Source organism: Rhizobium sp. LjRoot258 (assembly GCF_964254185.1).
Lineage (GTDB): Bacteria > Pseudomonadota > Alphaproteobacteria > Rhizobiales > Rhizobiaceae > Rhizobium.
On sequence record NZ_CAXUST020000001.1, the window covers coordinates 3,019,148 to 3,131,438 of the forward strand.

Consider the following 112,291-nt stretch of genomic DNA (forward strand, 5'->3'; position numbering starts at 1 on the left):
GCTGGCGCATGTGTTCGACGACGTAGCGGTCACCGACCATCGTACGGACAAGACCAAGTCCCTTATCGCCGAGGAAGCGCTCCAGCCCGAGATTCGACATGACGGTCGCGACGATACCGCCGCCGCGAAGCTGCTGGTTCTCGGCATAGCTTTCGGCGATAACGGCCATCAGCTGGTCGCCGTCGACGACCGCGCCGTTCTCATCGACGATGATGACGCGGTCGGCGTCGCCATCGAGCGCAATGCCGATATCGGCGCGCACTTCGTCGACCTTCTTTTGCAGCGCGACCGGGCTCGTGGAGCCACAATTGAGATTGATGTTCGTGCCGTTCGGCTCGTTGCCGATGGTCACGACGTCAGCGCCGAGCTCCCAGAGAACGGCGGGCGCCACCTTGTAGGCCGCCCCGTTTGCGCAATCGATCGCGATCCTCAGGCCCTGCAATGTCACGTCGCGCGGCAGCGTGCGCTTGGCATGCTCGATATAGCGGTCGTGCACGCCATCAACGCGCTTGGCGCGGCCGATATCGTCGGCCTTGGCAAGCTGCGTCGACAGATCCTTTTCAAGCAGATCCTCGATCTGCGATTCCAGATCGTCGGACAGTTTGTAGCCATCAGGCCCGAAGAGCTTGATGCCATTGTCCTGATAGGGATTGTGGGAGGCAGAAATCATGACACCGATGTCGGCGCGCAGAGACCGCGTCAGCATGGCCACGGCCGGAGTCGGGATAGGACCGAGAACAAACGCATCCACGCCGGCAGCGGTGAAGCCGGCGACCATCGCGTTTTCCAGCATGTAGCCCGAAAGGCGCGTGTCCTTGCCTATGACGACGCGGTGACGGTGGTTGCCTCGGCGAAAGATCGTCCCAACTGCAATGCCGACCCGCATCGCGAGATCCGGTGTCATCGGGAACACGTTGGATTGACCGCGAATGCCGTCCGTACCGAAATAGCGTCTTTTCATATGCACCCCTGTGCCTTGGCGCGCCTTCAGGCTGCGCATTATTACTTGCAAAAATCACGCCGCCACAGGCGGAATGTCGCTACAAGGGCCTCGAATGAGACCTCCCTATGTCACCGGCATGACATAAATCGCCGTGACCATCACGTAAATTAGCAAGAAAACCCATTACATCGCGTTACCGACGCAAAAGGCCGGAGTCCAGAATGGACCCCGGCCTTTCAGTCATTTTCGAGAGAAATCAATGTGGCTGCGGCTCCAGGCCAGCTTCCGGCTCGTCGCCCTTTGTCGCCGGCCGCGTACCGGTCTTCGGCACAGCCGAACCCCGGCTGGGCGGCGCATCGTCGCCGAGATCGCGGGAAGGCTTCTCGCCACGAATCAGCGCCTTGATTTCTTCGCCAGTTAGCGTTTCGTATTCGAGGAGCCCTTCGGCGATCGCGACGAACTCGTCGTGATTTTCCGTCAGGATCTGGCGTGCCTCGGCGTACGCTTCCTCGATCAGTCGGCGCACTTCGCTGTCGATCTTCTGCGCCGTGGATTCGGAGACATTCTTCGACTGCGAAACGGAATGGCCGAGGAACACCTCCTGCTGGTTTTCGCCATAGGCGACCTGCCCGAGCACGTCGGAGAAGCCCCACTGGGTGACCATGGCGCGGGCAAGCTTGGTGGCCTGCTCGATATCCGAGGATGCACCCGAGGTGATGTTTTCCTTGCCGAAGGTCAGCTCTTCGGCAATGCGCCCGCCCATCATGATGACGAGGCGCGAGACCATCCACTTGTAGCTCATCGAGTAGCGGTCGCCCTCGGGGAGCTGCATGACCATGCCGAGCGCACGGCCGCGCGGGATGATCGTTGCCTTGTGCAGCGGATCGGCAACCGCAACCTTGAGCGCGGTGATGGCATGACCGGCTTCGTGGTAAGCTGTCAGCTTCTTTTCGGCTTCGGTCATGGCGGACGAGCGACGCTCGGCACCCATCATGATCTTGTCCTTGGCGTCTTCGAATTCCGCCATGGTGACGACACGCTTGTTGCGGCGCGCAGCCATCAGGGCAGCTTCGTTGACGAGGTTCATCAGGTCGGCACCGGAGAACCCAGGCGTACCGCGAGCCAGAACCTTGAGATCGACATTCGGCGCCAGCGGCACGTTGCGGGCATGCACCTTGAGGATGCGCTCGCGGCCGACGATGTCGGGGTTTGGAACGACGACCTGACGGTCGAAACGGCCCGGACGCAGCAGCGCCGGATCGAGGACGTCGGGACGGTTCGTCGCTGCAATCAGGATGATGCCTTCGTTTGCTTCGAAGCCGTCCATTTCGACCAGCAGCTGGTTGAGCGTCTGCTCGCGCTCGTCGTTACCGCCGCCGAGACCGGCGCCGCGATGACGACCGACGGCGTCGATTTCGTCAATGAAGATGATGCAAGGCGCATTCTTCTTGGCCTGTTCGAACATGTCGCGGACGCGGCTTGCGCCGACGCCGACAAACATTTCAACGAAATCGGAACCCGAGATCGTGAAGAACGGAACGTTTGCTTCGCCAGCGACAGAGCGAGCGAGCAGCGTCTTTCCGGTGCCCGGAGGGCCAACCAGTAGTACGCCGCGCGGAATCTTGCCGCCGAGGCGTTGGAACTTCTGCGGATCGCGCAGGAATTCAACGATTTCCTCGAGGTCCTGCTTGGCCTCATCGACGCCTGCAACGTCATCGAAGGTCACGCGGCCATGTGCTTCGGTCAATAGCTTGGCCTTGGACTTGCCAAAGCCCATCGCGCCGCGCGAACCGCCCTGCATCTGCCGCATGAAGAACAGCCAGACGCCAAGGATCAGAAGCATCGGCAACAGCGTGCCTATATAGCTCAGGAAGCCCGACGAACCATCGGTTTCCGGGCGCGCGGAGACGAGAACGTTCTTCTGCTGCAGGCGATCGAGCAGGTTGTCGTCGACGACAGGCGTATAGGTCTGGAAGGTGGTGCCATTTTCAACATAGCTACCGGAGACGCGGTTGCCCGTGACGACGACTTCCTTGACGCGGCCCGCATCCACTTCCCGCAGGAACTGCGAGTATGGGATTTCGCGGGAGCTGGTCTGCGCCGGCGACGTCTGGAACATGCTGAACAGAGCAATCAGCAGCAGCGCTATGATTGCCCACAAGGCGAAATTACGTAAGTTAGGGTTCATCGAACTCCCCAGCACTGGAACAGCCGCCTCATGGCAACCGTCTTATTTGGCCTCTAACATAGGATTGCATCGGGTGAATGCCAAGGCAAACTGGACTGTTAGATAGATTTTCCGTCAATAAGACCTAAAGGCGGTTTTGGATAGGGGCGTGTTCCAAAGGCAGCCGCAAGGCTATCGGCGAAGATGAAATCAAATCGTGTCAAAAAACGGTCGAAGGGCGAAAAATAGGGTTTGACACGGACTTTCTCGGCAACATTGCCGGGAGCCTCGTGTCCTGCCACGTCGACGATACGTGGCGCGGCCGCCAGGGCTCGTCTGATGACGCCCCTGGGTAGTTGACCGCTCTGCGCCACCGTTGCGCCAGCAACGATGCCGATTTCCGTTGGAGCCGCATTTTCAACCAGGAACCGGCCGTCCCAGACAGCGCGCGCGGCGGGTGCCAGCGTCAATGGCAGGATGCCGCGGTTTTCGCGGACAAGGAAGAGGCCGTCGCGCCGAAGGTCGAACACCACCCTGCCCGCGGTCATCCGGCCCAACTCACCTTTGGCGATAAGCGCCAGCACGTCGTCCGTCTGCTTGCGGCCAAGTGCGAACACTTGCCCGCCAAATACTGCGGCAAGGCGCGCAAAGGCATAACCAAGGATCTCGCGATCGGCGGCGAGCCCTGCCGGGGTCACTTGGCCGATCAAGGCAGAATGCACGATAAAATACTGGTCCAACCATTTCGACGCCAAAGTAGCGACGCTTAACCGCAGATCAGCCGCGCCGTGCGGAGCCGGAACAACATCCGCCGCTTCAGCAAGGCGCCATCGCGTCCGCACACGCTCGTACTTCGGGTCATCATTGCTTGGGTCGTCGATCCAGGCGACCTGCCGGGCGCGAAGGTAATCACGGATTGCCTCCCGCCGGCAGCCGAGCAGCGGTCGAGCAACCCAAAGGCACCGATCGAAAAGGACGAGATCTGCAATGCCGGTACTTGGCTGTTCTGAACGTTCAGATCGCATGGCGAGTGTCTCGCGCTGGTCATCGGCCGTATGCGCGGTCACGACAATGTCCGCATTCAGGCTTTCAGCGGCATCGGCAAGCAGAGCGTAACGGGCGTCGCGTGCTGCCGCCACTATACCGGTCTTTGGCTTTTCGCCACGCCATGTCTTGATGAGGTGCGCGATATCAAGCGACCGACAGAAGGCTGCAACCTGCTGCGCCTCCTCGGCCGATTCTGTCCGCAACGCATGGTCGATGGTTGCGGCACAAAGAGAGATTTTCAAATTGGGTGTGGCCTTAAGAGCTTCGGCAAGCGCCAGAAGCAGGCCGGTTGAATCGCTTCCGCCCGAAATCGCGACAAGGATACGCGAGGGCTTGATCAGCGAACCAAGGAAACGGCGTGCTGCCGTCTGTGGTAGAAGGGGGCGGTCCAGGCGCAAAACCGGAAGACCTTAGCAGGCGAGACGCTTTTGCTCGCTGGCAACCTTGGTTATCACGGCACGCGAAGCCTTGGGATAACGCTTCGAGACTTCCCGCAGCGTCGCGCATGCGGTTTCCGTGTTGTCGAGCGCGGCGAGCGACATGCCGAGCTTGAGAAGCATTTCCGGCGCCTTTTCAGAGCTGCCATACTTCTTGTGCGCATCGAGGAACGTCTTGGCAGCCTCGTTGTACTTGCCTTGCGAGTAGAGCGCCTCGCCAAGCCAGAAATTGGCATCGGCGGCGCGAGCGCTGGCGGGATACTGAGCGATATACTGGGTGAACTCCTGTTCGGCCGTCGCGTAGTCACCGGACAGTACGTGGCCGTAGGCAGCCTTGTACTGGTCGGCTTCGCTGCCGAGCGAGGCAGTCTGCGACGAACGGCCGGAATCGACGCCCGGAAGCGGGCGGGATCCAACTGTGGCACCCTCGTTGACCGAGCCGCCGATCGGATTGCCGCTCTGGTCGAACTCCATCGAACCGAGCTGTTTCGGCGGCTGGCCGAGGCCCTCGTTTGCTGGAACGTCGGTCGAGGGAGCCGTTTCGGCTCCCTGCGGTGCTTGGATAACGCGGGCGACATCGTCGCCACCGCTGCGACCTTGAGCCGGAGGAGGTACATCTGCCTCGCTCTTTTTCATCGTCTTGGAGTTACTGCCGGCACTACCGCCACCGCCGCCCTTCTCCAACTCCTGGAAACGGAATTCGTTGTCTTCCTGCGCCTTGCGGATCGTTTCCTGCATCTGCAGGAGCTGGAAGCTCATCTCCTCGATGCGGCCGTTCAGCTGACGCAGCTGCTCTTCCAACTGCTGGACGCGGACTTCAGCGCCGCCGGCCTGCACGTTTACAACCGGTGCCTGCGGCTGTCGATCCGCAGCCTTGCCGCCGATCTGCCAACCCAAAAGCGACGTCGCATTCGCCGATTGGCCCGCCCCGGCCACGGCCGCGAGACACAGCATGCCCGCAACGACAAGTTTTTTCATATGGTTCGTCCTGTCCCTGTGATTCTTCGCACCCATTGGCACGAACAGGAGATTTTTCCAATTGCTTTCAAAAAGCAACGGAAACTGGCCAAAGTGTGTTCAAAAAGAAAAGGCGGCCCGCGATGGAGCCGCCTTTCGAAATTGTAATATTTCCCGGCAATTACATGCCGGCGCCACCGAGAACGGTGACGGCACGGCGGTTCTGCGACCAGCAGGAAATGTCGTCGCAGACGGCAACCGGACGTTCCTTGCCGTAGGAGATCGTCTTCATGCGCTGCGCCGGAACGCCACGCGAAGCGAGGTAGTCCTTGGTGGCGGCAGCACGGCGAGCACCAAGAGCAAGGTTGTATTCGCGCGTACCACGCTCGTCGGCATGGCCTTCGACAGTGATGGCGTACTTCGGGTAGCGGGCGAGCCATTGAGCCTGACGGTCGAGCGTCTGGGCAGCGTCCGCGCGGATCGAGGTGGAGTCGGTGTCGAAGAAGATGCGGTCGCCGACGTTGACGGTGAAGTCCTGAGCGGAGCCAGGCGTTGCGGCGCCGGCGCCAAGGCCGAGGTCGCCGGCACTGTTGGCCACGTTCTTCTTGTTCGCGCAACCGGCCAGAGCAAGACCGGCGACAAGCGCGATCATGACGGGGTTACGGGCGAAATTCTGCATGCGGCTCATTGCCGGGGTGTGAATTCGGCTCATGGCCGGTCTCCTTGCGACTTGATTAAGGTTGCCGGACTGTAACCTCGTTGGGTTAATCGGCACTCAAGAATTATGGTTAACGGATGATTGATTTGTCCCTCAGTCGCCCCAATCAGGGATTTTTGCGGCGACAAAAAGGCACATCCACAGGCTTTACTACTCAAGAAGCGGCGACCAGGCTGGGTCCGAAGCGTAGGTCGGGGTCTTGATGAGCTGCTCGTTGTAGCCCGTCAGGTCGATCGAGTAGAGCTGCGGACCACCTGCTCCCGCCGCCTGGCGGAAGAACATGATGACGCGGCCATTCGGCGCCCAGGTCGGGCCTTCGTTGTGGAAGCCCGTCGTCAGGATGCGCTCGCCCGAACCGTCCGGCTTCATGACACCGATCGAGAACTTGCCGCCCGACTGCTTGGTGAAGGCGATCAGATCGCCGCGCGGAGACCAGACGGGTGTGGAATAGTTGCCATCGCCGAAGGAGATGCGCGTCTGGCCGGAGCCGTCGGCGTTCATGACGTAAATCTGCTGCTTGCCGCCACGGTCGCTCTCGAAGACGATCCGCCCGCCGTCCGGCGAATAGGACGGCGACGTATCGATCGCGGCCGTCGAGGTCAGGCGCGTCGTGGTGCGCGAACGCAGGTCCATCGTGTAGATGTTCGCATTGCCTTCCTGCTGAAGGCTCATGACGACCTTCTGACCGTCGGGCGAGAAGCGCGGCGAAAAGGTCATGCCCGGGAAGTTGCCGACGACTTCGCGCTGTCCTGTCTCAAGCTGCAGCAGGTAGACCCGCGGCTGCTGGTTGGCGAAGGACATGTACGTGACTTCCTGACGGTTCGGCGAAAAGCGCGGCGTCAGAACGAGGTCGCTGCCGTTGGTCAGCATGCGCACGTTGAAGCCGTCCTGATCCATGATGGCGAGCTGGCGCTTGCGCTCCTGCTTGGTGCCGGACTCCGAGACGAAAACGACGCGGGTGTCGAAATAGCCTTCCTCACCGGTGATCTGCTTGTAGATCGCATCGGCGATGATATGGGCCACGCGGCGCCAGTTCTCAGGCTGCGTGTAGAACTGCTGACCGGTCATCTGCGTGCCTGCGAACGTGTCCCACAGACGGAACTCGGCACGCAGGCGGCCGTCGCTTTCCTGCGTCACGCGACCGGTGACGAGGGCCTGCGCATTGATGACCTTCCAGTCCTCGAAGCGCGGAGCGGCATCCGGGTTGGAAATCTTCTCGATGAAGGCGTTCTTGTTGATCGGCGCAAAGAGGCCGGAGCGCTGAAGGTCCGCAGCGATCACCTGCGACACCTGTGCGCCCATGTCGCCCTGCAGGAAGTCAGTGATCGCGATCGGCAGCGGCTCGACGTTACCCTTGTTGATGTTGATTTCGACAAGCGCGTTCGCCGGCGTGGCAACAACCGCAGTGGTTATCATGCCGACGGCGACCATCAAGGCGCGGATGAGGGAACACTTGGTCATGGAGGACAAGCCTTTCAGCATTTTAAAGGGCTAGATCGCTAGGATCGAAGTTGACGATAACTTCGCCCCAGGCGTCATATTTGTCTTTCGGAAGGTTCGTGAAGGGCGACGACTTCATGACGGCTCGCTTGGCACCGCTCATCAACGCCATGCGCGTCGCCTCGTTGGTGCCGCCGACCGCTTCGACCTCGGGCGAGCCGATGATGTTGCCATCAGGGTCAAGCTTCATGTGGACCTTGATGCGAACTTCGCTCGCGCCTTCCATTCCAGGAATAACCGACCAGTTGCCGGCGATCGCACTGCGCAGAGCATCCATCTCGCTCATCGAGAGCTTGGAACCCGTGGACGGCTTGGTGGAGCCGGTCGACGCAACTTCGGTTGACCGCTTGGCACCGCCGTTCGACGGGTCCTGCTTGTTCAACAGGGCTGCGATGTCGTCGGCGTTGAAGTCGCTCTGCTTGGAGGAAGAGGCTTTCGCCTTCTCCTGCTTCTTGTCGGCCTTCTTCTTGTCGGTCGGCTTTTCGTCGGTCTGTGCCTTGTCTTCCGTCTTCTTTTCAGGCGGCTTTTCGGCCGGCTTCTGTTCGGGCGGCTTCACCTGCGGCTTGACGACTGGCGTCGGCACTTTGTCCGGCAATGCCTCGGCATCCGGCTTCGGTGGCTCGGGCGTTTCCTGTGGCTTCTCCTCGGCCTTCGGGGGCGTCGGAGTCGGCGGCGTGATCTCGGGCTTCGGCGGCGTGATTGACGCCACCTGCTTCGGCTCGACGTCCGTCTCCTCCTTCATGATCTCCTTCACCTCGTTCGGCACAGGATCATTCTGGGGAAGCGGTTTTTCGCTGGCCTTCGGCGCGGCCGCGCTCACATTGTTGTTCGGCTTAGCATTCGGGACCGGCGGCGTCTTAAGGTCGACCTTGTTATCGCCCATGTTCTCGGCGTTTGCGACTTCGGTCGGCTTGGAGGTCGGCTTCGGCGCCGGCTTTTCGCTCGGCTTGGCCGTCTTGTCGCCCTGTTGCATCTGCGTCATTTCTTCGACAGGCACGAGGTCGACGGGCATCGCCTCGAAATCCTCGACCTTGAACTGCTCCGGGGAGCCGATCGAAATCAGCGCCCAGGCAAGCAGTGCACAGTGCAGAGCCGCAGATGTGACGATACTGGCCTTCATAGCGTTCGCTATTGGTCCTTCTTCTGCTGCGTCACGAGACCGATGTTCTTGTAGCCGGCACCCTGGATGCGGGCCATGACGTCGGCGATCACGCCATAAGGCGCGGTCGCGTCGCCGCGAACGAAGATGCGCTCGTTGTAGCCGGTCGTTGCGATCGCCTCGAGCTTCGCGGCAATCTCCTCGGCCGGGATCGGCGTTTCCTGCAGGAACACCTGGCCGTCGTTCTTGACCGAGATCGTGATCGGCTGCGTTTCGGAATTCAGCGCCTTAGCCTGCGTTTCCGGCAGGTCGACCGGCACGCCGACGGTCATCATCGGTGCGGCAACCATGAAGATGATCAGCAGCACGAGCATGACGTCGACGAGCGGCGTCACGTTGATTTCGGAGATGACGGCGCCTCTGCGCCCGCCGCGGCGACGGCGTCCACCGCCCCCGCCGCCATTGCCTCCAACAGCCATACCCATTTGCGCTACTCCGTTTCCGTCCGTTACTGCGCGGCCTGGCGCGGCTGCAACTTCTCATCGATCTGGCGCGAAAGGATGGCGGAGAATTCATCCGCGAAACCTTCCATACGGCCCGAGAGCTTGCCGGCGTCGGCGGAGAACTTGTTGTAGGCGATAACCGCCGGGATAGCGGCGACAAGGCCGATGGCGGTGGCAAGCAGCGCTTCCGCGATACCGGGAGCAACGACCGCAAGGTTCGTCGACTTCGAGCCGGCGATCGCCTGGAACGAGGTCATGATACCAACGACGGTACCGAAAAGTCCGATGAACGGACCTGCCGAGCCGATCGTCGCGAGCGAGCCGAGACGGGCCGAGAGGAATTCGGACTCACGAGCGAGCGTGACGTCCATGGCGCGGTCGATACGCATCTGCAGACCGATCGGCGACCGTGCGCCGCGCTCGAACGACTTCTTCCATTCGCGCATGGCGGCGACGAAGATCGAGGCAAGGCCGGTGTTGTTGCGTTCCGACAGCGTTCGATAAAGTTCTTCCAGCGACTGGCCCGACCAGAACACCTGCTCGAACTTGTCGAACTGGCGCCGCGCGCGGCCGTAAGCCAGATACTTGTCGATGACGATCGCCCAGGTCCAGACCGAGGCCGCGATGAGCCCGAGCATGACCAGCTTGACGACGAGACCTGCCTGCATAAACAGCGACCAGAGGCTGACGTCGGCCGTTGCTGCTGCCAATCCTACTTGTTCCATTGATCCAAAATCCCCGAATCCAAACGCCCGGCACTTGACCGGGCGGCACAAAGTGATCTCGCAAGAAGTGTCTGGCGGCCGCCGCCCAAAGCCCTGGTCAAGCTTCCAAGCTCTTATCCGCCTTCCTTGCCGTCAAATTTGGTCAAAGGAAGGCGTGCACCGCACAAACTCTGACAATCCGAGTAAGACACTATTATGGTTAATAGTTCGTTAGCGCCGGATCATGACAGCGAAACTATCGGCGAAAGATTTATCCCTTGGAATACTTGGCCAGATCTAAGGCGATGACCACACAGCGCTCATCTACCAGCGCGCGAATTCCTTCACACAAAACTCATGTTTATGCAAGACCGGAATCCCGCGTCTTTTCGGCGCTTCGCTATCAACCGACGCGGTTTGCCGCAGCAGAACCGTGCGATCATTGCGCGTAGGCTCAACGGCGTCAGAGCGGCTTGCTGCCTTCCAGAAATTTCTCGGCAAGTGCCTCCGGCAATCGTCGCGGCCTCGCATTGGCGTTAATGACGGCTATGATCACCCTGGCGGCGATCAGCAACGTTTCGCCACGCCGGATTTGCTGATTGAGGACCATTTTGGCCCCGCCGGCTTTTTCGGTGTGTGTCAGCACAGTCAGGATGTCATCCATCCGCGCCGGCTGTTTGAAGTCGATCTCCATGCGGTGGACAACAAAGACGAGCCCCTCGTCGTCAGCATTGATGAGTTCTCGCTGCTCGACACCGAGGCAACGCAGATAATCGGTGCGGCCGCGCTCGAGGAAGTGCAGATAGCGAGCATGGTAGACGAGGCCGGAAAAGTCAGTGTCCTCGTAATAGACGCGCTGCAAGAGCCGGTGACCCGTTTGCGTGAGTTCGCCTGAGATCGAAAAACCGTTGTCCGCCATAATTTTCTCCAAAGTCACGCGCCCTCTTTGGCGGAAGACTTTCCGCCTTGCAAGCATTGAACAATTGTCACGCTTCCTAAGTAATTTTCGACAGAGACAATCAAGCAGGAGACGACGCGATGAAGATTGCAGTGATGGGCGGGGACGGATTCATCGGCTGGCCGACATCATTGCATCTCTCCGACGCCGGACATGACATCCATATCCTCGACAACCTCTCGCGGCGGTGGATCGACACCGAACTCGGGGTCCAGTCGCTGACGCCGATGGATTCGATCCAAGAGCGCACGCGCATCTGGCACGCCGAAACCGGTCGGCGCATACATTTCAACCTGATCGACCTCGCCAAGGACTACGAGCTCCTAAAGAAGTGGCTGGCCGAGAACCGTCCGGATGCCATCGTCCATTTCGCCGAGCAGCGTGCCGCCCCGTACTCCATGAAGAGCGACCGCCACAAGAACTACACGGTCAATAACAACGTCAACGCCACCCATAACCTCCTGAATGCGCTCGTCGAACTTCAGCTCGACGCGCATCTGATCCACCTTGGCACGATGGGTGTCTACGGCTATTCGACGGTCGGTGCCGCCATCCCCGAGGGCTACCTGCCGGTGGGGATCGAGACGCCCGGCGGCGAGACTGTCAGCCAGGAAATCCTCTACCCCTCCAATCCCGGCTCGATCTATCATGTGACCAAGTGCCTGGATCAGCTGCTTTTCCATTTCTATGCAAAGAATGACGGCCTGCGCATCACGGACCTGCACCAGGGGATTGTCTGGGGCACGCACACCGAGCAGACGCGCCGGCACCCGCAGCTCGTCAATCGCTTCGACTATGATGGCGACTATGGCACGGTGCTGAACCGATTCCTGATCCAGGCGGCAATTGGATATCCGCTGACCGTTCACGGCACCGGCGGACAGACCCGCGCCTTCATCCACATCCAGGACTCCGTGCGCTGCATCGAGCTGGCGTTGAACAACCCGCCCGCCCGCGGCGCCCGCGTCGAGATCTTCAACCAGATGACGGAAACGCATCGCGTGCGCGATCTGGCTGAAATGATTGCCAAGATGAGTGGCGCCGAAATCGCCTGGCTGCCGAATCCGCGCAAGGAAGCGGCGGAGAACGAGCTGATCGTCAAGAACGAGAAATTCCGCAATCTCGGCCTTGATCCGATCACCTTGCAGGCGGGGCTGCTGAGTGAAATCGTCGACGTCGCCAAGAAGTTTGCCTATCGTGTCGACCGGTCGCGCGTTCCTGCGGTTTCCGCCTGGACGAAGGACATTGCCGCTACGATCAACCACGATCCGGAAGGCAGGAGGCTGAAGTCGGTTTCATGAGTGAGCCCCGGTCCTTGCGGCACGCCTACGTCACCCTCGTCACCAACAACGACTACGCCATGGGTGCCAAGGCGCTCGCGGCGTCTTTGCGCCGAACCGACACCTCTGCCGATATCGTCGTCCTCCATACGGCAGATGCTGGCGAAGCCAGCCTCGCCCCGCTCTTGCAACTCGACTGCCGACTCGTGCTAGCCGATCATTTGCCGCTCTCGACCGAATTCAACGAGCGCCACGCGCGAGCCAACCTGCACTCCGCCGCCCCTTTTACGAAGGGACGTAAGCCAGACTTCCATTCGCCGCTCGACAATTTCTGCAAGCTGCGCCTCTGGCAGCTGAGCGAATACACCAGCTGCGTCTTCATCGACGCCGATGCGATCGTACTGCGGAACATCGACAAGCTCTTCCACTACCCGGAGTTTTCGGCCGCCCCGAATGTCTACGAATCTCTTGCCGACTTCCATCGGCTGAATTCCGGAGTTTTCGTCGCACGACCGTGCGAAGACACATTCCAACGCATGCTGGAGCGACTGGATCAGCCGGACGTGTTCTGGAAGCGGACGGACCAGACCTTCCTGCAGGATTTTTTCCCGGATTGGCACGGCCTGCCGGTCTATTTCAACATGCTCCAATATGTATGGTTCACCATGCCCAGGCTTTGGGACTGGCGGAGCATTTCCGTCCTGCACTACCAGTACGAGAAGCCATGGGAGGCTGATCATCCGAAGGTCGAGAAATTGCGGCCGCTGATCGACCTGTGGCACGCATTCTATGCCGGCGATGATCTGCCGGATATTTCGGCAATGGCCAACCCTGAAGAGGCGGCATGAAGGTACTGGTATCGGGCGGAACGGGTCTCGTCGGACGCTATATCGTCGAAGAACTGCTCGCCGCCGGCTATACCGTGATTATCGCCGGCCGCCACGCGCCGCTGCCGCGCTTCTTTTCTCGCCCGCTCGAATTCGCGCCGCTTTCGCTCGATCCGGCGCATGACCATATCGAAGCCTTCGACGACGCCTATTTCTTTGTGCACGCCGCCTTCCATCATCTGCCGGGACAATACCGCGGCGGTGAAGGCTGCGACCCCGAGACGTTCAAACGCTTCAATTTGGACGGCACCGTCCGGCTTCTCGAGGCCGCCAAACGCGCCGGCACACGGCGCTGTATCTTCGTTTCCAGCCGTGCTGCCTATGGCGAACATGCGCCGGGAACCACCCTGAAGGAGGGGATGCCCGACAAGCCGGAAACCCTCTACGGCCAAGTCAAGCTGGATGCGGAACGCAGCCTTGCGCATCTTGCGGCACCGGGCTTTGCAACGGCCAGTCTCCGATTGACCGGCGTCTACGGCGACCTTCGACCCAACAAATGGGACAAGCTGATCGAAGATTACCTCGCTGGCCGTCCTGTGCCTTCACGTGCCGGAACCGAGGTCCACGGACGAGACGTTGGCAAAGCCGTGCGGCTCATGCTGGAAGCGGACGCTGCGCGCATCTCCGGGGAGACCTTCAACGTCTCCGACGTCGCTTTGGATACATGGGACATCCTGGAGCCCATTCGCTGGGAGCGTGATTGCCTGAACAGGCTGCCGCTTCCCGCCGACAAATCGCTGCTCACACCGATGGACACGGCGAAAATCCGCGCGCTCGGTTGGTCGCCAGGCGGCATGCCCTTGTTCGACGAAACGATCCATGCGCTGGCCGCGGGCAGATAGGCGGCCGGTGACGGCGCACAGGCCCAGGCAAGCCTGAAGTTGCAGACTACCACGGATAGTGCAATCCGGAGGATAGTATGCAAGTCGGTTCCGCATCAGCGCTCAACATCCTGCGCAACACCTATTCAACCGACAATCTCAATTGGTTGACCGACAGCGCCAGCGCGCGACTGAAGATATTACAGAATTCGGCCAAGGCGCAGGAGAGCCTGCGCGAGAACATGACGACCTCCGCCGAAGCCGCCAAGAGCCGCGCGGCGCGCAAGCTTGAGGAAGCCAAGCAGCAGTTGGAGATGCTCAAAGGCGGCGGCTACCCGCCCGAAGTCGTTGCACGGCTGGCGGCCGAACTTGCTCACAAGATCAGCGCCGCAGCTGCGGAATTCGCCTCCGCCGTCGCGACGAGCGCGACGAGCGCGACGAGCGCGACGAGCATCGCATCTGCAGCCAATGCAGCCGTTGCAACCGCCGATGCGGGCACGGGTGCGGCTACGGTGGCCGCAACCGATACATCCGCGACAGCATCCACGAAAGATGCCGAGGGCAGCGCGACACAAGCGGACGAGCCCGACGGCACAACCGCGGCACGCAATGCCTACCAGAGCATCGTCGAAGATGGAAAGCAGGCATCTGCCGGTATCTCGACCGAGGATCGCAAGACGATGGAAGAGTTCAAGGCCATCCTGCAGGAAGTCCGGCAACTGATGGACAAGGCGATGCGCGAACTGCGCGCAAGAGCCGGCCAGCAGGGATCGGCCGCAGGCGCCTATCCGCTTGAGGCACAGCTTGGCGCCACTGCCATTCCAACGAGCATCACGATTTGACCTGATCGGCTCAGCCAGGCGCGCAAAGGTCGCATTGCCCCGTTGAAATGATCGGCAAGAGCTTTATCGTCTGCTGAAACCAGCGCGATGGACCGCATGACTCCGAAAGAACTGAAAGCCGAAATGCGTATCGGCCGCCTCGCGCTACGCGACGCGATCCCGGAAGACATTCGCATCGAGATGAGCCTCGCCATGGCCGAGCATGCCGGCGAGGCCGTGGCATTCGAGCCAGGCACCATCGTGTCCGGCTTCCTGCCGATCCGCTCCGAGGCCGACATCCGTCCGCTCATGGCACGGTTCCAGGCGCGTGGAGCACGGCTTTGCGTGCCGGCGATCCTCGACAAGCAGACGATCGCCTTTCGCGAACTGGTGCGCGGCGTCCCGTTGGTCAGCACAGGCTTCGGCACTTCCGGCCCGCCTGCGGACGCCGCCGTGCTCGATCCCGAGATCATGCTGGTGCCCCTCTCCGCTTTCGACGATCGCGGCCACCGCATCGGCTATGGCGCCGGCTATTATGACCGCGCCATCGAGCGTTTGCGGCAAAAAGGCCTGCATCCGAAACTGATCGGCATTGCATTCGACTGCCAGGAAGTGGCACATGTGCCCGACGAGCCGCACGACGTCAGCCTGGACGCCCTCCTGACAGAAAGCGGGCTGCGCTTTTTTGCCTCTTGGATTGGATAGCAATGCGACTGCTTTTTCTGGGTGACATGGTGGGAAAGACCGGACGCACTGCCGTCTGGAACCGCCTCCCCGGCCTCATTTCGGACCTGAAACTCGATTTCATCGTCGTCAACGGCGAGAACGCCGCCGGCGGCTTCGGCATTACCGAGGATATCTTCCTCGAGACGATTAATGCCGGCGCGGATGTCGTCACGACCGGCAACCACGTCTGGGATCAGAAGGAAGCCGTCGCCTTTGCCGGACGTCATGACCAGTTCCTGCGACCGGCCAACTACCCGCAGGGCACGCCGGGGCGCGGCTCGGGCCTGTTTTATGCCCGCAACGGCGCACGCGTGCTGGTCGCAAATGTCATGGGCCGCGTCTTCATGCATCCGGAGTTGGACGATCCCTTCAAATCCGCCGAGACGATCCTGGATGCCTGCCCGCTTAAAGAGCAGGCGGATGCGATCATCTTCGACTTCCACGCCGAAGCGACCAGCGAGAAGCAGTGCTTCGGCCATTTCGTCGACGGCCGCGCCAGCTTCGTCGTCGGTACGCACACGCATGTGCCGACAGCCGATCACCAGATCCTGAACGGCGGCACCGCCTACATATCGGATGCAGGCATGTGCGGCGACTACGATTCTTCCCTCGGCATGGACAAGGAAGAACCACTGAACCGCTTCATCTCCAAGATGCCGAAAGGCCGCATGGAGGCAGCGACCGGCCCAGCGACCATCTGCGGCGTCGGCGTCGAGATATCAGATGCGACCGGCCTCGCCGAAAAGATCGCGCCATTGCGCCTTGGGCCCCGGCTCGCCGAAACCATTCCGGAGTTTTGGCGTTAGTTCAGGCAGCCTCGCGCCATGACGCAAAAGTGAGCCGTGGCTCTGGATTTCAACTGGACCGCTGCGGCGCCTTGCCGCATCCTCCCGAGCTTACCGTCAGAGCGCTGGAGGAAGTGGCATGAAGCCGCGTTTTCTTGTCTTCGCAATCGCCTGCCTGGTGGTCTTGGTCGCCGCGGAGGCAGCCGCTGCCCAGGAGGGACGAAGAAACGTCAGCCAGTGCCAGGCCATCGCCCAATCGATCCCGCAAGCGACCTTCGCCAGTTTCACCGGCCCAGCACCGATCGTTGGCGCCGGCGCTGCCGACCAATCGGTCACGCTGACCTACATCGGACATTCCACCTTCCTTATCGAAACGCCGGGCGGCGTAACCATCGCGACCGACTACAGCGGCTGGTATTCGCCGCCACACGTGCCGATGGTCGTCACCATGAACCGCGCCCATTCCTCGCATTATAGTTTGGTGACCGACCCTGCCATTCAACACGTCCTGCACGGATGGAGCGACGTCCCGGGGGAAAAGGCGAAGGTGAACCTCGTGGTCGGCGACACCTACATCCGCAACGTCACAACGGATATCAGAGGCGGCTTCGGTGCGCCGCAGACGGACGCCAATTCAATCTTTATCTTCGAGATTGCCGGGCTCTGCATCGGCCACCTCGGCCACCTTCATTATGAGTTGACGCAAGCGCACTATGCCGAGATCGGCAGGCTTGATGTCGTCATGGTTCCCGTCGACGGCGGCCTGACGATGGGCTCGGACAGCATGAGTCGAGTCATCAAGCGCCTGCGCGCCTCTCTCATCCTGCCGATGCACCAGCCGAGGCCGCTGCAAAGCTTCCTGTCGATGTTCGGACCCGATTTCGATGTCAGCTACGCAGCGACGAACACGATCACCGTGTCGCTGCGTACATTGCCGAGGAAGCCATTGATCTACGTCGCCAAAGGTATGCAGTAAAAGACCCGGAAGGCGCCGGGTCTATTTCATTGTCAAGCGAACTGCAGGTGCTGCCGGATGCCGACATCGGGCATCTTGTCATCATCGAGATTGGCCTTGGCAATCTCCCAACCAAATTTGAGCTCACTGCCGGTAGAGACCCAGATCTCCGCATCGTCAACATGCATCACAAGCATCGTCAGCTTCGGATCCTTCTTGCCGTCCTCATACCAGGCGGCGACGACGGAATCCCAATACTCATTGATCTTCGACGGATCGGACCGCACCTCGATCTTGCCGGCAAGGCAAGCGTGATAGTCGTGATGCTTTCCGACGACGCAGAAATGTGCCCTGGTGCCCGGCTTGATCGCACGGGCGATTTCTGCGTCCGATTTCGAGTAGAACCAGATCGTATTGGTCTTCGGATCGGCATGTGGTGCCATTGGCTGCATATGCATGTCCACTCCGTCCACGCCGAGCATGCCGGCATGAATGTCGTTGACCTGATCCCAGAGCTGACGTGCCGGGTGTTTCCGCGCCTCGTTGAAACTAGCCATAGCACTTCCTTCCGTTTCAAGGGTCCCCTATTTCGAAACGCCAGCTTCGAGGCTTTGTTCCGTAGTTCCGGACGAGCCGGTACCCCGGAGAATGAAGCCGTTTTCCCTTGAATACGGCCCATTTCGCTCTTATAAGGCGGCCCATTCCGACAATGAGACGTGAACAGGGGTGCCATGGCTGGCCATTCACAGTTTAAAAACATCATGCATCGTAAGGGCCGTCAGGATTCCGTGCGATCGAAAATGTTCTCCAAGCTTGCGCGCGAAATCACCGTTGCCGCCAAGGCTGGCTTGCCTGATCCTTCTATGAACGCGCGCCTGCGCCTGGCGATCCAGAACGCCAAGGCCCAGTCAATGCCGAAGGACAACATCGACCGTGCCATCAAGAAGGCCGCCGGTGCCGACGGCGAGAACTACGATGAAGTCCGCTACGAGGGCTACGGCCCGGGCGGCACGGCGATCATCGTCGAGGCCCTCACCGACAACCGCAACCGCACCGCTTCCAACATCCGCTCGATCTTCACCAAGGCCGGCGGCGCACTCGGCGAAACCGGCTCGGTCTCCTTCTCCTTCGACCACGTCGGTGAGATCACCTACAAGCTGTCGGCAGGCGATGCCGACAAGATGATGGAAGCAGCCATCGAAGCCGGTGCCGACGACGTCGAGACCGATGAAGACGGCCACTACATCACCTGCGCCTTCGAATCCCTCGGTGAAGTCGCCAAGGCGCTGGAAGCGACGCTCGGCGAAGCGGAAACCGTCAAGTCGGTCTGGCGCGCCCAGAACAATGTGCCGGTCGACGAAGAGAGAGCCCAGTCGCTGCTGAAACTCATCGACAGCCTCGAAGACGATGACGACGTCCAGAACGTCTACTCCAATTTCGAAGTCTCCGAAGAGGTTCTTGCCAAGCTTTCGGCCTGATTTCTTCAGCAATCTGCAGATTCCCAAGAAGCCCGGCCGCCCTCTCGCGCCGGGTTTTTTCTTGTCCTCAGATGCCCGCCGCGCGGGTAAAACTGTCGCGGAAGGCGGTCAAATCGGTGGTGTTGACGTCTGACACGGCCGAGAACAGCAGCCCGCCGGCCGACCACTCCTCGATATTGTAGCCGTCGCGAAGTGCCGTCGTGCGAGCGGCGGGCGGGCCGGGCCAGACGAAGACGTTGATGACGTGTCCGTGCCGCCGGTAGATCAAGGCTGCGACGACGCGGCCGCCGATATAGTCGACGCGGCCGCCTGCCAGCGCAAAACCCTCTGCCGCCAGATCGACCACCGGCGGTGAGAAGTCGAGCTTGCCGTTGAACCAGGGCTTGACCGTATGCTGGTCGGAGGTTTCGACGTCGGTCAGGTGGTCGGCCAGCAGCGACCGCACGTGGCTTGCCAGCAGCTGGTCCTGGATCGAAAAATCCTGAGGCGGCATGTTCAAGAAGAGAAAGGCGCTTGCCGCCAGCGCGGCAAGCGAGGGCACCAGGCTCCAGCGCTGAATGAAGCCAAGGAGGTACCGCCGCGCCGGAGGCTGGGGCATGGCGGCCGCGCTCTCGCGCCCGACCATCGCCAGTATGCGCGCCCTGAGTGCGTCGGGAGCCTGCCAGCGGACGCCGTCGCGGCCGATCGCGTGGCGCACGGCGCGCAGGCGTTCGACCTCGCCAGCGCAATCGGAGCAGGTAGCGAGGTGTGCCTCGACTTGCGCCGCGTGCGCTGAATCGAGCTCTCCGTCGATGAAGCCATGCAGCATGGCGGGCCATTCGGGGCGATGGGTCTGGTTTGCCGCGGTCATGGCGTCGCCTCGTTGGGATCGATCAGGCGCCAGGCCTTGCCGAATTCGTCGCGTGCGCGGGCAAGACGCGACATGACGGTGCCGATCGGCGCATCGATGATGTCGGCGATCTGGCGGTAAGAGAGGTCCTCCAGCTCGCGCAGGACTAAGATTTCACGCATTGCGGCGGGAAGGCCGTGGATGACAGCGCGGACGCGCTCGGCATCGCTCTTGTGGATCATCGCCATTTCCGGCGTGTCTTCGTCGGACGCGATGTCGCGCGAAGCCGGCGGGTCGCCTTCACCGGCCGTATCCTCCGGCAGCGGCTGCTCGAAATGCGCCTTGCGGCGGTAGTCGTGCCACCAGGCGCGATAGCAATTCCTGACGATACTGAAGAGCCAGGCGCGGGGATCGCCGCCGCGATAGCCGTCGAAATGCCGATAGGCGCGCAGAAACGCCTCCTGCACGATGTCTTCCGCGGCTTCGCCGTCGCGGCTGAGAAAACATGCGAAATTATAGGCGGCGTCGAGATACGGGACGATCGTTTCATGGAAGCGACGGGCAGTCTCAGCCGACGCGCGGCTGCAGACGGCTGGCGGCTGCTCCGGCCGTGCCATGAGAAGGATGTTTCCCGACGTTCCGCCCGACTTGGCCGCCGTCCGGTCCCGGGCGGGGTTTCGCCCGGCACCCGTGGCAACGGCGCGAAAGAACCGTCCGCGCACGGCCAATATCCATGGCCGGACGTCGAAGAAAACGGGCGAAAGGCTGCGGATGCCTGTCATTCCTTCTCCTCGGTTCCCCCGCTCGGATCCTACGCCTCTGCCGGGAGCGTGCGCAATGTCGCGTTGTCTCCTTGATCGTCCTTGGCCGCTGTTTATTCCGCCGTGCATCGATTTGTTTTAGAGCGCCGCGTCGGGTCGGCGGGTGGCGGCATCGTTCTGACGGCACGTTTCCGAGCGGGCAGGAATTATCTCTTCTTTTTCAATCGGTTGCAGGAATCTTTCGCCCTACAGGGAATAAGTGCCGGGCGTCGCCGCTCTTGTTCGCCAGCGGCGGATTTTGCCTGCCGCACGATTAAAGGAGTGATCGCAATGTTGGTCATGTCACGCCGCACCGTTCTCGGAACGGCTGCCGCCGCTGCGGCTTTCGGCCTGTCGTCGAAACTGGAATTCATGGCTCCGGCGCTTGCCGAGACGTCGCTCGAGCCGGTCGTCGGCTTCTACCGCTACAAGGTCGGAAACGTGGAAGTTACCGCCATTTATGACGGCATCTGGCGCAAGCCCCACGACCCGGCCTTCATCAAGAACGCCTCGATCGAGGACACAAAGGAAGCGCTCTTGAAAGCGGGCCTCACCACGGAGTTCATGCCCATCCCGCTCACCGTCGTCGTGCTCAAGACGGGCGACCGGCTGATCATGATGGATGCGGGCTCCGGCATCGGTCAATGGCAGGCGAACGCCACGCATCTGCCGGCCAATATGGCAGCAGCCGGCATCGACTACCGCAAGATCGGCACGGTCATCATCTCCCATTTCCATCCGGATCACGTCTGGGGCCTGATGGAGAAGGGCACGAACGCACCGGTCTTCCGGGATGCGGAGCTGATCGTCAATGCCGACGAATACAACTGGTGGACCGAGCCCGGCCGCGCCGACAAGCTGGCGCCGGCGCGCAAGGACGCGGGCAAGCGCATCGCCCAAGTCTTCCCGACCTGGAAGAACTGGCGGCAGGTGCAGGACGGCGCGGAGGTCGCGCCTGGTATCCGCCTGATTGCAGCACCCGGCCACACGCCGGGCCATTCCGTGTTCCTGGTCGACGGCGGCAACGAACAACTGATGGTGTCAGCCGATACGATGTACGTGCCGGCGCTGCTCGCGCCCCATCCCGAATGGCAGGGCACTTACGACCAGGACGGGCCGATGGCTGTCGCAAGCCGCTGCAAGCTCATCGACCGCGTGATCGCCGACAACATCAAAATCTGCGGTTCGCATTTCCCATTCCCGGGTTCCGGGACCTTCGTGAAGGATGGCAACGCCTATGTCTTCACACCCACGCTGCAAGCCTGAAAACGCAAGGAGCTGACATCATGATGAAGCATATCCTTCTTGGCCTTGCCATCGCTGTCGTGGCACCGATTGCCGCCGCCCTACCCGCGCACGCGGTCGACAATATGGAGACGACGGAGGCGCCGGATCTGACGGGCGTGCGCGCGAAGATCGCCGTGAAAAACTATGCCGGGGCGCTTGCCGAGCTGCGCGGGCTGGCGGAAGGCAGTCCCCAGGCAGATATCTACAATCTGATGGGATTTACGCTCAGAAAGACCGGCGACTACCGGACGTCGCTTACCTATTACACCAAGGCGCTGGAGCTTCAGCCGGACCACCGCGCGGCCCGTGAGTATCTCGGCGAGCTCTATGTCGAGACCGGCGACATGGCGCATGCCCGCGAACAGCTTACTGAGCTGGCCCGGCTCTGCCCAGGCGGCTGTGAGGAACGCGACGATCTGCAGCGCGCAATCGCCGCCGTGGGCAACTAAGGAAGCTGGATCAACGCCGCCCCCCGGTGTCTTACGCGGGGTGGCGTTGCTGGCGCCCAGATCCCGTCCATCGACGCAACCGCCCTAGACCGTATGTTCGCGGGGTGAAGGTGGCCCGCCCCCGCGGTAAGCTGAATTCGGGGGTTGCTCCGGATTGGCCGGAGCCGAGCCCCAAGCTTAGCGAGGGCGAACCATGAAAGACGATAGCGTAATTTTCATCGGCTTGGATACGTCGAAGTTGAAGATTTCGGTGGCGATTGCCGACGGAGCACGCAACGGCGAGGTACGGTTTTTAGGCGACATCTCGTCGGAGCCGTCATCGGTGGCATCGATGGTCAACAAGCTTTCCAAGCGCGCAGCCAAGCTTCACTTTTGCTATGAGGCGGGTCCCACGGGGTATGGTCTCTACCGGCAGATTGTCGAACTGGGGCATGACTGCATGGTCGTGGCGCCATCGCTGGTGCCCAAGCGTGCTGGCGACCGGGTGAAGACCAACCGGCGGGATGCCATGAGCCTGGCGCGCCTGCACCGGGCGGGCGAGCTGACCGCGGTCTGGGTTCCGGACGAAGCTCATGAGGCGATCCGCGACCTGGTGCGGGCTCGCGAAGCGACCAACGACGCGTTGAAGCAGGCACGTCAGCAACTCCAGTCCTTTCTCCTGCGGCACGGCCGGCTCTATACCGGCCGCACGCCATGGACGCGCGCCCATGTCCGATGGCTGACATGCCAGGCCTTCGATCATCCCGCCCACCAAATCCTGTTGGCAGAATATTGCCAGGCCATCGAGGATGCCGGCGTGCGTCTGGACAGGCTGACCCAGCTGGTGGTGGAGACCGCGGCATCCTGGTCGATGGCCCCGGTTGTGGCCGCCTACCAAGCGATGCGTGGCGTCGCGTTCATGACCGCGGTCACCTTTGTGGTCGAGATCGGCGATGTCAGGCGTTTTGATAATCCTCGTCAGTTAATGGCGTATCTGGGTCTTGTGCCGTCGGAAAGCTCAACGGGCGAACGGGTCAAGCGTGGTGGGATCACCAAGGCGGGCAACATACGGGCGCGTCGAGTCCTCATAGAAGGGGCCTGGACATATCGCTTCCCGGCCCGTGTAAGCCCGACGATCCAGGCGCGCCTGGAGGACCTGCCAAGGGCTGTTCGAGAGATTGCCTGGAAAGGGCAAGTGCGACTTTGCGCGCGCTATCGAAGGCTGGTGGCGGCAGGCAAGCCGAAAGTCATCGCAGTCACCGCCATTGCCAGAGAAATGGCCGCATTCCTGTGGGCGATTGGGCAGGAGGTCGCTCCTACAGCAAGAGGCTAATGCCGATGCTCAGCTTGAAGAGAGAAGCATAATCCAAATTAGAAATCATCTGCTGTTGGACAAAGTTGGAGGCAGGGCTCCGGTGGGGAACCCTCGTCGTAGCTATGTGGCGGATAACATCCACGCCCGACCCTAGACAGAGGCAGCCCCAGACGAACACACGGAAATGCGGTACCCAACCCGCGCATAAGAGTATGCCAGCCGTCGTCTAAATGCCCTGCCTCCTGCTGTGTTCAACAGCTTCACGCATGTGCTTTCGTCCTCAAGGCCGGAAAAGAAAGAGTAATGATTAACGAGCTTGCAAGTGAACATAAGAGCGATCTCGCCAAGCCGGCGTCTCTCACCTTATCGACAGGAAAATGCGGCAGGCCTGTTCCAGGGGCACCGGTCAGGAACCGGCGCCGCCGAGGAAGGCAAGCCGGGTGAAGATCGTGTAGTGTGACTCGGACGCCATCATCGCCACGAAGACCAGAACGAGCATCGGCGGCAACAATATCGCATAGACGAGCGCCAGCCGCTCCCATGCCATGTGCATGAAGATGGCAACGATCAGCCCTGCCTTCAGCATCATGAAGACGATGATGAGCGTCCAGCGCAGATAGCCCTGAATGCCGAGATAATCGACGAGATAGGAAAAGGTGCTGAGGACGAAGAGCAATCCCCAGACGACGAGGTAAAGCCGGATCGGATGCTGTTGACCGGAATGCGCTTGTGCCTGTGCCATAATGCGACCTCACCACAGATAGAAGAACGCGAAGATGAAGACCCAGACGAGGTCGACGAAGTGCCAGTAGAGGCCCATGATCTCGACGACCTCATAATTGCCCTTGCGGCTTGTGAAGAAGCCGCGCCTGCCCGTATCGAAGTCCCCGCGCCATACCTTGCGCGCGGTAATCAGCAGGAAGATCACGCCGAAGGTCACGTGCGTGCCGTGAAAGCCGGTGATCATGAAGAAGGATGATCCGAACTGTGCCGCGCCCCACGGGTTTTCCCAGGGGCGCACACCTTCGGTGATGAGCTTCGTCCATTCGAAGGCCTGCATTCCGACGAATGTGGCGCCAAGAAATGCGGTCAGAAGCATCAAGGCAGCCGTTTTCCCACGCTCACGGCGATAACCGAAATTAACGGCCATGGCCATCGTGCCGCTGCTGCTGATCAGAACGAAGGTCATGATCGCGATCAGGATCAGCGGGATCTCCTGCCCGCCGATACTGAGCGCAAAGACCTCGCTTGGATTGGGCCAGGCAACCGGCGTCGACATCCGGGCGGTCATATAGGCCAGCAGGAAACAGCCGAAGATGAAGGTGTCGCTGAGGAGGAAGATCCACATCATGGCCTTGCCCCAGGAGACATTCTTGAACGCCCGCTGGTCCGAGGCAAAGTCGGCCGCAACGCCACGCAGCCCGCTGGCGTGCGGGAGGACTACATCTTCGGTATCCATTCGGGTCAGTTCGGCCATTGTCCACCCCTTAGGAAACGAGTTGGCGGCAGAGGTCGACGAAGTCGTTCGCCCAGCCGGTGAAGAGCGCGAAGAGAAGGAGCCACACCACAAGCATGAAGTGCCAGTAGGTGGCGCAGAGTTCGATGCCGAGGCGCAGCCTGGCGGATGGAGCGGTGCTGTCGGTGAGCAGTCTCACCCGTGTTCGCGCAAGCACTGCCAGCCCACCGACAATGTGGAGGCCGTGCAGCCCCGTCAGCATGTAGAAGAAGCTGTTTGCCGGGTTATCGGCCAGCACATAACCCGCCGCAACGAGCTGCAGCCAGGCCACGATTTGCCCGGCGAGAAACAGGAAAGCAGTGACGAGCGCCACATCGAGCCCCAGTCGCATGCCCTCATCGGCGCCGCGGCGCGCTTCGGCCACAGCCCATTGCAGGGCTGCACAGCTGGCGATCAGTACCGCCGTATTCGCCCAGAGAAGCCGAGGCACGGGGATCGCCCACCAATCGGCACCACTCATTCGCGAAAGATAAGCGCTGGCCAACAGGGAGAAGAGGGCGCCGACAACCGCGAGGAAAATGCCGAGGCCGATCTTGGCGGCGGGGACGGGCGGCTTCGCCGGTCCTTGGATATCGTCGAGCGTGCCGACCTCCATCCATGGCTTCGACATCAACCTTTGCCCCGACATCCACCAGATGACGATCGCGGCTATTCCCGCGAGGAAGACGAGAACGACGCTCATGCCGGCTCCCTCGACAATCCGGCCGTTGGCGGCTGGTTCTGGGGTATGAAGTCTTCGGCCGCCCCCGGGACACTGTAGTCGTAGGCCCAGCGATAGACGATCGGAGGGTCCTTACCCCAATTGCCATGGGCGGGCGGCGTCTGTGGCGTCTGCCATTCGAGGGTCGTCGCCCGCCACGGGTTGCCTCCGGCGTCGCGACCTCGAAACAGGCTCCAGACGAGATTGAACAGGAACACCAGCTGAGCCGCGCCGACAACAAGCGCGGCGACGGAAATGAACATGTTCAGCGTATGCACAGAGGGCGGAATGAAGACCGTGTCGCCAAGCTCGAAATAGCGGCGCGGCACGCCCACAAGACCCACGTAGTGCATCGGGAAGAAGATCGCGTAGGCACCGATGAAAGTAACCCAGAAATGGATCCGCCCGAGAACCTCGTCGAGCATCCGCCCCGTAACCTTCGGGTACCAGTGATAGATTGCGCCGAAGATCACCATGATGGGAGCCACACCCATCACCATGTGGAAATGCGCAACCACGAACATCGTATCGGACAGCGGCACATCGACCACGACATTGCCCAGAAAGAGCCCAGTCAAGCCGCCATTGACGAAGGTTACGATGAAGCCGATGGCAAACAGCATCGGCAAGGTCAGATGGATATCACCCCGCCACAGCGTCAGCACCCAGTTATAGACCTTGATCGCGGTCGGCACGGCTATGATCAGCGTCGTCGTGGCGAAGAAGAACCCGAAGTTCGGGTTCATGCCGCTGACGTACATGTGATGCGCCCAGACGACGAAACTCAGGGCCCCGATGATCACGATCGCCCACACCATCATGCGGTAGCCGAAGATATTCTTGCGGGCATGCGTGCTGATCAGATCGGAGACGATGCCGAAAGCCGGAAGCGCGACGATATAGACTTCCGGATGGCCGAAGAACCAGAAGAGGTGCTGGAAGAGGATCGGGCTGCCGCCCTCGGATTTCAGCTGTTCCCCCATTTCGACGATGGCAGGCATGAAGAAGCTGGTGCCGAGCAGCCTGTCGAACAGCATCATGACTGCAGCGACGAAAAGTGCCGGGAACGCGAGCAATGCCATGACGGTGGCGGTGAAAATACCCCAGACGGTCAATGGCATCCGCATCAGCGTCATGCCGCGCGCCCGCCCCTGCAGCACGGTGACGACATAGTTCAGTCCGCCCATCGTGAAGCCGATGATGAAGATGATCAGCGAAGACAGCATCAGGATGATGCCCCAGTCGCGCCCACCCGGCGTACCGGAGGTCAATGCCTGCGGCGGGTAGAGCGTCCAGCCGGCGCCTGTCGGACCGCCGGGCGCAAAAAAGCCCGCGACAAGCACGATGACGGCGAGCAGGTAGAGCCAATAGCTCAGCATGTTCGCATAGGGGAACACCATGTCGCGAGCGCCGACCATCAAGGGGATGAGGTAGTTGCCGAAGCCGCCGAGGAAGAGCGCGGTCAGCAGATAGATCACCATGATCATCCCGTGCATGGTGATGAACTGGTAATAATGATCCGCGTCGATAAAGGAGAAATAGCCGGGGAAGCCGAGCTGCAGGCGCATCAGCCACGACAGGACCAGCGCCACGAAGCCGATCGCGAACGCCGTCATGGAATATTGGATGGCAATGACCTTGGCATCCTGGCTGAAGACGTACTTCGTCCACCAGCTCTTCGGATGATAGAGCTCGACATCCGCCACCTCGGCAGGCGGGATAACGTCGCCGGCACTGGTTGGAATATCAACCATCGCATGCCTTCCTTCCTCCTCCCGTCACGGCCGCTGCCTTGGCCGTAACGCCGGCCTATTTGGCCGGTTCAACCGCTGCCATCAGCTGCGAGAACGTCTGTTGCTGCGCAAGCCACGCCTGATAGGCGTCCGCCTCGTCGACAACGACCGTCCCTCGCATCTGTGGATGTCCGACGCCGCAGAGCTCGGCGCACAGCACTTCGAATGTGCCCGTGCGCGTCGGCGTGAACCAGAAATAGGTGACCGAACCGGGGATCATGTCCATCTTTGCCCGGAACTCTGGAACATAGAAATCATGCAGCACATCGACCGAGCGTAGGTGAACGCGGATCGGCTTGCCGAGCAGCAGATGCAGTTCGCCCCCTGAAATGATGATATCGTCGAGCCCTGCTGGATCGTTCCTGATCACGCCAAGTGGATTGTCTGCTGAAACCGCCCGATTGTCTGCTCTCCCGAGCTTGCCGTCGGCGCCCGGCAGCCGGAAATTCCAAAGCCATTGCTGGCCGACGACTTCGATTTCGCCAGCGTCCGGCGGAACCGTCACGAACTGGTTCCAGACGACGAGGCCAGGTGCCAGCATCGCCCCCACACCAAGGGCCGTGCTGCCCGCAAGCCACCATTCGAGGCGCTTGTTCTCCGGCTCGTAGGCCGCCTTGTGGCCGGGCCGATGACGGAAGCGATAGATGCAATAGGCCATGAACGAGATCACCGCCACGAAGACGATGCCGGTGATCCAGAACGTGATGATGATGGTATTGTCGATATAGTTCCAGTTCGAGGCGATCGGAGTCCACCACCACGGGCTGAACAGATGGAATGCCACCGACCCGATGACGATCAGAACGAGAACGAGAACGACAACCATGCGTTCCTCCCAAGCCACCGCATGCGGAAATTACCCGCAATCCGTCGGCACTTACGTTACGACTATCTCATAAACGATGCATCACGGCAATGCCACGAGTGAGGCCTCCAAATCAGTCGGCGAGGCCGCAATAAGCTGATTTCATTTCGAGAATTGCTTGAGATAGGCAATCAGATTGGTAATCTCGCCATCATCCTTCAGGCCGACGAATACCATCTTCGTTCCCTTAACCTTCAACTTTGGGTCGTGAAGATAATCGCGTAGCGTCGCCTCATCCCAGACCAACCCGGCTGTGCCCGCGGCCTTCATCGCCGGTGAATAGGCAAAGTTTGGATGCGTCCCGGCAGTTCGACCGAACACGTGGTTCAACGACGGTCCGACCTTGTTCTTGTCGCTGTCGGCAATGTGACAGACCGCGCACTTCTTAAATATCGTTTCCCCGGCCGCCGCATCGCCTTCTTGGGCGATGGCAGCCGAGGTGGGAAGACAGATCAGTGAAATCAATACAGCAAGACCACGGTAACGCATCGCAAGCCTCATCCTCCAAAGGTTGCTCGAAACCGACCGCGCGCGATTTGCGGCGTGCGCCGTCCATCATATTTTTATCGCCACAACGCCGTGCAAACGACATGTGTGATCAAGCAAAGCTATGGTCCGGCTGCGTTAAGTCAATTCGCACAAATGGCTGTGGGGCCTGAACCGCCCGCGATGCGCGACATTAGGCCGCAGCGCGGAGGAAGTTTCTGAGCCCGGCAAACAGCTCGACCGACTTCAATCTCGCCTCGATATCGTGGATCGGCATGGAGATGATGACTTCGTCCGCTTCCGTCTCGGCCAGGAAATCGGTGAGCTTTGCCTCCGCCGTCGTCTGCGAACCGACGACGGCATAGCGCAAGGTGTGCTCCACCGTCAGTTTCTCCATCGGCGACCAGAAGCTCTCCATATCCTCGACAGGACGCGGAAACTGGCCGCGGACGTTGCGGCGCAGATTGACAAACTGCTGCTGGGCGGAGGTGAAATGATACTGCGCCTCCTCGTCCGTCGCGGCGACAGAACCCATGACACCGACCATGACATAGGGCTTGTCAAGCACGGCAGATGGCTTGAAGCGACTGCGATAGATGTCGATGGCATCAAGCAGCGAGTCCGGTGCGAAATGCGAGGCGAACGCATAGGGCAACCCCAGCATCGCGGCGAGTTGCGCACTATAGAGACTGGAGCCCAGCAGCCAGATCGGCACGTTGGAATTCATGCCTGGAACAGCGAGGATCGCCTGGTTCTCAATCGGCGCGCCGAGCAACTGCTGCAATTCGACGACGTCGTTCGGAAAGCTCTGCGCCCCGGCGTCGAGATTGCGTCGCAGAGCCTGTGTGGTGCGCATATCGGTGCCGGGCGCACGTCCAAGGCCGAGATCGACTCGGCCCGGAAACAGCGCCTCAAGCGTTCCGAATTGCTCTGCAATGACCAGCGGCGAATGGTTCGGCAGCATGATACCACCGGAGCCGATACGGATGCGCTTCGTCGCCGCGCCGACATGGCTGATCACGACGGCCGTCGCCGCACTGGCGATGCCCGGCATGCCATGATGTTCCGCAAGCCAAAAGCGGTTGTACCCGAACTCTTCGGCCTTCTGCGCCATGCGCGCCGAGCCCTCGAGCGACTGGCGGATCGTCCCGCCTTCTGGAACAGGAGAGAGATCGAGGATGGAGAAGGGAACCATGGCGATGCCTGTCGATAGTTGGAAGGACAGGTCTATGTAGGTGTGCGACGCGCCCATTCCAAACGAGCTGAAAAAGAAAAAGGGCCGCTCTCCCGGCCCCCTCATTCATCTCCCGATCGCGTCAAGCCCGACGTCTCAGGACGTGCACCTCAGCACTCTGATGCCCCTGGGTCAGCGTGAAGTTCGCCAGCTGTCGGTCCATCTCCACCGCTTCGGTTGCGAGCCGGTGGATCGCTGCAGTGGTCTCCTCGACCATTGCAGCGTTCTGCTGCGTCATCGCATCCAGCTCGGACACTGCCGTGTTGATCTGCCGCAGCGTGTCCGCCTCTTCGCGCGTCGTTTCCATGATCTCGCTGATCTGGCCGTTGATCGCCTCGACGTGGCTGCCGATCCCCATCAGCGCGTCGCCGGCACGCTCGACGAGAGAGACACCCATTTCCACCTCGCGCGTGGACTTCTGCAGCAGGCTCGCGATTTCCTTGGCAGCGCTCGACGAACGCTGCGCCAGTTCGCGCACTTCCATGGCAACGACAGCAAAGCCCTTGCCGGATTCGCCGGCACGCGCTGCCTCGACGCCGGCATTGAGGGCCAATAGGTTGGTCTGGAAAGCAATCGCCTCGATGACGGCGATGATCGAGTTGATCTGGCGCGACGAGGCCTGGATCGCCTCCATCGCGGCAATCGTCTCGCGCATGATCTGGCTGGAGCCGGTCGTCTCCCGCTTGGCGTCGCGGGCGATGCGCTCTGCCTGTTCGGCACGCTCGATCTGAACGCGGACCGACTGGGTGATCGCATCGATGGCATTGGCAGTCTCGGTGATCGAGGCGGCCTGACGCTCGGTGCGGCCCGCCAGTTCATCGGCGCCGGTGCGCATTTCCTCGGAACCCGAGCGCACAGCCATGGAGTTGCCGCCGATCGCCGTCATCGTTTCGCTGAGGGCAGCCAGCGCTTCGTTGAAATTGATGCGCAGGCTTTCGAGCTCGTTCGGGAAGCGGGTCTCGATCTGATAGGCAAGATCGCCATTGGCAAGGTGATGCAGGCCCTGGTCGATCGCTTGAACGACCTCCTGTAATGTCCTTGCTTCCGTCTCGCGCTCGGCCATGTGCTGCTGGCGATCCCGCTCCGCGCGAGCCCGGGTTTCGTTGCTGGCGGCTTCCAGTTCGCGGCTTTCAACCAGCGACTGCTTGAACCTTGCCAGTGCCTTCGCCATCGTGCCGATCTCGTCGCCGCGGTTCTGGCTGCCGATCTCGACGGCGAGGTTGCCGTCGGCGACATCGCGGGTGACGCCGGCAAGGCGGGCAAGCGGCGAGAAGAGCCGCTTGGTGATCACCGCGGTCGCCACGGCCATGACGACGAGAACACCGAAAGCAATCATCGTCAGCAGCGTTGCGATTTCGAGGGAGCCGGCGTTGAGTTCGCTGAGCCGCACGCTTTCCACGACGAGGAAGCGGGAACCCTGGTAGTCGATGCCGCGGACATAGGCCCGCGCCAAGCCATCGGCACGATCGAAGTCGTCGACCGTCATACCTTTCGCCGAAAGCGCGTCCTTCGCGAATGTGAAAGGCGCGGTATCGAGCGTGACGAGCTGGCCGGCGGCGTTCACGCCGATAGCCGAGCCGCCATCCGAGATGATCGCCGCCTGCGCTGTGCTGCCGGCGACAATGCCCTTGGCGAGGATGCTGGTGATGATGTCCTCACGCACCTTAAAGAGCATTACACCCTTCGCGGCACCAAGCTTGACGATCGGCACGGCGTAGAAGATTGCCGCCTTGCCACTCGCCGCGTCGACGCGAAGACCGGAAAAGCCCGTCGGCGCGGAATCGTCTGTCGCCTTGGCCGTGTTCTCGATCGCCTTGGCGAAGGCCAGACCGGCGCCGGTCGACTTCCATGCGTCGGTCTTCAGGTTTTCAGCGAAATCGTCGTTCTTCCTGTAGGAGTAGAGAACGTTGCCATCGAGATCGGTAATCAAAAGGTCGCTGAAGGCGGTGTTCTCGAGGTCACGGGCCACCTCGCCTTGCGTCGTCTCATGGTTGGAATAGTAGAAGCCGCTCGGCGCCTCCGGCTTCATCAGCTTCTCGCGCTGGTCGGCCGGGTTCGGATTGTTGGTGATGAACACCTTTTTCAATTCGGCCCGGGCATCGCCCGAAGTCTTCTCGATGGTCTTCCAGCCGCTCTTCAGGCTTGTGATCGACATCTGCAGCGCTTCGATGCGCGCAATCGAGTTCGCCTGGTTTTCCAGCTGCTCAAGCTGATCCTGCAGCATGTCGCCGCGGAAGATCAGGACGCTTTCCTTTGCCTTGAGCGCCTGTTCGCCGGAAATGCGGCTGCTGGCGAAGTAAGCGAGGACGTTGATGACCGCGATCGACAGTGCGGTCAGCAGAATGAAGGTGGCGATGACCTTGAAGGACAGGGATTGAAATCTCTGAACCATGAACGATGAACCCTTCCGGAACGGCCCTTACCGGCAGGACGCGGAAACGCCCTGCCGACTGACCTGAAAACAGAACACGGGAGCCTTGCCCTCTCAGGAAGGGAGCTCCTCTGACATTTTATGGATCAAAACTCGGCTACGGAGCTTAAATTGCCGTAAACAGCCGCCCTGAAAAACAAGGAATGTTTTTGTTTTGTTCACTTATCGATGGCAGTTATTTCACGAGTGCAATAGGGTGAAGCATGCAACATACGATTCGCATCATCGGCGTTGATCCGGGCCTGCGCCGCACCGGTTGGGGAATTATCGACACGCTCGGCAACTCCCTGCGCTTCGTCGCTTCCGGGACTGTCACCTCGGACGGCGACATGGACCTGGCCTCGCGCCTTTGCCAACTGCACGACGGCCTGGCGGAAGTCGTGCATAGCTACAAGCCGGATGAGGCTGCCGTCGAACAAACCTTCGTCAACAAGGATGCCGTGGCGACACTGAAGCTCGGCCAGGCGCGCGGCATTGCCATGCTGGTCCCTGCCCGTGCCGGATTGCCGGTCGCAGAATACGCTCCAAACGCCGTCAAGAAGGCCGTGATCGGCGTTGGCCACGGCGAGAAGAAACAGATCCACATGATGCTGAAGATCCTGATGCCGAAGGTCGAGTTCAAGGGCGACGACGCCGCCGACGCGCTCGCGATCGCCATCTGCCACGCCCACAACCGCGGCAGCAGTCGCATCCGGCAGGCAGCGCTTGCAGGATAGCCTGTTCTTGACTTGTTCTCATCGCATGATAAGTCATACCGGAGAGGTATTACCATTGCGCGTGACTGAAAAAGGCCAAGTGACTATCCCGAAGGACATCCGGGACCGATTGAATGTCGGCCCTGGATCGGAAGTGGATTTCATTGCCGACGACAAGGGGGCTAGGCTGGTTGTCGTCGCCGATGGCAGATCAGTATCCGAGGACGACGTCGAAACTTGGCTGAAGAGCGTTTCGGGGACGTTCGACACCGGCGGCATGACTGCGGACGAGTATATCGAATGGCTTAGGGGACCGCGCGATGACCTCGGTCCTCGTTGACACGAACGTCTTCATCGACGTGTTCGGTCCGGAGGCACGTTTCAAGGAATGGTCGTCCGAGATGATCCTGCGGCTCAGGCCGCGCCGCCTGCTGACACGCGATGCCGCGCGCTATCGCACCTACTTCCCCTCGCTCGACATCATCTCCCCTGAAACCCATTCCTGACGGACTTCCATTTATGATCGGCAAGCTCAAAGGCACCATCGATGAAATCGGCGAGGATTATGTGCTCGTCGACGTCCACGGCATCTGCTACGTCGCCTTCTGCTCGGCGCGCACCCTGTCTCGGCTCGGCTCTGTTGGCGAGGCCTGCGTGCTTTTCATCGAAACCTACGTTCGTGAAGACCAGCTGAAGCTCTTCGGCTTCATGACTGCCCTGGAGCGGGAGTGGTTCAACCTCCTGCAAAGCGTTCAGGGCGTCGGCGCGAAGGTGGCTCTCGCCGTGCTTTCCACACTGCCGCCGAGCGAACTTGCGACCGCCATCGCGCTGCAGGATCGCACCGCCGTCTCGCGTGCCCAAGGTGTCGGCCCCAAGGTTGCTGTGCGCATCGTCACCGAACTCAAGAACAAAGCGCCGGCCTTCGCGGGAGAAGCGTCCGGCACCATCGGCCTCAAACAGGAGCTCGGCGAAGGTGTTGCCGCGGCTCCGGTTGCCGATGCGGTATCGGCGCTGACAAATCTCGGCTATTCGCGTGATCAGGCTGCCAATGCCGTTGCGGCAGCAATGAAGACCGCCGGTGAAGGCGCCGATAGCGCCAAGCTGATCCGGCTTGGGTTGAAGGAATTGGCTCGCTGATCATCTGCCCGGGGCGGGTGCCAAAGCCGCCCGCTTGGTGTATTGGTCGCGAGCGTTTGAAGATTGGGAAATGCCAGCATGAGTGAAGCAGCGCGCCTGATATCCTCGGAAAAGCGAGGCGAAGACCTGGATGTGACGCTGCGGCCGCAATCGCTTGACGAATTCACCGGCCAGGCGGAGGCGCGCGCCAACCTGAAGGTCTTCATCGAGGCTGCGAAGAACCGTGGCGAAGCACTCGACCACGTGCTTTTCGTCGGCCCACCCGGGCTCGGCAAGACGACGCTTGCGCAGATCATGGCGAAGGAACTTGGCGTCAATTTCCGCTCGACCTCCGGCCCGGTCATCGCCAAGGCGGGCGATCTTGCCGCCCTCCTGACCAATCTCGAAGAGCGCGACGTGCTCTTCATCGACGAAATCCACCGGCTCAACCCGGCTGTCGAAGAAATCCTCTATCCCGCAATGGAGGATTTTCAGCTCGACCTTATCATCGGCGAGGGCCCCGCCGCGCGCTCGGTCAAGATCGACCTGTCGAAGTTCACCCTCGTTGCCGCGACGACGCGCCTTGGCCTGCTGACCACGCCGCTGCGTGACCGCTTTGGCATTCCCGTCCGTCTGAGCTTCTACACCGTCGAGGAACTGGAGCTGATCGTTCGTCGAGGCGCACGCCTGATGAACCTTCCCATGACCGACGAGGGCGCGCGAGAAATCGCGCGGCGAGCCCGCGGCACGCCACGCATTGCCGGTCGCCTGCTGCGCCGGGTGCGCGATTTTGCTGAAGTGGCCAAGGCCGAGGCTGTCACCCGCGAGATCGCCGACGAGGCGCTGACACGGCTCCTCGTCGACAACATGGGCCTCGATCAGCTCGACAAGCGTTATCTCAACATGATCGCGGTCAATTTCGGCGGCGGCCCCGTCGGTATCGAAACCATCGCCGCAGGCCTTTCCGAGCCGCGCGATGCGATCGAGGACATCATCGAGCCCTATATGATACAGCAGGGTTTCATCCAGCGTACTCCGCGCGGCCGCGTCCTGACCGCGACGGCCTGGAAGCATCTCGGCATGCAGCCTCCCAAGGATCTCGAGGCCGCGCAGTTTCGCTTGTTCCAGGAAGACGACTGAGGCCTGCGAAGCTATTCGGGTGGCGCCGTCAAGAATGGGAGTTATCTGATGCCGACGTTCGACCCGTGCAGGACCGCCCGCAAGCTCGCCTACAACAATGCGCTTGCGAACCACCGGCTGCATGGCGCTTGCGGCCGGTTGATGCCCGGGGAGTTCGAGGCTGTTCGCGTAAGTTTCTTTCCGTCGATCAAGGCAACGCTCAACCACATTCTGACGGTCGATTGGTTTTACGTTGATGCGCTGGAAGGCGGCACATTGGGGCCGTCCGCCTGGGACATCGAGGAACCGTTCGACGATATCGCAACACTTGCGACCGAACAGGCCAAAGTCGATCGCCGGCTGGTCGCATTCTGCGAAGCGGCGACCCCGGAAAAGCTGGCGTCGGTGACCGAGATCCATCGCACCGAACGCATCCAGCGCGAGCGGATGGAAGACGTTTTGAACCATCTGTTCCAGCATCAGACACATCACCGCGGTCAGGTTCACGCGATGTTGGCGGGAACGAGCGTGCCCCCGCCACAGCTCGACGAATTCATCGTCGCAGACGATGGTCGATTCCGCGGCGGCGATATCGCCGCCCTCGGCTGGAGTGAAGACGACTTGATGCGCTAGAACTTAAACGACGCGACGCGCTCTAGTCCTGCAGTCGCGCCTTCAGCCCGTCGATGATTGTCTTCGTCAAGAGCTCATAGTTCTCATCGAAGTGGTGGTCGCCGGCAAGAGCGATCACATCGACACCGCTGTCCTTGAGGTCAGGGCAAGCCACCTCGTCGTCATCGTCCTTTCCGTAGATGCACTGGACGATCTTCGGATCGAGCTTCTTCAGGTCATCAACCGGGTCGCCACCGGCACCTTCCGTCTTCTGGCCGAGCCAGCCCATGACTGAGATCTGGTAATCCACCTCGTGCGAGAGGGACAGCAGCGACATCTGCGCGACAGCTGCCTTGGCGGCTGGCTTCAGTCGCGAGTAGGCGGCAGGCACGACGTCGGCGCCGAAGGAATAGCCGATGAGCAGAACGTGCTTCACCTTCCACTGCTTTCGATAAAGCTCGATAATCTTGCCGAGATCGTCCGCCGTTTGCTGCGGCTCCCGTTCCGACCAGAAGTAATGAAGCGAGTCGACGCCGACCACAGGGATGCCCTGCTTCTGAAGCGAGGCACCAACCTCCTTGTCGATGTCGCGCCAGCCGCCGTCACCGGAAAAGATGACCGCCATCGTGTCGAAGGCCGGCTTGGTATCCAGAATGGTGAGCGGCAGGCCGAGCGGATTGTCGGCACTGCCGGAGGCGTCGATCAGGTCCGAGAGCGTGTCGCCGAGCGTCGTCTGTGCATTGTCCCCAGAGTCGCGGATCTCGATGTCGGAATGCTGCTTCTTGAGCTCCTCGACATGGGCGCGCCCGTCCTTGTTTGCTGAGGCCGTGAACGACGCGATGATCGGGTCCGGCAGCGATGTATCGCTGAGCCCATAGATCATGCGATCGCTAACCGTCTGCTTCTTCGCCGGCGTGCAGAGCTCCTTGGTAAGCGGGATGCCGGCAACCGGATCGATCGCCAGCGTCTGGCCGATGGTCGCATCCGGGGTCTGTGCAGCAATCGCCAGTGCCAGCGCGCCGCCCTCGCCGACGCCGGCAACGATCGGTAGATGGTATGCGCTGTTGCCCGCCGCGCGCTGGACCTGCTGGCTCAGCGATTCGATATCGGACACCATGTAGATGCAGCCGTCATTCTGGCTGACGTCGTAGTTTCTGAGCGCATCCATATAGGACGCGAAGTCGATGCCGATGACGACGGCCCCTTGTTCGACAAGCCGGTCGGCCTCCGCCTTCTCGTTGTCGCCCCAGCCGGCGCCATCCGATATCAGCACGACGGCCCCCTTTACGTCACCGTCGGGAAGGAAGATGTGTGGTGAAGGAATAAGCCCGGTTTCGAAGCTCTGCGTCGTCTCGGTCGCCGCCATTGCCGCCGGAACGAACAGTGACAGGGCGCAGACGGCTGCAAGAAGGTGCCTTTTCATCATTTCCTCACTACCCCTCTCAATCCGCCGCCGATCAGGAATGTTGCGTCCATCAGAGCGATCATCGGATTGCCTCCACCCGAAACCGCAAGATACCGCGGATGCCATTGCGGATGAAACTTTGATTTGAAAGCCCTGAGGCCTTTGAAGTTATAAAATCGCTCGCCGTGCTCGAAGACGGTGCTGCCGATACGATCCCATACCGGCGCCATCTCGCGCTTCGACATGCCCGAGAGCGGCGCCATACCGAGATTGAAATGCGAAAACCCTTGGTCGCGCAGGTATTCCATGATTTGGACGAAGAGAAAGTCCATCGACCCCTTCGGCGCATCCGGCGAGAAGCGCATCAAGTCGATGGTCCCCTCGTCCTTCGCCACCGTTATCAGGATATTGGCGAAAGCGACAATCTTGCCTTCACGCTTCAAGATGCCAACCGGCTGGGCAACAATATAGTCAGGATCGAACGCACCCAGCGAGAAGCCCTTCTCCTTGGCATTGTGATCCTCGAGCCAGGCATTCGAAACCGCCGCAAGCTCATCCATCGCCGCCGGAACATTTTCAGGCGCGATAACCTCGAATTCAAGGCCGTCACGTTGCGCACGGCTCGCCGTTTGCCGCAGGTTTGCCCACTTGCCGCCCTTCATCTCGAACGTTTTCAAATCGGCAACAGCAAGCTCACCCAGTTTGAATGCGCGCAGCCCCGCATCGGCACAATGGGAAAGAAGCGCCGGCGAGATCTGGTAGAAGACCGCGCGGCATCCGGCGGCGCGTGCAGACTCCACGAAACGCCAGACCAGCTCCGGAATGGCGCTGCGCTCACCGATCGGATCGAAGAGAGCGATCCATGAGCGTCCCTGCCTTCCGTACATGATGAAGGCATCGCCTTTCTCGGAGAACATGATGCTCTTGTCGCCCATGCGCACCAGATTGGCGTCGGCATAACGCTGTTTCTCGACGATATCGACCGCCCGCTGCAAGGCGTCCGTTGACGCAGGCTCCGGCTTGACCGCCACCGGACGAAGCAGGCTGAAGATCGCAATCGCCGAGGAAATGATGGAGATGCCGAGTACGGCGCGCAAACCTCGCGGCGCTTCGCCGGCGAATTCGAACTGCCACCAGAGCTCGCTGCTGTACTCGACGTCGCGGTAGACGAAGAGCAGGATCACGATCGCACCGACGCAGATGACGGCGATGGCCATCAGCCACGAGGCCGTCAGCGTCTGGTTGAGAAGAGACGCATGTCTGCGGAACAGACGGCGGCTGACGAAGAGGCCAAAGATCAGGAAGCCGAGGAAACATGCCTCAACCAGCGCAATCGCCTTCAGGAGAGACAGCGTCAGCGCCGCAGCAGCCGACAGGATCGACACCCACCAGGCACCGTCGAGCTTCTGGCCGAGGCCCCGTGCGGCAACAACCAGCGCCAGTCCGAGCAGGCTCGACAGGAAATGCGCGCCTTCGACGATTGGCAGCGGCAGGTAGTTCGCAAGGAATTCGAGATTCTGGTCCGGCGTTGGCGTCACGCTCGAGAAGACCAGCATAACGCCGAGGAGCAGCGACAGCGTCGAGAGCAACTGCGGCATCAACCGGATGCCGATCCTGCGGATGCCTGACGCAACCGGGTGATCTGCAAACCGGCGAAGCTCGGTCGCCGACACCGCAAGCACGGCGATCAGCAGCGGCAGAACATGGTAGATCAGGCGATAGAGCACCAGCGAGCCGAGCACCGCGTCGATGTTCACAGCACTGCCAAGCGAGGCGATGATAACGGTCTCGAACACGCCGAGACCGGCTGGGACGTGGCTCAAGACACCCAGGCCAACGGCGATCGCATAGACCGCCAGGAACACCGGCCAGCTTATCGCCGCCTGTGGCAGCAAGACATAAAGGACAGTCGCCGAGGCGGCGATGTCGAAGGCGGTGACCAGGAACTGCCGCGACCAGGTGCGTGAGTCCGGCAGCCGGATCTCGACCGGACCAAGGTGGATCGCGCGCCCGTCGCGCCCCATGAACATGATGACGCCAAGGCCGGCGATGACTGCACCGGCCAACAGCCGCAGGGTAAGGCTACCGACATTGATCAGAGGCGCAATCTCATCGGCAATGATCAGCAGCGCGATTGCCGCGACCCCTGCAAGTCCGAGCCCGAATGACAGCGTTACGAAGGCAATGACGCGCCCGATCTCCTCAGGCGTCAAGCCGAGGCGCGAATAGGCGCGGTAGCGGATTGCACCGCCGCTCAGTGCCCCGAAACCTGCGGTGTTGCCTACCGCATAGGCGCTGAAGCCGGTTAGCGCCACCTGCGGAAACGGCAGCTTGCGGCCGACATATTCGATGGCGTTCACGTCATAGAAGACAAGGGCGAGGAAGCTCAGGCCCGTAAAGACGAGCGCAAGCACGATCGAGCTGACCTTCGTATCGGCCAGTGCCTGAACTACGTCGTCGTAGCGCACTTCGTTCGTCAGCTGAACAATCGCAAAGCCGACGAGACAGAAGAGCGCAAGCGTCGCCAATGCCGTCAGGAGCGCGCGGTAGCGCCTGAACAATCCACGCATCGAAGATTCGTCGGCGTCTTCGATTTCTTCCAAATTGCCGTGCCCCGCCATCTCGTACCGTCGCTATATCCCGGTTCAGCGGGAATCATCTTCGAACCACGTAACATGGGCGGCCCGTAAGCTCTATGAATGCCTGTCCGACCCTGACCCGCCGCTGTTGCCTGCTTCATCTCCAATTGGGGCAAATTTGGCGCAGGGCGCCCCCGCGCACATTGCAATTTCGTAACGTTGACGGGGCTCGGGCGGCGATAAGAGACTTGCGCAAGGTCAGCTCGGTCCGACAGCAAGGAGGTCGAACGTCACACCGCAGGCTCCTCCGAACTTGGCCGTTGCGAAAGATGGCGTGCGGCGGCCGCGCGCGCGTCGGCCTCATGCCCTTCGCTGGAGACCTGCACCGTCGGCACAGCAAACTCGATGCCGTTCTCCTTGAAGGCGTTGCGGATCATGGCCAGCGCATTGCGCCGGATGACGAACTGCTCGCCCGGTTTTGTCATCATTGCAAGGCGGATAACAATCGCGAACTCGCCAAACTGCTCCACGCCTTTCATCTTCAGCGTCTCGATGATGTGCGGGCTATAGTCGGGATTGTCCAACAACTGCTGTCCGATCTGCTTGATCACCTTCTTCGCCTTCACCAGATCGGTGTCATAGGTCACGTTCAAGGTGATCTTGTCGATCGTCCAGTCGCGGTTGAGGTTCTTGACCGCCCCGAGTTCACCGAACGGCACCGTCGTCAGCGGTCCCCTATGATGCCTCAGCTTGACGGAACGTAGGCTGAAGGCCTCGACTACGCCCTTGTGGCTGCCGCTCTCGATGTATTCCCCGACCCGGAAGGCATCGTCCCAAAGATAGAACATGCCGCTGATGACATCCTTGACGATGGTTTGCGCGCCAAAACCGACGGCGACGCCAACAACGCCGGCACCTGCGATCAGAGGAGCGATCTGGACGCCGAGACCGGACAACACCATCAGAACCGCGATGACGGCGATGATGACGGCAAGAATGTTGCGAAAGATCGGCAACAAGGTCTGCAAACGCGCGCGCCTTGCCTTCTCCTCGTCCGTGGCGGCGCCATCGACACGAGCTTCGTCCAGCTTGCCGTTGATGTAGGCACGCGCCAGGTGCCAGAGCAGGTCCGCAGCAAGCAGAATGACGATCCCCCCGATCGCACCGCGGGCAATGCGATCGACCATCGTCTCCCCTGCTGCCATTCGATCCGCGGCAAGGCCAAGCATGCGGCCGAACCAGAATGCTGCGGCGGTGATGATGAGGGCCCGAACGCCGCGATCGAGCAGCACGGTGGCGATCCTGCGTTGGGCAAGTAGCCCGGCCTCCGCCCGGTGCAGGGAGCGAACCGCCAGCGTGGCAACGGCAAGCGCCCGCGGCAGCAGCACCGTGTAGATACCGATCCACAGCAAAAGGTTGAACCCCGTGACCCAGAGAACCCAGAGCAATCCGAAGTAGAACGTCAGCCCCCAGGACAGGGTGAGGCTACGATGCTCCCCTTCCTCCACCGGACGGGACCAGACAGCCTCGACGGCGATAACGAACAATCCAAGGCCAAGGATATAGGCGACGAAATAGCGGGCGCCATCGGAAAAGCCGAGCGGGATCATGACCTGGATCGCCGCCCAGCCGAAGGCGAAATAGATGACGAAGAGGGCGCAGCGGCGGAACCAGAACAAGGCTTTCGCGCGCGAGATCTGACGCTCGCCATCCGCCCGTGGCAGGGTGACAAGTGCAACCAGCAGCCGTCCCAACGCGAGGGCGAAGCGGGCGACGATCAGCGCGATCGCAATCGCGATCGCCATGGACCGCGTGATCGGCGGCCAGTTGAAGGCCAGCAGCGGCACCAGCGTGGCCACGGCGAACACGACAGCCGGCACTATGCGATAGAAGAGATTTGCCGTTGCATGGTGGGCGACCGTCATGACCTCGTCGTCGCTCTGCCGAATCTTCGGTTTCGGCACGACTATGCGAAACAGCAACTCGACCAGCGCTCCGGCCAGAAACAACACAACGACTTCGGTCGTTATCAGCACCCAACCGCTCGGCGCGACCTCATGCTCGACGATATCGGAAGCGGACGCCACCTCGTCGGGAATCGCCATCGCCGCGTCGGAGACCATCTCGACATGACGGCGCGCGTGGCCGACGAGCTCCGACAATGCCGACACTTCTGCGGTCTCGGCCTGTGTGGCTGTCGGCGCGGCTTTCATCTGCGTCGCCATCCACTCTTTCACCTGCGGCGTCTGCATTAGTTCGAGCATCTGCCGCACTTCTGCAGGTGGTTGCGCAGCGGTGGTCGAGGGAGGAGCCGAAGGCGGGTTCGCAGTCTGGGCGATAGCAGCCCCAGCGACAGCAAGGACGAATGATATCGGTGTCAGCAGCTGCAATATGCCACGTGCGCCAATTGCAAGACCCATCATTCCTTGCCCCCCGATGCGATCTCTCGACAATATATCGCGCTGTATAAAAGAAAAGCCCGCACAGATAGTCCTGTGCGGGCCTTTAAAAAGCAAAGGATATCAGCCTACCCCTTCGGCTTCTCAACGTGCCCGCCGAAGCCGGCGCGCATCGCCGAGAGCACCTTGTTGGCGAACTCGTCATTGTCACGCGACGAGAAGCGGCCGTGAAGCGCCGCACTCAGGACCGGCGTCGGCACACTTTCATCGATCGCAGCCATGATCGTCCAGCGGCCCTCCCCTGAATCGGAAACGCGACCCGCAAACTCGGTGAGGACGGGATCGGCATGCAGAGCATCGGCCGTCAGATCGAGCAGCCACGACGTAATGACGCTGCCGCGGCGCCAGACCTCTGCAACATCTGGCAGATTGAAGTCGTAACGATAGTGTTCGGGATGAGCCAATGGCGCGGTTTCCGCGTCGACCTCATGCGTCGCCGCACCGATGTTCGCATGCTTCAGGATGTTCAGCCCCTCGGCATAGGCGGCCATCAGGCCATACTCGATGCCGTTGTGCACCATCTTGACGAAGTGACCGGCGCCGTGCGGACCGCAATGAAGGTAACCTTGTTCCGCCGTGCTTTCCGGACGCGCGCTGCGACCCTCGGAAGGGGCGGTGCTTCCTTGCCCTGGCGCCAGAGACGCAAAGATCGGCGACAGCGACTGGACGATACCCTTCTCGCCGCCGATCATCAGGCAATAGCCGCGTTCGAGGCCAAAGACGCCACCGCTGGTGCCGACGTCGACATAGTGGATGCCCTTGGTGATGAGCTCGGCACCACGCCGGATATCGTCGTGATAATAGGAATTGCCGCCATCGATGATGATGTCGTCGTCGTGCAGCAACGGCAGAAGTTGGGCGATGACCTTGTCCGTGATCGCCGCCGGCAGCATCAGCCAGACCGCGCGCGGGCGCGACAGCTTCGAGACGAACTCCTCGAGAGAGGCGCTACCGACGGCTCCCTTACCGACGAGATCGGCAACGCTCTCCGGCTTGGCGTCGTAGACGACACATTCATGGCCATCGCGCATCAATCGCTGGACCATGTAGTTGCCCATGCGGCCCAAACCCACCATGCCAAGCTGCATCTCAAGTCTCCTGGAAAATTAAATCGATATGACTGCGGAAACTAGCACTCGCAATACAGCAAGCAAGAGAAGTCTCTGTCACATTTGGATCATGACGCGAAGCATGAGACCCGGCGCACGGCGGCAGCGAACGGCGGAGGCAATAGACCGGGCCTTGTCGATACTGGATCGGTTGAAAGAAGATCGTCGCAGGATGAACGATCAGGTCTGCTGCGCGAAGCGCACGAAAAGTGCACGCGGGCAAAGCGGGCGGAGAAAGGGAAAGCGCGATCCACGCAACCGATGGATGTTTACGATCCTGGGCGCCTACAAACGTAGGTGGGCACCGTGTGTCCAGGCCCACGAGCCTGGTCAGGGACAGCTCCCTTTGGATCGAGTATGGCCCCAGGGATTGTGGTTCCTGTCGAGAGGCGCAGACCGCATTCAGATATATAAGGCTGATTTCGGCGGCGCGCCAGAGGGCGCGGGACGCCGCCCCTATTTAATTGAGCTCGGTCAATTGAGCTCGGCTGGCGCCCTGCCGTTCAGCTTGTCGGTAATGCCGCGGATACGGCTCGTCACCTCGCCGAGCGCCGCAGCAAGGCTCTCTTCGGTGCGGGCATTCGCCGCCAGCACCGTGTCGCTGGTGTTGCGCAAGGTGCCCAGTTCGGATTCGAGATCCGCGACACGGCGGTTCAGCTCCGAAATTTCGTCCATCACCATGATGCCGGCCATGACGGTAATTCGAAGGTCACCGATTTCGCCGAACTGACCCTTGAGGTGGCCGACATAGTTGTCGAAGCGCGTCGCGAGATCCGTCAGGTGGTCTTCCTGCCCTTCCTCACAGGCCATGCGGTAGGCCTTGCCATCGATCGTTACAGTTACCTGCGCCATGTGCCGCGCCTTTCTATCGGTCCAGAACCGCGCGGATTGTCTCCATGGCCGTCACCAGCCGCCGCGAGACCTCGCGATTGACTTCCTCGAGCCGGTTCGCGCGGAACTCGGCCTGGTCCAGCTCCTGGGCAAGCTTCGAGCGATCGGCATGAACACGGCGAACCTCGCCTTCGATCTCGCCCTGCTCTCGCTGGTGTTCGATACGCATCTCGACTGCGTTCTCGAGCCCCGAGATTGCTTGCCGCAGCTCGTTGAGTGCTGCTTCCATGATTTTGCCTGTAGGCGTCATGTCTCTTCCGGTTCCCCGCACAAGACCCCGAATCGGCGCCCGAGACCGATCCAGTATTTCCAAAAGGATACGCATCTCGCCAACGGTGCGTCAATAAAGCCGGCACCGCGGCTGCCGACCTATTCTGTGGATGACGAAAATCAACTGCTGGCAGGAGCAGCATTCAACTTTTGTAAAAATTGATGGTCAAATGTCTAAAATCGATTGGAGCGGCCTTCAGCCGACCTTCAATTTATTGACTTGGCCGTTCCAACTGCTATGTGTCACCCGCTCTCATTGATGGTCTCCACAGGCTCGAGGCCATCCCCCGACACCGGAACTCCGTGGAACAGCCATGACCTCTCCTGAACAAAACGACCGGATGGCAAATGCGATCCGTTTCCTCGCCATGGATGCAGTCGAAAAGGCGAACTCCGGGCATCCCGGCATGCCGATGGGCATGGCCGACGTGGCGACGATCCTCTTTACAAAGTATCTTCGGTTCGACCCGAAGAAGCCGCATTGGCCGAACCGCGACCGCTTCGTTCTGTCGGCCGGCCACGGCTCGATGCTGCTCTACTCGCTTCTCTATTTGACCGGCTATCCGGATATGACGGTGGAAGACCTGAAGCAGTTCCGCCAGCTCGGCTCCAAGACCGCCGGCCATCCTGAATACGGCCACGCAACCGGCATCGAAACGACCACCGGCCCGCTCGGCCAGGGGATTGCCAATGCCGTCGGCATGGCGATCGCCGAACGCAAGCTGCGCGAGGAATTCGGCGCCGAACTGCAGGACCACTACACCTATGCCATCTGCGGCGACGGCTGCCTGATGGAAGGCATCAGCCACGAAGCGATCGCGCTTGCAGGCCACCTGAAGCTGAACAAACTGGTCCTCTTCTGGGACAACAACTCGATCACCATCGACGGCGCCGTCTCCTTGTCGGACTCCACCGACCAGGTTGCCCGCTTCAAGGCCGTTCACTGGAACACGATTGAGATCGACGGTCACGATCAGGCTGCCATCGCGGCTGCCATCGAAGCCGCCCACAAGTCTGATCGTCCGACATTTATCGCCTGCAAGACCATCATCGGCTTCGGCGCTCCGAACAAACAGGGCACCCACAAGGTCCACGGCAACCCGCTCGGTGCCGACGAAATCGCGGCGACCCGCAAGGCATTGGACTGGGAATACGAACCCTTCGTCGTTCCCTCCGACGTTCTCGACGCATGGCGCGCAGCCGGCAGCCGCTCGATTGATCTCGTCAACGCCTGGGAAGGCGGCCTCGCCAAGTCCGCACACAAGGCCGAGTTTACCCGGCGTTTTGCCGGCGAACTGCCGGAAGGCTTCGATGCAGCGATCAGCGCCTACAAGAAGAAGCTCATCGAAACCAAGCCGACGATCGCCACCCGCAAGGCATCGGAAGATGCGCTGGAAGTCATCAACGGCTTCCTGCCGGAAACGCTCGGCGGTTCCGCTGACCTGACGCCGTCGAACAACACCAAGACCAGCCAGATGCATTCGATCACGCCGACGGATTTTGCCGGACGCTACATGCACTGGGGCATCCGCGAGCACGGCATGGCTTCTGCCATGAACGGTGTGGCGCTGCACGGCGGCCTCATTCCCTACGGCGGCGGCTTCCTGATTTTCTCGGACTATTGCCGCCCGCCGATCCGCCTCGCATCGCTCATGGGCATCCGTGTCATCCACGTATTGACGCACGACTCGATCGGCGTTGGCGAAGACGGCCCGACCCACCAGCCGGTCGAGCAGATCGCCGGCTTGCGCGCCGTTCCGAACCTGCAGGTGTTCCGTCCGGCCGACGCTACCGAAACGGCCGAATGCTGGCAGATCGCCATCAAGTCGAAGGTTCACCCCTCCGCTCTCGCGCTCACTCGCCAGAACCTGACGACGGTGCGCACCGAGTACAGTGAGAAGAACCTCTGCGAACAGGGCGCCTACACACTCGCTGGCAATACCGACGCGAAGGTGACGATCTTTGCCTCCGGTTCGGAAGTCGAGCTTGCGGTTGCCGCCCGCGCAACGCTGGAAGCCAAGGGCGTCAGCGTCCGGGTCGTATCCGTTCCCTGCACCGAACTGTTCTTCGAGCAGCCGGAAGCCTACCGCAAGGAAGTTATCGGCAACTCGCCGGTCAAGATCGCCGTCGAGGCCGCCGTCCGCGAGGGCTGGGATGCCTTCATCGGTCCGGAAGGCAGCTTCGTCGGCATGAAGGGCTTCGGCGCGTCCGGCCCGGCGAAGGAAGTCTTCAAGCATTTCGGCATCACCGCGGACGCCGTGGTCGCTGCCGCAGAAGCAAAACTCTAAGAGAGCGCTCAGGCGCTCTCCAACAACTCAATCGTCAAGCCCCATCTCTAGGGAGTGAATGCACATGACTGTAAAGGTTGCCATCAACGGCTTCGGCCGCATCGGCCGCAACGTTCTCCGCGCTATCGTCGAATCCGGCCGCACCGACATCGAAGTCGTTGCCATCAACGACCTCGGCCCGGTCGAGACCAACGCCCACTTGCTGCGCTACGACTCTATTCACGGCAAGTTCCCGGCCGAGGTAAAGGTTGAGGGCGACACGATCACTGTCGGCGGCGGAAAGCCGATCAAGGTGACCGCGATCAAGGACCCGGCAACGCTGCCGCACAAGGAACTCGGCGTCGACATCGCGATGGAGTGCACCGGCATCTTCACCGCCCGCGACAAGGCTGCCGCCCACCTGACGGCCGGCGCAAAGCGCGTCATCGTTTCGGCTCCTGCCGACGGTGCCGACCTGACTGTCGTCTTCGGTGTCAATGATGACCAGTTGACCAAGGACCACCTGGTCATCTCCAACGCGTCCTGCACGACGAACTGCCTGGTTCCGGTCGTCAAGGTCCTCGACGACGCTGTCGGCATCGATCACGGCTTCATGACCACGATTCACTCCTACACCGGCGACCAGCCGACGCTCGACACGATGCACAAGGACCTTTACCGCGCCCGCGCTGCAGCCCTGTCGATGATCCCGACCTCGACCGGCGCCGCCAAGGCCGTCGGCCTCGTCCTGCCGCACCTTAAGGGCAAGCTCGATGGCACCTCGATCCGCGTTCCGACCCCGAACGTCTCGGTCGTCGACTTCAAGTTCGTCGCCAAGAAGGCTACGACCGTCGGCGAAATCAACGAAGCGATCAAGGCTGCCGCAAACGGCAAACTCAAGGGCATCCTCGGCTACACCGACGAGCCGCTCGTTTCCCGTGACTTCAACCACGACAGCCACTCCTCGATCTTCGCAACCGATCAGACGAAGGTCATGGAAGGCAACTTCGTGCGTGTCCTGTCCTGGTACGACAACGAGTGGGGCTTCTCCAGCCGCATGTCCGACACCGCCGTTGCTTTCGCAAAGCTCATCTAAGAGCATCGCGACATTAATCGTTGAAAGCGGCTCGGGTAACCGGGCCGCTTTTCTTTTGGTGCCAAACTGACTAGCGTCATAGCCACAAGAAATGCCAGATGAATGGCTGGCGGAACCACCGATGAAAATTCTCATGACGATCATCGTTTTCCTCATGGTCGCGAGCGTGTTGAGCTTGAGCGTCGTTGGCGGGCGCAGTTCGAGGCAGATCGCCGAGGGGCAGCCGCTGATGGCGTCCACACGCGTCATGGGCCCCCGATAATCCGCGCGCCCCGAGAACGATAGGACTGGCGCGGCGCGACCGATCACCGTAGTGTCGATCGAAGACACGCGGCGCAGAGGCGAGAGAGAATTTGATGGATTACTTTACGATCGAGATCGGCGGACAAGCGATCGCGAGTTTTCGCTCCGAAAATGCCGACGATGCCAAGAATTTCTTCGAGGCTGAGGATTTCCGCGAGGACCTGACGGTCCTGCAGTCCCAAGGCAAGCCGGTTTGGGATGGGATCGCTGCGCTCAACCTGCGCAAGGCAACCGCCGACGAAGCAAGCGAAGTCGAGCACGCCTACGAGTTCGACGACGATCCGGAGCGGACCATCGACGACGAGTTCGTCGTCTTCCTGATCCCGATTTCCGACGTTGCCGATGAGGACGACGGCGCCTGAGCGGTAGCGATCAGATAAGTGAGCGCGCTCAAAGCGCCCCTGTGCCGAAGCCCGGCGCGGCTCTCCTTGTGGCCGCTCACTGATTGCGAGGAAAGGCGCGAGCGCGCGGCTTCTGCCCTGCTATCGCCCGATTTGCTCATACACTCGATTCATGCTCCTTCGTGAGCGCTCATCCGGCTTTGCCGTTCGGCACGCCAAAACAGCAGCATGAAGCCGCAAAACAGCACGGGTTTGACCGCAAGGCCTACCCATCCCGTTTGTTTTGCCGTTTACTTATGGCTGCTTGGGGTGACCACGAAAGGGCGACTTGAAATGGGCTGCGGGACCGGGGGCGGTCTGCATCGACTTGCGGGTAAGGGGATAGGCATGGAAGCGTTCTACATCGTCGTACTGGTATCGACGACGCTCGTGCTCCTCGCCGCATTTTCCAGCCTGCTCGCCTTCCGCTTCGGCGCTCCCCTCCTCCTGCTCTTCCTGGCGATCGGCCTGCTTGCGGGCACGGACGGCCTCGGCATCGAGTTCACCAACAATTATCTCGCCTACATCCTCGGCTCCATCGCGCTGGCAGTCATCCTGTTCGACTCCGGCTTCGGAACGCCGGTGCAGGCCTTCAAGCTTGCAGCCGTGCCCTCGCTGACACTCGCCTCCGTTGGCGTCCTGATAACGGCCGCACTCATTGGCGTCGCCGCCATGTGGATGCTTGACTTCACGTGGCTGGAAGGCCTGCTGCTCGGCTCCATCGTCGCCTCCACTGACGCGGCGGCCGTCTTCTTCCTGCTGCGCATCGGCGGCATCAATATTCGCGACAAGGTGCGCTCGACGCTCGAGGTGGAATCCGGAACCAACGATCCGATGGCGATCTTCCTGACCATTGCCCTGGTCGAGATTCTTGCCAGCGGCGAACGGTACCACGGCATCAACATCGGCATGCTTGCCATGTTCGTGCAGCAGATGGGCCTTGGCGTCATCCTCGGCCTGCTCGGCGGCATGATGATCGTTCTGATCGTCAGCAAGCTGGAGACGGATCGCGGCCTGACGCCGATCTTCGTGCTCGCTTTGGCGCTACTTGTCTTCTCGGCGACCGGCGCGGTCGGGGGCAGCGGTTTCCTTGCCGTCTATGTTGCCGGCATTTACGCTGGCAATCGCCGGCTCCATGGTTATGCCGCCATCAAGCGCTTCCAGGACGGCATGACCTGGCTTGCCCAGATCATCATGTTCCTCGTCCTCGGCCTGCTGGCGACTCCGTCGCAGTTTCCGGCGATCGCCATCCCCGCCGTGCTGCTCGCCCTGTTCCTGATCTTCATCGCGCGCCCGCTCGCCATCTGGCTCTCGCTGCTGCCCTTCGACTATACGCAGCAGGAGATCGGCTTTGTTGCATGGGTCGGTCTGCGCGGCGCCGTGTCGATCCTGCTTGCCATCATGCCCATTCTCGGCGGCCTGGAGAATGGTCAGGTCTATTTCAATACCGCCTTCATCATTGTGCTCGTCTCGCTTCTGGTGCAGGGCTGGACGATCAAGCCGGTCGCCAAGAAGCTTGGGCTCATCATCCCGCCGCGGATGGGCGCCGTTGACAAGGTGGAAGTCGATCTGCCTGGCGCAGCAAACCACGAGCTTCTGTCCTACCGCGTCGTCAAGGACAGCCCGGTGCTGCGTGGCGAGCGCATCCCGCGCTGGGCAACGCCCTCGCTTGTCATCCGCGATGGCAAGTCGATGCGCTACCAATATGCCGGCCGGTTGCGTGAGAACGATCTTGTCTATCTCTTCGTTGTTCCTTCCTATTCGCGGCTTCTCGACAAGCTCTTTGCCAGCCGTGCGCCGGTCGAGGAGGACGATGCCGACTTCTTCGGCGCCTTCGCGCTGTCTCCGGCCCGGCCAGCCGCCGATCTCGACGCTGCCTATGGCCCCGGCCTGCTGAACGAATCCGAGAAGGGCCTGACGATCGCCGAGCTGATGAAACACCGCCTGGGCGGCAAAGCCGACTATGCCGACCGGGTGCGCCTCGGTTCCATCATCCTCATCGTGCGCGACCTCGACGACCAGGATCACATCACCTCGGTCGGCATGTCGCTCGAGGCCCTCGAGCCTGCCACGGCCCTGCCGATCTTCCTCAATCTGCACGATATCATCGACCGCATCCGCGACCGTTTCAAAGGTCGCAGAAACCGCGAAGCAGCCGCCACTGCGGCATCCGGCAAGGGCGATGAAAACCCGCAATGACCGCCTTGCGTCTGCGGTCATCCTTGCTATGGTCCCCGCATCTTTGGGCAATAACGAACGGACTTTTCCATGCCTTCCTTCAAGACCCTCGACGACCTCAACGACATTGCCGGCAAGCGCGTCCTCGTTCGCGTTGACCTCAACGTTCCGGTCAAAGACGGCAAAGTGACCGACATCACGCGTATCGAGCGCGTTGCTCCGACGATCATCGAGCTGTCGAAGAAAGGTGCCAAGGTCATCTTGCTGGCACACTTCGGCCGCCCCAAGGACGGTCCGTCGCCGGACCTTTCGCTGTCACTGATCGCTCCGTCTGTCGAGGAGGTGCTTGACCGCCCGGTCGCGACGGCGAGCGACGTCATCGGCGATGCCGCGGCCGCTGCGGTTGCATCGATGAAGGACGGCGACATCCTGCTTCTCGAAAACACCCGCTTCCACAAGGGCGAAGAAAAGAACGACCCGGACTTCGTCAAGGCGCTTGCGGCAAATGGCGATATCTATGTCAACGATGCGTTCTCCGCTGCCCACCGCGCACATGCCTCGACGGAAGGCCTCGCGCACCATCTTCCTGCACATGCCGGCCGCACGATGCAGGCCGAGCTCGAGGCGCTGGAAAGCGGCCTTGGCAATCCGGCCCGACCGGTCGTGGCCATTGTCGGCGGCGCCAAGGTGTCGACCAAGATCGATCTCTTGCTGAACCTCGTGAAGAAGGTCGATGCGCTGGTGATCGGCGGCGGCATGGCGAACACCTTCATCGCCGCGCGTGGCACCAATGTCGGCAAGTCGCTCTGCGAGCATGATCTTGCAGAGACCGCAAAGCAGATCATGATCGAAGCGGCCACGGCCGGCTGCGCCATCATTCTCCCCGAAGACGGCGTCGTTGCCCGCGAATTCAAGGCGAACGCCGCCAACGAAACGGTCGCCATCGATGCAATCCCGGCCGATGCAATGGTGCTTGACGTCGGCCCGAAATCGATCGAGTCGATCAAAGCCTGGATCGAGCGCGCCCAGACACTGGTCTGGAACGGCCCGCTCGGTGCTTTCGAGATCGAACCGTTCGACAAGGCAACCGTCGCCGCAGCGAAATATGCGGCCGAGCGCACCAGGGCCGGCAAGCTCGTCTCGGTTGCCGGCGGCGGCGACACGGTCTCGGCGCTGAACCACGCCGGCGTTGCCGACGATTTCACCTATGTCTCTACGGCGGGCGGTGCTTTCCTTGAGTGGATGGAAGGCAAAGTCCTTCCCGGTGTCGCCGTACTCAACAAAGCCAAATAATCTGGGCAGCCAGATTTAACAAATTTTACATGTAGATAGACCGCGGCGCGAAAGCTCCGCGGTCTTTTGCTCACTGCAAGTACAAAAGTTCAAACTTTCAAACGATTGAAAAAAATTCAAACGTTTCAATCAATTTTGCTGCCGTTTTCCCACCCATAAACTTCTGTTATCCGCGACCTATATTCACCGATTGACGATTTTTCTTGCTGTGGAGAAGGCGATATGAGCGAACGTTTGGAAGACATTGCCGTGCGTATGGTAGCTGGTGGCCGCGGGCTGCTTGCAGCGGATGAATCGACAGGCACGATCGGTAAGCGGTTCGACACGATCGGACTTGAATCGGCGGAGACGAGCCGCCGCGACTACCGCGAAATGCTGTTTCGCACGGAAGACGCGATGCGTCAGTATATTTCCGGCGTGATCCTCTACGAGGAGACCCTCCACCAGAAGGCGGCAGACGGCACGCCCTTCGTCGACATCATCCGCGCGGCAGACAGCATTCCGGGCATCAAGGTCGACATCGGCGCCAAGCCGATGGCAGCCTATCCCGACGAAACCATCACCGAAGGCCTCGACGGCCTCGCGGAGCGGCTGGCGAAGTACTATGAAGCCGGCGCCCGCTTCGCCAAGTGGCGCGGTGTCATCGCAATCTCTCCCACGCTCCCGACATGGGGCTCCATGAAGGCCAACGCGCATGCACTCGCCCGCTATGCCGCGCTGTGCCAGCAAGCCAACATCGTTCCGATCGTCGAACCCGAGTGCCTGATGGATGGCAAGCCGGGTGATCACAACATCGATCGCTGCGCCGAGGTCACGGAATGGACGCTGCGCACGGTCTTCGAAGAACTGGCTGATGCCCGTGTCAGCCTCGAGGGCATGATCCTGAAGCCGAACATGGTCATCGATGGCAAGAACGCTCGCAAGGCATCGGTGGCCGAGGTCGCCGAGCGCACGGTCGAGGTGCTGAAGCGCACCGTCCCGTCCGCCGTTCCGGGCATCGCCTTTCTCTCCGGCGGCCAGTCCAGCGAAGAAGCGACGGCGCATCTTTCCGCGATCAACTCCGGCTACGACCTACCATGGGCCGTCACCTTCTCCTACGGCCGCGCCCTGCAGGATACGGCGCTGAAGGCCTGGGGCGGCAAGCCGGAAAACGTCGCCGCCGGCCAGCGCGCCTTTGCCCATCGCGCCGAGATGAACAGCCTTGCGGCCAAGGGCAGCTGGAAGAAGGACCTCGAGCAGGCCGCGTAAACCTCTTCTCGGCTGACGAAACAGAAGAAACCGGTCGCCAAGGCGGCCGGTTTTTCCATTGTAACAGCGACAAGTTTTCCGCTTCTTCAGTCGGCCGATCGCCGGTAGAGATCATGGCATCAGCCAGTTCGGAAACAGCCATGAAAACCGTTGCTTTCACGACCGTCGATGTCTTCACTTGCGCCCGCTTCGAGGGCAACCCGCTGGCTGTGATGACGGACGCGCGTGGGCTGACCGATACTGACATGCAAAACATCGCCGCCGAGTTCGGCTATTCGGAAGTTACCTTCGTCCTGCCGCCGGAAGATCCGGCAAATAGCGCCCGCGTCCGCATCTTCACGCCGACAATGGAAGTGCCCTTTGCCGGACATCCGAACGTCGGAACGGCCTATGTGCTCGGGCAACAGGGGCATGTCTTCGGGCGGCCAGTCGGCGACAGCCTGCGCTTCGAGGAGAAGGCTGGCCTCGTCGAAGTCGATTTGAAGCGCAACGGCAATGAGGTGCTGTCGGCGGCCATTCGGGCGCCAAAGCCGCTCGCCATCGGCGACACGGTCTTGGCGCAGACTGTTGCCCGCTGTATCGCGATCGAGCCGCGGGATATCCGCGTAGCGAAACATTCGCCGGTTGTCGCATCGGTGGGGCTGAGTTTCGTCGTTGCCGAACTTGCAGATCTTGCCGCCCTTGGCCGCGCCCGCCCGAACCTTGCATACTTTCAGGACGCTGCCGCCCCGACGGTTGAAGGCAACCACGACTTCTCGCTGTTCGTCTACGTCCGCTCCAAGGAAAACCCATGGACGATCCGCGCACGGATGTTTGCGCCGCTCGACAACGTGCCGGAAGATCCGGCGACCGGCAGCGCCTCGGCGGCACTCGGCGCCTACCTCGTTTCGCTAGAGCCGGATGCGAACATGAGCGTTTCGCTGACCATAGAGCAAGGCGTCGAGATGGGACGCCGCAGCATCATCGGGATTGACGTGGTCAAGAAGGACGGCATCGTCACCGACGTGACGATTTCCGGCAGCTGCGCGCCTGTCATGCGCGGCGAAATCGCCTACTAGGCGAAGAGATCGCGCCCGATCAGCGCCACCGCCCAGATGGCGAAGGCGATCAGCGCGATCTTCCAGAAATCCATGCGCCGCCGCAGCCCGGGAACACCGAGCGGCTTGATCACCTGAATAGCCATCGCCAGGATGAGCAGCAGTGCGATCAGCTTCGTCATGTCTTTATTTTTCCATCTCTTATGAATGTCACAGGACGGACATTTTTTCGCGTCACGACTGCATTTATTCATGCCGTAAAGGCATTTGGGGGCACAATCAATCATCTCGAGGCTGGGCGACACTGCGTGTTGCCATATGACCTTTGACATTCAACGCATAGAGTCTGGCTATATGAAAAGAAATCTGCTGTCCGTCGCCTCGCTTCTCTTCGGGACGCTCTTTCTCTTCATGGGCAACGGGTTGCAGGGCATCCTGCTTCCGATGCGCGGCAATCTGGAAGGCTACGCAACAACCACCCTCGGCCTTCTCGGCACCTCCTGGGCCGCTGGCTTCGTCATCGGCTGCCTCGTCGCACCGAAACTTGTGCGCCGTGTCGGCCACGTCCGGGCCTTCTCCGGCTTCATTGCCATCATCGCAATCATCGCGCTTGTCAGCGGTATCATCATCCACCCGGTCTGGTGGGTGCTGTTGCGAGCCGTCACCGGCTTTGCGACCGCCGGCACTTCGATGATCATCGAGAGCTGGCTGAACGAGCGCGCTACCAATGAGAGCCGCGGCGCGATCTTCTCGCTCTATATCGCCATTACCCTCTTCGGCGTCGTGGCGGGCCAGATGATGATCCCGCTGGAGGATGTGCGCACGCCCGTCCTGTTCATGATCTGCGGCATCTTCTACTGCATCGCGATGCTTCCGACGACGCTCTCGACCGCAGCCTCGCCGCAGCCGCTGAAGGCCGTCAAACTCGATCTGCCGGCGCTCTACCGCAACTCCCCCGTATCCTGCCTTGGCATTCTCCTCGTCGGCATCGCCAACGGCGCTTATGGGACGCTGGGCGCGGTCTTCGGCGCGGGCTCCGGCCTGTCCGATACCAGCATTGCCATCATGATGAGCGCCACCATTTTCGCCGGCGCCCTGATGCAGCTGCCGGCAGGTCGCCTCTCCGATCGCATCGACCGCCGCTACGTGCTCGCGGCGATGTCCGCGATTGCTGCTATCGCCGGCCTGCTGCTGGCGATCCTGCAGCCCTCCTCGCCCTACTTCATCATCGGCCTTGTCGTGCTCTACGGCGCCGTTGCAAACACGCTCTATCCAATCGCGGTCGCGCACGCCAACGACTATGCCTCCGCCGAGGACTTCGTGAAGGTTTCCGGCGGACTGCTGCTCCTCTACGGCATCGGCACCATCATCGGCCCGACCATCGGCGGCCCAGTCATGTCGATAATCAGCCCGCACGCCCTCTTCCTGGTAACGGCGGTCGCCCATGTGCTGATCACCGCCTACGCCATCATTCGCAGCCGCATGCGCGCCGCCGTTCCGGTCGGCGACCGCGACGCCTTTACGACCATTCCGACGGCCACATCGCAAACGCTGACGCCAGAAAGTATGTCGCTTGCGGACCGCGGAACCGGCAAGACTCCCGAAACTGGCGATCCTGCCCTAAAATATAGCTGAGGCTAAAAGGGAGGATTCCATATGAGCTTCATCGACGACGACCGGCCGCAGAAGAAGGTTGCACACGAGATCGGTGCCGACCTCTCCACCTTATCGGTCGACGAGTTGCGAGCGCGTGTCGAGCTGCTCAAAGCCGAGATCGTGAGAATCGAAGCAGAGGCCGCCAGCAAGACATCGACAAGATCAGCGGCGGAAAGCCTCTTCCGCTCGTAATTCGCGAGCGGGCTATTACAGCAAACTAGGGCTCGAAAGGTGTTAATCCGGGACAGGTTTAAGCGGCCATTAAGCTTTATAAGGTATTACTGTACTCATCCAGATCTTCTCTGGATCTCAGACAGTTTTCCATGCGGTGAATTGGTCTGATTTTTCTCCCTGTTTTACCTTGAGAGCCGCTTTTGCGGCTCTTCTTTTTTATTGCGCTGGGGACCATTTCCATGAAACTGTGGAAGTTAACCCTTTCTTAAGAAACGCCTTGCGCAATTCCGCTAAAGCTACCATCTTAAAAGCATAAAGAACGGCCGGAGGGACCTTTTCCCTTCGGCTGGCGTTACCTGACCATAAGTAGATGCGTGCAACAGGGACTGTTTAAATGTCAGAGCTTGGATTGAACACAATCAGTTTTGCAGGTCGCGCTGCCGCATCCTCGCAGTTCAAGGCGCTGTATTCGGAAGGCATGTCGCTGGTCGAAGAAACCGCCGCCTATCTCGATGGCCAGGGTCGCACAGCCTCCAAGGTTCTGCCGCGCATGGCATCGGTTCTCTATGCGGCAGAGTCGATGCGCCTGACCACCCGCCTCATGCAGATGGCCTCCTGGCTGCTGCTGCAGCGCGCCGTTAACAACGGAGAGATGTCGCGCGATCAGGTTCTTGCCGAGAAGAACAAGGTTCGCCTCGACGGCTTTAACGTCGATCGCAACGCACCGGGCTGGGGCGATCTGCCGGAATCCTTCCGCGACCTGATCGAACGCTCGTTGCGCCTGCAGAACCGCGTCGCCCTGCTCGACCGCGAAATCTATCGCCCGGCCGAGGCACCGATCGTTCCCGATAACCAGAACAGCGTCCAGGCTCAGCTCAGCCTGCTGCAGACGGCCTTCGGCAACAACTGAGCCGCCTCAAACCGAATTCACGAAACCGGCTGCGTCCTGCGCAGCCGGTTTTTCGTTGTGTGCCCAACAGAGCGCAACGCCATGGCATGCGCTCAAAAACGAAGAGCCCCGCAAGCGGGGCTCTTTCAAATTCCACCAAGTGGCAACAGTTAGAGGCCGAGGCCGCCGAAACGCTTGTTGAACTTGGAAACGCGACCGCCACGGTCCATGAGCTGCTGGTTGCCGCCAGTCCATGCCGGATGCGACTTGGAGTCGATTTCGAGGTTCATGACTGCGCCTTCAGAGCCCCAGGTCGAACGGGTCTCGTATTCGGTGCCGTCGGTCATGACTACCTTGATCGTGTGATAGTCGGGATGGATATCTGCCTTCATAACAATCTTCCTGCCATGCAACGTCCAATTTGACGCATCATCATTGCGACAAGAGGACCGATTGAATAAATGAAGCCGCAGACGCAAAGGCCACGGCTTCCCATTAGGATGGGCTGCCTATACATGAAGGCCGGCAGGATAACAAGAGCCATCAGCCGCGGATGAGCGGTGTCGAAGGTGATCGGAGACGAATTGGCATACGCAGGGCAAGCAGGGGAAAAAAAGTCGGGATCGCTGAAGCCGCTTGGCCGGCTGACGCCCTATGTCGTGCGCTATCGCGGCATGGTCGCTGGTGCCCTCGCTTGCCTTGCGCTTGCCGCCATCACCTCGCTCGCCCTGCCGCTCGCCGTACGCCGCATGATCGACCATGGCTTCACGCAGGCCGACGGCAGCTTCATCAACAGCTATTTTCTGATGCTGATGATCATGGCGATCGTGCTGGCCGTCGCGAGCGCCCTTCGCTACTACTTCGTCATTACGCTCGGAGAGCGCGTGGTCTCCGACCTTCGCCGTGATGTCTTCAGCCATGTGACGCGGCTGTCGCCCTCCTTTTTCGATGTCAACCAATCGGGCGAGATCGTCTCACGCCTGACGGCGGATACGACACAGATAAAGTCAGCGGTCGGCGCGACCGCTTCCGTCGCCTTGCGCAACCTTATTCTCTGCCTCGGCGCGATGGGGATGATGATCGTGACGTCGCCAAAGCTGTCCAGCCTTGTGATTGGAGCGATTCCGTTGATCGTATTTCCGCTGGTTGGCTTCGGTCGTTCGGTGCGGAAGCGCTCACGCGCCGCCCAGGATACTCTGGCGGACGCCTCCGCCTTCGCCAACGAAACGATCGCCGCCAGCCGCACCGTCCAGGCCTTCGGCGGAGAGGACGCCGCTGCCACCCGGTATGGGACCGCTGTCGAAACGGCATATGATGCCGCCCGCGCGGCGATCCGCTCGCGCGCCCTGCTGACAGGTATCGCCATTACCCTTATTTTCGGGAGCGTCGTCGCCGTTCTCTGGGTCGGAGCTCACAACGTCCTGGCGGGCACGCTTTCGCCCGGCACGCTCGGCCAGTTCCTTCTCTACTCCGTCATCGCCGCCGGCTCGCTCGGCGCTCTTTCCGAAGTCTGGGGGGAACTTTCGCAAGCTGCGGGTGCGGCCGACCGGCTGACAGAACTGCTCGATGAAGTCTCGCCGATTGCAGCGCCCACGATGCCTGCTGCTCTGCCTGCTCCAGCGCATGGTCGTGTCCAGTTTATGGACGTGCATTTTGCCTATCCGTCGCGCCCGGAGAGATCCGCCCTCCATGGCCTGAACTTCGACGTCGCCCCCGGAGAGACCGTCGCGATCGTTGGTCCCTCCGGTGCCGGCAAGAGCACCGTCTTCTCGCTGCTGCTCCGCTTCTATGATCCGCAACAGGGTGCGGTCAAAATCGACGACGTCGATGCCCGCAGCACCGATCCCGACGAGTTGCGCAAGCGTCTCGCGATCGTGCCGCAGGATGTGACGATCTTTGCGGCCTCCATTCACGACAACATCGCCTTCGGCCGCCCAGAGGCGAGCCGTGAAGAGGTGCGTGCCGCCGCGATCGCTGCACAGGCCGACGAATTCATTGCCCGCTTGGACAAGGGGTACGACACCGAGGTCGGCGAGCGCGGCATCACGCTCTCCGGTGGTCAACGCCAGCGTATCGCCATCGCCCGTGCCATTCTGAAGGACGCGCCGGTCTTGCTGCTCGACGAGGCGACCTCGGCACTGGACGCCGAAAGCGAAACCCTTGTGCAGAAAGCCCTCGATGGCCTCATGACCGGCCGCACGACCCTTGTCATCGCCCATCGCCTCGCGACCGTGCTGAAGGCTGACCGGATCCTCGTGATGGATCAGGGTCGCGTCGTCGAAGAGGGAACGCATCAGACCCTTATTCGAGACGGCGGCATATACGCCAAGCTGGCCAAGCTGCAGTTCGAAACGGGTGCCGCAGACTTTCTCGCCGCAGCTAAGTGATCGTCCGATTACACGTTCCCTCCCCAACGCCGGCCTCAGGCGGATTTAACGTCGCCGCGCCGTGAGGAAGGCTCTCGTGAACTCGATAGAACCTGCCGATACGTTGATCGTACTCGTCGCCGTGGCCGTCGTCGTATCGATGCTGCTGTGCTATCGCTCGCTCCGGGAGCCCGGGATTGGTCGCTCAGCGACGCGTTGTCCGAAGGAGTCGAGTTGACGAAGACCGACCCGGCCGGCGTCAACGAGATCCCCGATATGAAAATTCCAACGTCTTTTATTCGGGCCTGGTGCTCTTCGCGCCGTACCTGATCAACAGTTTTCGGAGGTCGTCTTGATTTTCAAACCGTAGTGCGGCGCATTTCCTGCGCGAAATCGGCTCGTCGCGCTGGTTGCAAAGCACGCAAATATCCCGATGGAATAGTTGCGTTTTTTGTTCTAGGCTGCGCCTGCAGATAGGACATCATCCTGATTCCGGGAGAAAAATCGATGTATAAGTTCGAAGTTTACAAGGACAAGGCTGGCGAGTTCCGCTTCCGTTTCAAGGCGCCGAACGGCGAATCCATGTTCGGCTCCGAAGGCTATAAGGCTAAGGCATCGGCGCTGAGCGCCATCGAATCCATCAAGAAGAATTCTCCCGGCGCAGAAGTCGTCGACACGACGAAGGCTGAGGCCTGATCAAATCAGGCGGCGCCAAAAGCGCCGCCTCTACACCGCCCGCCCGGCAACCCTGCCGGAAAAGATGCATCCGCCGAGGAATGTTCCCTCGAGCGCGTTATAGCCATGCATGCCCCCGCCGCCAAAGCCGGCCACCTCGCCCGCGGCATAGAGCCCAGGCACTGGATCACCACCATGGCCGATCACTCGTGCGCAAAGATCCGTCTCCAGACCACCTAGAGATTTGCGCGTCAGGATGTGCAGCCGCACTGCAATCAATGGTCCGGCCTGCGGGTCAAGCAGCGAGTGGGGCTTTGCCGTGCGCATCAACCGGTCCCCGAGGTAGCGCCGAGCGCCGCGAATGGCGATGACCTGCGCGTCCTTCGAAAAGGCGTTGCCAATCTCCCTGTCGCGGGCCTCGATCTGCGTCCTGAGACGGCTTGCATCCACGCGCCTTTCACCCGTCAACCCATTCATGCCGTCGACAAGCGCTTCCAGCGTATCGCGAACGATGAAATCCTCTCCCCTGTCCATGAAGGCCTGAACGGGTCCCGGCGGCTCCTTGCCCAATCGCTTGAGCAGCAGGCCGATATCCTTGCCCGTGATGTCGGGATTCTGTTCCGAGCCGGAAAGGGCAAACTCCTTCTTGATGATTGCTTTGGTCAGGATGAACCAGCTGTGGTCATGACCCGTCGCGCAGATTGCCTTCAGCGTCGCCAGCGTATCGAAACCGGGCATCGCAGGCGCGGCAAAGCGGTTTCCATCGGCATCGCACCAGAAGGAGGATGGGCCGGGCAGGATGCGTATGCCGTGATTGCGCCAGATCGGATCCCAGTTCTTCAGCCCCTCCGTATAGTGCCACATCCGGTCCGAATTGATCTCTCGCCCACCCGCGCGCTCGGTGATCTCGATCATCCGTCCGTCGACATGGGCGGGTACGCCCGCGACCATGCTTACCGGCGGTCGTCCGAGCCGATCGACCGGCCATTTGCGGCGCACCGCGTCATGATTGCCCCCGATGCCCCCTGAAGTCACGATCGTCGCACCGGCCCGTATCTCGAAGAGCGCCGCAAAAATGCGGTTTGTCTCCTGACCTCGAATGGAAGCGTCCGGCTGAAGGATCGCGCCACGGGCGCCGCAGACGACACCGCCTTGCACGACAAGGTCGTCCACCCGATGCCTGAACAGAAGCGTGACAAGCCCCTTCGCCTCCGCCTCTCGCACACGACGAATAAATGGCGCAAGCACGGCCGGTCCGGTTCCCCACGTCACATGGAAGCGCGGCACGGAGTTTCCGTGGCCATGCGCCAAGCCGCCTCCCCGCTCAGCCCAGCCAACCACCGGGAACCAGCGCATGCCCTGCTGATAGAGCCAGCGGCGTTTCTCGCCTGCGGCAAATTCAAGATAGCCCTCCGCCCAGCGGCGCGGCCAGTAGTCTTCCGGCCGGTCGAACGATGCGGAACCCATCCAGTCCTGCCGTGCAAGGCCAAGATTGTCACGGATACCCAGTAGCCGCTGTTCCGGGCTATCGACGAAGAACAGCCCACCAAGAGACCAAAACGCCTGCCCGCCAAGGCTCTGCTCGCCTTCCTGCTCGACGATGCAGACCTTCCGGCCGCGATCCGCCGCCTCCGCTGCCGCCACGAGCCCCGCAAGACCTGCGCCGATGACCAGCACATCGCATTCGATCAAAGCATTCTCCCCCGCTTCTCTTCGAACCTATGCGCAGCCTCGCTCGGCGACAACGCCACTTTTCCCGAAACGATATCTTTTGCAGCCCGATCCGAGAGACGCTTGTTGCACAGGAACGACTCTAGCCGGCAGCAATAGCAGCCGATCTTTCGACAGGCGAAACGCTGTAGATCTACTTCTCGGTGAGCTTCAGTTCGATACGACGGTTGGTGGCGCGTGCCTCCGGGGTGTCGCCTGGCGCGATGGGTTGGAACTCCCCGAAGCCGGCAGCGACGAGACGGTCGGCCGGCACGCCGCGGGAGATCAGAAACTTGACGACTGAGATCGCGCGCGCAGAAGACAGCTGCCAGTTATCTCCATACCTGCCGGTGCCCGCGAGCGGCACGTTGTCCGTATGTCCGTCGACGCGCAGGACCCAGTTGATCTCCGGCGGGATTTCCTTCGCAACGTCGAGAAGCGCCGTCGCAAGCTTTGCCATCTCGCCCTGGCCGTCCGGATTGAGATCCGCACTGCCAGAGGGAAACAGGACCTCAGACTGGAAGACGAAGCGGTCGCCGACGATCCTGATATTCTCGCGATCGGACAGAATCTCGCGCAAGCGCCCGAAGAAGTCGGACCGGTAGCGATTGAGTTCCTGCACGCGTTGCGCCAGCGCGACGTTGAGGCGGCGGCCAAGATCCGCGATCTTCGTCTGCGAGGTCTGATCCTTCTGCTCGGAGGCTTGCAGGGCGGCTTCGACGGCGGCGATCTGGCTGCGCAACGCGGCAATCTGCTGGTTCAGCAACTCGACCTGGCTCATCGCCCGGTCGCTCATCTGCTTCTGTTCGTCGAGTTCCTTGGTGAGGCTGCCGATACGCGACTGTGCAGCGCTCTGGCCTCCCGAGCCAGCATCAAGCAGCGCCTTCAGCCGCGATCGCTCGCTTTCCGCCGACGACAACGAGGCCTGAAGATTGGCGACGCTGTCCTCGAGGTCCTGTTTGCTTCCCTTCTCGAGAGCAAGCAGCTGCGTCAACTCGTTGATCTGACTGTTCAGACGGTTCAGCACCTCGTCACGGCCGGAGATTTCGCGGCTCAGGATATATTGGCCGACAACGAAGACCGTCAGCACGAACATGATGGAGATCAGGAGTGTCGACAGCGCGTCGACGAAACCTGGCCAGTACTCCACCGCACGCTGGGGGCGACGATTGCGGGCAAGAGCCATGGCCTACTTGCCCTCGCTTTTTTCAGTTTGCGGCGTGCGTTGAACGCGCTCGCTCAAACCATGCCTTTCTTGCGAGCCAATCCGCTCGGCCAGACGATCAAGCGTGCGGCGCATCGCTTTCGTCTCTTCCTGCTGCGCGTCGATCCAGTCGCGCAACATCTGCTGCTCATTGCGCATATTCTTGACCAGGCCCTGAATGCCTTCGGCAAGATTTGCCATCGCCGCAACCGATCTCTGGGCGCCGCCGCTGCCCTCCTCGGAGATCCGGCGCATATAGTCGGAGAGCGCGCGAACCTCTTCGGGCGAGACGGCCGAGGTGCCGCTGATGGCGGGCATGGCGGTATCGGAGCCAACGTCGGTTACCGACGAAAGCCAGTTTTCCAGCTCCATGTAGAACCGGTTCTGAGCGCGACCCGCCTGGAGATCGAGGAAGCCGAGAATGAGCGAACCGGACAAGCCGAGCAGCGACGACGAGAATGCCTGACCCATGCCCGAAAGCGGCGTCGAAAGGCCCTCCTTCAACGCACCAAGAACATCGGTCGAGCCATTCGAGCCCGCATCGAGCGACTGGATGACCGAGCTGATCGAGCCGATTGTGCCGATAAGACCCCAGAACGTGCCAAGCAGACCGAGAAAGACCAGAAGACCGATCAGGTAGCGCGACACATCGCGCGATTCATCAAGGCGGTTGGCAATGGAATCGAGAATGGAGCGGAAGGCCGCCGTCGAAATTCCTGCCGAAGCACTACGGCTGCCGATCAGCGTTCGCATCGGAGCGAGCAGCTTGGGATTGCGGCCGACTTTGTCGGCGTTGCCTGCGGCGCGGAACGAATTGAACCATCGCACTTCCGGCCGCAGCGACAGCACATGGCTGAAGACGAGGATGATACCGACAGCCAGGACACCGAGGATCAAACCGTTGAGGCCCGGATTGTGCATGAAGGCAGTCTGCGTCTGTCGGAAAAGAATGGCGGCAATGAACCCGACGATGATCAGAAACAGCACCATCGTCCAAAGAAACGGCATCGGACTGGAAAGTTTATAACTGTAGTTGCTCGTGGTTTTTTCGGTCGAGCCGAATTCAGCCACATTCACATTTTCCATAGGTTCCGCAGCCTCCGGATTCATTTCAGCCGGAGACTAGAGCAACATTGTGCCGAATTGAAGTATGCGGAAACGAAAACCGTGTCTTTACAACAGCGATTTACCGGCTAGGAACGGGACGCTTGGCCACCTCAAGCAATGCCTTCTGGATATATTCGTTGCCCGCGACGACCGAACCGGTCTCGAGAATGGACGAACCGCCATCCCAATCGGACACATAGCCGCCGGCTTCGCGGATAAGGAGGATGCCCGCCGCAATATCCCAGGCCGACAGCGCGGTTTCCCAGTAACCGTCGAAGCGACCGGCCGCCACGTAGGCAAGATCTAGGGAGGCCGCGCCCATGCGGCGAATGCCGGCAACTTCGCCCATCACGTGACGAAGCTCAACGAGGAACTTACCGTGATTGCCGCGGCCGAGGTGCGGAACACCGCAGGCAACGACGGAATCCGAAAGCACCCGGCGGGCGCCGACGCGCAGACGGCGATCGTTCAGGAAGGCGCCACCGCCGCGCTCGGCGGTGTAGAGCTCGTCCGTTGCCGGATTGAAGACGACGCCAGCGACGATCTCATTGTTGCGCTCAAGCGCGATCGATACCGCAAACATCGGAATGCCGTGCAGGAAGTTGGTCGTGCCGTCGAGCGGGTCGACGATCCAGCGGTGCGCACCGTCCGTACCCTTGATCTCCTCGCTCTCTTCTCCGAGGAAGCCATAAGTCGGGCGGGCCTTCAGGAGTTCGTCCTTGACGATCTTCTCCGCCTTGCGGTCGGCATTGGACACGAAATCGCCCGGCCCCTTGACCGAGACCTGCAGGTTCTGGACTTCTCCGAAATCACGCCCCAGCGATTTTCCTGCCTTGATGGCAGCCTGAACCATGACATTGAGGAGAGCTGAACGAGCCATGTGAGCACTTTTCCTTGAGCGATAATACGGTGCGCGCTGTCAGGGCGGGAAAGGTCCCTGATCGCCGGAGAAGGCAGCGCTCGATAAGATTGGCGGCCTCAAGACCACAAAATCGGGAAAATTTCAAGAGGAGACAGGCGCAGCGCGGCGCCGCTCGAACAAATGGCGCAGAATATTCTAGACAGATCAGTCCGGAATTGCTATTCATGCATCCATGGCAAGACACAAGGAATTCGATAGAGACAAGGCTCTCGATGCCGCGATCGGCGTCTTCTGCCAGCATGGCTACGAGGGTAGTTCCACCGACGCCCTGCTTACGGCGATGAAGATCAGCCGGCAGAGCATGTATGACACCTTCGGCGACAAACGCAGCCTCTACCTGCAGGCTCTGAAGCGCTACAATGCCGACAGTATCCGACGCATCATCGCGGACATGAAGGACAGCGACGAGCCGCTTGACGCCCTGGAAGCCGCCCTCGTTGCCTTTGCATCCAGACCTGCTTCGGAGGCGTCTAGAGGCTGCCTCGGCGTCAGCGCCATTTGCGAGTTCGGCCGCACCGATCACGATGTGTCGAGCCTGACCGACAGCGCCTCGGCAATGCTGGGCAAGGCAATTGTCATGCTGCTGGAAGATGGCCAAAGGAAAGGTCAGCTATCGGCAGAGGTCGATCCCGAGGTCGCCACTCAGTTCCTCGGCGCGACACTATCCGGCATGAAGGTCAGCGCCCGCAACGGCGCAAGCCCCGAAACCCAGCGCGCCATCGCCCGCCTCGCAATCCGCAGCCTTCGATAGCAGCAGAATTGGACAGCGGTGACGTCTCGCGTTCGTTTCTAGACCAATCAGTCCAATAAAGGAGAATAGTGAAAATGACGAAACCACTTGAAGGAAAGGTCGCAATCGTGACGGGCGGCTCACGCGGCATCGGTGCGGCGATCGTGCGCAGGCTGGCGACGGACGGCGCCTCCGTCGCTTTCACCTTTGCGAACTCGAAGGAGAAAGCCGAGGCGATCGCCGCCGACATCGAGGCAAATGGCGGCAAGGCACTTGCGATCCATGCCGACAGCGCAGATGCCGCCGCTGTGCAAAGAGCCGTCGACACGGCCGCCAGTCATTTTGGCGGCCTCGATATTCTCGTCAACAATGCTGGAATTCTGTTGTTGAATAGCGTGGAAGCCTTTCCGCTGGAGGACTTCGACCGCATGTTCGCCGTCAATGTGCGGGCGGTCTTTGCCGGCACGCAGGCTGCAGCGAAGCATATGCATGACGGCGGCCGGGTCATCACCATCGGCAGCGTGGTTGCGGAGCGCAGCGGCTTTCCGACATCCGCCGTCTACAGCATGAGCAAAGGCGCTGTCGCCGCCATGACGCGTGGCCTCGCCCGCGATCTCGGTCCGCGCGGCATTACCGTCAATACGATCCAGCCTGGTCCCACGGTGACCGACATGAACTCCGACCCGCATTCCCACGAAATGCTGAAGGGGTTGATGGCCCTCGGCCGTCTCGGGGAAGACCGCGAAATCGCAAGCTTCGCAGCCTATCTGGCAAGCCCGGAAGCCTCCTTCATCACCGGCGCCAGCCTCACCATCGACGGCGGTTATCTGGCCTGAGAGCAGGTCCGGCAGCATAGACTGCCGGACTTTCAAAACGTCAGCCGGGTGATCAGGATTTCACGGGCGATCTGATCGAGCGGCAGGAACCGATCCACCCCACCCTTGGCGATGGGCATCCCGTGCTTGCGGATTCATCAACAGTCAGAATGTTTGCGCTCATGGCGCCACCTCTTTATGCAACCAGAATTTAGTGTCGTCAGAGTTGAACGCGTCGAGGAACCCTGCGCGCTCAAGCACCTTCAGAACATGCCCCTTGCGGGCGAGAAAGCGTGATCGACTTGTTCTGCGCCTTTGCCTGGCGACGAGCGGATTCGATGCGCTGAATGTCAAATCCGCTTCGGCATGTTCGGGAATATCGATGACAATCGAATTATTACTATTGATACCAGCAGTCTTTTTCAAACATATGCCGAATATATTTTCTAATAGACAAACACGATGAAGGATATCGTCTCGTTATATTGGAAATACGTACTAAAATCGGCCTCCTTGGATGGAGAAATACTTCTAGACCCGAAAAGGACTCTCATGACAGGCTTAACAGCGGGTAAAGTTTGGTTGTCAGAACATGCAATTAGGGCGTGTCCAGGCTCCCCGAATTATTACCTGAGATAAATTACAATGAGGGTTGTTCACGTTACATAACAAGCTGTTTTTCATAGGGAATATGGGAATCCAAGCTCCAGCATCGGTCGCAGAGCGAGATTTTCACACGCTGTTAAGCACAACATTGACGAACCTGCGCCGTTTACCCGCTGTTTCCGTCCTGCCCCTAAAGATGGCGTCAAAATTTGCCAGTGTTATAAGTAAAGGAAATAACGTGACGAACGGGGCGGCATCGGCACTTCAGGCATTTGAAGCTTCGGGATCGGGCATCAGCGAGACGCTCGAAGCGGCCCGCAGCCAGGTCGAGGAGCGTTTCCTCGAAGGCGGTACGGTGCTGCTTTCGGTGATGGATGTTCTCAACCGTTTGTTGAGCTCGCTCGACAATGTCACAAAGGCGCTGGACGCCAACAAGTCCAGCGATACCGGCGCGGATCTGCGTGCGACGGTCAAGAGCCTAACCGACCTGCCGAGCTCCGAAAGGGCGCGCCAGGATGCGCTCTCCTCGCTTGCCGACACGGGCAATTCGTTGCGCAAACACGTCGCCGATATGCAGGAGACGATGCGCTATCTGCGCACCTTTGCAGTGACTGCCAAGATCACCGGTGCCGGTCTTCCCGAGTTCGCCGACTTCGCGCAGGAGATCCTCGAGCGCATCTACTCAGGAACGGCTGAGGTCAACGGTTTTGCCGCCCACCTCGACAGTCTCGAGAAGGAAGTCAAGGTGGCGCTGAGCTTCGGCACGGCAGCCGCACGCAGCAATTCCGAAACAGTGCCCGACGTTGCAAGGGCATTGCAGGACGACGCCCGGAAGATTGCCGAACACCGAAAGAACCTCGCGGCCATCGCCCGGGATGTCTCGGCAATCGCCCGCGGCATACAGAGCAAAGTCGCCTCCACGCTGTCTGCCCTGCAGGTCGGAGACATCACCCGCCAACGCATCGAGCATGTCCAGAGCACCTTTGCGCTGCTCGACGAATTCCTCGGCGGAGAAGACGGACGCAAGCTCGATGCGGATGCGCGCCGACGTCTGGAGAACGTCATCCATCATCTGACGGCCGCGCAGATGAACGACATGTGCAAGGATTTCCATCGGGACTCGCAAAGTGTCGTAATGACGATCGCGAGCTTCGGTCGGGATACGCAGGAAATCCTGCGTCTGCGCGACCAGATGAGCGGCGGCGGCCAGGCGAATTTCATGCGCGCACTGGAATCGAGCGTTTCCGCCGCGCACGAGATCGTCAGGCAGGTCGACCAGGCGACCCGGCAGGCCGATCAGGTAAGCCAATCGACGCTCGGCACCGCCGCCAAACTCCTGGAAGCCGTCGGCAATATCCGTGTGGTCAAAACCGACATCCATTACATGGCGTTGAATACCAACCTGCGCTGCAGCCGCTTGGGCGAAGAAGGAAAATCGATCAACGTTGTCACCGCGGAACTGCGTATCTTTGCCGCCAAACTCGACGAGTCCGCCGATGCGATCGTCAACGGCCTGCCGACGCTGGAAGCGGCTGCCGGCCGGATCGCGCCTGCCAGCGCCGACCCAGCAGGTGGTCTCGGGCAGACCCTGACGTCAGCCGTCGGCAACATCCGTGCGGCAGCCGACACCATGGAAGACGAGCTCAAGGTGCTCTGCGAGCATGGTCGCGACGTGGCGAACAAGATCAGCCTATTGATCGGTAAGCTGGATTTCCAGCGCGACCTCAGCGAGGTGCTGGCGCGCTGCGCCGACGTTCTGGAAGATGTGGCCGGCGCTGAAATCGCAGACATATCAGACATTGCCGACGCGGTCGCACCACTCGATCGAAAGATTTTCAAGCTCTACACGATGGTGCAGGAGCGCAATGTCCATCGCGATATTGTTCCAGCCATGGAACAAGGCACCGCGGCTGTCGCCAAGGCTGCGAAGGTCGGGGACGACGAAGACCTCTTCGCCGACGCGCTGTCCTAGATCACTGGATCCGGCGGAACTTGTTGGCGGCATCGATGGCCGCCTTCTGCTGGTCTTCCTCGATACCGAGATAGAAGTCCTCGAGCGCTGCGTCGGGCAGGCCGGCCCGACGCGACAGCACATACCATTTTGCTGCCTCGACGGGATCGGGCTTGGTTCCGAGAGCGTTGATGTAGAGATGCGCCAGCTTGTTTTGCGCAACCACGTTGCCGCGATTGGCGGCAAGCCGCAACCACTGGAAACCCTTGACGAAATCGCGTGGCCCGTTCTGACCGTTGACGAACCAGATCCCAAGGTCGACCTGGGCCGTGTCGTAGCCAGCATGCGCAGCGCGTGCCATCCATTCGCGCGACAACTGCTTCTTTTCCTCCGGCAGATCAGGCAATGAGGAGTAAATCTCCGCCACCGCATACTGCGCGTCGGCGATGCCCTGTTCGGCAGCCTTCTCGTAGTAAGGCAAGGCGAGCTTCAGTCCCTTGTCGCCCGGATTGTCAGCCGTCAGGATCTGGCCCCAATTGAACTGGGCCGAGGCATTTCCGGCATCGGCCGCCTTGTGCATGTACTCATCGGCCTTGGCCTTGTCGCGCTTGACGAACCGGCCCTCGATCAGCATCAGCGAGTATTTGAACATCGCCGCGGCGTCGCCGCCTTCCGCGCCCTTGCTGTACCAGAAGGCCGCATTTTTCATGTCGCGCTTGACGCCTAGCCCATCTGCCAGGAGTTCGCCCATAAGCGCCTGCGCAGCCGGGTCGCCGAGCTGCGCACGGGGCAGAGCCTTTTCCATCGCAGTTAAATAGTAGCCACGCTGATAGGCGCCGTAGGCGTCGTCGACCGGCCCTTTGTAGTCCTTTTCCGGCGGCAGATCTGGCAGCTTCGCACCCATGCGGTCGAAAACCCCGACGCCCGTCGACGGTCCCGCGCCGTCTGTCTGCGGCCGCCCAGTTTTCAGCGACTCGGGAGCGGTCGCGAGCGGCCGTGTCACGACGTTGTCGACCGCCTGGGCCGAAACGCCATGCGTCAGCCCCGCCACAATGACGGCGGCAAAGGCAGCGCAGACGCGTAAACAGCGGGACAGGATCGGCATGAGCGCGATATCAATCCTCAAACCGTGGCGCTTTTTCGTCCAAGAGCGCATTGACCTCGGCGACGACGGAGGGCGCACGGCCTGCGTCTGCGAAAACCGCAAGCCGCAGCGCGACGAACTCCGCACCCGTCTCGGCCACCGCCAGCGCAGAAGCCGGATCCGTACCGCCCATCACGATGCAGGGAATCTCGATCATGGAGGCCCACCACTCGGCGAGCGCCAGGTTCTTGGAGTGTGCCTCCGGCTTGATGTCGCCTTCGAGCTTGCCGAAGAAGATATAGTCCGGTCGCTGTTCGCCGATCTCCAGCGCATGGTGGCGGTCGGCGGCATTGCCGCCGCCGACGATCAGCTTGTCAGCATATTTGTCGATCGCTTCGGAGATTTCGCTGGCCGGTCCGGTCAGATGCAGGCCATCGGCTTTGGTCCGTCCGACGACGCGGCTGTCGCCTGCAAGCAGTGCGGCCGCCCCTGTCTCCTGAATAATTGGAACCAGCTTCTCGGCGTGCTTTTGGAACTCGCCATCATTGAGACCGTATTGCGGCACAATGACCGAGGCGACGTCACCGCCCTTTAAGGCATCGCCGACGATGTTTGCCTGCTCATCGGCATCGGCGATATCGGGGACGATCAGAACTAGGCGGCAGCGGTTTTCCGGTTCGGTCATGAACTCTTTCCATTTACAGCGGAACAGGCCGTTTCGCGGCCCATCTGCACTCGTCTTGTGTGAGTAATTCCGTTAGACGGGGCTGGCAAGGGGAGGATTTTCAAAAGCATGCCGATGGAACTGTCATTTTACTACGCCGCCGTTCCCGCTGTCATCTTGGTCGGACTTGCGAAAGGCGGTATGGGCGATGCGCTGTCGCTGATCGGGCTGCCCTTTCTCGCTCTCGTCGTCTCGCCCATGCAGGCGGCCGCGATTCTGCTGCCCATCCTCATCTGCATGGACATGATCTCGCTGGTGATCTGGCGCCAGCACGGAGACTGGACAACACTGAAAATCATGCTGCCAGGAGCGCTATTCGGCATCGCGCTCGGTTGGGCGACCTCGGCGCTCGTTCCCGGCAACGTGCTTCGCGTCGTCATCGGCGTCGTCACCGTCCTCTTTTGCCTTCGCTATTTCTGGAACAGCTTCGGCCCCGGCGCCCGGATGCATACGCCGCCCCACGGCCAGCGGCCGCTGCTTGCGAAGATCTGGGGAAGCCTATCCGGCTATGGCAGCTTCGTCGCACACGCCGGCGGAGCGCCCTTCCAGATCTATGCCCTGCCGCTGCAGCTGCCGCCGCGCGAATATACCGGCACCAGTGTTCGCTTCTTCGCAATTCTCAATGCCGTCAAGCTCGTCCCCTACTTCGCGCTCGGTCAGCTCGACACGCACAACCTCGCCGCCTCGGCCACGCTGCTGCCGTTTGCACCGCTTGCGACCATTGCCGGCGCCTGGTGCGTACGGCGCATGAAGCCCGCGATTTTTTATCCTTTCATGTATGCCATGGCCCTGATTGCCGCCGTGCTCATCGCGCAGGAAGGCTTGGGTTCCTGACAATTTTGGGTTTCGTTGCGGCGCACAATTTCCTTGCCCGATTGCGCCGTTTGACGTAGCTTTTCGCCATGTCGAACACGGATCCCTTCACGGCGATAGCTGATCCCCACCGGCGCTTCCTGCTGGAGGAACTTCGACGCGCTCCAAAGACCGTGAATGAGCTTGCCGAGGGGCTTCCCATCAGCCGCCCCGCCGTCTCTCAGCACCTCAAGGCGCTGCTAGATTGCAATCTGGTTTCGGTCACCGCAGAGGGCACGCGACGCATCTATGCCGTCAACAATCGCGGCTTCGACCGGCTCAATCTCTGGCTCGACCAGTTCTGGGCTTAGCCCGACCACTCAAATGAGAGACGCCGGCTCGCGACTTTCCGTCGGAACCGGCGCCATAATCGCCTGTCGAGCACGACCTTATCTAAGCTTTTGGTGGAATTGGACTTTTGCCCTCTTCGCCTAGGGCCGCGCTCGGTAATTTATTGCATCCTACTCAATGGAAGGATGATTTAAGGCGCTCAATCTCGTCCTTGATCCGCAATTTTCTGCGTTTGCACTCAGCTACTTCATTATCGTTTCGGGAGGGAGATATCATAAGCGAATGCAACTCCTCCTCGAGAGCAACATGCTTTTTCTGGAGTGACTCAAGATGAGCTTGAACAGTCATTTGACCCTTCCTTCCTCTTACCTCTCCCCGGCCAACACCGCCGGAGATCCAAGGCGTCAACCTTTCGACTGTGACACATTTTTGAAGCCTTGTCGAAGGTGAAAACAAGGAGAACAAGTGGCAAAATCATGACGAACAGCCGCTAGCCGTTACCTCCAATTGGTGATAGGAGCTTGCGGAAATTATCGGCAGAGCGGACGATGTCCGAAGACGGTTATGGGGAATGCATATGGCCGATCAGGAACAGGCGGAAGTCAGGCTCATGGTCGCAAGACTGCGCCAGGAGCACGAGGATTACGATGCCGCCATCAATGCCATGATTGCCACCGGATGTGACGCATTGCGCATCCAGCGCATGAAGAAAAAGAAACTGGTCATCAAGGACAAGCTGACAAAGCTGGAAGACCAGATCATCCCTGACATCATTGCCTGAAGGGAACGCCGTGACGATGACAGACAGACCATCCGTTGCCATCATCATGGGAAGCCAGTCCGATTGGGAGACCATGAAGAATGCCGCCGATACCCTGGAGGCGCTCGAAATTCCCTATGACGCGCGCATCATATCGGCCCACCGCACGCCGGACCGCCTGGTGAGTTTCGCCAAGACCGCCCGCGATGAAGGCTTCAAGGTGATCATTGCCGGCGCCGGCGGCGCGGCTCATCTGCCGGGTATGGCCGCAGCCATGACGCCGCTTCCCGTTTTCGGCGTCCCGGTGCAATCCAAGGCGCTGTCGGGTCAGGACAGTCTTCTTTCCATCGTCCAGATGCCGGGCGGCATTCCGGTCGGCACGCTTGCCATCGGCAAAGCTGGCGCGATCAACGCCGCCCTTCTGGCAGCGGCAGTCCTGGCATTGTCGGACGAGGACATTGCCGAGCGGCTCGACGACTGGCGCGAGCGCCAGAGCGCGGCTGTTGCTGAATATCCGATGGACGACCTATGACTGTAAGAACGATTGGCATCATCGGTGGCGGTCAACTTGGCCGCATGCTTGCCATGGCCGCAGCCCGGCTCAATTTTCGCACCGTCGTTCTGGAACCGCAGGCCGACTGTCCGGCGACGCAGGTCGCCAACGAACAGATCACAGCGGCTTATGACGATCCTGCAGGGCTCGCAGAATTGGCGAAGGCTTGCGACGTCGTCACATACGAGTTCGAGAACGTCCCGGTCACCGCCGCCGAGGCCCTCGGAAGCCAGGTGCCCGTCTATCCGCCGCCGAAGGCGCTGGAGGCTGCGCAGGATCGGCTTGTCGAAAAGCGCTTCATCAACGGATGCGGTATTCCAACGGCGGGCTTCCACGCCGTCGACAGTCAAGCCGATCTCGATGCGGCGCTGAAAAACTTCGGCGGTCGCGGCGTCCTCAAGACCCGCCGCCTTGGCTATGACGGCAAGGGGCAGAGAGTGTTCCGCTCCACCGACGATACGCCGGACGGCGCCTTTGCGGCGCTCGGCGGCGTTCCGCTCATTCTCGAGAGCTTCGTTTCCTTCGAGCGCGAGATCTCGATCATCGCAGCGCGTGCAACCGACGGCACCGTCGCCTGCTACGATCCTGCCGAAAACGTTCACCGCGATGGCATCCTGCACACGTCAACGGTGCCCGCGTCCATCTCGGCGGCAACTGCAGCCGCTGCCCGCGGTGCGGCCGAGACGATACTGGCGGCGCTCGGCTATGTCGGTGTCATCGGCATCGAATTCTTCGTCCTCGCCGACGGCAGCCTGATTGCCAACGAAATGGCGCCGCGTGTCCACAACTCCGGTCACTGGACCGAAGCCGCCTGCCCCATCTCTCAATTCGAGCAGCATATCCGCGCGGTTGCCGGCCTGCCGCTCGGCAATGCCGACCGTCACTCGGACTGCGTGATGCAGAACCTGATCGGCGACGATATTCTGGCGCTCCCGGACTGGCTACGGCGACCAGACACGCTGGTTCACCTCTACGGCAAGACGGAATCCCGTCCCGGCCGCAAGATGGGGCACGTTACCACGTTGACCACAAAATTGCCGGTTTTTCCCTGACAAAAGCCGTTTCGGCCATGGGAAAAACACCCTCATGTGGTTGACACAGGAAAGTCGCCGGGTTATCTGCACGCCCAACCTGAAGAGCGCGCCCTGAGCGCGCTTTTGAATGTAATAGATACGGGCGAATGTGAATTCCCCCTCAAACATCGCGGATCAAAACAATGAAGATCAAGAATTCGCTCAAGTCGCTCAAGGCTCGTCATCGTGACAACCGCCTGGTTCGCCGCAAGGGCCGCATCTACATCATCAACAAGCTGAACCCACGTTTCAAGGCTCGCCAGGGCTGATATAGCGCGCCTGGACGGTTCTGTGGCATTTTGCGCCCGTGCCTGTCCGGGGATTGCTTCGGCAATCAAATCAAATTGCTTTGATCTTCAGCGATGGCGGGCTACTATGCCCGCCATGCGTTTTTTTGCTATGACCTGTGCGGCGCTGCCGCTGTCGCTTTGCCTGCTCGCTCCTATTTCCCCTGCCGCAGCTGCGGAGAAGGAAGTCATCGTCGAGCAGCCGGACGCGAACCTCTCACCAAAGCAGCATCTGGATCAGCTCTACGCACAGCTGAAGCGCGAGCGCGACCCTGACAAGGCGAGTGGTATCGCCGACGAAATCCGCACCCAGTGGAACGACTCGGGCAGCGCGACCGTCAACCTCCTGATGCAATGGGCCGATAAGGCGATCCAGGAGAAACGCACCGCTGCCGCCCTCGATTTCCTCGACCAGGCGATCGCCCTCAAGCCGGATTATGCCGAAAGTTGGAATCGCCGAGCGACGCTCAACTACGCCAATGACAGCTATCGCAAGTCGATGTCTGACATCGAGCACGTGCTTGACCTCGAACCACGCCACTTCGGCGCACTTTCCGGCATGGCCGCCATTCTCACCGAATCGGGCAACGACCAGCTGGCCCTGAAAGCCTGGGAGCGTTTCCTGGAGATCTATCCGGCCAATCGAAGCGCCCAGGAGCAGATGAATACACTCTCCGAAAAGCTGGCCGGCAGCCGCACCTGATCTTGACGGTGAACCACGAGGGCCAATCTTACGTATTGGTCATGTGATTTTAACAGATGTAGCCATGCTTGCCGTAGCCTCCGCTCTCCTTGCACCCATCGCCGCCGCCATCGGCTACTCCACCTACAAAGGTCGTCAATTCGAGGCGACATGCCCGAACATCGGCGAGCTGACGGATATCGGCGGCTACCGGCTGAACGCCTTTCACGTCGCCCGTCCAGAGACGGCCGATCTGCCGCCCATTGTTTTCATCCACGGTGCAAGCGGCAACCTGCTCGATCAAGTCGGTGCCTTCCTGCAGCCGCTGCAAGGCCGTGCCGAAATGCTCTTCGTCGACCGCCCTGGCCACGGCTATTCGCAGCGCGGCGGTCCGGAGAATGCCTTGCCCTCAGGACAGGCAGACGCGATCGCAAAACTGATGGAACGCCGGGGCATCAAACGGGCCATCGTCGTCGGCCACTCCTTCGGCGGCGCCATTGCGGCCGCCTTCGGCGTGCGCCATCCTGACAAGACTGAAGGCCTGCTCTTTCTGGCCCCGGCAACACATCCCTGGCCAGGCGGCGTCGAATGGTACTATCACCTTGCGGCGATGCCCATACTCGGTTGGCTCTTCACCCACGCCGTAGTCGTGCCGCTTGGCTTGCGGCGGTTGGACCAGGCGACACGAGACGTCTTCCGGCCCAATCCACGCCCGGAAGATTACATCGCGAAGACAGGTCCTACCCTGGTGCTGCGGCCGCGTGCCTTCTTCCACAACGCTGTCGATTGCACGCGCCTGCTGGATTACGTCAGGGCGCAGTCTGCGCAATACTCCAGGATTACCGCGCCGACGGTTATCATTACTGGTGACAGCGATCGCATCGTTTGGGAGCACCTTCATTCGCAGGGACTGGCCCTCGATATCGCCGGCTCCGAACTGGTGAAGATCCGCGGCCTCGGCCACAAGCCTGACTACGTGGTCACCGATGTCGCCATTGCCGCAGTCGAAAAAATCGGTGGCGCCAGCCGCGACCTCCAGGCCGCCGCACGCAAGGCCGAACAACGCCTGGCGCGAGAGACACCGACTGCGCCGACAGACATTGTGGTTCCCCTAGGCGATCCGACCGGACTGGCGCCACCCGTCGCAGCGCAAAACTGATCCTTTGGCGACCGAACAGCCCGTAGCCGACAGCAGTGCATTGCCTAGCGCTCACTGCGTCCCATATCCATTGCACCGACATGCTTTGAGGGAAGTCATGGATCACCCCAACATCACAATATTTGCGGCTGTCGCCGCGCTGTCGCTTTCACTTGCTCAGCCGGCGCTCGCCGCTTCGCCCACGCCCGTTGAAGCCGAGCATGGCATGGTCGTAACAGCCCAGCATCTGGCGACCAACGTCGGCGTCGATGTGCTGAAGAACGGCGGCAACGCCGTCGATGCCGCAGTCGCCGTCGGCTATGCGCTCGCCGTCGTCTACCCGACGGCCGGCAACATCGGCGGCGGTGGCTTCATGACGATCCGCCTGAAAGACGGCAAGACGACATTTCTCGATTTCCGCGAGCGTGCGCCGTTGGCGGCCACGAAGACCATGTATCTCGACGCCAAGGGCGATATCGTTCCCCGCGCCAGCCTCGACGGCTATCTCGCCGTTGGCGTGCCCGGATCCGTGATGGGCTTTGAGATGGCCCGCGAGAAATACGGCACGAAGTCACGGCAGGATCTGCTGGCGCCGGCCATTCGCTACGCCAAGGAAGGCTTCACGCTGGAACAAGGCGACGTGGCCAGCATCGCCGGCAGCGCCAAAAGGCTCGCGAAGGACGAGGCCGCCGCAAAGATCTTCCTAAAGGCGGAGGGAAAGCCTTACGCCGCCGGCGAGAAGCTCGTTCAACCCGACCTCGCCGCCGTACTCTCCAGCATCGCGGATAAGGGGCCGGATGCCTTCTACAAGGGCGTGCCGGCCGACGCGATCGTCAAGGCGAGCCAGGCGACGGGCGGCATTCTTGCCAAGGAGGATTTCGAACAATACGCGGTCCGTGAACTGAAGCCGATCGAATGCAATTACCGCGGCTACGACATCATCTCCTCGCCTCCTCCCTCCTCCGGCGGCGTCATTATCTGCGAAATCCTCAACGTGCTGGAAGACTACCCGCTCTCCTTCCTCGGCTACGGCTCCGCCGAGACGGTTCACCTGATGGTCGAGGCTATGCGCTATGCCTATGTCGACCGCAATGCGGCCCTCGGCGATCCTGATTTCGTGGAAAACCCGGTGTCGACACTGCTCGACAAGGGCTACGCCAAGGCGATCCGCGCCAAGATCGATCCCTACAAAGCCGGCACCTCTGCCAACCTGAAACCACTCAGCGTCAAGGAAAGCGTCGAGACCACGCATTACTCGATCGTCGACGACGAAGGCAATGCCGTCGCCGTCACCTACACGCTGAATGGTTCCTTTGGCGCCGGCGTCGTTGCGCCCGGTACAGGCATCCTGCTCAACAACGAGATGGACGACTTCACCTCCAAGCCCGGCGTTGCGAACCTCTACGGGCTCGTGCAGGGCGAAGCCAATGCGATCGCGCCCAAGAAGACGCCCCTCTCCTCCATGAGCCCGACCATCGTCACCAAGGACGGCAAGCCCTTCATGGTGGTCGGTAGCCCCGGCGGCTCGCGCATCATCACCATCACCCTCGAAGCGATCCTCAACGTCATCGATTTCGGCATGGACATCAGCCAGGCGGTCAATGCCCCGCGCATTCACCACCAATGGCAGCCGGACAAGATCTATCTGGAGCCCTACACGCTCTCGCCCGATACGATCCGGGCATTGATCGCGATGGGCCATACGCTTGATGATGGCAGCGGCCCGCCGCAATGGGGACAGGCCGCTGGTATTCTTGTCGGTGGCAAAAGCCTCGCCGCTATCGAGAAGGGCGGCGGCGCACGCTACTATGGCGTGATGGACAGCCGCGCCACCGAGGGTTCCGCCGGCGGTTACTAGTCAGCGGATACGCGCATGGACAAAATCGCCCTTGATGCTGACACGCGGCCTGGCGCCGGGCACACTCGGCTCCAGGCTATCGACATAGGACGCCTTGGCGATCACCGAATAGTCCACCGGCACGCTCCCGAAGTCTAGATCCGCCTGCAGTGACTGCGCATTGATGCTGACCGTCTCGTCCTGGCGGATCGTGTCGTAGCGTAGCCGTGCGCGCACCGCTGCGCCGAGGATATCGATCCCGGTCGCGTGGCCGTCGAAGGTGATGTCGGTCGCCTTGCTGGAGATTGCAACGCCGGCGAAATCGCCATCCAATCGTGCCCTTACCGCCTGCTGGTCGATGCGCACGGTGGTGCCCGGCACGAGATTGGCCGAAACCTCCGGCGCGCAATCCGAAAGATCCGTCCATGAGGTCTGCATTACCTCGATTTTCAGGACCGTTGCATCGATGCGCATTGCGCTTCGATCGCGACAGCCGTTGAAGAACCAGCTGGAATACCAGGATGAGAACCAGCCGCTGCGCCGCGCGCTCGTGTTGGCACTGTAGGGTTGCGTGTTGGTCGTGGTCAGCCTGATGTCGCTGGCGTCGCCGCTGATGACGACGGAACGGACGGAGGAAATATCGAGTGCCTCGCCCGTCGTTCGAACATCGGCAAAGGCGCAAGCAAACGTCAGGATGAATGCGGGTATGAAGAGGATCAGTGTCATCGATTACTCCAATGAAAGAACGCAAGGGGCAAAACGCCTTCAATTAGCGGCTTTCCTTGGGTTCGGTTTCGTTTTGACCGGCGTTCTCGCCGATCGGCCAAGTCTTCCTTTCCGCGGGACAGAATGTTTCCGTCCTGCGGTTCTCGAACCATTCTCCAATGCGTGCCCTAATGCCGCTTCTGGCTTCGGTCACAGGGTGGCGTTCGGCTCCCGGTTTCCCATTCTCCTTGATGAGCGCAGCCCAGTCCTGCCGGGCTCGCTAGAAACCGATCAGGACAACCGGGATATCATCGACGCGCCTTTCCTGGGGCTCGTGCCGCGCGGCTGATAGGCGCGCTGGTCACGCAGGATCTGGAAGGCGATCGTCAAAAGCTTGCGCGCGATCGCAACACGCGCCTTGTTCACTCCTCTGAACTTCAGGTGTTCATACTGGGCGCGAAGCTGCGCATCGCTGGCGATGGCAGGGGTGACGGCTTCAACAAAGGCCCAGCGCAGCCACTTGTTGCCCTGCTTGATGATCTTGCCGTGAAAGGTCTTGCCGCCGGAGGAATAGGTCGAGGGCACCAGCCCGGCATAGGCGGCGAGCTTCTTCGGGTTACTGAACCGCGCTATGTCGTCGATCTCCGCGTCGATCAATCGGGCAAAGAACTCGCCGATGCCGGGGATCGTCTTCAACAGCTTCACATTGGCATTGGCCTTGGTCATTGCCCGGATCGTTGCTTCCGACTGTTTGATGCGCACGTCGATGTCGCCGATGAATTCGAGGCCACGATTGATCTGGATGCGGTCGATCTCTGAGACGTTCACTTGAGCCAGCTGGATGCGGCCGGCCCTGCCGAACAGATCGCCGAGCTTCTTCAGCTGCGCCGTCTGCTCCGGATAGCGATCAAATACCGTGACGATGCGGTTTTTGGTCATCGTGCGCAGCCGCACGTAAAACATCCGCTCGCGCAGCGCGACGCGAAGGTCTCGCGATCTCTCGCTGGGTGCCCAGGCCTCCGGTACCAGATCGGCTCTGAGCAGATGCGCCAGCACCGTCGCATCGATCTTGTCGGTCTTGATCTTGGCGTCGGCAATCGCCTTGACCTTCAAGGGATGGGCGAGAACGACATCATCGCAAATGTCGTCGAGCCAGTCGTACATCACCATCCAGTTGCGGGTCGCCTCGACAACCGCGTGGCTGTTCTCGCGGTAGCGTTCGAGAAACCCGCCGAGCGACTGACGGTCGTTCTTAACACGGCCAGAGCGCAGCGTTTTGCCTGCCGAATCCTGCACCACCAGGTGGCTATAGGATTTGTGGTAGTCCACGCCGATATGGTAATCATAAGAGGCAGTCATGCTTCCAACTCCCTTATTGAGATTTGCAAAACCCCAATAGGATAAGCCGAAAGGCTGGAAGTGTGACTGTCCCTCGATCATCCACTGCATCTCGGTGATCCGTTCTCTCAGCGGCCGCGGCCTCTTTCATGCCAGCTCCTTGAACGGGCCGGCCATTGGTTGGCGACTGCATGCAAGGTGAAGAGCAGGACACGATCTGGAGACCTGAATCGCGATCCGGGTCGCCCGCGATTGCGATCAAGGCCAAAGTCGTGCAGTTATTGAACGCACCTTACCGGACCTGCCGTCATGATCTTCGTTCCGCTTCCATTTGTCGTCGCGTTGCTGCTCGCCATCCTGCTCGTGCGGATGCTGCGGCAGAACGATTGGGCCGAACAGGAGAAGCGTCCATTCCTGCTCCTCATTGGTGCCTACACGCTGCAATCGATCCTGATCGGCATCCGCTGGGGCTATGAGGTGATCGCGATCCTGCCCGCCCAGTCGGTCGTCGCCTCGCTGATTGCGGCGCTCGCTTGGATTAGCTTTCGCAATCTCGCCACGGATGGCCCGGCATCGCTCCTCCGCTTCTGGCCGCATATTTTGCCAAGCGTATCGATCGTCGCTCTCTTGGTGTTCTGGCGCGACCCGATCGGCCCTATCCTGACCATCATCTTCCTCGCCTATGGAGCGGCCCTGCTTTGGCTGGCTCGTCACGGTCCCGACGCGCTCGTCTCCTCCCGCCTCGATGGCGCTCTTCTATCCTACCGTTCTCTCTTGATCACTGGCGTGGCGCTGGTCGCCTCGGCAGCGGCCGATATTGCGATCAGCCTCGACCTCGAGCAGAGCGGCGGTCTCCATGCCGGCGCGATTGTCGCGCTCGGCAACGTGATCACGCTCCTGATCCTTGGCACGGCGGCCTCGATCGCGAGCGGCAGTCAGTCGATCGTCACGACAACCTCGGAACCACCCGCCCCACCCGTACCGAGCCAGGAAGACGATGCGATCGCCAGCGCGCTGGAGAATCTCATGCAATCTCGGCAGATCTACCGCGATCCGGACCTCAATCTCGGCCGCATCGCCCGCAAGATGAACCTGTCGGCCCGCCGCGTTTCGATGGCGGTCAACCGCGTCCACGGCGTCAGCGTCTCGCAATATGTGAACGACTACCGAATCCGTGCGGCCTGCGAGACGCTTGTAACCACGGACGAACCCGTCACACGGCTGATGTTCGATTGCGGCTTCATCAGCAAGTCGAATTTCAATCGCGAATTTCTACGCGTCGCCGGCACCAACCCAAGCGAATTCCGGCGGCGAAGTCGCCACAAGCCAGAGGCTGCCGAAACGCGCCCGACGCTTTTCGTGTCACGGTGACAAAGTCACCGTTCACAAGCATCGCGTGCGGCCCTATGCAAGAGCGTTCCGTTGTTCGAAAGAGTCTCCATGGTCAGCATTGAAATGATCGTTGCCGCCCGCGCCCGCCTGCGCGGACATGCGCGCCGCACGCCGCTTCTTTCCTCTCCCTTCATCGACGAGCTTGCCGGACGACGGGTGTTCGTGAAAGCCGAATGCCTGCAGCATACCGGCTCCTTCAAATTCCGGGGTGGCTGGTCGGCCGTTTCCGCACTCGATCCTGGCGTGCGCGCACGTGGCGTCATCGCTTTTTCGTCAGGCAATCACGCGCAAGGCGTGGCGCTCGCAGCGAAGCTGCATGGCGTTCCTTCGGTTATCATCATGCCGTCGGACGCACCGAAGCTGAAGATTGCCAACACCCGCGCGCTCGGCGCCGAAGTTGTGCTCTACGACCGCGCGACGCAGGATCGCGACGCCATCGGCGCTGCTCTTTCGGGCGAGCGCAAGCTGACGCTGATCAAGCCCTTCGACGAACCTCAGGTGATCGCCGGACAAGGCACGACAGGTCTTGAGATCGCCGAGCAGACGGAAGAAGAAGGCATCAGGTCGGCTGAGGTTCTGATCCCCTGCGGCGGCGGCGGCCTGACATCGGGGATTGCCCTGGCGCTCGAGGCAAGCGCGCCCACATTTCGCGTGCGCCCCTGCGAACCTGAAGGTTTCGACGACACGACACGGTCGCTGGCGTCGGGCAAGATCGAGCGCAACGCGGCGATGACCGGCTCTATCTGCGATGCGATCATCACGCCGCAACCCGGCAATATCACCTTCCCGATCCTGCAGCGCCTCGCGGGCGCCGGCATCGTCGTCACCGACGAAGAGGCGCTCCGCGCTATGGCGCTCGCCTTTGTGCGGCTGAAGATCGTCGTCGAACCCGGCGGCGCGGTGGCACTTGCCGCAGCTCTGTTCCATGGCGATCAACTGGAAGACGACAACGTCGTCGTCGTCACCTCGGGAGGCAACGTCGACGCCGATATCTTCGCCGGCGCACTGGCCCGGCATGGGTAGAGGCAGGACAAGCCTGCCTCATCACTTTCCTTATACAGCCTTGTAGCGCGCAGCCGGTGCCGACCGTGACATGTTCGGCATTAGCGCCTGGCGTGCATCCTCGTAGGCCTTTAGCAGTCCGGCTTCTTCGAGGGCCGGGATGGTCGCGAATTCGCCCTGGTCGAAGCCGGCGAGAGCTGCGTCCACCATGTCTTGCGCCGACATCACGATCTCGGTCGGCAGGTGCTCGACCGGCGTGCCGGCAATACCCCAGAATTCGGTCGCCGTCGCTCCCGGCAGGACAGCCTGAATGCGAATGTTCTTGTCCGCCAACTCGTGCTTGAGCGACTGGCTGAAGGCCAGAACAAAGGCCTTGCTGGCCCCATAGACGCCGTTCAGGATTTCAGGCGCGATTGCGACGATCGACGCGATGTTGATGATCGCGCCGCCGCCACGCGCCACGAAACCGGGCACGGCGGCATAGGTCAGCCGCATCAGCGCCGTGACGTTGAGGTCCACCATCGCCTGCATCTTGTCGACATCGGAGGCAAGCAGCGGTGCGGTGCCGCCAAAACCGGCATTGTTGACAAGAAGCGTGATGCTGCGGTCGCTCTTCAGCACCGCCTCGACGCGCGCCAGATCGACCCCGTCGCCAAGATCGGCGGCAACCGTCTCGACTGTCCTGCCCGTCTCCCTGGTCAATTTCGTCGCGAGTTCGGAAAGGCGTTCGCCATTGCGGGCAACAAGAATGAGGTCGTAGCCGCGCTTTGCGAGCCGCTGGGCATAGATGGCACCGATGCCGGATGACGCGCCGGTGACGAGCGCGGTGCCTTTGTGCTGTTCGGTCATTGTCTTTCTCCATGTTGAGCAACAGCACCTGCTGTCGGCTTGAAGGGAGTCTTACGCTCAGTTGCCAATGTCTTGAATGTCATATAAACCACCATTTAGGACAAATGGAGTTTTGAGCCATGCAGCGCATTGCCATTTTGCTCTTTCCCGGCTTCCAGGTGATGAGCCTGGCCGCGATCTCGGCATTCGAGTTCACCAACCTCGAACTCGACGAGCAGGTCTACGACATCACCTACCTCTCGGAGGCCGGAGGACCGGTGCCGGGTTCCTTCGGCGTCACGATCGAAACCAGCCGCTTCGAAGATCCGGCCTTCGATACGCTCTTGGTGTCGGGCGCGGTCGGCATCAAACTGCCGACTCCTCAGGAGCGCGACTTCATCCGCAACGCCCTTGCCGCCTCCCGGCGCGTCGCCTCGATCTGCACCGGCGCTTTCCTGCTGGCCGAGGCAGGCGTTCTGGATGGTCGCCGGGCCACGACGCATTGGCTTCTCGCCCGTGAGCTGCAATCGCGCTACCCGAAGATCAAGATCGAGGAAGACCGAATCTTCATCATCGACGGCTCCGTGTGGAGCTCGGCGGGCATGACGGCGGGTGTGGATTTGGCGCTTGCCATGGTCGAGAAGGATCATGGCGCGGCTGTCGCCCGCGCCGTTGCCCGCAAACTCGTCGTCTATCATCGCCGCGCCGGCGGCCAGTCGCAATTTTCAGCGCTGTTGGAACTGGAGCCGAAATCGGACCGCATCCAGAAGGCGCTCGCGCATGCACGCAGCAACCTTAAGAACACGCTCTCCGTCGAGGAGCTAGCAGACGCAGCACACCTGAGCCCCCGCCAGTTCAGCCGCACATTCCGGGCCGAGACGGGGCAATCGCCAGCAAAGGCGGTGGAGAACCTGCGCCTCGAGGCCGCGCGTCTGATGATGGAACAAGGCCGGCATCCGATCGATGTCGTTGCGGCGGAAACGGGCTTCGCCGACCGCGAGAGGATGCGCCGTGCCTTCCTGCGCGCCTTTGGCCAGCCACCGCAGGCGATCCGCCGCAACGCGCAGCGCGAGTATCAGGCATAAGCCCTCGCGGCAGAGCGGACGGCCTGCGGCACGACATCGTCGACGGCCCCGCCGACCGATTGCAGCATGATTGCCGCAAGCCGGGCCGCGGCTGGCCCGGGCTCCGCCTCGGCACGATGCAGGACAAGACCGAGCGACGGGAGCTCCGGCAAGCCGGCCTCCTTGGCGAGGAGTGGCTTGACCTTCCGGGGCAGTCCGATCGGGGTGCGGATGGTGATGCCGAGGCCCGCGGCCGTCGCCGCCCACAATCCACCGAGGCTGGGACTGACGAAGGCAAGCCGCCAGGCAATGCCCGCCGCATCGAGGGCCTTTGTCGCCGCAGTGCGCAACAGGCACGGAGCCTCCAGTGAGGCGAGCGGCACCGGCTCGCCGCTGCCGCGGCTCCAGCCGACCGCCTCTTCCGCCGGTCCGATCCAGCGCATCGGGACGTCGGCGATCTTGTCGCAATGTGGCGTCAACGTGCCATCGCTCCATGCTAGGGCCAGATCGAGCTTTCCCGAGATGACGCGCTCGATCAGCTCGACATTGCGCACGACCCGCGCCTCGATGCGGACCTTCGGATGCGCACGAGCAAAGCGGCCAAGCACGTCGGGCAGCAGGGTCTCGCCAAAATCCTCCTGCAATCCGAGCCGCACCCAGCCCTCGAGCTCTATGCTCTGTACGGCGGCAGCCGCTTCATCGTTCAGTTCCAGCAGCCGGCGCGCATAGGCCAGCATCGTCTCGCCGGCATCGGTGAGCGCAAGCCCGCGCCCCGCCTTGCGGAAGATCGGCGTGCCCGCCTGTTCCTCCAGCTTCTTCAGCTGGGCGCTGACGGCCGAGGTCGAGCGGCCGAGCCGGTCGGCCGCCCTCGCGAAATTGCCAAGCTCCATCCCGGTCGCAAAGGTCCTCAGCACATCGAGGTCGAAGATCGTCCGTCGCATCGAAATAGTCCCGTTTTCATGGATCATCAATCCATAAAATTCTGATTTTCTGCATTATCGTGGCGTGCGATGCTCCTTGTCAAGAATTCACTGAGAGGAGGCTGTCATGCCATTCGTTCGTATTTCTCTCCTGCGTGGCAAGTCGCCGGAGTATCTTCGCGCCGTTTCGGACAGCATTCATCGCGCCATGGTCGAGACATTCAACGTGCCGCCCGCCGATCGCTTCCAGGTTATCCATCAGCATGAACGGGCCGAGCTGATCTTCGACCGCAACTATCTGGCCGGACCTCGCTCCGACGACTTCGCGCTTTTTGCGATCACGGCGGGAAAGCCGCGCTCGACGGAGATGCGACAGGCTTTCTTCAAGCGCGCCGCCGAGCTTTTGGGCCAATCGCCCGGCATCCGGCCGGAAGACATCATGATCGTCGTCACCACCACATCGCCGGATGAGTGGTCGTTCGGCGACGGAAAGGCGCAGATGAGCGAGCCCGGCTGGGAAGCCCAAGCATTCGGGAGTGCTGCGTGATGGGCAATCCCCGCAGCATGACGATCCGCCGCCCTGCCGATGGCGAGAACACGGCAATGCGGGCGACCCTCGATGCGGGCACGATCACGCATTGGCACACGCATCCGCGCGGCCAGCTGCTCGATGCGTTGTCGGCAAAAGGCCTGGCGCGGCGCGCAGGCAGTGTTGTGGAAGAGCTGCGGCCGGGCGATGCCGTCTGGTTTGCCGCCGGCGAAAAGCACTGGCACGGCGCCGGACGCGACCGTCCGTTCAGCTATCTCAGCATCCAGGCGAACGAAGCCGGCCGCTTCGTCGACTGGCATGAACCGGTGGAGGCTCTGTCATGATGGCGATGCAGTACAGCTTCAGGCTGCCGGCCGATTACGACATGTCGATCATAGACCGGCGTATCCGCGACAAGGGACCGATGCTGGACGGATTTCCGGGCCTCGGCTTCAAGGCCTATCTCAGCGCCCGCAAGGGCGAGTTCGGATCCAGCGAAAATCTATATGCGCCCTTCTACCTCTGGCAACAGCCGCAGGGCGCCAGCGACTTTCTCACCGGACCCGGCTTCGAAGGACTGACCCAGTCCTTTGGTTGGCCCCGTGTGAAGACATGGATCGTGTGGCGCGCTGAGGCCGCAGCCGCGGTCGCAGATGCCAAATTCGCCTCCGAGGAGACCATGATGATCGAGCCCTACGCCCCGCTGGCGCAGATCAGAGAGGAAGAGAGCAAACGCGCGCAACGCGAAGCGCGACAGGCCGAGGTCTTGGCCTCCGTCTCCGCTTTTGACCCAACGAACTGGACGCTGGTGCGCTTCAGCCTGCACCGATCGGCTCCGCTCATCTCAGGCTCAAGCCAGATCTATCGCGTCGGACACGTCTCCCTGCCCTAGATCACACCGTCGCCCGACGATAGAGCGCCAGCGAACCGGCCAGTGCCAGTAGCGCGCCACCGCAGGCGCGCTCGAGCCAGAGCACACCCTTCGTCTTGAGGAAGCGCACAGCCTGCGCGCCGAACACCGCATAGGCAAGCATGATCGTGAAATCGAGCGAAGCAAACGCCAGCGCCAGCACGGCATATTGCGCCGCCTGCGGGCTCGTTGGATCGATGAACTGTGGCAGGAAGGCCGAGAAGAAGAGATAGCCCTTCGGATTGGTCACCGCGACCATGAAACTCTTCAGACCGATCGAAAACGGCGTTTCGGTCGCGGCCGCAGTCCCTTGCTTCAAGGCGGCATCGATCGTGCCTTTCGACCGCAACATCATGATACCGAGAAAAGCCAGATAGGCGGCGCCGACATATTTGAGAGCCGAGAACCAGAATTCCGAAGCCGCCAGCAGCGCGCCGAGCCCGATCGAAACCGCCCCGATCAGCACGAAATCCGACAGCACGGCGCCCACCATGCCTGCAGCGGCACGCCTGACGCCGTAACGCGAACCATTCGTCATCGCCAGAAGCACCGTTGGTCCCGGCGTGGCGATGCCAACGAAGGAAACGGCTGCGAACGCAAGAAGCGTGACTGTCTGCATGATACCCTCCCGGTCTCGGGGCGCAGACTTGCATTTGCCTGTGTCCGACACAAGGGAGCATAGCGCGTGGGAAACAGAAAGCCCGCCGCCTGTGTCAGGCGACGGGCTTTCGTTCAATCCCTACGGAGTGTCTCAGATGCCGGTCTGACCGTCTGAGCCGATATAGGCGATGCGCAGCATGTTGGTCGCGCCCGGCGTTCCAAGCGGCACGCCGGCCGAGATGATGATGCGGTCGCCCGGCTTGCCGAAGCCTTCGTCGGCGACGATACGGCAGGCACGGTTGACCATGTCGTCGAGGTCCGTCGCGTCGTGCGTGACGACGCAGTGCAGGCCCCAAACGATAGCAAGGCGGCGGGCGGTCTGGATAACCGGCGACAGCGCCAGGATCGGTACCTGCGGACGCTCGCGCGAGGCGCGAAGACCGGTTGTGCCGGACGAGGTGTAACAGACGATGGCCGACAGGCGCAGCGTTTCGGCGATCTGGCGGGCGGCGAGCGAAATCGCGTCGGCCCCGGTTGCCTCCGGCTGCGCACGCTGCGCGTAGATGATGCCGGGATAGTGCGGCTCGCGCTCGATGGCGCTGGCGATGGAGGCCATCGTCGCGACCGATTCGACCGGATAGTCGCCAGACGCGGATTCGGCCGACAGCATGACGGCATCGGCGCCTTCGAAGACGGCGGTGGCGACGTCAGACACTTCGGCGCGTGTCGGGACCGGCGCGGAGATCATCGATTCCAGCATCTGGGTGGCGACGACGACAGGCTTGCCCGAACGGCGGCAGGCGCGGATCAGCTGCTTCTGGATGCCCGGAACGGATTCGAGCGGCATTTCGACGCCGAGATCGCCGCGGGCAACCATGAGAGCGTCGGAGAGCTCGATGATTTCCTCGATGCGCTCGATTGCCTGCGGCTTTTCGATCTTCGACATGATGCCGACGCGGCCGCGCGCGATCTTGCGCACTTCGGCCAGATCTTCTGGGCGCTGCACGAAGGAGAGCGCGACCCAGTCAACGTCATCGGTTTCAAGAACCGCTGCGAGGTCCGTGCGGTCCTTGTCCGTCAGCACGCCGACGGTGAGCAGCGTATCGGGAAGGCTGACGCCCTTGCGGTCGGAGATCTTCGTGCCTGAGATAACCGTCGTGACGATGCTCTTGCCGTCGCACTTTTCGGCGCGCAGTGCGAGCTTGCCGTCATCGATCAGCAACCGGTGGCCGGGCTGCACCGATTCCAGGATTTCCGGATGCGGCAGGAACACGCGGGTGGCGTCGCCGGCAACGTCCTTGTTGTCGAGCGTGAAGGTATCGCCCGGCTTCAGGTCGACCTTGCCTTCGGCAAACTTGCCGACGCGCAGCTTCGGGCCCTGCAGGTCGGCGAGGATGCCGATCGGACGGCCGGAGCGCGCTTCGACGGCGCGGATGCGCTTGATCAGCATGCGCATGACGTCATGGCTGGCGTGGCTCATGTTGATGCGGAAGACGTCCGCACCTGCCTGGTGCAGCTTTTCGATCATCGATTCCTCGGACGAGGCGGGTCCGAGGGTGGCGAGGATTTTAACTTTGCGGTTGCGCTTCATCAATTCGGGCTTTCTTGCGTGCCGGGGGTATCGGAAAGTTGAACCATCCAGCTGCCCTGGCGGCCCGTGTCATATTCCTTGAACCCCATCTTCTGATAGCCACGGGCGTAGCAGTCATTGACCCCCGTGATCTTGAACTCGTTTTCCGCCACGCACATCTGTACGTCACCCGTCCATCGGCCTCCCCGGGCCGCGTCTTCGGCGTAGAGATAGTAGTATCGGGACTGCAACTCCCCTTCGATCAGCGTCGCGCAGGTCGTCGCCGGCACTTGCCACCAGCCTTCCGTCATCCAGCCATCCTTGGCTCGATATCCGATCGCCACGCCCACCAGATTCTGCGTTCCGTTGCACACGCGAAAATCCGCGCGGGCCACATCGGCAATGAAGAACGGCGAGAACGCCGTAAGAACAAAAAGGGCAAAACGGGCAAGCGGCCCGGAACGCGTAAGGAAACTTGGCGCGGTCTGGATCAACACGACTTCCAATTGGCTCCCGGTTATTCGTTGTTGTGCCTTCTTGCGCTGCCTCCCCGCGAATGTCAACGCAATGCTAATCGATTATATTCCGGATGGCCGACCGTACTTGGACCAGGCCGCGGCCTTTGCTTGCCAACCGCGCTTGAACCCGTCCGTGCCCCGTGCGATCAGAGACAGCCCCGTAAACTGCGATCGGCCATTTCCTTCATGAGCACTTTCAAATCACTTGAACTATTAGCCGGCGATCATGACAAAGGCATGGTGCTACTCGGCGATCACGCGATGAACCGACTGCCGGAGCGCTATGGCAGGCTTGGCTTGCCCGACAGTGCATTCGAGCGTCACATCGCCTATGATATCGGCATCGAGGGACTCGTACGGAACTTGTCGACGAAACTCGGCGTGCCCGCCGTGCTGGGCGGCTTTTCGCGGTTGCTGATTGACCCGAATCGTGGCGAGGACGACCCCACACTGATCATGAAGATATCAGACGGCGCGATCGTTCCGGGCAATCATCCGATCACCGCTGAGGAATGGAATTACCGGGTCGAAACGTTCCACCGGCCCTATCACCATGCCGTCAGTGACACGATCGACAGGGTGGCAAACAAGACCGGGAGCGCGCCGCTCGTTCTATCGCTTCATTCCTATACGCCGGTCTGGAAGCACTTCCCTCGCCCTTGGCACGCCGCCGTTCTGTGGGATACCGACCATCGCGCAGTCGCTCCCCTGCTTGATATGTTGCGCAGCGATCCCGATCTCGTGGTCGGTGACAACGAACCTTACGACGGCGCACTGAAGGGCGACACGATGTATCGGCATTGCATGCTGACCGGCATCCCGCACGCGCTGCTGGAGGTGCGTCAGGACCTGATCGGCGACGAGCCCGGCATTGCCGCATGGGCAAAGCGTCTCGCGCCGATCTTTGAGACGATGAACGCCGATCCGGCGCTGCACGAGTATAATGTCCACGTGTCGCGCACCGGCCCGTACGAATGAAGGAGACCAAGATGGCCGCCCTGACGAAACAACAGCAGACCGAATTCGAGGCTGCGGCTTTTCGCCGCCTCGTGGAGCATCTGCGCGAACGCAGCGACGTGCAGAATATCGACCTGATGAATCTGGCCGGCTTCTGCCGCAATTGCCTGTCCAACTGGTATCGCGAGGCGGCCGAGGCCGAAGGCGTCGCGCTATCAAAGGACGAATCGCGCGAAATTGTCTACGGGATGCCATATGAGGATTGGAGAAATCTCCATCAGAACGAAGCCTCGTCCGAGCAAAAAGCCGCATTTGAACTGAACAAGCCGCACAAATAGTCCCCTTGCGACCTGAATCGGCTTGACCCCGGGCACGCTTCGCGGCAGTCAACGCCATCCGAATTTCACACCCCCTATCAGGAGAACACGATGTCTGATGCTCATGGCGTCGCCCGCGACCAGCTTCGCGCTTTTGTGGAGCGCATTGAACGCCTGGAAGAAGAAAAGAAGACCATCGCCGACGACATCAAGGACGTCTATGGCGAAGCCAAGGGCATGGGCTTCGATACAAAGATCCTCAAGAAGGTCGTTGCGCTGCGCAAGAAGGACGAGCAGGAACGCATGGAAGAGGACGCAATCCTCGACACCTATCTGCATGCGCTCGGCATGATCGAAGCGCCGCCGGAAGGCTGAGTTTTCCACGTATTTCCTTCAAAGCCGCCGATCCCCTCGGCGGCTTTCTTTTTGTGCCGAGTTTGCGCTCGGCAGATCTTATCTGCCAGCTTCCTTGGCCGCCTTCTCGATCACGTCGGCGACCTTCTTCGGCTGTGATGCGAAGACGGCATGACTGGACTTGATCTCGGTAACCAGGCTGCCGGCGCGTTTTGCCATCGTCCGCTCCAACTCGGGGTTGATGGCGCGATCCTCTGTCGCCACGATCGACCAGCTCTTTTTCGTCCGCCAGGCGGGATCGCCGACTTTCGTGGTCAGCGCCTCCTTGGCAGCAAAGACCTGCGACTGGGCGAGGAAGGCCGCTTCGCCCTTAGGGAGGTCGGCGGCAAAATCGGCATGAAAGGCGCTTGGATCGAGATAGAGGTATTTGCCGTCCTTGGTTTCCTTGATGCTCGTTGCAGCTGGCGGTTTTGAGCCGGCAAGCGTGGCCAGATCTTCGCCCTTGTCAGGCTGGAAGGCTGCCACATAGACAAGCCCGCTGACGTGCGGGTTGTGGCCCGCTTCCGTAATGACCATGCCGCCATAGCTGTGGCCGACCAATAGCGTCGGCCCATCCTGCAGGTCCAACACGCGGTTCGTTGCGGCGATATCGTCGGCCAGGGAAGTCACAGGCTCCTGCACGAGCGTGACATGAAGCCCGCGCCGCTCCAGGATTTCGGTAGCCTTGCGCCAGCTGGACCCATCGGCGAAGGCGCCGTGAACGATGACGATGTTCTTGATCTCCGCGGCGTGGGCCGCAACGGCGATGACACTGGTGGCTAGTGCAAGTGCGAAAGTGGAAACGATACGACGGCTCATGCGGTCACTCCTTTTGGTTTATGACGCACTCAGGCCCGGAAAAGATCTGGAGGCATCGGCTGAAGGCGTCGGCAATCTGGTGCGCGCGACGTATCGCCGATATGTCAGGCTTCGCGGCTAAATGTATTGCAGTGTAGTGGCCTTCTAGCCTGTGCAGACTTGCGCAAAGAGCGGCCTGCCTTGCTCCGGGAGAATGCTCATAGAATAAGCAGTAATATAAACTGCTTGATTTTGAGGCGTCGTTCGCGCATTCAATGGCCTCCGACGGGCTCGAAAGCAGCCTCAAAGATCACAGGGCAGTACAACAACAGCATGGCACCTTTCGCGATACCAATGACGGCGCTATCTCATTCGACGCGCATGCCTGACATTAGCGACCGGCGGTAGTCCCGTGGCCAACCGTTCTTCCACGCCCAGCGACCTCAATGTGCTCGTCATCGACGAGAACAGCATCCGGGCGTCGATCATCGAGGTTGGGCTGCGCGAGGCGGGCTACGACAATGTCACGATCATCGACGACATGAACGGCCTTGCGAGGCGCATCATGGAGATCAATCCTGATGTCATCGTCATCGACATCGAGAACCCGAACCGCGACATGTTGGAAAGCATCTTCCAGATCTCGCGCGCGGTAAAACGCCCCATTGCGATGTTTGTCGACAAGTCCGACGAGGCTTCGATCGAGGCCGCCGTTGAGGCCGGCGTTTCCGCCTATATCGTCGACGGCCTGAAGCAGGAGCGTGTGCGCCCGATCCTCAAGATGGCGATCAGCCGTTTCAATGCCTTCTCACGCCTGAACCGCGAGTTGGAGGAGACGCGCGGAGAACTGGAGAACCGCAAGCTGATCGACCGCGCGAAGGGATTGCTGATGCGATCCCGCGGGCTGTCGGAAGACGAGGCCTATGCGCTCATGCGGCGAACGGCCATGAACCAGAACAGGAAGATCGTCGAGATCGCCCAAAGCCTGATTACCGCCGCAAGCCTTCTGGATCCGGGAACCGACACATGACGAGCACACATCAGATCACCGCCGGCTTCCTGCCGCTTCTTGACAGCGCTCTTCTGGTCGCCGCCAAGGAAAAGGGCTTTGCGGCGCAACAGGAGATCGACCTCACGCTCGTACGCGAACGCTCTTGGGCGACGATTCGCGACCGACTTGCGGTTAGCCATTTCGACGTGGCGCATATTCTCGCTCCCATGCCGATCGCCTGCAATCTCGGGCTAACCGCACCGGCTCCGCGCATGATCGTGCCAATGGCGCTCGGGCTTGGGGGCAACGCCGTGACCGTCTCCGCCGGTCTATGGAACGAAATGGCCGAATGCGGCACCTTGCCCGATCTCGATGCTCGCTCCAGCGGCCTTGCTCTGCGGCAGATCATCGATCGCCGCAAAGGCGAGCGCCTTCGCTTCGGCGTCGTCCATCCCTATTCGGGCCATAATTACGAACTGCGCTATTGGCTGGCCGCGAGCGGCATCGATCCCGACCGGGATGTGGAGATCGGCATTCTGCCTCCCCCTGATATGGCTGACGCGCTGACGGCCGGTATTATCGACGGCTACTGCGCCGGAGAGCCGTGGAACACGCTAGGCGTGCTCCACAACCGCGCCCATCTGGCGACGGTGAAGGCCGCCATCTGGAAATCGAGCCCGGAAAAGGTACTTGGCGTCAACAGCCGCTGGGCCGACGGCCACCCGGAGGCCTTGGCAGCTCTCCTGCAGGCTCTCTACACGGCCTCCCTCTGGTGCGCAGACACCCGCAATCACGAGGAGCTTGCCAACCTGTTGGCGAAGCCCGCCTATGTGGATCGGCCCGCAGAAAGCCTTTTACCCGCATTGGCCGGCCTCCTGCACATCGGCGGAGGCGAGACGCTGAGCATCAAGGACTTTTTCGTCCCCAATGCCAAGGCGGCGACATTTCCATGGAAGAGCCACGCCCTGTGGTTCTATACACAGATGGTTCGCTGGGGACACATCCGGCACACGACAGAACGCCAGCAGATCGCCAACGACACCTACAGGCCCGACATCTACCGAAGCGCGCTGAAGGCACTGGGCATTGCCATGCCGGCGGCAAGCTCCAAGGTGGAAGGCGCGCTCCGCCTCGAAACGCCAGTCGGCTCCAGTGGTGCCCTGACGCTCGGGCCGGACGGATTCTTCGACGGCGGCCTGTTCGATCCAGATGACGTGGATGGCTACATCGCCATTCAGAGCCAATCCTAGCGCGTGCTTATTTTATGCGCATTGCACAATTTTTAGAGTGATCACTGCATATGCGTTAGCGCAGAAAATGCCCGCCCGACTTAGGCAATCAATCTTAGCCATTTAAAAACAAGCACTTGGAAAACTGGCACGCCCCTTGCTTTGCTATAAGCAGGCCAAGAGGCCAAGAATTCGGTGTCCAACGACGGGCGCCCACAGCAAAGCCGCTGATCAGGGTACCCCGCGCACCTCCCGTGCATGCGCGCCCTGACCAGCGGCTTTTTGTTTTTAACCCCTAGCGATGGATCGGCACGACCTTGTCGGGCCCCGGAGAAGCTATGTCTGTTATCAAGACTACACAGTCCATGTCCGCCGGCGAACCAGCCAAAGCATTGTGGATGTCCACGATTGCCTTCACCCTCTGTTTTGCCGTTTGGACGATCTTCGCGATCATCGGCATTCGCATCAAGGAAGAACTCGGCCTGAATGAGGCCGAGTTCGGATTGCTCATCGGCACGCCTGTCCTAACCGGCTCGCTCGTGCGCATCGTCCTTGGCATCTGGACCGGCCGCTATGGCGGCCGCCTCGTCTACACGCTGACCATGCTGGCCGCCGCCGTGGCGACCTTCCTCCTCTCCTATGCCCACACCTATACGCAGATGCTGATCGCCGGCCTCGGCGTCGGGCTTGCCGGCGGTTCCTTCGCGGTCGGTGTCGCCTATGTCTCGCCTTTCTTTCCAGCGGAGAAGCAGGGAACGGCGCTTGGCATCTTCGGCGCCGGCAACGTCGGTGCCGCTGTGACCAAATTCGCAGCGCCTTTCGTCCTGATCGCCTGGGGCTGGCAGGCTGTTGCCCAGATCTGGGCCGTCGGCCTGGCGCTGATGGCGATCGTCTTCTGGTTCACCACGACAGATGATCCGGCCTTCCGCCTCCGCCGTGAGCGCGGCGTTGCCTCCAAGAGCCTGCTTCAGGAATTCGCACCGCTGAAGAACGCACAGGTCTGGCGCTTCTCGCTCTATTACTTCTTCGCTTTCGGTGGCTTCGTTGCCCTGTCGCTGTGGCTGCCCCGCTATCTGGTCGGCGTCTACGGCTTCAATCTGGGTGTCGCCGGGATGGTCGCCGCCGCCTATTCCATTCCGGGCAGCATTTTCCGCGCCTTCGGTGGCGTTCTCTCCGACAAGAAGGGCGCACGCAGCGTCATGTACGCAATGTTTGCCGTGTCAAGCGTCGCGACGCTGATCCTGTCGCTCCCGGCTGCCGGGACCGGCGCTGCGCTCGGGATCACGCCGGTCGTCTTCATCGTCGTCATCTTCGCCCTCGGCTTCGTCATGAGCCTCGGCAAGGCTGCCGTCTACAAGCATATCCCCGCCTACTACCCCGAAAACGTCGGGGCCGTCGGCGGCATCGTCGGCATGATGGGCGGCCTTGGCGGCTTCATCCTGCCCATCGCCTTCGGCCTGCTCAAGGACATGACCGGCCTCTGGTCGAGCTGTTTCATGCTGCTCTTTGCGGTCGTCGTGGTCTCGCTCATCTGGATGCACCTGTCGGTCAAGCAACTCGACCGCCGTGGGCTCTCCACACAAGCCGTCGCCGCCACCTGATCTGAGGACCTGAAACTATGACTGAGAAGCTTGTCATCATCGGCAACGGCATGGCGCCCGGGCGCATGCTCGAGCACCTCTTCGAAAAGGCGCCCGACCAATACCAGGTCACGATCTTCAACGCCGAGCCGCGCGTCAATTACGACCGCATCATGCTCTCGCCGGTCCTATCGGGCGAGAAGGACTACGAGGAAATCATCATCCATGGCGACGGATGGTACATCAAACACGGCATCACCCTCTACAAGGGCCACAAGATCATCGCGATCGATCGTGCCGCCAAGACGGTTACCTCCGATCATGGGGTCGTTGAAAGCTATGACAAGCTGGTGATCGCCACCGGCTCCGTGCCCTTCATCATTCCCGTGCCCGGCAAGGATCTGCCCGGCGTCATCACCTACCGCGACCTCGACGACGTCCAGGCGATGCTGCTTGCCGCCCAGTCGCGCGAGAAGGCGATCGTCATCGGCGGCGGCCTGCTCGGCCTAGAAGCGGCCGCCGGCCTTGCGTCGCGCGGTATGGACGTCACCGTTCTGCATGTCATGCCGACGCTGATGGAGCGCCAGCTCGATCCGGCCGCCGGGTACCTCTTGCAGAAGGCCGTGGAAGAGCGCGGCATCAAGGTCATCACCAAGGCCAACACCAAGGCGATCATCGGCAACGGCAAGGTCGAGGGCATCGAGCTCGATGACGGCCGTATCATCCCCGCGACGCTCGTTGTCATGGCGGTCGGCATTCGCCCGAGTGTCGGGCTCGCGAAAGACGCTGGCATCGCCGTTAACCGGGGCATCGTCGTCGACGACGGCATGCAGACCTCGGACGGCAGCATCATGGCGCTCGGCGAGTGCGCGGAAGTCGGCGGCATGGTCTATGGCCTCGTCGCGCCGCTCTACGAAATGGCCCGCGTCGCCGCATCGCATCTGTCGGGCGACCGCTCGGCCACCTTCGTGCATTCCGACACACCGACCAAGCTCAAGGTCACTGGCATCGAACTCTTCTCGCTCGGCGACTTCGCCGATGGTGACGACCGCGAGGAAATCGTGCTGCGGGATGCCTCAGCCGGTGTCTACAAGCGTCTTGTACTGAAGGACAACAAGATCATCGGCACCGTGCTTTACGGCGAGACCGCCGACGGTGCCTGGTTCAACGATCTGAAAAAGAAACAGACCGATATAACCGAGATGCGCGAAACGCTGATCTTCGGTCAAGCCTACCAGGGAGGGTCGCCGCTGGACCCTATGGCGGCCGTTGCAGCCTTGCCGGATGACGCGGAAATCTGTGGCTGCAACGGCGTCTGCAAGGGCAAAATCACCTCGACGATCACGAGCAAGGGCTTGACGTCGCTGGACGACGTGCGCGCCCACACCAAGGCTTCCGCTTCCTGCGGCTCCTGTACCGGTCTCGTTGAAAAGCTGATGACGCTGACCCTCGGCGACAGCTACAACCCGGCCGCCGTCCAGCCCATGTGCACCTGCACGGAACTCGGCCACGACGACGTCCGCCGGCTCATCAAGGCCAAGGGCCTGAAGAGCATTCCTGCCGTCATGCAGGAACTTGAATGGAAGACCTCCTGCGGCTGCGCCAAGTGTCGCCCAGCACTCAACTACTACCTGGTCTGCGACTGGCCGGACGAATATGCCGACGACTACCAGTCGCGCTTCATCAACGAGCGCGTCCACGCCAACATCCAGAAGGACGGCACTTATTCCGTCGTGCCACGCATGTGGGGCGGCGTCACAAATTCCAACGAGCTGCGCGCCATCGCCGATGTCGTCGACAAGTTCGAAATCCCGATGGTGAAGGTGACGGGCGGCCAGCGCATCGACCTGCTCGGCATCGAGAAGGAAGACCTGCCGGCTGTCTGGGCCGATCTCGGCAAGGCCGGCTTCGTTTCCGGCCAGGCTTATGCCAAGGGGCTGCGCACGGTGAAGACCTGCGTCGGTTCGGACTGGTGCCGCTTCGGCACGCAGGACTCCACCGGGCTCGGCATCCGCATCGAGAAGTTCATGTGGGGTTCCTGGACGCCGGCCAAACTGAAGATGGCCGTCTCCGGCTGCCCGCGCAATTGCGCGGAAGCGACCTGCAAGGACATCGGCGTCATCTGCGTGGACTCAGGTTTCGAGATCCATTTCGCCGGTGCTGCCGGTCTCGACATCAAGGGCACCGAGGTTCTCGGCCTCGTCAGGACCGAGGACGAGGCGCTGGAGCATATCGTGGCGCTGACGCAGATGTACCGCGAGCAGGCCCGCTATCTCGAGCGCATCTACAAATGGGCGAAGCGCGTCGGCCTGGACGAAATCCGCCGCCAGATCATGGGCGACGCCGAGAAGCGGAAGGCCTATTACGACCGCTTCGTCTTCTCCCAGACGTTCGCGCAGGTCGACCCCTGGTCGGAGCGGGTCTCCGGCAAGGACAAGCATGAGTTCAAGCCGATGGCGACGATCGGCTACCCGCAGGCCGCTGAATAAGGAGATGGACATGAATTGGATTGCAATCGGCGACATCTCCGAAATTCCGCTCAGGGGCGCGCGCTGCGTGAAGACCCCCCAGGGCAAGATCGCGGTCTTCCGCACGGCCGAAAACGAAGTCTTCGCCATCGAGGACCACTGCCCGCACAAGGGCGGGCCGCTCTCCCAGGGCATCGTCCATGCCAAGGCGGTCACCTGCCCGCTGCACAACTGGGTGATCTCGCTCGAAACCGGCAAGGCGCTCGGGGCCGACGAGGGCGAAGTACGGACCATTCCGGTGCGCAACGAAGACGGCGCCCTCTTCATCGCTCTCGAAAGCCTGATGATGGCGGCCGAATGATGGAAACAGAGGTTAAGACAACCTGTCCCTATTGCGGCGTCGGTTGCGGCGTCATCGCCAAGGTCGCTGACGACGGCAAGGTTTCCGTCAAGGGCGACCCGGATCACCCCTCCAATTTCGGACGGCTGTGCTCGAAGGGCTCGGCGCTCGGCGAAACGGTCGATCTCGATGGGCGCGTTCTCCATCCGGAGATTTCGGGGGAGCGAGCAGAATGGGGGCAGGCGCTTGACCTCGTCGCGCAACGATTTTCGGATGCCGTCGCCGAACACGGACCTGATTCCGTTGCCTTCTATGTCTCCGGTCAGTTGCTGACCGAAGATTATTACGTCGCCAACAAGCTGATGAAGGGCTTCGTCGGCTCGGCCAACATCGACACCAATTCGCGTCTGTGCATGTCGTCCTCCGTCGCCGGCCACCGTCGCGCCTTCGGCTCGGACACCGTGCCAGGCACCTATGAGGATATCGAGCTTGCCGATCTGGTGATCCTCACCGGCTCGAACCTCGCCTGGTGCCACCCGGTCATTTATCAGCGGCTGGCGGCTGCCAAGGCCACCCGCCCCGGCATGAAGGTCGTCGTCATCGATCCGCGGCGGACGATGACAGCCGATATCGCCGACCTGCATTTGGCGATCCGGCCCGACAGCGATGTCGCTCTTTTCGTCGGCCTCTTCGAGCACCTGATCGCGGTCAACGCCATCGACCAGAATTACGTGGCTGAACATACGACCGGCTTTGCCGAGGCGTTTTCGTCCACCTCCTTCAACGAGGTGTTGGAGCTGACCGGCCTGCCAGCCATGCAGCTTCGCGAATTCTATCGCCTCTTTGCCACGACCGAGAAGGTGGTCACCTGCTACAGCCAGGGCGTCAACCAGTCCTCGTCAGGTACTGACAAGGTCAACGCCATCATCAACTGCCATCTCGCCACTGGCCGTATTGGCCGGCCGGGCATGGGGCCCTTCTCCCTCACCGGCCAGCCGAATGCGATGGGCGGGCGTGAGGTCGGCGGGCTTGCCAACATGCTTGCCGCCCACATGGCAATCGAAAGTGCTGAGGATCGCAACCGCGTCCAACGCTTCTGGCGGTCGCCGGCGATTGCCGAAAAGCCGGGCCTAAAGGCGGTCGACATGTTCAGGGCCGTCGCCGACGGGCGCATCAAGGCGCTCTGGATCATGGCGACCAACCCGGTCGTTTCGATGCCGGATGCCGACGCCGTCGAAGACGCCATCAAGGCCTGTCCGTTCGTCGTCGTCTCCGACGTCCTCAAGGACACCGATACCGCGCGTCACGCCCACGTCCTTCTGCCGTCGTTGGGTTGGGGCGAAAAGAGCGGTACGGTCACCAACTCCGAGCGCCGCATCTCGCGCCAGCGCTCCTTCCTCGATGCACCGGGAGAAGCGCGCGCCGATTGGTGGCAGCTCGCCGAGGTGGCCCGGCGGATGGGCTTTTCCCAAGCCTTCGACTTCCCCTCGAATGCGGAGATCTTCGATGAGCATGCCGCCCTCTCCGCCTTCGAGAACAACGGCAAGCGCGACTTCGACATCGGTTCATACGTCGGTATGAACCGTCAGTCCTATGACGAACTCCCGCCTTTCCAGTGGCCACAGCCTGCAGGCCACGGTGCGACTGAGACCCGCTTCTTCGCCAAGGGTGGCTTCTACCACGCTGACGGCAAGGCACGCTTCATCGCCGTCAAACCGGCCGCGTCTGATCGCACCAACGCCGACTATCCCTTCACGCTGAACACCGGCCGCATTCGCGACCAGTGGCACACGATGACGCGCACCGGCAAAAGCGCACGCCTCTCCTCCCACATCGCCGAGCCCTTCGCCGAGCTGCACCCGCGCGACGCTATCGAAATCGGCATCGGCAAAGCCGGCCTCGTCGAGATCGAAAGCCCGCACGGCAGAGCCGTGGTTCGCGCCCTGATCACAGAGCGCCAGGCCCGCGGCAGTATTTTCGTGCCTATGCACTGGAACGATCAGTTTGCGGCCAAGGCCCGCATCGACGCCCTCGTCGCGCCTTTGACCGACGCGCTCTCGGGCCAACCCGCCTCGAAAAATGTCGCAGTCGCTGCCCGACGCTTCAAGGCGGCGCGCTACGGCTTTGCGGTCTCCCAAGCCAAGCCGGACAATCTCGATGCCGCGTATTGGGCGTTGGCAAAGGCGGAAGGCGGGTGGCGGGTGGAGCTCGCCTTCGACCAGCCGGTGGAGGACTGGTGCGCGTGGTGCCGCACCACTTTCGCGATCCCCGGCGGGGTCGAACCACTTGGCTACGCCGACCAGCAATCCGGCGATCTGAGGCTCGCCTTCTTCGACGGCAGGCGGTTGCTTGCGGCCCTGTTCCTGGCGCGCGAACCGGTAGCGGTTGCCCGCAACTGGGCGATCTCGCAGCTCACCGCCGAACACACCAATCTGCGCAAGCGCTTCGCTCTCGTTGCGGGTCGCCCGGGCGCAGACAAGCCTGATGCGGGCGCCACCGTCTGCTCCTGCTTCGGCGTCGGCGTCAACCAGATCGTCGCCGCCGTTCGCGGCGGCTGCCACAGCATCGAAGCCGTCGGCAAAGAACTCAATGCCGGAACCAATTGCGGCTCCTGCCGCGCCGAGATCAGGGGGATCATCGATGGATGCCTTGCAGCAGCCGCGGAGTGAAGCACCCGCCCGCATGGAGCCGCTTGCCAAGCTGCCGGTCTTTTGGGCGCTCGAAGGCAAGCGCGTGATCGTCGCCGGCGGTTCCGATGCCGCTGCCTGGAAGGCCGAGCTTCTCGCTGCCTGCGGCGCGAAAGTCGATGTCTATGCAAACGAGCTTTCCGAGACATTCGAACAGTTGATCGTACGGGGTGCCGAACATGGCGAAGGCGGCTTCACCCATCTCCCACGCGCATGGGATGGAACGATCTTCGCCGGCGCGGCCATCGCCATCGCCGACTGTGAGGAGGACGATGAAGCGCGGGCCTTTTTTGACGCTGCTTGTAAGGCAGGCGTGCCGGTCAATGTCATAGACAAGCCCGCTTTCTGCCAGTTCCAGTTCGGCTCGATCGTCAACCGCTCGCCGGTCGTCGTGTCGATCTCTACCGATGGTGCTGCACCCATCCTCGCCCAGGCAATCCGGCGGCGGATCGAGACATTGCTGCCGCGGGCGCTGAAGGGTTGGGCGCAACTGGCCCACTCGCTGCGAGACAGGATCAACGAGCGGCTCACGCCCGGCCCGCTGCGCCGCGCCTTTTGGGAGGGTTTTGTCGATCGCGCTTTTTCAAGTTCCGATACACCGGAGGAGAGCGTCGGCGCGCTGCTTCTCAAGGAAGCCGAACGGCTTCGCGAAGCCCCTGCCCACTCTTCCAGAGGTGGCCGAGTGACGCTGGTCGGCGCCGGCCCCGGCGATGCGGAACTGCTGACCCTGAAGGCCGTGCGTGCCCTGCAGGCCGCCGATGTAATCCTCTTCGACGACCTGGTTTCTGCGGAGGTCCTGGAGCTCGCTCGGCGTGAGGCCAAGCGCATGCTCGTTGGCAAGCGCGGCGGCCGCACGAGCTGCCGCCAGGAAGACATCAACGACATGATGGTGAAGCTCGCCAAATCAGGCAAGCGCGTCGTGCGCCTGAAGTCCGGTGATCCGATGATCTTCGGCCGCGCCGGCGAGGAAATTGCCCATCTCGATCGCGAGAACATTCCGGTCGATGTCATCCCCGGCATCACGGCGGCAAGTGCCATGGCCTCCCGCCTCGGGATTTCGCTGACGCATCGCGACCACGCGCAATCCGTCCGCTTCATCACCGGCCACTCTCGCCACGGCGGCCTGCCCGTCGATGTCGATTGGACCACCGTCGCCGATCCGGGGACGACGACCGTCTTCTACATGGGCGGGCGAACAGCACCGCTCATCGCCGATCGGTTGGTGGCGGAAGGCCTGGCGCCTGAAACGCCGGCCGTCATTATCAGCGACGTCAGTCGGGCAACAGAACGCCACTGGAGCGGCAGGCTCGCGGCCATCTGCGAAGGGATCGCGGAAATCGGCTATGACAATCCTGTGCTGATCGCGGTTGGCAGCGCACTTGCGGCACGCCAGACCGTCGCTGGCGATGCCAGCCACGTCGAAAGCGATCTCCGCTTGGTGTTGGGCGCACGCTAGTGCAGTTTCAGATAATCGCCCCCGTCTTCCTCGTTCTGGCCATTGCCTTGAGCTGGCCGCGCTTCAGCAGCATCTTTCGCGGCGAAACACAGACGGCGGTGGCGACCGCCCCGCTTACGATGATTGCCAGCGCCGTCAGCCTCTCCGCTCTTGGATTGGCCTTTGCCGGCAACGCGCCATGGCTCGGCATGCTGATCGCGGCGCTAGGCCCGCTTCTCGGTTGGACGATGCGGGCACCGGCGCCCGTGCTCGCGGTGTCCCTGTCCACACTCAGCCTAGCCGCCTACCTGCAGTTCGGGCCGGCCCCTGCCTTCTAGACGCCATCTCAAGCGGCGATGCGCCCTGTCTTTTCCGGCAGCATGTGGAAGATGGCGTTGAGCAGGTCCGTCTGCGAGATGAGCCCAAGCACGTGGCCGCCGGCATCGACAATGACAACTGCGTGGGTGCGCCCGTCCGTCAGCTCAGGCAACAGGCTGATGGCGGGCGCATCCGGAGGGGCGATTGCCGCCGTTGCAATATGATCGGAAAGCTGCTCGGCCTGCATCAATTCCCGCAGTCCGACGGTGCCCATCAATCGGCCGCTGCGATCCTTCACGGGAAGCGTGCGGTCATTGTGCTTGAGGAGCAGAGCGCGCGCCTCTTGCGCGCTGGCGTTCTCGCCGACCGCGATCACATCGCGCGACATGATATCGGCACAGCAGACGGTGCCGTGGGAGCGAACGGCGGCCTCGACCTCGACCTGCCGCAGCAAGCGGCTCAGGTCGCGGCGATCGATATCGAAGGTTTCCTCGAATTTTTCCAGCGCCGCGTCGACATCCTCCTCGCGAAAACCGATGCGTGTCGCGGACGGCGGATCGATCGTGTGATGCGTATTGACCGGCGCCGGAGCGGCGATATGCGGATAGTTTCGCCGCCCGAGCTTGTGAAAGAGAATGCCGAGCGCCACCAGAATGCAGGAGTTCAGTGCCACCGGCACGAAGGGGAAGAGCAGCCCCCAGCTTGCCACTGCCGGGCCGCCCAGCACAGCGGTCAGCGCCGCAGCTCCGCCGGGCGGGTGCAGGCAGCGGGTGAACGACATGGCACCGATCGCCAGCGAGACGCCTACGCCAATTGCGATGATCGGCTCATGGATGAAGTGCGCGGCGATGATGCCCATCATCGCGGAAATCGTGTTGCCGCCAACGATCGACCATGGCTGTGCCAAAGGACTTGCCGGCACGGCGAAAAGGAGAACGGCCGAAGCGCCCATCGGCGCGACAATCAACGGCAGATGAGAGCCCTGGCCAAAGAAGTAACCGCAGACCATACCGGTCAGCGCGATCGCAATCAGTGCGCCAAGGCAGGCAAGCATGCGCTCCCGTAGCGTGGCGCCGGCCAGGATCGGCGAAAACAGGCGGAGGCGGAAGCGGTGACCGGGATCGACCTTTGGACTGCTGGAATTTGACATGACGAACCGAAGAGTTTGTGAAACGAAGCGCCTGATTGAGAGAAGGACGGTTTCTGACGTCAGCCGCCGGGAATTGCGGGACCGTCCCTGCCCCGCGAGGCAATGAGGACGTCGCAAAGGGCCTCGAACGAATCCGATCGCTCGCCCTTGCGGTGAATGAGAAATGTCTCCACGGCACCGATCTTACGGGTGACGATATCGACGGGCCAGCGCAAGAGATCGACCACCGAGCGCGGCATGACGCCAAAGGCATTGCCGGCGACAATGCTCGCGAGTATCGCATGGTAGGAGGCGAGCTCCAGCGTGCGCAGCGGGGTGACGCCCTGAGCCCACTCCTCGGCCATCCGCCGATAGGTGCACCCTGGCTCCATCACTGCAAGTGTCCCAACACGCAGGTCGGCCGCGGCTTTGACGTCGGGGTGTTTCGGAGGAAGGACGAGAATGAGGTCCTCGACATAGATGCGCCGCGCATCGAACCTGCCCAGGTCGAGATCCCCATAGCGTGTCTGGTCGAGCGACGCCTCCGGGGGCCGGGCGACCAATGCGCAGTCCAGCTCTTCGGCCAGCACGCTCTGCATGAGTTCCCGGGTTGCTCCCATCGTGAGCTGCAGGGAGACGTCGGGCCAAAGCGACCCAAACCGCCTGATCACATCCGGAAGCCGGCTTGCGGCCGTGCTCTCCATCGTTCCGACGCGAAGTGTGCCCGATACCGCCAGCGGACGCACGGCCTGCTTTGCGTCCTCCGCCAGATCGGCAAGCCGCGTCGCATAGGATAGGAAGATCAAGCCTTCGCGCGTCAGCGACATCTTCTTGCCGTCGCGGCTAAACAGCGCCACCCCGAGATCCTCCTCGAGCTGCTGGATGCGCGTCGTGACGTTCGACGGCGCGCGGCCGACTGCCGCCGCCGCCTTCGTGACGCTGCAATGAGATGCGACCGCCTTGAAAATATCGATTGACGAGAGATCCATATCTTCACCGTGAGAGAACGTCGGAGGCGCTTTATTCTCGATATGGAAATGAAGATCAACCCCGCTCTCCCCAGGAAGCGACGTCTCACTGCGCGACTTTCCGCCACAGTCCGCAAAACAGAGGGCCGCCGGATCGCTCCGGCGGCCCTTCCAAATTCTTCCTTGTCGGCCTCAGTTCGAAGAGAACTTCCGCACTTCCATGAAGTTGACCGCGCTGCCGCTGAAGCGGCCCGGATCGATGGAGGCCGTCTTGGTGAAGCCTTCGGCATAGACTGCAGTCGGCTGGGCACGCAGCGTCTGGCTGACGAAGCGCGGCGCCTTGACCGGCCTGGTGACCATTTCCATGCGGGCATTGGTGAGCGCCCACTGCGAGATGATTTTCTGCGTCAGCTTCGGCTCGGTGCGAACCGTCGCACGGCTGGCGTCGGCTTCTGCGGCCTCATGCTTCGTCGGGCGGCCACCCTTGGTCGGCAGGCCCTGCGACAGCCCATTGGCCGCCGACTTCGGTGCATCGAAGGCATCGCCGAAGCTTGCGGACTTCGTGGCAGGCGCGAGAGCGGCAAGCTGCAGTGGCGGCTTTTCGCTTGGAACCTTTTGCGGCGTTGCCGCGTTGATAGCCTGCTCGACGCTCGTGACCGGCGGCTGGTTGGACGCGACCTGGCGGTCGCCATCACCATTCTGCTGGTCAAGGGCATCGGCAACGGCCGGAGAAAGCGTATCCTCCTGGTCTGCCACGTCGGCTTCAGCATCGGCATTCGCCGCTGCCAGAAGCTTTTCGGCAAGCGCCGGTCGTTCAGCCGGCCTCGGAACCGCTGCGAGAATCCCCGTCCCCGCAGCCGGATCGGCCGAAGCGACTTCCGCGTCACCCGGAGAGCGGCGCGGTCCGAGCAGAGAAGGCACTGGCACGCTGTAGGCGCTGAGATCCGCAAACTGCTGCTGACCTTGCTCGGTCACAGCAGAAAGGGCCTGTTGCGCTGCGTTTCCGGATTGTGGAGCGACAAGGGCGCTAGCCACCTCGCTACCGCCTTGCTGATTGGCGAACGCCGGACGCACCTGCGGAACCGGCGCGTTTACATTTGCGACTTCAGTAGCCTGCGTGGGCGCTTGCTCGCCGGGATCGGCCGCGTTTGGCATGTCAGCCGTCGGCGGCGACGCCTTGGCGACCGCCACTGCTGCGCTGCTATCATCGTCGGAGCTGTCTTCAGCCTCGTCGGCGCCACCCCCAAACAGGGCGGCAAACAGCGTCTTGTGTTTGGGCTGGTCGCTCGATGACGAGCCCGTATAGGCGCCGGAGCTTGCCATCTGCACCTGCGACGAGCTCACGCGGCGCTTGTAATCGGCCACGGCCTGCTCGTAACCCGGCAGCGGACGGCCATCCGCTGGGATGTGCATCGTGTTGCCGTTCGGGAAAAGCCGGACCAGTTCTTCGCGGCTCATGCGCGGCCAGGCGCGGACGCCGCCGACATCCATGTGAACGAAGGGAGAGCCGGATTTCGGATAGAATCCAACGCCGCCGACCTGCATTTTCATGCCAATGCCGCGCAAAGTGGCGAGTTTGACGTCAGGAATGAAGAAATCCATCGCCTTGCCGAGCATGTGCTGGCTCTTCTCGGCGACGCCGGAATTGCGCGAGCGGCCCTTCAGCATGGCGTTGGTGGCCGGCGAACGGAAGCCGCAGACGACGTTGATATAGTCGCGCGAGCCGCTCTGGCGGTAGACTTCCCAGATGAGGTCGAAAAGGCGGGGGTCCATTCTCGTCGGCTGGTTCTTGCGCCAGTCGCGAAGGAATCGGTTCAACTGCTGCAGACCCTTCGGATCGTACCGGCCGTTGCGCTTGTAGGTGATGACAGCCTTTTCGCCGGTGTGAATGAAATAGAGTTTGAGACTGCGTGTTTCGCCGGCCGCCTCGGAAGGCGAGCTGACCAGAACCGGTGACGAAACGACGAGTGCGAGAAGGGCGGCCATAACCGTCCTAAACACCTTTCCGCAAAGGTCCGTGTACCTAGGGCGCCAGCTCAAGCGCGAAGGTCTCGTATTCCCATTCAGATCCGGCAAACTCAATCCCCGTCAGACAGCCGATGGTCCTCTTTGACACCGTTGGCTGTTAAATGCGGTCACACGATGGCAAAAATGCCACACGTGATCAACCTTTTCTTTACATAGTGAACAGGCCACTAACAAGTGGTTTATGATTGGTAACAAAAGATGATTGCCGGAATGTTAATTTAGAGGACTTATGCGGCGTCCTTCTGCGGATTGTCCGGATCGATGCCGTAATCCTTGAGTTTTCGGTACAATGTGGATCGTCCGATGCCCAGTTTTCGGGCCACTTGACTCATCTGCCCCCGATAGAATTTAAGGGCGAATCGGATCAGTTCCTCCTCCACATCCGCAAGCTTTCGCACGTCTCCGGCAGGATTTGTGCTTGCAATCGCGTTGTCCGGCGCCTCCGTGATTCGTGCGACCGCCTCTTCGACGCTGGCCTGATGGGCCGGATAGTCGGCAGTCGAGACGTCGTTTTGCCGGTCGCGGCGTGTGTTGTCTGCGACCAACGCCAAGTGATCGACGACCTCGTATTCGGGCAGCTGCGCCGCGATCTGCGGGAAGTCTGCTTCGGTCAGTTCGCCCCCCTCGGCCAGGACGACCGCGCGGAAGATCGCGTTCTCAAGCTGGCGGATGTTACCCGGCCAGTCATAGGCGGTGAGCAAGGCCAAAGCACCGGAGCTCACCGACATGCGGTGGCCGCCCTTCTGCTCGCTGGAGAAGCGCTCGGCGAAGACCCGCACGAGATGCGGAATATCCTCCTTGCGCTTGCGGAGCGCCGGGATGGTGATCGGGAAGACGTTCAGGCGATAGTAGAGATCCTCGCGGAAGTGGCCGTTCTTGACCTCTTCGATCAGGTCCTTGTTGGTTGCCGAAATCAGGCGGACATTGACCTTGTGCGCCGTGCGCGCGCCAACGGTCTCGATTTCCCCCTGTTGCACAGCGCGCAGCAGCTTGACCTGGACCTCGAGCGGCAAGTCGCCGATCTCGTCGAGGAAGATCGTGCCGCCATCGGCCTCCATGAACTTGCCGATATGCCGATCGGTGGCGCCGGTAAAGGCACCCTTCTCGTGACCGAAGAGGATGCTTTCGACCAGATTGTGTGGAATGGCGCCGCAATTGACCGTGACGAACGGCTTGCCGGACCGGTCGCTGCCGGACTGGATGGCGCGGGCCACCAGTTCCTTGCCGACGCCGGACTCGCCTTCGAGCACGACAGGAATGTTCGACTGCGCGGCGCGTTGCGCCAGATCGATGACGCGGAGCATCGCCGGGCTCGCCGAAACGATGTCGTCGAAACCGACGGCACCGGAGCGCGACCGGCGGCCGGCGCGCGCCTTGACCTCGCGCTGGTCGAGTTTCAGGGCGTTTGAGATCGAATTGGCGATCCGCTCGGGAGAAACCGGCTTGACGACGAAATCGAAGGCGCCGGCACGCATGGCCTGCACCACGGTCTCGATACCGCCTTGCCCCGTCTGGACAATCACCGGAACATGCGTGCCGAACTCGTGCAGTGCCTCGAGGAATTCGAGACCCGTCATCTCGGGCATCATCAAGTCGAGAACGATGATGTTGTAGAGGCCGCTGCCTCTCTTCACCATCTCCAGACCGATCCGGCCGTTTTCCGCCTGATGGACGACGTGGCCGTGACGCTCGATCGCGTTCTTGAGCAGCCGACGCTGGATTGGGTCGTCCTCGACGACAAGAATCTGCGCTGCACCCTTGAGCTCATTGTAACCGGTCATTGCTGCCTCACTTCATGCGAAACCTGAGAAGCACTCTGGCAGAAAGGCTTGAACATCCAGTTTTGAGAAACAATTGCATTTTAACGTTTGTGACGGCACTGAATCCGACCCGAAACGGAGCTTGCGAGCAACCGAAACCCCCTTGATGCCAAGCCTTTGGGCGCATAGACAGTCAAGCCTGTCGCAAAAGAGGAAGAGGACCCCGATGATGAAAAACACGCTCTCCGGCACCGCCATTAATTTTTCGGCAGGTTCGGCTGCCTCCGCGACGGATGCCGCCCTCGGCGAGCTGCCGACTTGGAAACTGCAGGACCTCTACCCTTCCGCAACCTCCACGGCCTTCACCGGCGACATGGACAAGGCCGGCAAACAGGCAATCGCCTTCGAAGAGAAGTGGAAGGGCAAGCTTGCCGACGCCGCGACCAAGACGGGCACCGAGGGCATCGGCCAGGCGCTGAAGGAATACGAGGCGCTGGACGACATCATCGGCCGCCTCGGCTCCTTTGCCGGCCTCACCTATTTCTCCGACACATCAAACCCGGTAAACGGCAAGCTGTATGGCGACGCGCAAGCGAAGGTCACCGAGTTTTCCAGCCACCTTCTTTTCTTCGCACTCGAACTCAACCGCATCGACGATGCGGTCGTCGATGCCTGCATGGCAAACGACCCGGATGCCGGCCACTATCGCCCTTGGCTCATCGACCTGCGCAAGGATAAGCCCTTCCAGCTGGACGACAAGCTGGAACAGCTCTTCCTCGAAAAATCGATGACCTCGGCCGCCGCCTTCAACCGCCTGTTTGACGAGACGATGACGGAACTGCGCTTCGAGATCGACGGCGAAAAGCTGCCGCTGGAAGTCACCTTGAACATGCTGCAGGAAAAGGACCCCGAGGTTCGCCACAAGGCTGCGATGGCGTTGGCGAAGACCTTCAAGGAAAACCTCCGCACCTTCACGCTGATCACCAACACGCTCGCCAAGGACAAGGACATTTCCGACCGCTGGCGCGGCTTCGAGGACATTGCCGATAGCAGGCACCTTGCCAACCGCGTCGAGCGCGAGGTGGTCGATGCGCTCGCTGCCGCCGTCAAGCAAGCTTACCCGCGCCTCTCGCACCGCTATTATAAGATGAAGGCAAAGTGGCTCGGCATGGACCAGATGAACTTCTGGGACCGCAACGCGCCGCTGCCGGAAACCTCCAACGCCGTCATCTCCTGGAACGAGGCGAGGGACACCGTGCTTTCCGCCTACGCCAACTTCGCGCCGGAGATGGCTGAGATCGCCAAACGCTTCTTCGACCAACAATGGATCGACGCGCCGGTCCGCCCCGGCAAGGCGCCAGGCGCCTTCGCGCATCCGACGGTTCCGTCGGCGCACCCCTATGTGCTCCTCAACTATCTCGGCAAGCCGCGCGACGTGATGACGCTTGCGCACGAGCTCGGCCACGGCGTGCATCAGGTCCTCGCCAGCGCCCAGGGCGCCTTGATGTGCCAGACGCCGCTCACTCTCGCCGAAACGGCCTCGGTCTTCGGCGAAATGCTGACTTTCCGGGCACTTCTCGACAAGACGAAGGACAAGCGCGAGCGCAAGGCGATGCTCGCTCAGAAGGTCGAGGACATGATCAACACGGTCGTGCGCCAGATTGCTTTCTACGAATTCGAGCGTGAGATCCACACGGCCCGCAAGGCGGGCGAACTGACGTCAGAGGACATCGGCGAACTCTGGCTTGCCGTGCAGTCGGAGAGCCTCGGGCCGGCGATCAAGATTTCAGAGGGCTACGAGACCTACTGGGCCTACATCCCGCACTTCATTCACTCGCCCTTCTACGTCTACGCCTATGCATTCGGCGATTGCCTGGTGAACTCGCTCTATGCCGTCTATCAGAAGGCCGACAAGGGCTTCCAGGAGAAGTATTTCGAACTTCTGAAGGCCGGTGGCACAAAGCATCATTCGGAGCTGCTGAAGCCCTTCGGCCTCGATGCCACTGATCCGTCGTTCTGGAGCAAGGGCCTGTCGATGATCGAAGGGCTGATCGACGAATTGGAAGCGCTTGATAGAGGCTAAGACGCCACCGCGAGGCCGACTACAAGCTGCATCTGCTTGTTCCGGCTGGCGGAGCGACCGACTGGCATTGTCTGCGACGCTCACGAGGAACGATGAAGGTAGCCCCTTCTTCCTCATTCCTGTGCTTGTCACAGGAATGAGGAAATCCAGAGCAATCGATGTCAGCAGACGGGAGCGCGGATGACAATTTCTGAGCCACACATCCTCTTCCGGGACGACACGACCGGGGAAGTGATGCTCTTTTCCGATCCGTCGGAGATCATCATCGCCCGGACGCGGGCCGAGGTCTTTGCGGGACTTGCCCGGATGGAAGAGGCAAAAGCCGCAGGCAAGTGGCTGGCAGGCTACATGGCCTATGAGGCTGGCTACCTCTTCGAGGAAAAGATGGCGGCCTTCACGAGGGAAGGTCGGGAAACGCCGCTTCTCGCCTTCGGTGTCTTCGATGCCCCACGGGCCGATACCCAGCCGCTTGCCCAGCCGAAGCAGCGCAGCGAGAACGAGGAATTCCTGAGTGCACCCAAGGCCGGCTGGGATTTCGTCACTTATAAGCAACGCTTTGACCGCCTGCATTGGCATCTGCGCCAGGGCGATTGCTACCAGGCGAACCTTACCATGCCGATCACCGCCCACTGGAGTGGCGATCCGCGCGCGGCATTCTGGTCCCTGATCGAACGGCAGCCGGTGAAATACGGCGCGCTTGTCGATCTCGGCGGCCCAGTCCTCCTTTCGCGCTCGCCCGAACTCTTCTTCCGCACGGACGAGGAAGGCTGGATCGAAGCCCACCCAATGAAGGGGACGGCAAAACGCGGAGCGAGCGACGT

Annotated in this window: 108 protein-coding genes, 1 other RNA gene and 3 pseudogenes (2 of these 112 cut by a window edge); 61 read left to right on the forward strand and 51 right to left on the reverse strand. The window is 61.3% G+C overall.

The features are described from left to right. The 10 genes from glmM to ybgC form a co-directional block, all read right to left on the reverse strand. Window positions 1-961, reverse strand: the 5' portion of a protein-coding gene (gene glmM, locus ACSQ9D_RS14860; protein WP_436282857.1) for a phosphoglucosamine mutase. 392 nt of this gene lie to the left of the window's left edge; the window shows 961 of its 1,353 coding nt (coding positions 1-961); its start codon is at window positions 959-961; its stop codon lies off the left edge, out of view. Window positions 962-1,199: 238 nt separating this feature from the next. Further along, complete coding sequence (gene ftsH / locus ACSQ9D_RS14865; RefSeq protein ID WP_037126814.1) at window positions 1,200-3,131, reverse strand: ATP-dependent zinc metalloprotease FtsH; 1,932 nt, start codon at window positions 3,129-3,131, stop codon at window positions 1,200-1,202. 98 nt (window positions 3,132-3,229) lie between these two features. After that, on the reverse strand, window positions 3,230-4,555 hold the full coding sequence (gene tilS / locus ACSQ9D_RS14870) for a tRNA lysidine(34) synthetase TilS (protein ID WP_436282858.1): 1,326 nt from the start codon (window positions 4,553-4,555) through the stop codon (window positions 3,230-3,232). 12 nt (window positions 4,556-4,567) lie between these two features. Next, complete coding sequence (gene ybgF, locus ACSQ9D_RS14875) at window positions 4,568-5,572, reverse strand: tol-pal system protein YbgF (protein WP_436282859.1); 1,005 nt, start codon at window positions 5,570-5,572, stop codon at window positions 4,568-4,570. Between the two features lie 160 nt (window positions 5,573-5,732). After that, complete coding sequence (pal, locus tag ACSQ9D_RS14880; RefSeq protein ID WP_037126811.1) at window positions 5,733-6,263, reverse strand: peptidoglycan-associated lipoprotein Pal; 531 nt, start codon at window positions 6,261-6,263, stop codon at window positions 5,733-5,735. A 156-nt stretch (window positions 6,264-6,419) separates the two neighbouring features. Then, entirely contained in the window at window positions 6,420-7,730 is a 1,311-nt protein-coding gene (gene tolB, locus ACSQ9D_RS14885) for a Tol-Pal system beta propeller repeat protein TolB (RefSeq protein ID WP_024315420.1), read from the reverse strand. A gap of 22 nt (window positions 7,731-7,752) precedes the next feature. After that, on the reverse strand, window positions 7,753-8,889 hold the full coding sequence (locus ACSQ9D_RS14890; protein ID WP_436282860.1) for a hypothetical protein: 1,137 nt from the start codon (window positions 8,887-8,889) through the stop codon (window positions 7,753-7,755). Window positions 8,890-8,897: 8 nt separating this feature from the next. After that, on the reverse strand, window positions 8,898-9,353 hold the full coding sequence (gene tolR, locus ACSQ9D_RS14895; protein WP_024315418.1) for a protein TolR: 456 nt from the start codon (window positions 9,351-9,353) through the stop codon (window positions 8,898-8,900). A gap of 23 nt (window positions 9,354-9,376) precedes the next feature. Next, on the reverse strand, window positions 9,377-10,096 hold the full coding sequence (tolQ, locus tag ACSQ9D_RS14900) for a protein TolQ (protein WP_037126807.1): 720 nt from the start codon (window positions 10,094-10,096) through the stop codon (window positions 9,377-9,379). 442 nt (window positions 10,097-10,538) lie between these two features. Next, the gene (gene ybgC, locus ACSQ9D_RS14905) at window positions 10,539-10,994 is read right to left on the reverse strand and encodes a tol-pal system-associated acyl-CoA thioesterase (RefSeq protein WP_072378095.1); all 456 of its coding nucleotides are present in this window, start codon (window positions 10,992-10,994) and stop codon (window positions 10,539-10,541) included. 119 nt (window positions 10,995-11,113) lie between these two features. On the opposite strand from ybgC, the gene ACSQ9D_RS14910 reads away from it, so the two are divergent. From ACSQ9D_RS14910 to ACSQ9D_RS14940, 7 genes are all read left to right on the forward strand, one after another. Further along, window positions 11,114-12,334: an NAD-dependent epimerase/dehydratase family protein gene (locus tag ACSQ9D_RS14910; protein ID WP_436282861.1), complete on the forward strand. Its 1,221-nt coding sequence runs from the start codon at window positions 11,114-11,116 to the stop codon at window positions 12,332-12,334. Next, entirely contained in the window at window positions 12,331-13,161 is an 831-nt protein-coding gene (locus tag ACSQ9D_RS14915; RefSeq protein WP_436282862.1) for a glycosyltransferase, read from the forward strand. The genes ACSQ9D_RS14910 and ACSQ9D_RS14915 overlap by 4 nt, the downstream gene beginning before the upstream one ends. After that, a complete protein-coding gene (locus tag ACSQ9D_RS14920) occupies window positions 13,158-14,042 on the forward strand; it encodes an NAD-dependent epimerase/dehydratase family protein (RefSeq protein ID WP_436282863.1) in 885 nt (294 codons plus the stop codon). The genes ACSQ9D_RS14915 and ACSQ9D_RS14920 overlap by 4 nt, the downstream gene beginning before the upstream one ends. Before the next feature lie 77 nt (window positions 14,043-14,119). Further along, window positions 14,120-14,863 carry a hypothetical protein gene (locus ACSQ9D_RS14925; protein WP_436282864.1) on the forward strand — a complete coding sequence of 248 codons (744 nt, stop codon included), beginning with the start codon at window positions 14,120-14,122 and terminating at the stop codon, window positions 14,861-14,863. A 96-nt stretch (window positions 14,864-14,959) separates the two neighbouring features. Beyond that, complete coding sequence (locus ACSQ9D_RS14930) at window positions 14,960-15,547, forward strand: 5-formyltetrahydrofolate cyclo-ligase (RefSeq protein WP_037126914.1); 588 nt, start codon at window positions 14,960-14,962, stop codon at window positions 15,545-15,547. 2 nt (window positions 15,548-15,549) lie between these two features. Further along, window positions 15,550-16,374, forward strand: a complete 825-nt coding sequence (locus ACSQ9D_RS14935; protein ID WP_037126794.1) for a TIGR00282 family metallophosphoesterase — start codon at window positions 15,550-15,552, stop codon at window positions 16,372-16,374. 118 nt (window positions 16,375-16,492) lie between these two features. Next, window positions 16,493-17,329 (forward strand): MBL fold metallo-hydrolase, encoded by an 837-nt coding sequence (locus tag ACSQ9D_RS14940; RefSeq protein WP_436282865.1) that lies wholly within the window; start codon window positions 16,493-16,495, stop codon window positions 17,327-17,329. 32 nt (window positions 17,330-17,361) lie between these two features. Here ACSQ9D_RS14940 and ACSQ9D_RS14945 read toward each other — a convergent pair whose 3' ends face one another. After that, window positions 17,362-17,865, reverse strand: coding sequence for a pyridoxamine 5'-phosphate oxidase family protein (locus ACSQ9D_RS14945; protein WP_436282866.1), 504 nt, complete (start codon window positions 17,863-17,865; stop codon window positions 17,362-17,364). 174 nt (window positions 17,866-18,039) lie between these two features. Here ACSQ9D_RS14945 and ACSQ9D_RS14950 point away from each other — a divergent pair, with 174 nt between their 5' ends. Further along, on the forward strand, window positions 18,040-18,786 hold the full coding sequence (locus ACSQ9D_RS14950) for a YebC/PmpR family DNA-binding transcriptional regulator (protein ID WP_436282867.1): 747 nt from the start codon (window positions 18,040-18,042) through the stop codon (window positions 18,784-18,786). A gap of 67 nt (window positions 18,787-18,853) precedes the next feature. Here ACSQ9D_RS14950 and ACSQ9D_RS14955 read toward each other — a convergent pair whose 3' ends face one another. Then, the gene (locus ACSQ9D_RS14955; protein WP_436282868.1) at window positions 18,854-19,636 is read right to left on the reverse strand and encodes an anti-sigma factor family protein; all 783 of its coding nucleotides are present in this window, start codon (window positions 19,634-19,636) and stop codon (window positions 18,854-18,856) included. Next, window positions 19,633-20,232 carry a sigma-70 family RNA polymerase sigma factor gene (locus tag ACSQ9D_RS14960; RefSeq protein ID WP_436283840.1) on the reverse strand — a complete coding sequence of 200 codons (600 nt, stop codon included), beginning with the start codon at window positions 20,230-20,232 and terminating at the stop codon, window positions 19,633-19,635. Before ACSQ9D_RS14960 ends, ACSQ9D_RS14955 begins: the two co-directional genes overlap by 4 nt. 474 nt (window positions 20,233-20,706) lie before the next feature. On the opposite strand from ACSQ9D_RS14960, the gene ACSQ9D_RS14965 reads away from it, so the two are divergent. The 3 genes from ACSQ9D_RS14965 to ACSQ9D_RS14975 all read left to right on the forward strand — a co-directional run bounded on the left by ACSQ9D_RS14965 (window position 20,707) and on the right by ACSQ9D_RS14975 (window position 23,463). Further along, entirely contained in the window at window positions 20,707-21,681 is a 975-nt protein-coding gene (locus ACSQ9D_RS14965) for an MBL fold metallo-hydrolase (protein WP_436282869.1), read from the forward strand. Between the two features lie 20 nt (window positions 21,682-21,701). Continuing rightward, window positions 21,702-22,151 carry a tetratricopeptide repeat protein gene (locus tag ACSQ9D_RS14970; RefSeq protein WP_436282870.1) on the forward strand — a complete coding sequence of 150 codons (450 nt, stop codon included), beginning with the start codon at window positions 21,702-21,704 and terminating at the stop codon, window positions 22,149-22,151. Between the two features lie 193 nt (window positions 22,152-22,344). Then, complete coding sequence (locus ACSQ9D_RS14975; protein ID WP_436280915.1) at window positions 22,345-23,463, forward strand: IS110 family transposase; 1,119 nt, start codon at window positions 22,345-22,347, stop codon at window positions 23,461-23,463. Between the two features lie 388 nt (window positions 23,464-23,851). On the opposite strand, the gene ACSQ9D_RS14980 is transcribed toward ACSQ9D_RS14975, so the two are convergent. The 8 genes from ACSQ9D_RS14980 to ACSQ9D_RS15015 all read right to left on the reverse strand — a co-directional run bounded on the left by ACSQ9D_RS14980 (window position 23,852) and on the right by ACSQ9D_RS15015 (window position 32,431). Further along, a complete protein-coding gene (locus ACSQ9D_RS14980) occupies window positions 23,852-24,187 on the reverse strand; it encodes a cytochrome C oxidase subunit IV family protein (protein ID WP_436282871.1) in 336 nt (111 codons plus the stop codon). Between the two features lie 9 nt (window positions 24,188-24,196). Beyond that, complete coding sequence (locus ACSQ9D_RS14985) at window positions 24,197-24,922, reverse strand: heme-copper oxidase subunit III family protein (protein ID WP_436282872.1); 726 nt, start codon at window positions 24,920-24,922, stop codon at window positions 24,197-24,199. 10 nt (window positions 24,923-24,932) lie between these two features. After that, window positions 24,933-25,643 carry a cytochrome c oxidase subunit 3 gene (locus ACSQ9D_RS14990; protein WP_436282873.1) on the reverse strand — a complete coding sequence of 237 codons (711 nt, stop codon included), beginning with the start codon at window positions 25,641-25,643 and terminating at the stop codon, window positions 24,933-24,935. Continuing rightward, window positions 25,640-27,415 (reverse strand): cytochrome c oxidase subunit I, encoded by a 1,776-nt coding sequence (gene ctaD / locus ACSQ9D_RS14995; protein WP_436282874.1) that lies wholly within the window; start codon window positions 27,413-27,415, stop codon window positions 25,640-25,642. The genes ACSQ9D_RS14990 and ctaD overlap by 4 nt, the downstream gene beginning before the upstream one ends. Before the next feature lie 55 nt (window positions 27,416-27,470). Beyond that, window positions 27,471-28,280 carry a cytochrome c oxidase subunit II gene (locus tag ACSQ9D_RS15000; RefSeq protein WP_436282875.1) on the reverse strand — a complete coding sequence of 270 codons (810 nt, stop codon included), beginning with the start codon at window positions 28,278-28,280 and terminating at the stop codon, window positions 27,471-27,473. Between the two features lie 141 nt (window positions 28,281-28,421). Next, window positions 28,422-28,808: a c-type cytochrome gene (locus ACSQ9D_RS15005; RefSeq protein ID WP_436282876.1), complete on the reverse strand. Its 387-nt coding sequence runs from the start codon at window positions 28,806-28,808 to the stop codon at window positions 28,422-28,424. A 190-nt stretch (window positions 28,809-28,998) separates the two neighbouring features. Beyond that, a complete protein-coding gene (locus ACSQ9D_RS15010) occupies window positions 28,999-30,000 on the reverse strand; it encodes an LLM class flavin-dependent oxidoreductase (RefSeq protein ID WP_436283841.1) in 1,002 nt (333 codons plus the stop codon). Window positions 30,001-30,121: 121 nt separating this feature from the next. Continuing rightward, a complete protein-coding gene (locus ACSQ9D_RS15015; RefSeq protein ID WP_436282877.1) occupies window positions 30,122-32,431 on the reverse strand; it encodes a methyl-accepting chemotaxis protein in 2,310 nt (769 codons plus the stop codon). A 242-nt stretch (window positions 32,432-32,673) separates the two neighbouring features. On the opposite strand from ACSQ9D_RS15015, the gene ruvC reads away from it, so the two are divergent. The 6 genes and pseudogenes from ruvC to ACSQ9D_RS15045 all read left to right on the forward strand — a co-directional run bounded on the left by ruvC (window position 32,674) and on the right by ACSQ9D_RS15045 (window position 36,033). After that, window positions 32,674-33,186, forward strand: a complete 513-nt coding sequence (gene ruvC, locus ACSQ9D_RS15020; protein WP_037126768.1) for a crossover junction endodeoxyribonuclease RuvC — start codon at window positions 32,674-32,676, stop codon at window positions 33,184-33,186. A 55-nt stretch (window positions 33,187-33,241) separates the two neighbouring features. Further along, window positions 33,242-33,505, forward strand: coding sequence for an AbrB/MazE/SpoVT family DNA-binding domain-containing protein (locus tag ACSQ9D_RS15025; protein WP_436282878.1), 264 nt, complete (start codon window positions 33,242-33,244; stop codon window positions 33,503-33,505). 85 nt (window positions 33,506-33,590) lie between these two features. Further along, window positions 33,591-33,671, forward strand: a pseudogene (locus tag ACSQ9D_RS15030) (DNA-binding protein); the annotation flags it as partial. A 13-nt stretch (window positions 33,672-33,684) separates the two neighbouring features. After that, on the forward strand, window positions 33,685-34,302 hold the full coding sequence (ruvA, locus tag ACSQ9D_RS15035) for a Holliday junction branch migration protein RuvA (RefSeq protein WP_436282879.1): 618 nt from the start codon (window positions 33,685-33,687) through the stop codon (window positions 34,300-34,302). Between the two features lie 78 nt (window positions 34,303-34,380). Continuing rightward, window positions 34,381-35,421, forward strand: a complete 1,041-nt coding sequence (gene ruvB / locus ACSQ9D_RS15040) for a Holliday junction branch migration DNA helicase RuvB (protein ID WP_007802580.1) — start codon at window positions 34,381-34,383, stop codon at window positions 35,419-35,421. A 48-nt stretch (window positions 35,422-35,469) separates the two neighbouring features. Then, a complete protein-coding gene (locus ACSQ9D_RS15045; protein ID WP_436282880.1) occupies window positions 35,470-36,033 on the forward strand; it encodes a DinB family protein in 564 nt (187 codons plus the stop codon). A gap of 22 nt (window positions 36,034-36,055) precedes the next feature. On the opposite strand, the gene ACSQ9D_RS15050 is transcribed toward ACSQ9D_RS15045, so the two are convergent. The 7 genes from ACSQ9D_RS15050 to ACSQ9D_RS15080 form a co-directional block, all read right to left on the reverse strand. Further along, a complete protein-coding gene (locus tag ACSQ9D_RS15050) occupies window positions 36,056-37,438 on the reverse strand; it encodes a virulence factor family protein (protein WP_436282881.1) in 1,383 nt (460 codons plus the stop codon). Next, window positions 37,435-40,038 (reverse strand): bifunctional lysylphosphatidylglycerol flippase/synthetase MprF, encoded by a 2,604-nt coding sequence (gene mprF / locus ACSQ9D_RS15055; RefSeq protein WP_436282882.1) that lies wholly within the window; start codon window positions 40,036-40,038, stop codon window positions 37,435-37,437. Before mprF ends, ACSQ9D_RS15050 begins: the two co-directional genes overlap by 4 nt. A 248-nt stretch (window positions 40,039-40,286) precedes the next feature. Further along, window positions 40,287-42,416, reverse strand: a complete 2,130-nt coding sequence (locus ACSQ9D_RS15060; RefSeq protein WP_436283842.1) for a mechanosensitive ion channel family protein — start codon at window positions 42,414-42,416, stop codon at window positions 40,287-40,289. A gap of 107 nt (window positions 42,417-42,523) precedes the next feature. Continuing rightward, entirely contained in the window at window positions 42,524-43,543 is a 1,020-nt protein-coding gene (gene gnd, locus ACSQ9D_RS15065; RefSeq protein ID WP_436282883.1) for a phosphogluconate dehydrogenase (NAD(+)-dependent, decarboxylating), read from the reverse strand. Between the two features lie 264 nt (window positions 43,544-43,807). Further along, window positions 43,808-43,965, reverse strand: a non-coding RNA gene (ssrS, locus tag ACSQ9D_RS15070) — 6S RNA. 73 nt (window positions 43,966-44,038) lie between these two features. Next, window positions 44,039-44,416, reverse strand: a complete 378-nt coding sequence (locus tag ACSQ9D_RS15075; protein ID WP_007802567.1) for a cell division protein ZapA — start codon at window positions 44,414-44,416, stop codon at window positions 44,039-44,041. 13 nt (window positions 44,417-44,429) lie between these two features. After that, window positions 44,430-44,705 carry a DUF4164 domain-containing protein gene (locus ACSQ9D_RS15080; RefSeq protein WP_436282884.1) on the reverse strand — a complete coding sequence of 92 codons (276 nt, stop codon included), beginning with the start codon at window positions 44,703-44,705 and terminating at the stop codon, window positions 44,430-44,432. Between the two features lie 334 nt (window positions 44,706-45,039). Between ACSQ9D_RS15080 and tkt the strand changes: the two genes are divergently transcribed. From tkt to ACSQ9D_RS15120, 8 genes are all read left to right on the forward strand, one after another. Continuing rightward, window positions 45,040-47,013 (forward strand): transketolase, encoded by a 1,974-nt coding sequence (gene tkt / locus ACSQ9D_RS15085; protein WP_436282885.1) that lies wholly within the window; start codon window positions 45,040-45,042, stop codon window positions 47,011-47,013. A 64-nt stretch (window positions 47,014-47,077) separates the two neighbouring features. Further along, the gene (gap, locus tag ACSQ9D_RS15090; RefSeq protein WP_037126743.1) at window positions 47,078-48,088 is read left to right on the forward strand and encodes a type I glyceraldehyde-3-phosphate dehydrogenase; all 1,011 of its coding nucleotides are present in this window, start codon (window positions 47,078-47,080) and stop codon (window positions 48,086-48,088) included. 121 nt (window positions 48,089-48,209) lie between these two features. Further along, window positions 48,210-48,350, forward strand: coding sequence for a hypothetical protein (locus tag ACSQ9D_RS15095; protein ID WP_436282886.1), 141 nt, complete (start codon window positions 48,210-48,212; stop codon window positions 48,348-48,350). A 94-nt stretch (window positions 48,351-48,444) separates the two neighbouring features. Further along, complete coding sequence (locus ACSQ9D_RS15100; protein ID WP_436282887.1) at window positions 48,445-48,753, forward strand: hypothetical protein; 309 nt, start codon at window positions 48,445-48,447, stop codon at window positions 48,751-48,753. A 366-nt stretch (window positions 48,754-49,119) separates the two neighbouring features. After that, window positions 49,120-50,970, forward strand: a complete 1,851-nt coding sequence (locus ACSQ9D_RS15105) for a potassium/proton antiporter (RefSeq protein ID WP_037126738.1) — start codon at window positions 49,120-49,122, stop codon at window positions 50,968-50,970. A 69-nt stretch (window positions 50,971-51,039) separates the two neighbouring features. Further along, window positions 51,040-52,242, forward strand: a complete 1,203-nt coding sequence (locus ACSQ9D_RS15110; RefSeq protein ID WP_436282888.1) for a phosphoglycerate kinase — start codon at window positions 51,040-51,042, stop codon at window positions 52,240-52,242. 222 nt (window positions 52,243-52,464) lie between these two features. Next, window positions 52,465-53,490, forward strand: coding sequence for a class I fructose-bisphosphate aldolase (locus tag ACSQ9D_RS15115; protein WP_436282889.1), 1,026 nt, complete (start codon window positions 52,465-52,467; stop codon window positions 53,488-53,490). Window positions 53,491-53,630: 140 nt separating this feature from the next. Then, the gene (locus ACSQ9D_RS15120) at window positions 53,631-54,548 is read left to right on the forward strand and encodes a PhzF family phenazine biosynthesis protein (protein ID WP_436282890.1); all 918 of its coding nucleotides are present in this window, start codon (window positions 53,631-53,633) and stop codon (window positions 54,546-54,548) included. Here ACSQ9D_RS15120 and ACSQ9D_RS15125 read toward each other — a convergent pair. Beyond that, window positions 54,545-54,709, reverse strand: coding sequence for a hypothetical protein (locus ACSQ9D_RS15125; protein ID WP_197066140.1), 165 nt, complete (start codon window positions 54,707-54,709; stop codon window positions 54,545-54,547). The genes ACSQ9D_RS15120 and ACSQ9D_RS15125 overlap by 4 nt on opposite strands. A gap of 172 nt (window positions 54,710-54,881) precedes the next feature. Between ACSQ9D_RS15125 and ACSQ9D_RS15130 the strand changes: the two genes are divergently transcribed. The 3 genes from ACSQ9D_RS15130 to rcdA all read left to right on the forward strand — a co-directional run bounded on the left by ACSQ9D_RS15130 (window position 54,882) and on the right by rcdA (window position 57,267). Continuing rightward, complete coding sequence (locus ACSQ9D_RS15130) at window positions 54,882-56,162, forward strand: MFS transporter (RefSeq protein WP_436282891.1); 1,281 nt, start codon at window positions 54,882-54,884, stop codon at window positions 56,160-56,162. 21 nt (window positions 56,163-56,183) lie between these two features. After that, window positions 56,184-56,375 (forward strand): DUF1192 domain-containing protein, encoded by a 192-nt coding sequence (locus ACSQ9D_RS15135; RefSeq protein ID WP_436282892.1) that lies wholly within the window; start codon window positions 56,184-56,186, stop codon window positions 56,373-56,375. Between the two features lie 376 nt (window positions 56,376-56,751). Continuing rightward, window positions 56,752-57,267 carry a protease adaptor protein RcdA gene (rcdA, locus tag ACSQ9D_RS15140; RefSeq protein ID WP_037126729.1) on the forward strand — a complete coding sequence of 172 codons (516 nt, stop codon included), beginning with the start codon at window positions 56,752-56,754 and terminating at the stop codon, window positions 57,265-57,267. Between the two features lie 149 nt (window positions 57,268-57,416). Here rcdA and rpmE read toward each other — a convergent pair whose 3' ends face one another. Beyond that, entirely contained in the window at window positions 57,417-57,638 is a 222-nt protein-coding gene (gene rpmE, locus ACSQ9D_RS15145; protein WP_007527409.1) for a 50S ribosomal protein L31, read from the reverse strand. 192 nt (window positions 57,639-57,830) lie between these two features. Here rpmE and ACSQ9D_RS15150 point away from each other — a divergent pair, with 192 nt between their 5' ends. After that, window positions 57,831-59,633, forward strand: a complete 1,803-nt coding sequence (locus ACSQ9D_RS15150) for an ABC transporter transmembrane domain-containing protein (RefSeq protein ID WP_436283843.1) — start codon at window positions 57,831-57,833, stop codon at window positions 59,631-59,633. A 486-nt stretch (window positions 59,634-60,119) separates the two neighbouring features. Then, window positions 60,120-60,308, forward strand: coding sequence for a YegP family protein (locus tag ACSQ9D_RS15155; RefSeq protein WP_007527415.1), 189 nt, complete (start codon window positions 60,120-60,122; stop codon window positions 60,306-60,308). Window positions 60,309-60,338: 30 nt separating this feature from the next. Here ACSQ9D_RS15155 and ACSQ9D_RS15160 read toward each other — a convergent pair whose 3' ends face one another. From ACSQ9D_RS15160 to ACSQ9D_RS15175, 4 genes are all read right to left on the reverse strand, one after another. Continuing rightward, a complete protein-coding gene (locus tag ACSQ9D_RS15160) occupies window positions 60,339-61,979 on the reverse strand; it encodes an FAD-binding dehydrogenase (protein ID WP_436282893.1) in 1,641 nt (546 codons plus the stop codon). Between the two features lie 172 nt (window positions 61,980-62,151). After that, complete coding sequence (locus ACSQ9D_RS15165) at window positions 62,152-63,183, reverse strand: peptidoglycan -binding protein (protein ID WP_037126719.1); 1,032 nt, start codon at window positions 63,181-63,183, stop codon at window positions 62,152-62,154. Window positions 63,184-63,186: 3 nt separating this feature from the next. After that, window positions 63,187-64,287, reverse strand: a complete 1,101-nt coding sequence (locus ACSQ9D_RS15170) for a flagellar motor protein MotA (RefSeq protein WP_436282894.1) — start codon at window positions 64,285-64,287, stop codon at window positions 63,187-63,189. 100 nt (window positions 64,288-64,387) lie between these two features. Further along, on the reverse strand, window positions 64,388-65,188 hold the full coding sequence (locus ACSQ9D_RS15175; RefSeq protein ID WP_024317273.1) for an inositol monophosphatase family protein: 801 nt from the start codon (window positions 65,186-65,188) through the stop codon (window positions 64,388-64,390). Between the two features lie 214 nt (window positions 65,189-65,402). Between ACSQ9D_RS15175 and ACSQ9D_RS15180 the strand changes: the two genes are divergently transcribed. Further along, window positions 65,403-65,981: a TetR/AcrR family transcriptional regulator gene (locus ACSQ9D_RS15180; protein ID WP_436282895.1), complete on the forward strand. Its 579-nt coding sequence runs from the start codon at window positions 65,403-65,405 to the stop codon at window positions 65,979-65,981. A gap of 74 nt (window positions 65,982-66,055) precedes the next feature. Continuing rightward, complete coding sequence (locus ACSQ9D_RS15185; RefSeq protein ID WP_436282896.1) at window positions 66,056-66,796, forward strand: 3-oxoacyl-ACP reductase family protein; 741 nt, start codon at window positions 66,056-66,058, stop codon at window positions 66,794-66,796. 159 nt (window positions 66,797-66,955) lie between these two features. On the opposite strand, the gene ACSQ9D_RS15190 is transcribed toward ACSQ9D_RS15185, so the two are convergent. Beyond that, a complete protein-coding gene (locus ACSQ9D_RS15190; RefSeq protein WP_436282897.1) occupies window positions 66,956-67,201 on the reverse strand; it encodes an STAS domain-containing protein in 246 nt (81 codons plus the stop codon). Between the two features lie 418 nt (window positions 67,202-67,619). Between ACSQ9D_RS15190 and ACSQ9D_RS15195 the strand changes: the two genes are divergently transcribed. Beyond that, window positions 67,620-69,353, forward strand: coding sequence for a chemotaxis protein (locus ACSQ9D_RS15195; protein WP_436282898.1), 1,734 nt, complete (start codon window positions 67,620-67,622; stop codon window positions 69,351-69,353). 1 nt (window position 69,354) lies between these two features. Here ACSQ9D_RS15195 and ACSQ9D_RS15200 read toward each other — a convergent pair whose 3' ends face one another. Both ACSQ9D_RS15200 and ACSQ9D_RS15205 read right to left on the reverse strand, forming a co-directional pair. Then, window positions 69,355-70,437 carry a tetratricopeptide repeat protein gene (locus ACSQ9D_RS15200; protein ID WP_436282899.1) on the reverse strand — a complete coding sequence of 361 codons (1,083 nt, stop codon included), beginning with the start codon at window positions 70,435-70,437 and terminating at the stop codon, window positions 69,355-69,357. Between the two features lie 10 nt (window positions 70,438-70,447). Beyond that, window positions 70,448-71,101 carry a thiamine phosphate synthase gene (locus ACSQ9D_RS15205; RefSeq protein ID WP_436282900.1) on the reverse strand — a complete coding sequence of 218 codons (654 nt, stop codon included), beginning with the start codon at window positions 71,099-71,101 and terminating at the stop codon, window positions 70,448-70,450. Window positions 71,102-71,209: 108 nt separating this feature from the next. Between ACSQ9D_RS15205 and ACSQ9D_RS15210 the strand changes: the two genes are divergently transcribed. Next, window positions 71,210-71,974, forward strand: coding sequence for a sulfite exporter TauE/SafE family protein (locus ACSQ9D_RS15210; RefSeq protein ID WP_436282901.1), 765 nt, complete (start codon window positions 71,210-71,212; stop codon window positions 71,972-71,974). Between the two features lie 68 nt (window positions 71,975-72,042). Further along, window positions 72,043-72,303, forward strand: a complete 261-nt coding sequence (locus tag ACSQ9D_RS15215) for an ArsR/SmtB family transcription factor (RefSeq protein ID WP_007802507.1) — start codon at window positions 72,043-72,045, stop codon at window positions 72,301-72,303. Window positions 72,304-72,457: 154 nt separating this feature from the next. Here ACSQ9D_RS15215 and ACSQ9D_RS15220 read toward each other — a convergent pair whose 3' ends face one another. Next, window positions 72,458-72,631, reverse strand: coding sequence for a YdcH family protein (locus ACSQ9D_RS15220; protein ID WP_007802505.1), 174 nt, complete (start codon window positions 72,629-72,631; stop codon window positions 72,458-72,460). Window positions 72,632-72,860: 229 nt separating this feature from the next. Here ACSQ9D_RS15220 and ACSQ9D_RS15225 point away from each other — a divergent pair, with 229 nt between their 5' ends. From ACSQ9D_RS15225 to ggt, 7 genes are all read left to right on the forward strand, one after another. Continuing rightward, the gene (locus tag ACSQ9D_RS15225) at window positions 72,861-73,064 is read left to right on the forward strand and encodes a YdcH family protein (RefSeq protein WP_037126901.1); all 204 of its coding nucleotides are present in this window, start codon (window positions 72,861-72,863) and stop codon (window positions 73,062-73,064) included. A 16-nt stretch (window positions 73,065-73,080) separates the two neighbouring features. Then, the gene (gene purE / locus ACSQ9D_RS15230) at window positions 73,081-73,575 is read left to right on the forward strand and encodes a 5-(carboxyamino)imidazole ribonucleotide mutase (protein ID WP_436282902.1); all 495 of its coding nucleotides are present in this window, start codon (window positions 73,081-73,083) and stop codon (window positions 73,573-73,575) included. Then, complete coding sequence (locus ACSQ9D_RS15235) at window positions 73,572-74,648, forward strand: 5-(carboxyamino)imidazole ribonucleotide synthase (RefSeq protein WP_436282903.1); 1,077 nt, start codon at window positions 73,572-73,574, stop codon at window positions 74,646-74,648. Before purE ends, ACSQ9D_RS15235 begins: the two co-directional genes overlap by 4 nt. 164 nt (window positions 74,649-74,812) lie before the next feature. After that, window positions 74,813-74,938 (forward strand): type B 50S ribosomal protein L36, encoded by a 126-nt coding sequence (gene ykgO / locus ACSQ9D_RS15240; RefSeq protein ID WP_003566454.1) that lies wholly within the window; start codon window positions 74,813-74,815, stop codon window positions 74,936-74,938. A 106-nt stretch (window positions 74,939-75,044) separates the two neighbouring features. Then, complete coding sequence (locus ACSQ9D_RS15245) at window positions 75,045-75,659, forward strand: hypothetical protein (protein ID WP_037126694.1); 615 nt, start codon at window positions 75,045-75,047, stop codon at window positions 75,657-75,659. Between the two features lie 64 nt (window positions 75,660-75,723). After that, window positions 75,724-76,797 carry an alpha/beta fold hydrolase gene (locus ACSQ9D_RS15250; RefSeq protein ID WP_436282904.1) on the forward strand — a complete coding sequence of 358 codons (1,074 nt, stop codon included), beginning with the start codon at window positions 75,724-75,726 and terminating at the stop codon, window positions 76,795-76,797. Between the two features lie 97 nt (window positions 76,798-76,894). Further along, window positions 76,895-78,634, forward strand: a complete 1,740-nt coding sequence (ggt, locus tag ACSQ9D_RS15255; protein ID WP_436282905.1) for a gamma-glutamyltransferase — start codon at window positions 76,895-76,897, stop codon at window positions 78,632-78,634. On the opposite strand, the gene ACSQ9D_RS15260 is transcribed toward ggt, so the two are convergent. Further along, window positions 78,635-79,339, reverse strand: coding sequence for a hypothetical protein (locus ACSQ9D_RS15260; protein ID WP_436282906.1), 705 nt, complete (start codon window positions 79,337-79,339; stop codon window positions 78,635-78,637). Between the two features lie 270 nt (window positions 79,340-79,609). Next, complete coding sequence (locus ACSQ9D_RS15265) at window positions 79,610-80,677, reverse strand: IS110 family transposase (RefSeq protein WP_436283844.1); 1,068 nt, start codon at window positions 80,675-80,677, stop codon at window positions 79,610-79,612. Between the two features lie 288 nt (window positions 80,678-80,965). Here ACSQ9D_RS15265 and ACSQ9D_RS15270 point away from each other — a divergent pair, with 288 nt between their 5' ends. Both ACSQ9D_RS15270 and ACSQ9D_RS15275 read left to right on the forward strand, forming a co-directional pair. After that, window positions 80,966-82,027, forward strand: coding sequence for a helix-turn-helix domain-containing protein (locus tag ACSQ9D_RS15270; RefSeq protein ID WP_436282907.1), 1,062 nt, complete (start codon window positions 80,966-80,968; stop codon window positions 82,025-82,027). A gap of 69 nt (window positions 82,028-82,096) precedes the next feature. Beyond that, complete coding sequence (locus tag ACSQ9D_RS15275) at window positions 82,097-83,071, forward strand: threonine ammonia-lyase (RefSeq protein ID WP_436282908.1); 975 nt, start codon at window positions 82,097-82,099, stop codon at window positions 83,069-83,071. Between the two features lie 30 nt (window positions 83,072-83,101). Here ACSQ9D_RS15275 and ACSQ9D_RS15280 read toward each other — a convergent pair whose 3' ends face one another. Next, window positions 83,102-83,899: an SDR family NAD(P)-dependent oxidoreductase gene (locus ACSQ9D_RS15280; protein WP_436282909.1), complete on the reverse strand. Its 798-nt coding sequence runs from the start codon at window positions 83,897-83,899 to the stop codon at window positions 83,102-83,104. A gap of 119 nt (window positions 83,900-84,018) precedes the next feature. Between ACSQ9D_RS15280 and ACSQ9D_RS15285 the strand changes: the two genes are divergently transcribed. Continuing rightward, the gene (locus ACSQ9D_RS15285) at window positions 84,019-84,963 is read left to right on the forward strand and encodes a GlxA family transcriptional regulator (protein WP_436282910.1); all 945 of its coding nucleotides are present in this window, start codon (window positions 84,019-84,021) and stop codon (window positions 84,961-84,963) included. On the opposite strand, the gene ACSQ9D_RS15290 is transcribed toward ACSQ9D_RS15285, so the two are convergent. After that, window positions 84,954-85,883, reverse strand: a complete 930-nt coding sequence (locus tag ACSQ9D_RS15290) for a LysR substrate-binding domain-containing protein (RefSeq protein WP_436282911.1) — start codon at window positions 85,881-85,883, stop codon at window positions 84,954-84,956. The genes ACSQ9D_RS15285 and ACSQ9D_RS15290 overlap by 10 nt on opposite strands. A 106-nt stretch (window positions 85,884-85,989) precedes the next feature. Between ACSQ9D_RS15290 and ACSQ9D_RS15295 the strand changes: the two genes are divergently transcribed. From ACSQ9D_RS15295 to ACSQ9D_RS15305, 3 genes are read left to right on the forward strand one after another with little or no spacing between them, the layout of a single operon-like run. Further along, window positions 85,990-86,409 carry a tautomerase family protein gene (locus tag ACSQ9D_RS15295; protein ID WP_436282912.1) on the forward strand — a complete coding sequence of 140 codons (420 nt, stop codon included), beginning with the start codon at window positions 85,990-85,992 and terminating at the stop codon, window positions 86,407-86,409. Then, complete coding sequence (locus ACSQ9D_RS15300) at window positions 86,409-86,735, forward strand: cupin domain-containing protein (RefSeq protein ID WP_436283845.1); 327 nt, start codon at window positions 86,409-86,411, stop codon at window positions 86,733-86,735. The genes ACSQ9D_RS15295 and ACSQ9D_RS15300 overlap by 1 nt, the downstream gene beginning before the upstream one ends. Beyond that, on the forward strand, window positions 86,732-87,283 hold the full coding sequence (locus ACSQ9D_RS15305) for a DUF4865 family protein (RefSeq protein WP_436282913.1): 552 nt from the start codon (window positions 86,732-86,734) through the stop codon (window positions 87,281-87,283). Before ACSQ9D_RS15300 ends, ACSQ9D_RS15305 begins: the two co-directional genes overlap by 4 nt. Window position 87,284: 1 nt before the next feature. On the opposite strand, the gene ACSQ9D_RS15310 is transcribed toward ACSQ9D_RS15305, so the two are convergent. The 3 genes from ACSQ9D_RS15310 to ACSQ9D_RS15320 all read right to left on the reverse strand — a co-directional run bounded on the left by ACSQ9D_RS15310 (window position 87,285) and on the right by ACSQ9D_RS15320 (window position 89,977). Continuing rightward, a complete protein-coding gene (locus ACSQ9D_RS15310; RefSeq protein WP_436282914.1) occupies window positions 87,285-87,920 on the reverse strand; it encodes a LysE family translocator in 636 nt (211 codons plus the stop codon). 132 nt (window positions 87,921-88,052) lie between these two features. Beyond that, window positions 88,053-89,492 (reverse strand): pyruvate kinase, encoded by a 1,440-nt coding sequence (gene pyk / locus ACSQ9D_RS15315; RefSeq protein WP_436282915.1) that lies wholly within the window; start codon window positions 89,490-89,492, stop codon window positions 88,053-88,055. Continuing rightward, on the reverse strand, window positions 89,492-89,977 hold the full coding sequence (locus ACSQ9D_RS15320) for a DUF1036 domain-containing protein (RefSeq protein ID WP_024317297.1): 486 nt from the start codon (window positions 89,975-89,977) through the stop codon (window positions 89,492-89,494). The genes pyk and ACSQ9D_RS15320 overlap by 1 nt, the downstream gene beginning before the upstream one ends. A 198-nt stretch (window positions 89,978-90,175) precedes the next feature. On the opposite strand from ACSQ9D_RS15320, the gene ACSQ9D_RS15325 reads away from it, so the two are divergent. From ACSQ9D_RS15325 to ACSQ9D_RS15335, 3 genes are all read left to right on the forward strand, one after another. Further along, complete coding sequence (locus ACSQ9D_RS15325; protein ID WP_436282916.1) at window positions 90,176-90,967, forward strand: N-formylglutamate amidohydrolase; 792 nt, start codon at window positions 90,176-90,178, stop codon at window positions 90,965-90,967. Window positions 90,968-90,978: 11 nt separating this feature from the next. Continuing rightward, the gene (locus tag ACSQ9D_RS15330) at window positions 90,979-91,284 is read left to right on the forward strand and encodes a DUF1244 domain-containing protein (RefSeq protein ID WP_037119759.1); all 306 of its coding nucleotides are present in this window, start codon (window positions 90,979-90,981) and stop codon (window positions 91,282-91,284) included. A gap of 90 nt (window positions 91,285-91,374) precedes the next feature. Next, window positions 91,375-91,638 (forward strand): DUF2312 domain-containing protein, encoded by a 264-nt coding sequence (locus ACSQ9D_RS15335; RefSeq protein WP_007527482.1) that lies wholly within the window; start codon window positions 91,375-91,377, stop codon window positions 91,636-91,638. Between the two features lie 78 nt (window positions 91,639-91,716). On the opposite strand, the gene ACSQ9D_RS15340 is transcribed toward ACSQ9D_RS15335, so the two are convergent. Next, a complete protein-coding gene (locus ACSQ9D_RS15340; protein WP_436282917.1) occupies window positions 91,717-92,475 on the reverse strand; it encodes an alpha/beta hydrolase in 759 nt (252 codons plus the stop codon). 391 nt (window positions 92,476-92,866) lie between these two features. Between ACSQ9D_RS15340 and ACSQ9D_RS15345 the strand changes: the two genes are divergently transcribed. From ACSQ9D_RS15345 to ACSQ9D_RS15380, 8 genes are all read left to right on the forward strand, one after another. Continuing rightward, window positions 92,867-93,484, forward strand: coding sequence for an ANTAR domain-containing response regulator (locus ACSQ9D_RS15345; protein WP_037119408.1), 618 nt, complete (start codon window positions 92,867-92,869; stop codon window positions 93,482-93,484). Next, window positions 93,481-94,695, forward strand: a complete 1,215-nt coding sequence (locus ACSQ9D_RS15350; RefSeq protein WP_436282918.1) for an ABC transporter substrate-binding protein — start codon at window positions 93,481-93,483, stop codon at window positions 94,693-94,695. Before ACSQ9D_RS15345 ends, ACSQ9D_RS15350 begins: the two co-directional genes overlap by 4 nt. A gap of 317 nt (window positions 94,696-95,012) precedes the next feature. Continuing rightward, window positions 95,013-96,275: an MFS transporter gene (locus ACSQ9D_RS15355; protein WP_436282919.1), complete on the forward strand. Its 1,263-nt coding sequence runs from the start codon at window positions 95,013-95,015 to the stop codon at window positions 96,273-96,275. 17 nt (window positions 96,276-96,292) lie between these two features. Then, on the forward strand, window positions 96,293-98,743 hold the full coding sequence (gene nirB / locus ACSQ9D_RS15360; protein ID WP_436282920.1) for a nitrite reductase large subunit NirB: 2,451 nt from the start codon (window positions 96,293-96,295) through the stop codon (window positions 98,741-98,743). A 4-nt stretch (window positions 98,744-98,747) separates the two neighbouring features. After that, complete coding sequence (gene nirD / locus ACSQ9D_RS15365) at window positions 98,748-99,083, forward strand: nitrite reductase small subunit NirD (RefSeq protein ID WP_024318261.1); 336 nt, start codon at window positions 98,748-98,750, stop codon at window positions 99,081-99,083. After that, a complete protein-coding gene (locus ACSQ9D_RS15370) occupies window positions 99,083-101,731 on the forward strand; it encodes a nitrate reductase (protein ID WP_436282921.1) in 2,649 nt (882 codons plus the stop codon). Before nirD ends, ACSQ9D_RS15370 begins: the two co-directional genes overlap by 1 nt. Beyond that, entirely contained in the window at window positions 101,703-103,205 is a 1,503-nt protein-coding gene (cysG, locus tag ACSQ9D_RS15375) for a siroheme synthase CysG (RefSeq protein WP_436282922.1), read from the forward strand. Before ACSQ9D_RS15370 ends, cysG begins: the two co-directional genes overlap by 29 nt. Continuing rightward, window positions 103,205-103,522, forward strand: a complete 318-nt coding sequence (locus ACSQ9D_RS15380) for a hypothetical protein (protein WP_436282923.1) — start codon at window positions 103,205-103,207, stop codon at window positions 103,520-103,522. Before cysG ends, ACSQ9D_RS15380 begins: the two co-directional genes overlap by 1 nt. 8 nt (window positions 103,523-103,530) lie before the next feature. Here the strand turns inward: ACSQ9D_RS15380 and ACSQ9D_RS15385 are convergent, their stop codons facing one another. The 5 genes and pseudogenes from ACSQ9D_RS15385 to ACSQ9D_RS15405 form a co-directional block, all read right to left on the reverse strand. Continuing rightward, a complete protein-coding gene (locus ACSQ9D_RS15385; RefSeq protein WP_436282924.1) occupies window positions 103,531-104,652 on the reverse strand; it encodes an HPP family protein in 1,122 nt (373 codons plus the stop codon). Between the two features lie 59 nt (window positions 104,653-104,711). Next, window positions 104,712-105,620 carry a LysR substrate-binding domain-containing protein gene (locus tag ACSQ9D_RS15390; RefSeq protein WP_436282925.1) on the reverse strand — a complete coding sequence of 303 codons (909 nt, stop codon included), beginning with the start codon at window positions 105,618-105,620 and terminating at the stop codon, window positions 104,712-104,714. 171 nt (window positions 105,621-105,791) lie between these two features. Further along, window positions 105,792-107,675: a DUF882 domain-containing protein gene (locus tag ACSQ9D_RS15395; protein ID WP_436282926.1), complete on the reverse strand. Its 1,884-nt coding sequence runs from the start codon at window positions 107,673-107,675 to the stop codon at window positions 105,792-105,794. A gap of 179 nt (window positions 107,676-107,854) precedes the next feature. Beyond that, window positions 107,855-108,079: pseudogene (locus ACSQ9D_RS15400) on the reverse strand (helix-turn-helix domain-containing protein); the annotation flags it as partial. Between the two features lie 65 nt (window positions 108,080-108,144). Beyond that, window positions 108,145-109,408, reverse strand: a pseudogene (locus ACSQ9D_RS15405) (sigma-54-dependent transcriptional regulator); the annotation flags it as partial. A gap of 208 nt (window positions 109,409-109,616) precedes the next feature. On the opposite strand from ACSQ9D_RS15405, the gene ACSQ9D_RS15410 reads away from it, so the two are divergent. Together ACSQ9D_RS15410 and ACSQ9D_RS15415 are read left to right on the forward strand one after the other, a co-directional pair. Next, window positions 109,617-111,470: a M3 family oligoendopeptidase gene (locus ACSQ9D_RS15410; protein ID WP_436283846.1), complete on the forward strand. Its 1,854-nt coding sequence runs from the start codon at window positions 109,617-109,619 to the stop codon at window positions 111,468-111,470. Window positions 111,471-111,650: 180 nt separating this feature from the next. Further along, on the forward strand, window positions 111,651-112,291 hold the 5' portion of the coding sequence (locus ACSQ9D_RS15415; RefSeq protein ID WP_436282927.1) for an aminodeoxychorismate synthase component I. 517 nt of this gene lie beyond the right edge of the window; only the first 641 of its 1,158 coding nucleotides appear in the window; its start codon is at window positions 111,651-111,653; its stop codon lies beyond the right edge, outside the window.

Excerpts from the sequence above, each read along its gene's own strand:
- ACSQ9D_RS15185 (WP_436282896.1), top strand. The coding sequence starts at position 66,056 with ATGACGAAACCACTTGAAGGAAAGGTCGCAATCGTGACGGGCGGCTCA.
- ACSQ9D_RS14960 (WP_436283840.1), bottom strand. The coding sequence starts at position 20,232 with ATGGCACGGCCGGAGCAGCCGCCAGCCGTCTGCAGCCGCGCGTCGGCT.
- cysG (WP_436282922.1), top strand. The coding sequence starts at position 101,703 with ATGGATGCCTTGCAGCAGCCGCGGAGTGAAGCACCCGCCCGCATGGAG.
- ACSQ9D_RS15355 (WP_436282919.1), top strand. The coding sequence starts at position 95,013 with ATGTCTGTTATCAAGACTACACAGTCCATGTCCGCCGGCGAACCAGCC.
- pal (WP_037126811.1), bottom strand. The coding sequence starts at position 6,263 with ATGAGCCGAATTCACACCCCGGCAATGAGCCGCATGCAGAATTTCGCC.
- ctaD (WP_436282874.1), bottom strand. The coding sequence starts at position 27,415 with ATGGTTGATATTCCAACCAGTGCCGGCGACGTTATCCCGCCTGCCGAG.
- ACSQ9D_RS15135 (WP_436282892.1), top strand. The coding sequence starts at position 56,184 with ATGAGCTTCATCGACGACGACCGGCCGCAGAAGAAGGTTGCACACGAG.
- ACSQ9D_RS15015 (WP_436282877.1), bottom strand. The coding sequence starts at position 32,431 with ATGGTTCAGAGATTTCAATCCCTGTCCTTCAAGGTCATCGCCACCTTC.
- ACSQ9D_RS15170 (WP_436282894.1), bottom strand. The coding sequence starts at position 64,287 with ATGGAAAATGTGAATGTGGCTGAATTCGGCTCGACCGAAAAAACCACG.
- ACSQ9D_RS15300 (WP_436283845.1), top strand. The coding sequence starts at position 86,409 with ATGGGCAATCCCCGCAGCATGACGATCCGCCGCCCTGCCGATGGCGAG.
- ACSQ9D_RS15325 (WP_436282916.1), top strand. The coding sequence starts at position 90,176 with ATGAGCACTTTCAAATCACTTGAACTATTAGCCGGCGATCATGACAAA.
- ACSQ9D_RS15110 (WP_436282888.1), top strand. The coding sequence starts at position 51,040 with ATGCCTTCCTTCAAGACCCTCGACGACCTCAACGACATTGCCGGCAAG.
- ACSQ9D_RS15335 (WP_007527482.1), top strand. The coding sequence starts at position 91,375 with ATGTCTGATGCTCATGGCGTCGCCCGCGACCAGCTTCGCGCTTTTGTG.
- ACSQ9D_RS14945 (WP_436282866.1), bottom strand. The coding sequence starts at position 17,865 with ATGGCTAGTTTCAACGAGGCGCGGAAACACCCGGCACGTCAGCTCTGG.
- ACSQ9D_RS15250 (WP_436282904.1), top strand. The coding sequence starts at position 75,724 with ATGCTTGCCGTAGCCTCCGCTCTCCTTGCACCCATCGCCGCCGCCATC.
- mprF (WP_436282882.1), bottom strand. The coding sequence starts at position 40,038 with ATGGCGGGGCACGGCAATTTGGAAGAAATCGAAGACGCCGACGAATCT.
- nirD (WP_024318261.1), top strand. The coding sequence starts at position 98,748 with ATGGACATGAATTGGATTGCAATCGGCGACATCTCCGAAATTCCGCTC.
- ACSQ9D_RS15280 (WP_436282909.1), bottom strand. The coding sequence starts at position 83,899 with ATGACCGAACAGCACAAAGGCACCGCGCTCGTCACCGGCGCGTCATCC.
- ACSQ9D_RS15205 (WP_436282900.1), bottom strand. The coding sequence starts at position 71,101 with ATGACCGAACCGGAAAACCGCTGCCGCCTAGTTCTGATCGTCCCCGAT.
- ACSQ9D_RS15225 (WP_037126901.1), top strand. The coding sequence starts at position 72,861 with ATGGCCGATCAGGAACAGGCGGAAGTCAGGCTCATGGTCGCAAGACTG.
- ACSQ9D_RS15045 (WP_436282880.1), top strand. The coding sequence starts at position 35,470 with ATGCCGACGTTCGACCCGTGCAGGACCGCCCGCAAGCTCGCCTACAAC.
- gap (WP_037126743.1), top strand. The coding sequence starts at position 47,078 with ATGACTGTAAAGGTTGCCATCAACGGCTTCGGCCGCATCGGCCGCAAC.
- ruvC (WP_037126768.1), top strand. The coding sequence starts at position 32,674 with ATGCAACATACGATTCGCATCATCGGCGTTGATCCGGGCCTGCGCCGC.
- ACSQ9D_RS15120 (WP_436282890.1), top strand. The coding sequence starts at position 53,631 with ATGAAAACCGTTGCTTTCACGACCGTCGATGTCTTCACTTGCGCCCGC.
- ruvB (WP_007802580.1), top strand. The coding sequence starts at position 34,381 with ATGAGTGAAGCAGCGCGCCTGATATCCTCGGAAAAGCGAGGCGAAGAC.
- ACSQ9D_RS14930 (WP_037126914.1), top strand. The coding sequence starts at position 14,960 with ATGACTCCGAAAGAACTGAAAGCCGAAATGCGTATCGGCCGCCTCGCG.
- ACSQ9D_RS15075 (WP_007802567.1), bottom strand. The coding sequence starts at position 44,416 with ATGGCGCAGGTAACTGTAACGATCGATGGCAAGGCCTACCGCATGGCC.
- ggt (WP_436282905.1), top strand. The coding sequence starts at position 76,895 with ATGGATCACCCCAACATCACAATATTTGCGGCTGTCGCCGCGCTGTCG.
- tolQ (WP_037126807.1), bottom strand. The coding sequence starts at position 10,096 with ATGGAACAAGTAGGATTGGCAGCAGCAACGGCCGACGTCAGCCTCTGG.
- ACSQ9D_RS15100 (WP_436282887.1), top strand. The coding sequence starts at position 48,445 with ATGGATTACTTTACGATCGAGATCGGCGGACAAGCGATCGCGAGTTTT.
- ACSQ9D_RS15050 (WP_436282881.1), bottom strand. The coding sequence starts at position 37,438 with ATGATGAAAAGGCACCTTCTTGCAGCCGTCTGCGCCCTGTCACTGTTC.
- rcdA (WP_037126729.1), top strand. The coding sequence starts at position 56,752 with ATGTCAGAGCTTGGATTGAACACAATCAGTTTTGCAGGTCGCGCTGCC.
- ACSQ9D_RS15105 (WP_037126738.1), top strand. The coding sequence starts at position 49,120 with ATGGAAGCGTTCTACATCGTCGTACTGGTATCGACGACGCTCGTGCTC.
- tolB (WP_024315420.1), bottom strand. The coding sequence starts at position 7,730 with ATGACCAAGTGTTCCCTCATCCGCGCCTTGATGGTCGCCGTCGGCATG.
- tolR (WP_024315418.1), bottom strand. The coding sequence starts at position 9,353 with ATGGGTATGGCTGTTGGAGGCAATGGCGGCGGGGGCGGTGGACGCCGT.
- ybgC (WP_072378095.1), bottom strand. The coding sequence starts at position 10,994 with ATGGCGGACAACGGTTTTTCGATCTCAGGCGAACTCACGCAAACGGGT.
- ACSQ9D_RS15285 (WP_436282910.1), top strand. The coding sequence starts at position 84,019 with ATGCAGCGCATTGCCATTTTGCTCTTTCCCGGCTTCCAGGTGATGAGC.
- tkt (WP_436282885.1), top strand. The coding sequence starts at position 45,040 with ATGACCTCTCCTGAACAAAACGACCGGATGGCAAATGCGATCCGTTTC.
- ACSQ9D_RS15175 (WP_024317273.1), bottom strand. The coding sequence starts at position 65,188 with ATGGCTCGTTCAGCTCTCCTCAATGTCATGGTTCAGGCTGCCATCAAG.
- ACSQ9D_RS15235 (WP_436282903.1), top strand. The coding sequence starts at position 73,572 with ATGACTGTAAGAACGATTGGCATCATCGGTGGCGGTCAACTTGGCCGC.
- ACSQ9D_RS15010 (WP_436283841.1), bottom strand. The coding sequence starts at position 30,000 with ATGGTTCCCTTCTCCATCCTCGATCTCTCTCCTGTTCCAGAAGGCGGG.
- ybgF (WP_436282859.1), bottom strand. The coding sequence starts at position 5,572 with ATGAAAAAACTTGTCGTTGCGGGCATGCTGTGTCTCGCGGCCGTGGCC.
- ACSQ9D_RS14990 (WP_436282873.1), bottom strand. The coding sequence starts at position 25,643 with ATGAGCGTCGTTCTCGTCTTCCTCGCGGGAATAGCCGCGATCGTCATC.
- ACSQ9D_RS15215 (WP_007802507.1), top strand. The coding sequence starts at position 72,043 with ATGTCGAACACGGATCCCTTCACGGCGATAGCTGATCCCCACCGGCGC.
- ACSQ9D_RS15260 (WP_436282906.1), bottom strand. The coding sequence starts at position 79,339 with ATGACACTGATCCTCTTCATACCCGCATTCATCCTGACGTTTGCTTGC.
- ACSQ9D_RS15095 (WP_436282886.1), top strand. The coding sequence starts at position 48,210 with ATGAAAATTCTCATGACGATCATCGTTTTCCTCATGGTCGCGAGCGTG.
- ACSQ9D_RS15265 (WP_436283844.1), bottom strand. The coding sequence starts at position 80,677 with ATGACTGCCTCTTATGATTACCATATCGGCGTGGACTACCACAAATCC.
- ruvA (WP_436282879.1), top strand. The coding sequence starts at position 33,685 with ATGATCGGCAAGCTCAAAGGCACCATCGATGAAATCGGCGAGGATTAT.
- ACSQ9D_RS14970 (WP_436282870.1), top strand. The coding sequence starts at position 21,702 with ATGATGAAGCATATCCTTCTTGGCCTTGCCATCGCTGTCGTGGCACCG.
- gnd (WP_436282883.1), bottom strand. The coding sequence starts at position 43,543 with ATGCAGCTTGGCATGGTGGGTTTGGGCCGCATGGGCAACTACATGGTC.
- ACSQ9D_RS15165 (WP_037126719.1), bottom strand. The coding sequence starts at position 63,183 with ATGGCTCTTGCCCGCAATCGTCGCCCCCAGCGTGCGGTGGAGTACTGG.
- ACSQ9D_RS15080 (WP_436282884.1), bottom strand. The coding sequence starts at position 44,705 with ATGACGCCTACAGGCAAAATCATGGAAGCAGCACTCAACGAGCTGCGG.
- ACSQ9D_RS15350 (WP_436282918.1), top strand. The coding sequence starts at position 93,481 with ATGACGAGCACACATCAGATCACCGCCGGCTTCCTGCCGCTTCTTGAC.
- ACSQ9D_RS15125 (WP_197066140.1), bottom strand. The coding sequence starts at position 54,709 with ATGACGAAGCTGATCGCACTGCTGCTCATCCTGGCGATGGCTATTCAG.
- ACSQ9D_RS15130 (WP_436282891.1), top strand. The coding sequence starts at position 54,882 with ATGAAAAGAAATCTGCTGTCCGTCGCCTCGCTTCTCTTCGGGACGCTC.
- ACSQ9D_RS15330 (WP_037119759.1), top strand. The coding sequence starts at position 90,979 with ATGGCCGCCCTGACGAAACAACAGCAGACCGAATTCGAGGCTGCGGCT.
- ACSQ9D_RS15245 (WP_037126694.1), top strand. The coding sequence starts at position 75,045 with ATGCCCGCCATGCGTTTTTTTGCTATGACCTGTGCGGCGCTGCCGCTG.
- ACSQ9D_RS14965 (WP_436282869.1), top strand. The coding sequence starts at position 20,707 with ATGTTGGTCATGTCACGCCGCACCGTTCTCGGAACGGCTGCCGCCGCT.
- ACSQ9D_RS15270 (WP_436282907.1), top strand. The coding sequence starts at position 80,966 with ATGATCTTCGTTCCGCTTCCATTTGTCGTCGCGTTGCTGCTCGCCATC.
- ACSQ9D_RS14910 (WP_436282861.1), top strand. The coding sequence starts at position 11,114 with ATGAAGATTGCAGTGATGGGCGGGGACGGATTCATCGGCTGGCCGACA.
- ftsH (WP_037126814.1), bottom strand. The coding sequence starts at position 3,131 with ATGAACCCTAACTTACGTAATTTCGCCTTGTGGGCAATCATAGCGCTG.
- ACSQ9D_RS14925 (WP_436282864.1), top strand. The coding sequence starts at position 14,120 with ATGCAAGTCGGTTCCGCATCAGCGCTCAACATCCTGCGCAACACCTAT.
- ACSQ9D_RS14915 (WP_436282862.1), top strand. The coding sequence starts at position 12,331 with ATGAGTGAGCCCCGGTCCTTGCGGCACGCCTACGTCACCCTCGTCACC.
- ACSQ9D_RS15155 (WP_007527415.1), top strand. The coding sequence starts at position 60,120 with ATGTATAAGTTCGAAGTTTACAAGGACAAGGCTGGCGAGTTCCGCTTC.
- ACSQ9D_RS14935 (WP_037126794.1), top strand. The coding sequence starts at position 15,550 with ATGCGACTGCTTTTTCTGGGTGACATGGTGGGAAAGACCGGACGCACT.
- ACSQ9D_RS15060 (WP_436283842.1), bottom strand. The coding sequence starts at position 42,416 with ATGGGTCTTGCAATTGGCGCACGTGGCATATTGCAGCTGCTGACACCG.
- ACSQ9D_RS14975 (WP_436280915.1), top strand. The coding sequence starts at position 22,345 with ATGAAAGACGATAGCGTAATTTTCATCGGCTTGGATACGTCGAAGTTG.
- ACSQ9D_RS15005 (WP_436282876.1), bottom strand. The coding sequence starts at position 28,808 with ATGCGTTACCGTGGTCTTGCTGTATTGATTTCACTGATCTGTCTTCCC.
- ACSQ9D_RS14950 (WP_436282867.1), top strand. The coding sequence starts at position 18,040 with ATGGCTGGCCATTCACAGTTTAAAAACATCATGCATCGTAAGGGCCGT.
- ACSQ9D_RS14920 (WP_436282863.1), top strand. The coding sequence starts at position 13,158 with ATGAAGGTACTGGTATCGGGCGGAACGGGTCTCGTCGGACGCTATATC.
- ACSQ9D_RS15305 (WP_436282913.1), top strand. The coding sequence starts at position 86,732 with ATGATGGCGATGCAGTACAGCTTCAGGCTGCCGGCCGATTACGACATG.
- rpmE (WP_007527409.1), bottom strand. The coding sequence starts at position 57,638 with ATGAAGGCAGATATCCATCCCGACTATCACACGATCAAGGTAGTCATG.
- ACSQ9D_RS15385 (WP_436282924.1), bottom strand. The coding sequence starts at position 104,652 with ATGTCAAATTCCAGCAGTCCAAAGGTCGATCCCGGTCACCGCTTCCGC.
- nirB (WP_436282920.1), top strand. The coding sequence starts at position 96,293 with ATGACTGAGAAGCTTGTCATCATCGGCAACGGCATGGCGCCCGGGCGC.
- ACSQ9D_RS15200 (WP_436282899.1), bottom strand. The coding sequence starts at position 70,437 with ATGCCGATCCTGTCCCGCTGTTTACGCGTCTGCGCTGCCTTTGCCGCC.
- ACSQ9D_RS14985 (WP_436282872.1), bottom strand. The coding sequence starts at position 24,922 with ATGGCCGAACTGACCCGAATGGATACCGAAGATGTAGTCCTCCCGCAC.
- ACSQ9D_RS15290 (WP_436282911.1), bottom strand. The coding sequence starts at position 85,883 with ATGCGACGGACGATCTTCGACCTCGATGTGCTGAGGACCTTTGCGACC.
- purE (WP_436282902.1), top strand. The coding sequence starts at position 73,081 with ATGACAGACAGACCATCCGTTGCCATCATCATGGGAAGCCAGTCCGAT.
- ACSQ9D_RS15115 (WP_436282889.1), top strand. The coding sequence starts at position 52,465 with ATGAGCGAACGTTTGGAAGACATTGCCGTGCGTATGGTAGCTGGTGGC.
- ACSQ9D_RS14955 (WP_436282868.1), bottom strand. The coding sequence starts at position 19,636 with ATGACCGCGGCAAACCAGACCCATCGCCCCGAATGGCCCGCCATGCTG.
- ACSQ9D_RS15275 (WP_436282908.1), top strand. The coding sequence starts at position 82,097 with ATGGTCAGCATTGAAATGATCGTTGCCGCCCGCGCCCGCCTGCGCGGA.
- ACSQ9D_RS15180 (WP_436282895.1), top strand. The coding sequence starts at position 65,403 with ATGGCAAGACACAAGGAATTCGATAGAGACAAGGCTCTCGATGCCGCG.
- ACSQ9D_RS15210 (WP_436282901.1), top strand. The coding sequence starts at position 71,210 with ATGCCGATGGAACTGTCATTTTACTACGCCGCCGTTCCCGCTGTCATC.
- ACSQ9D_RS15340 (WP_436282917.1), bottom strand. The coding sequence starts at position 92,475 with ATGAGCCGTCGTATCGTTTCCACTTTCGCACTTGCACTAGCCACCAGT.
- ACSQ9D_RS14940 (WP_436282865.1), top strand. The coding sequence starts at position 16,493 with ATGAAGCCGCGTTTTCTTGTCTTCGCAATCGCCTGCCTGGTGGTCTTG.
- ACSQ9D_RS15295 (WP_436282912.1), top strand. The coding sequence starts at position 85,990 with ATGCCATTCGTTCGTATTTCTCTCCTGCGTGGCAAGTCGCCGGAGTAT.
- ACSQ9D_RS15410 (WP_436283846.1), top strand. The coding sequence starts at position 109,617 with ATGAAAAACACGCTCTCCGGCACCGCCATTAATTTTTCGGCAGGTTCG.
- ACSQ9D_RS15370 (WP_436282921.1), top strand. The coding sequence starts at position 99,083 with ATGGAAACAGAGGTTAAGACAACCTGTCCCTATTGCGGCGTCGGTTGC.
- ykgO (WP_003566454.1), top strand. The coding sequence starts at position 74,813 with ATGAAGATCAAGAATTCGCTCAAGTCGCTCAAGGCTCGTCATCGTGAC.
- ACSQ9D_RS15310 (WP_436282914.1), bottom strand. The coding sequence starts at position 87,920 with ATGCAGACAGTCACGCTTCTTGCGTTCGCAGCCGTTTCCTTCGTTGGC.
- ACSQ9D_RS15220 (WP_007802505.1), bottom strand. The coding sequence starts at position 72,631 with ATGACTGTTCAAGCTCATCTTGAGTCACTCCAGAAAAAGCATGTTGCT.
- ACSQ9D_RS15000 (WP_436282875.1), bottom strand. The coding sequence starts at position 28,280 with ATGGTTGTCGTTCTCGTTCTCGTTCTGATCGTCATCGGGTCGGTGGCA.
- ACSQ9D_RS15390 (WP_436282925.1), bottom strand. The coding sequence starts at position 105,620 with ATGGATCTCTCGTCAATCGATATTTTCAAGGCGGTCGCATCTCATTGC.
- ACSQ9D_RS14980 (WP_436282871.1), bottom strand. The coding sequence starts at position 24,187 with ATGGCACAGGCACAAGCGCATTCCGGTCAACAGCATCCGATCCGGCTT.
- ACSQ9D_RS14890 (WP_436282860.1), bottom strand. The coding sequence starts at position 8,889 with ATGAAGGCCAGTATCGTCACATCTGCGGCTCTGCACTGTGCACTGCTT.
- pyk (WP_436282915.1), bottom strand. The coding sequence starts at position 89,492 with ATGAAGCGCAACCGCAAAGTTAAAATCCTCGCCACCCTCGGACCCGCC.